This is a genomic window from Streptococcus sp. 27098_8_134, assembly GCF_041431675.1.
In the GTDB taxonomy this organism is placed as follows: Bacteria; Bacillota; Bacilli; order Lactobacillales; family Streptococcaceae; genus Streptococcus; species Streptococcus sanguinis_R.
Map to the genome: position 1 here is coordinate 1 of NZ_JAPVYD010000004.1, position 115,343 is coordinate 115,343.

110 protein-coding genes, 3 tRNA genes and 4 pseudogenes (1 of these 117 running past the window's edge) are annotated in these 115,343 nt (G+C 40.5%); 72 read left to right on the forward strand and 45 right to left on the reverse strand.

Translation table 11 applies throughout. The features are described 5' to 3' along the window. Positions 1-98 precede the first annotated feature (98 nt). A complete protein-coding gene (mnmE, locus tag O3620_RS09345; protein ID WP_371601675.1) occupies positions 99-1,472 on the reverse strand; it encodes a tRNA uridine-5-carboxymethylaminomethyl(34) synthesis GTPase MnmE in 1,374 nt (457 codons plus the stop codon). Between the two features lie 176 nt (positions 1,473-1,648). Between mnmE and rpiA the strand changes: the two genes are divergently transcribed. From rpiA to O3620_RS09375, 6 genes are all read left to right on the forward strand, one after another. Next, positions 1,649-2,326, forward strand: coding sequence for a ribose-5-phosphate isomerase RpiA (rpiA, locus tag O3620_RS09350; RefSeq protein WP_371601676.1), 678 nt, complete (start codon positions 1,649-1,651; stop codon positions 2,324-2,326). Between the two features lie 13 nt (positions 2,327-2,339). After that, entirely contained in the window at positions 2,340-3,551 is a 1,212-nt protein-coding gene (locus O3620_RS09355) for a phosphopentomutase (protein WP_371601677.1), read from the forward strand. Between the two features lie 29 nt (positions 3,552-3,580). Continuing rightward, entirely contained in the window at positions 3,581-4,393 is an 813-nt protein-coding gene (locus tag O3620_RS09360; RefSeq protein WP_371601678.1) for a purine-nucleoside phosphorylase, read from the forward strand. Positions 4,394-4,725: 332 nt separating this feature from the next. Continuing rightward, positions 4,726-5,439, forward strand: a complete 714-nt coding sequence (deoD, locus tag O3620_RS09365; protein WP_371601719.1) for a purine-nucleoside phosphorylase — start codon at positions 4,726-4,728, stop codon at positions 5,437-5,439. Beyond that, entirely contained in the window at positions 5,436-6,197 is a 762-nt protein-coding gene (locus tag O3620_RS09370) for a hypothetical protein (RefSeq protein WP_049552777.1), read from the forward strand. Before deoD ends, O3620_RS09370 begins: the two co-directional genes overlap by 4 nt. Before the next feature lie 11 nt (positions 6,198-6,208). Then, positions 6,209-6,940: an NAD-dependent protein deacylase gene (locus O3620_RS09375; protein WP_371601679.1), complete on the forward strand. Its 732-nt coding sequence runs from the start codon at positions 6,209-6,211 to the stop codon at positions 6,938-6,940. 42 nt (positions 6,941-6,982) lie between these two features. Here O3620_RS09375 and O3620_RS09380 read toward each other — a convergent pair whose 3' ends face one another. Further along, on the reverse strand, positions 6,983-7,891 hold the full coding sequence (locus O3620_RS09380; protein WP_002897493.1) for a LysR family transcriptional regulator: 909 nt from the start codon (positions 7,889-7,891) through the stop codon (positions 6,983-6,985). A gap of 246 nt (positions 7,892-8,137) precedes the next feature. Between O3620_RS09380 and O3620_RS09385 the strand changes: the two genes are divergently transcribed. The 12 genes from O3620_RS09385 (at position 8,138) to nt5e (ending at position 20,757) form a co-directional block, all read left to right on the forward strand. Beyond that, a complete protein-coding gene (locus tag O3620_RS09385; RefSeq protein ID WP_002900274.1) occupies positions 8,138-8,983 on the forward strand; it encodes a hypothetical protein in 846 nt (281 codons plus the stop codon). Positions 8,984-9,023: 40 nt separating this feature from the next. After that, positions 9,024-9,980 carry a hypothetical protein gene (locus O3620_RS09390; protein ID WP_002900275.1) on the forward strand — a complete coding sequence of 319 codons (957 nt, stop codon included), beginning with the start codon at positions 9,024-9,026 and terminating at the stop codon, positions 9,978-9,980. A 207-nt stretch (positions 9,981-10,187) separates the two neighbouring features. After that, on the forward strand, positions 10,188-10,994 hold the full coding sequence (locus tag O3620_RS09395; protein ID WP_032913100.1) for a dihydroorotate dehydrogenase electron transfer subunit: 807 nt from the start codon (positions 10,188-10,190) through the stop codon (positions 10,992-10,994). 12 nt (positions 10,995-11,006) lie between these two features. Then, entirely contained in the window at positions 11,007-11,945 is a 939-nt protein-coding gene (locus O3620_RS09400) for a dihydroorotate dehydrogenase (protein WP_002918944.1), read from the forward strand. A 247-nt stretch (positions 11,946-12,192) separates the two neighbouring features. Continuing rightward, positions 12,193-12,885, forward strand: coding sequence for an orotidine-5'-phosphate decarboxylase (pyrF, locus tag O3620_RS09405; protein WP_002930580.1), 693 nt, complete (start codon positions 12,193-12,195; stop codon positions 12,883-12,885). Positions 12,886-12,963: 78 nt separating this feature from the next. Continuing rightward, complete coding sequence (gene pyrE, locus O3620_RS09410) at positions 12,964-13,593, forward strand: orotate phosphoribosyltransferase (RefSeq protein WP_002918946.1); 630 nt, start codon at positions 12,964-12,966, stop codon at positions 13,591-13,593. 110 nt (positions 13,594-13,703) lie between these two features. Further along, complete coding sequence (locus O3620_RS09415) at positions 13,704-15,242, forward strand: glycosyltransferase family 39 protein (protein ID WP_002918947.1); 1,539 nt, start codon at positions 13,704-13,706, stop codon at positions 15,240-15,242. Then, positions 15,239-15,991 (forward strand): DUF4336 domain-containing protein, encoded by a 753-nt coding sequence (locus O3620_RS09420; RefSeq protein WP_002918948.1) that lies wholly within the window; start codon positions 15,239-15,241, stop codon positions 15,989-15,991. The genes O3620_RS09415 and O3620_RS09420 overlap by 4 nt, the downstream gene beginning before the upstream one ends. A 35-nt stretch (positions 15,992-16,026) precedes the next feature. Next, a complete protein-coding gene (locus O3620_RS09425) occupies positions 16,027-16,680 on the forward strand; it encodes a uracil-DNA glycosylase (RefSeq protein WP_002918949.1) in 654 nt (217 codons plus the stop codon). Positions 16,681-16,688: 8 nt separating this feature from the next. Then, positions 16,689-17,153, forward strand: coding sequence for an 8-oxo-dGTP diphosphatase (locus tag O3620_RS09430; RefSeq protein ID WP_002904550.1), 465 nt, complete (start codon positions 16,689-16,691; stop codon positions 17,151-17,153). 12 nt (positions 17,154-17,165) lie between these two features. Further along, positions 17,166-18,434, forward strand: coding sequence for a dihydroorotase (locus O3620_RS09435; RefSeq protein ID WP_002918950.1), 1,269 nt, complete (start codon positions 17,166-17,168; stop codon positions 18,432-18,434). Between the two features lie 163 nt (positions 18,435-18,597). Then, positions 18,598-20,757, forward strand: a complete 2,160-nt coding sequence (gene nt5e / locus O3620_RS09440; protein WP_371601680.1) for a cell surface ecto-5'-nucleotidase Nt5e — start codon at positions 18,598-18,600, stop codon at positions 20,755-20,757. A 39-nt stretch (positions 20,758-20,796) separates the two neighbouring features. Here the strand turns inward: nt5e and plsY are convergent, their stop codons facing one another. Continuing rightward, on the reverse strand, positions 20,797-21,447 hold the full coding sequence (plsY, locus tag O3620_RS09445) for a glycerol-3-phosphate 1-O-acyltransferase PlsY (RefSeq protein ID WP_125356877.1): 651 nt from the start codon (positions 21,445-21,447) through the stop codon (positions 20,797-20,799). A gap of 190 nt (positions 21,448-21,637) precedes the next feature. On the opposite strand from plsY, the gene parE reads away from it, so the two are divergent. The 12 genes and pseudogenes from parE (at position 21,638) to O3620_RS09505 (ending at position 32,710) form a co-directional block, all read left to right on the forward strand. Continuing rightward, entirely contained in the window at positions 21,638-23,581 is a 1,944-nt protein-coding gene (gene parE, locus O3620_RS09450) for a DNA topoisomerase IV subunit B (protein ID WP_002918953.1), read from the forward strand. An 18-nt stretch (positions 23,582-23,599) separates the two neighbouring features. Next, positions 23,600-24,601 carry a DNA cytosine methyltransferase gene (locus O3620_RS09455; RefSeq protein WP_002918955.1) on the forward strand — a complete coding sequence of 334 codons (1,002 nt, stop codon included), beginning with the start codon at positions 23,600-23,602 and terminating at the stop codon, positions 24,599-24,601. After that, a complete protein-coding gene (locus O3620_RS09460; RefSeq protein ID WP_002918956.1) occupies positions 24,598-25,404 on the forward strand; it encodes an Eco47II family restriction endonuclease in 807 nt (268 codons plus the stop codon). Before O3620_RS09455 ends, O3620_RS09460 begins: the two co-directional genes overlap by 4 nt. 223 nt (positions 25,405-25,627) lie before the next feature. Continuing rightward, positions 25,628-26,443 (forward strand): aminoglycoside 6-adenylyltransferase, encoded by an 816-nt coding sequence (locus O3620_RS09465; RefSeq protein ID WP_002918957.1) that lies wholly within the window; start codon positions 25,628-25,630, stop codon positions 26,441-26,443. A gap of 35 nt (positions 26,444-26,478) precedes the next feature. Next, on the forward strand, positions 26,479-28,929 hold the full coding sequence (gene parC, locus O3620_RS09470) for a DNA topoisomerase IV subunit A (protein WP_002918958.1): 2,451 nt from the start codon (positions 26,479-26,481) through the stop codon (positions 28,927-28,929). Positions 28,930-29,098: 169 nt separating this feature from the next. Beyond that, positions 29,099-30,124, forward strand: a pseudogene (locus tag O3620_RS09475) (branched-chain amino acid aminotransferase); the annotation flags it as partial. A 105-nt stretch (positions 30,125-30,229) separates the two neighbouring features. Beyond that, positions 30,230-30,460 carry a DUF2969 domain-containing protein gene (locus O3620_RS09480; protein ID WP_002918960.1) on the forward strand — a complete coding sequence of 77 codons (231 nt, stop codon included), beginning with the start codon at positions 30,230-30,232 and terminating at the stop codon, positions 30,458-30,460. 50 nt (positions 30,461-30,510) lie between these two features. Continuing rightward, a tRNA-Tyr gene (locus tag O3620_RS09485) sits at positions 30,511-30,591 on the forward strand. A gap of 49 nt (positions 30,592-30,640) precedes the next feature. After that, positions 30,641-30,712, forward strand: a tRNA-Gln gene (locus O3620_RS09490). A 163-nt stretch (positions 30,713-30,875) separates the two neighbouring features. Beyond that, positions 30,876-32,078 (forward strand): 30S ribosomal protein S1, encoded by a 1,203-nt coding sequence (gene rpsA, locus O3620_RS09495; protein WP_002897515.1) that lies wholly within the window; start codon positions 30,876-30,878, stop codon positions 32,076-32,078. Positions 32,079-32,165: 87 nt separating this feature from the next. After that, positions 32,166-32,237, forward strand: a tRNA-Arg gene (locus tag O3620_RS09500). Positions 32,238-32,293: 56 nt separating this feature from the next. Further along, positions 32,294-32,710: an NUDIX hydrolase gene (locus tag O3620_RS09505; RefSeq protein ID WP_002918961.1), complete on the forward strand. Its 417-nt coding sequence runs from the start codon at positions 32,294-32,296 to the stop codon at positions 32,708-32,710. Between the two features lie 44 nt (positions 32,711-32,754). Here the strand turns inward: O3620_RS09505 and O3620_RS09510 are convergent, their stop codons facing one another. Then, positions 32,755-33,741, reverse strand: a complete 987-nt coding sequence (locus O3620_RS09510; protein WP_002895436.1) for an L-lactate dehydrogenase — start codon at positions 33,739-33,741, stop codon at positions 32,755-32,757. A 194-nt stretch (positions 33,742-33,935) separates the two neighbouring features. Here O3620_RS09510 and gyrA point away from each other — a divergent pair, with 194 nt between their 5' ends. The 3 genes from gyrA (at position 33,936) to radC (ending at position 38,010) form a co-directional block, all read left to right on the forward strand. Continuing rightward, a complete protein-coding gene (gene gyrA / locus O3620_RS09515; RefSeq protein WP_371601681.1) occupies positions 33,936-36,395 on the forward strand; it encodes a DNA gyrase subunit A in 2,460 nt (819 codons plus the stop codon). A 14-nt stretch (positions 36,396-36,409) separates the two neighbouring features. Continuing rightward, on the forward strand, positions 36,410-37,165 hold the full coding sequence (locus O3620_RS09520) for a class A sortase (RefSeq protein WP_002918965.1): 756 nt from the start codon (positions 36,410-36,412) through the stop codon (positions 37,163-37,165). A gap of 161 nt (positions 37,166-37,326) precedes the next feature. Continuing rightward, complete coding sequence (radC, locus tag O3620_RS09525) at positions 37,327-38,010, forward strand: DNA repair protein RadC (protein WP_371601682.1); 684 nt, start codon at positions 37,327-37,329, stop codon at positions 38,008-38,010. A 68-nt stretch (positions 38,011-38,078) separates the two neighbouring features. On the opposite strand, the gene O3620_RS09530 is transcribed toward radC, so the two are convergent. From O3620_RS09530 to O3620_RS09560, 7 genes are all read right to left on the reverse strand, one after another. Beyond that, positions 38,079-38,771, reverse strand: coding sequence for a gamma-glutamyl-gamma-aminobutyrate hydrolase family protein (locus O3620_RS09530; protein ID WP_002918967.1), 693 nt, complete (start codon positions 38,769-38,771; stop codon positions 38,079-38,081). 24 nt (positions 38,772-38,795) lie between these two features. Then, entirely contained in the window at positions 38,796-39,443 is a 648-nt protein-coding gene (locus tag O3620_RS09535; protein WP_002918968.1) for a redox-sensing transcriptional repressor Rex, read from the reverse strand. A 120-nt stretch (positions 39,444-39,563) separates the two neighbouring features. Further along, positions 39,564-39,785, reverse strand: coding sequence for a DUF4649 family protein (locus O3620_RS09540; RefSeq protein WP_032912909.1), 222 nt, complete (start codon positions 39,783-39,785; stop codon positions 39,564-39,566). Between the two features lie 122 nt (positions 39,786-39,907). Continuing rightward, positions 39,908-40,255: a DUF1831 domain-containing protein gene (locus tag O3620_RS09545; protein ID WP_002902952.1), complete on the reverse strand. Its 348-nt coding sequence runs from the start codon at positions 40,253-40,255 to the stop codon at positions 39,908-39,910. Between the two features lies 1 nt (position 40,256). Then, complete coding sequence (locus tag O3620_RS09550; RefSeq protein ID WP_032913101.1) at positions 40,257-41,369, reverse strand: cysteine desulfurase family protein; 1,113 nt, start codon at positions 41,367-41,369, stop codon at positions 40,257-40,259. Positions 41,370-41,379: 10 nt separating this feature from the next. Further along, positions 41,380-42,336 carry a ribose-phosphate diphosphokinase gene (locus tag O3620_RS09555; RefSeq protein WP_002918971.1) on the reverse strand — a complete coding sequence of 319 codons (957 nt, stop codon included), beginning with the start codon at positions 42,334-42,336 and terminating at the stop codon, positions 41,380-41,382. 135 nt (positions 42,337-42,471) lie between these two features. Beyond that, on the reverse strand, positions 42,472-43,035 hold the full coding sequence (locus tag O3620_RS09560) for a CYTH domain-containing protein (RefSeq protein WP_032913103.1): 564 nt from the start codon (positions 43,033-43,035) through the stop codon (positions 42,472-42,474). A 95-nt stretch (positions 43,036-43,130) separates the two neighbouring features. On the opposite strand from O3620_RS09560, the gene O3620_RS09565 reads away from it, so the two are divergent. From O3620_RS09565 to mutY, 5 genes are all read left to right on the forward strand, one after another. After that, entirely contained in the window at positions 43,131-43,802 is a 672-nt protein-coding gene (locus tag O3620_RS09565; RefSeq protein WP_371601683.1) for a GTP pyrophosphokinase family protein, read from the forward strand. After that, the gene (locus tag O3620_RS09570) at positions 43,786-44,604 is read left to right on the forward strand and encodes an NAD kinase (protein WP_284431856.1); all 819 of its coding nucleotides are present in this window, start codon (positions 43,786-43,788) and stop codon (positions 44,602-44,604) included. Before O3620_RS09565 ends, O3620_RS09570 begins: the two co-directional genes overlap by 17 nt. Then, positions 44,601-45,488, forward strand: a complete 888-nt coding sequence (locus O3620_RS09575) for an RluA family pseudouridine synthase (RefSeq protein WP_101771359.1) — start codon at positions 44,601-44,603, stop codon at positions 45,486-45,488. Before O3620_RS09570 ends, O3620_RS09575 begins: the two co-directional genes overlap by 4 nt. A gap of 23 nt (positions 45,489-45,511) precedes the next feature. Further along, positions 45,512-46,489: a phosphate acetyltransferase gene (gene pta, locus O3620_RS09580; protein WP_002900314.1), complete on the forward strand. Its 978-nt coding sequence runs from the start codon at positions 45,512-45,514 to the stop codon at positions 46,487-46,489. A 65-nt stretch (positions 46,490-46,554) separates the two neighbouring features. Beyond that, on the forward strand, positions 46,555-47,715 hold the full coding sequence (gene mutY / locus O3620_RS09585; protein WP_371601684.1) for an A/G-specific adenine glycosylase: 1,161 nt from the start codon (positions 46,555-46,557) through the stop codon (positions 47,713-47,715). Between the two features lie 43 nt (positions 47,716-47,758). On the opposite strand, the gene O3620_RS09590 is transcribed toward mutY, so the two are convergent. From O3620_RS09590 to O3620_RS09610, 5 genes are all read right to left on the reverse strand, one after another. Beyond that, positions 47,759-48,106 (reverse strand): thioredoxin, encoded by a 348-nt coding sequence (locus O3620_RS09590; protein ID WP_371601685.1) that lies wholly within the window; start codon positions 48,104-48,106, stop codon positions 47,759-47,761. Positions 48,107-48,230: 124 nt separating this feature from the next. Beyond that, on the reverse strand, positions 48,231-49,949 hold the full coding sequence (locus O3620_RS09595) for a phospho-sugar mutase (RefSeq protein ID WP_371601686.1): 1,719 nt from the start codon (positions 49,947-49,949) through the stop codon (positions 48,231-48,233). A 237-nt stretch (positions 49,950-50,186) separates the two neighbouring features. Then, positions 50,187-50,750: an ECF transporter S component gene (locus O3620_RS09600; protein ID WP_002918980.1), complete on the reverse strand. Its 564-nt coding sequence runs from the start codon at positions 50,748-50,750 to the stop codon at positions 50,187-50,189. Continuing rightward, positions 50,734-51,285, reverse strand: a complete 552-nt coding sequence (gene coaC, locus O3620_RS09605) for a phosphopantothenoylcysteine decarboxylase (RefSeq protein ID WP_023916247.1) — start codon at positions 51,283-51,285, stop codon at positions 50,734-50,736. Before coaC ends, O3620_RS09600 begins: the two co-directional genes overlap by 17 nt. Positions 51,286-51,296: 11 nt before the next feature. Beyond that, positions 51,297-51,980: a phosphopantothenate--cysteine ligase gene (locus O3620_RS09610; RefSeq protein WP_002918982.1), complete on the reverse strand. Its 684-nt coding sequence runs from the start codon at positions 51,978-51,980 to the stop codon at positions 51,297-51,299. 213 nt (positions 51,981-52,193) lie between these two features. Between O3620_RS09610 and O3620_RS09615 the strand changes: the two genes are divergently transcribed. From O3620_RS09615 to O3620_RS09755, 29 genes and pseudogenes are all read left to right on the forward strand, one after another. Then, positions 52,194-53,864 carry a formate--tetrahydrofolate ligase gene (locus tag O3620_RS09615; protein ID WP_002918983.1) on the forward strand — a complete coding sequence of 557 codons (1,671 nt, stop codon included), beginning with the start codon at positions 52,194-52,196 and terminating at the stop codon, positions 53,862-53,864. A gap of 24 nt (positions 53,865-53,888) precedes the next feature. Further along, positions 53,889-54,845: a GTP pyrophosphokinase family protein gene (locus tag O3620_RS09620; protein WP_125378444.1), complete on the forward strand. Its 957-nt coding sequence runs from the start codon at positions 53,889-53,891 to the stop codon at positions 54,843-54,845. 19 nt (positions 54,846-54,864) lie between these two features. Next, positions 54,865-55,014 (forward strand): annotated as a pseudogene (locus O3620_RS09625) (formate--tetrahydrofolate ligase); the annotation flags it as partial. A 77-nt stretch (positions 55,015-55,091) separates the two neighbouring features. Then, entirely contained in the window at positions 55,092-55,625 is a 534-nt protein-coding gene (locus O3620_RS09630; RefSeq protein ID WP_235787776.1) for a GNAT family N-acetyltransferase, read from the forward strand. Beyond that, positions 55,622-56,233 (forward strand): DUF5052 family protein, encoded by a 612-nt coding sequence (locus tag O3620_RS09635; RefSeq protein WP_002918990.1) that lies wholly within the window; start codon positions 55,622-55,624, stop codon positions 56,231-56,233. The genes O3620_RS09630 and O3620_RS09635 overlap by 4 nt, the downstream gene beginning before the upstream one ends. Before the next feature lie 3 nt (positions 56,234-56,236). Further along, positions 56,237-56,890, forward strand: a complete 654-nt coding sequence (locus O3620_RS09640; protein WP_002918992.1) for a DNA alkylation repair protein — start codon at positions 56,237-56,239, stop codon at positions 56,888-56,890. Next, positions 56,887-57,411 carry a GNAT family N-acetyltransferase gene (locus tag O3620_RS09645; RefSeq protein WP_002918994.1) on the forward strand — a complete coding sequence of 175 codons (525 nt, stop codon included), beginning with the start codon at positions 56,887-56,889 and terminating at the stop codon, positions 57,409-57,411. The genes O3620_RS09640 and O3620_RS09645 overlap by 4 nt, the downstream gene beginning before the upstream one ends. Positions 57,412-58,087: 676 nt before the next feature. Beyond that, positions 58,088-59,164, forward strand: a complete 1,077-nt coding sequence (locus tag O3620_RS09650; RefSeq protein WP_032910421.1) for an aspartate-semialdehyde dehydrogenase — start codon at positions 58,088-58,090, stop codon at positions 59,162-59,164. A 79-nt stretch (positions 59,165-59,243) separates the two neighbouring features. Then, positions 59,244-60,179, forward strand: coding sequence for a 4-hydroxy-tetrahydrodipicolinate synthase (gene dapA, locus O3620_RS09655; protein ID WP_002900331.1), 936 nt, complete (start codon positions 59,244-59,246; stop codon positions 60,177-60,179). A 60-nt stretch (positions 60,180-60,239) separates the two neighbouring features. Continuing rightward, positions 60,240-60,839, forward strand: coding sequence for a hypothetical protein (locus O3620_RS09660; protein WP_002900332.1), 600 nt, complete (start codon positions 60,240-60,242; stop codon positions 60,837-60,839). Between the two features lie 295 nt (positions 60,840-61,134). Beyond that, on the forward strand, positions 61,135-61,473 hold the full coding sequence (locus tag O3620_RS09665; RefSeq protein WP_002895476.1) for an ATP cone domain-containing protein: 339 nt from the start codon (positions 61,135-61,137) through the stop codon (positions 61,471-61,473). A gap of 142 nt (positions 61,474-61,615) precedes the next feature. After that, positions 61,616-62,467 carry a ribosome biogenesis GTPase YlqF gene (ylqF, locus tag O3620_RS09670; RefSeq protein WP_002919000.1) on the forward strand — a complete coding sequence of 284 codons (852 nt, stop codon included), beginning with the start codon at positions 61,616-61,618 and terminating at the stop codon, positions 62,465-62,467. After that, positions 62,454-63,218, forward strand: a complete 765-nt coding sequence (locus O3620_RS09675) for a ribonuclease HII (RefSeq protein ID WP_002919001.1) — start codon at positions 62,454-62,456, stop codon at positions 63,216-63,218. Before ylqF ends, O3620_RS09675 begins: the two co-directional genes overlap by 14 nt. 17 nt (positions 63,219-63,235) lie before the next feature. Then, a pseudogene (locus O3620_RS09680) lies at positions 63,236-64,077 on the forward strand (PRD domain-containing protein). Beyond that, positions 64,053-64,616 (forward strand): sugar O-acetyltransferase, encoded by a 564-nt coding sequence (locus O3620_RS09685; protein ID WP_002919003.1) that lies wholly within the window; start codon positions 64,053-64,055, stop codon positions 64,614-64,616. The pseudogene O3620_RS09680 and the gene O3620_RS09685 overlap by 25 nt, the downstream one beginning before the upstream one ends. A 131-nt stretch (positions 64,617-64,747) precedes the next feature. Next, complete coding sequence (dprA, locus tag O3620_RS09690) at positions 64,748-65,590, forward strand: DNA-processing protein DprA (protein ID WP_002919004.1); 843 nt, start codon at positions 64,748-64,750, stop codon at positions 65,588-65,590. Positions 65,591-65,674: 84 nt separating this feature from the next. Beyond that, positions 65,675-67,768 (forward strand): type I DNA topoisomerase, encoded by a 2,094-nt coding sequence (gene topA, locus O3620_RS09695; protein WP_002919005.1) that lies wholly within the window; start codon positions 65,675-65,677, stop codon positions 67,766-67,768. A 57-nt stretch (positions 67,769-67,825) separates the two neighbouring features. Continuing rightward, positions 67,826-68,326, forward strand: a complete 501-nt coding sequence (locus O3620_RS09700; protein ID WP_002904498.1) for a hypothetical protein — start codon at positions 67,826-67,828, stop codon at positions 68,324-68,326. Beyond that, positions 68,323-69,267, forward strand: coding sequence for a hypothetical protein (locus tag O3620_RS09705; protein ID WP_002919006.1), 945 nt, complete (start codon positions 68,323-68,325; stop codon positions 69,265-69,267). The genes O3620_RS09700 and O3620_RS09705 overlap by 4 nt, the downstream gene beginning before the upstream one ends. Positions 69,268-69,367: 100 nt before the next feature. Next, positions 69,368-70,702 carry a methylenetetrahydrofolate--tRNA-(uracil(54)-C(5))-methyltransferase (FADH(2)-oxidizing) TrmFO gene (trmFO, locus tag O3620_RS09710; protein ID WP_002919007.1) on the forward strand — a complete coding sequence of 445 codons (1,335 nt, stop codon included), beginning with the start codon at positions 69,368-69,370 and terminating at the stop codon, positions 70,700-70,702. A 115-nt stretch (positions 70,703-70,817) separates the two neighbouring features. Next, positions 70,818-71,642 (forward strand): alpha/beta hydrolase, encoded by an 825-nt coding sequence (locus O3620_RS09715; RefSeq protein ID WP_002919008.1) that lies wholly within the window; start codon positions 70,818-70,820, stop codon positions 71,640-71,642. A gap of 32 nt (positions 71,643-71,674) precedes the next feature. Then, entirely contained in the window at positions 71,675-72,415 is a 741-nt protein-coding gene (locus O3620_RS09720; RefSeq protein WP_002919009.1) for an esterase family protein, read from the forward strand. Positions 72,416-72,427: 12 nt separating this feature from the next. Continuing rightward, the gene (locus O3620_RS09725; RefSeq protein ID WP_002919010.1) at positions 72,428-73,594 is read left to right on the forward strand and encodes an acetyl-CoA carboxylase biotin carboxylase subunit family protein; all 1,167 of its coding nucleotides are present in this window, start codon (positions 72,428-72,430) and stop codon (positions 73,592-73,594) included. A 222-nt stretch (positions 73,595-73,816) separates the two neighbouring features. Continuing rightward, on the forward strand, positions 73,817-74,785 hold the full coding sequence (locus O3620_RS09730) for a thiamine pyrophosphate-dependent dehydrogenase E1 component subunit alpha (protein WP_371601687.1): 969 nt from the start codon (positions 73,817-73,819) through the stop codon (positions 74,783-74,785). Positions 74,786-74,803: 18 nt separating this feature from the next. After that, complete coding sequence (locus O3620_RS09735; RefSeq protein ID WP_371601688.1) at positions 74,804-75,796, forward strand: alpha-ketoacid dehydrogenase subunit beta; 993 nt, start codon at positions 74,804-74,806, stop codon at positions 75,794-75,796. 461 nt (positions 75,797-76,257) lie between these two features. Beyond that, positions 76,258-77,301, forward strand: coding sequence for a dihydrolipoamide acetyltransferase (locus O3620_RS09740; protein WP_002919013.1), 1,044 nt, complete (start codon positions 76,258-76,260; stop codon positions 77,299-77,301). A 78-nt stretch (positions 77,302-77,379) separates the two neighbouring features. Then, positions 77,380-79,086, forward strand: a complete 1,707-nt coding sequence (gene lpdA, locus O3620_RS09745) for a dihydrolipoyl dehydrogenase (protein ID WP_002919014.1) — start codon at positions 77,380-77,382, stop codon at positions 79,084-79,086. A 66-nt stretch (positions 79,087-79,152) separates the two neighbouring features. Further along, positions 79,153-80,142, forward strand: coding sequence for a lipoate--protein ligase (locus O3620_RS09750; RefSeq protein WP_002919015.1), 990 nt, complete (start codon positions 79,153-79,155; stop codon positions 80,140-80,142). A 165-nt stretch (positions 80,143-80,307) separates the two neighbouring features. After that, positions 80,308-80,946: a hypothetical protein gene (locus O3620_RS09755; RefSeq protein ID WP_002919016.1), complete on the forward strand. Its 639-nt coding sequence runs from the start codon at positions 80,308-80,310 to the stop codon at positions 80,944-80,946. 79 nt (positions 80,947-81,025) lie between these two features. Here the strand turns inward: O3620_RS09755 and xerS are convergent, their stop codons facing one another. From xerS to O3620_RS09810, 11 genes and pseudogenes are all read right to left on the reverse strand, one after another. Then, positions 81,026-82,096 carry a tyrosine recombinase XerS gene (gene xerS, locus O3620_RS09760; protein ID WP_002919017.1) on the reverse strand — a complete coding sequence of 357 codons (1,071 nt, stop codon included), beginning with the start codon at positions 82,094-82,096 and terminating at the stop codon, positions 81,026-81,028. A 319-nt stretch (positions 82,097-82,415) separates the two neighbouring features. Beyond that, complete coding sequence (locus tag O3620_RS09765) at positions 82,416-84,692, reverse strand: zinc-ribbon domain-containing protein (protein ID WP_371601689.1); 2,277 nt, start codon at positions 84,690-84,692, stop codon at positions 82,416-82,418. A 9-nt stretch (positions 84,693-84,701) separates the two neighbouring features. Then, positions 84,702-85,427 (reverse strand): hypothetical protein, encoded by a 726-nt coding sequence (locus tag O3620_RS09770; RefSeq protein ID WP_049422436.1) that lies wholly within the window; start codon positions 85,425-85,427, stop codon positions 84,702-84,704. Further along, positions 85,405-87,081, reverse strand: a complete 1,677-nt coding sequence (locus O3620_RS09775; RefSeq protein ID WP_049422435.1) for a hypothetical protein — start codon at positions 87,079-87,081, stop codon at positions 85,405-85,407. The genes O3620_RS09770 and O3620_RS09775 overlap by 23 nt, the downstream gene beginning before the upstream one ends. Further along, the gene (locus tag O3620_RS09780; protein ID WP_064520781.1) at positions 87,078-88,931 is read right to left on the reverse strand and encodes a hypothetical protein; all 1,854 of its coding nucleotides are present in this window, start codon (positions 88,929-88,931) and stop codon (positions 87,078-87,080) included. Before O3620_RS09780 ends, O3620_RS09775 begins: the two co-directional genes overlap by 4 nt. A 12-nt stretch (positions 88,932-88,943) precedes the next feature. Continuing rightward, positions 88,944-90,203, reverse strand: coding sequence for a site-specific integrase (locus O3620_RS09785; RefSeq protein WP_064520782.1), 1,260 nt, complete (start codon positions 90,201-90,203; stop codon positions 88,944-88,946). Positions 90,204-90,824: 621 nt separating this feature from the next. Further along, positions 90,825-91,166: a GntR family transcriptional regulator gene (locus O3620_RS09790; protein WP_002890488.1), complete on the reverse strand. Its 342-nt coding sequence runs from the start codon at positions 91,164-91,166 to the stop codon at positions 90,825-90,827. Further along, positions 91,163-91,384, reverse strand: coding sequence for a DUF1648 domain-containing protein (locus tag O3620_RS09795; protein WP_002890487.1), 222 nt, complete (start codon positions 91,382-91,384; stop codon positions 91,163-91,165). Before O3620_RS09795 ends, O3620_RS09790 begins: the two co-directional genes overlap by 4 nt. 18 nt (positions 91,385-91,402) lie before the next feature. Further along, on the reverse strand, positions 91,403-92,962 hold the full coding sequence (locus O3620_RS09800) for a hypothetical protein (protein WP_101799728.1): 1,560 nt from the start codon (positions 92,960-92,962) through the stop codon (positions 91,403-91,405). Beyond that, positions 92,955-93,665 (reverse strand): ABC transporter ATP-binding protein, encoded by a 711-nt coding sequence (locus tag O3620_RS09805; RefSeq protein WP_064520784.1) that lies wholly within the window; start codon positions 93,663-93,665, stop codon positions 92,955-92,957. The genes O3620_RS09800 and O3620_RS09805 overlap by 8 nt, the downstream gene beginning before the upstream one ends. A 109-nt stretch (positions 93,666-93,774) precedes the next feature. Then, positions 93,775-94,391 (reverse strand): annotated as a pseudogene (locus O3620_RS09810) (TetR/AcrR family transcriptional regulator). A 393-nt stretch (positions 94,392-94,784) separates the two neighbouring features. Between O3620_RS09810 and O3620_RS09815 the strand changes: the two are divergent. The 4 genes from O3620_RS09815 to O3620_RS09830 are packed head-to-tail and all read left to right on the forward strand — an operon-like array spanning position 94,785 to position 96,029. Next, a complete protein-coding gene (locus O3620_RS09815) occupies positions 94,785-95,030 on the forward strand; it encodes a hypothetical protein (protein ID WP_001813542.1) in 246 nt (81 codons plus the stop codon). Beyond that, a complete protein-coding gene (locus tag O3620_RS09820; protein ID WP_000806926.1) occupies positions 95,027-95,362 on the forward strand; it encodes a hypothetical protein in 336 nt (111 codons plus the stop codon). Before O3620_RS09815 ends, O3620_RS09820 begins: the two co-directional genes overlap by 4 nt. A 12-nt stretch (positions 95,363-95,374) precedes the next feature. Beyond that, positions 95,375-95,743: a hypothetical protein gene (locus O3620_RS09825; RefSeq protein WP_000567222.1), complete on the forward strand. Its 369-nt coding sequence runs from the start codon at positions 95,375-95,377 to the stop codon at positions 95,741-95,743. Next, positions 95,730-96,029, forward strand: coding sequence for a DUF5960 family protein (locus O3620_RS09830; RefSeq protein ID WP_001072467.1), 300 nt, complete (start codon positions 95,730-95,732; stop codon positions 96,027-96,029). The genes O3620_RS09825 and O3620_RS09830 overlap by 14 nt, the downstream gene beginning before the upstream one ends. 117 nt (positions 96,030-96,146) lie before the next feature. Here O3620_RS09830 and msr(D) read toward each other — a convergent pair whose 3' ends face one another. The 13 genes from msr(D) to O3620_RS09895 form a co-directional block, all read right to left on the reverse strand. After that, positions 96,147-97,610 carry an ABC-F type ribosomal protection protein Msr(D) gene (gene msr(D) / locus O3620_RS09835; RefSeq protein ID WP_000420313.1) on the reverse strand — a complete coding sequence of 488 codons (1,464 nt, stop codon included), beginning with the start codon at positions 97,608-97,610 and terminating at the stop codon, positions 96,147-96,149. 119 nt (positions 97,611-97,729) lie between these two features. Further along, positions 97,730-98,947, reverse strand: coding sequence for a macrolide efflux MFS transporter Mef(A) (mef(A), locus tag O3620_RS09840; RefSeq protein WP_000417519.1), 1,218 nt, complete (start codon positions 98,945-98,947; stop codon positions 97,730-97,732). A 385-nt stretch (positions 98,948-99,332) separates the two neighbouring features. Further along, entirely contained in the window at positions 99,333-99,503 is a 171-nt protein-coding gene (locus O3620_RS09845; protein ID WP_000873143.1) for a hypothetical protein, read from the reverse strand. Positions 99,504-100,275: 772 nt separating this feature from the next. Next, positions 100,276-101,766: an LA2681 family HEPN domain-containing protein gene (locus O3620_RS09850; protein WP_049422417.1), complete on the reverse strand. Its 1,491-nt coding sequence runs from the start codon at positions 101,764-101,766 to the stop codon at positions 100,276-100,278. Next, a complete protein-coding gene (locus tag O3620_RS09855; protein WP_064520786.1) occupies positions 101,753-102,775 on the reverse strand; it encodes a hypothetical protein in 1,023 nt (340 codons plus the stop codon). Before O3620_RS09855 ends, O3620_RS09850 begins: the two co-directional genes overlap by 14 nt. A gap of 401 nt (positions 102,776-103,176) precedes the next feature. Further along, positions 103,177-103,620, reverse strand: a complete 444-nt coding sequence (locus O3620_RS09860) for a MepB family protein (RefSeq protein WP_002919018.1) — start codon at positions 103,618-103,620, stop codon at positions 103,177-103,179. Positions 103,621-103,673: 53 nt separating this feature from the next. Continuing rightward, entirely contained in the window at positions 103,674-104,474 is an 801-nt protein-coding gene (locus O3620_RS09865) for an alpha/beta hydrolase (protein ID WP_371601690.1), read from the reverse strand. A gap of 66 nt (positions 104,475-104,540) precedes the next feature. Then, positions 104,541-104,963, reverse strand: a complete 423-nt coding sequence (locus O3620_RS09870) for a hypothetical protein (RefSeq protein WP_002912449.1) — start codon at positions 104,961-104,963, stop codon at positions 104,541-104,543. Beyond that, positions 104,960-105,790, reverse strand: a complete 831-nt coding sequence (locus O3620_RS09875; protein WP_002912448.1) for a hypothetical protein — start codon at positions 105,788-105,790, stop codon at positions 104,960-104,962. Before O3620_RS09875 ends, O3620_RS09870 begins: the two co-directional genes overlap by 4 nt. Positions 105,791-105,855: 65 nt before the next feature. After that, complete coding sequence (ffh, locus tag O3620_RS09880; protein WP_002919022.1) at positions 105,856-107,430, reverse strand: signal recognition particle protein; 1,575 nt, start codon at positions 107,428-107,430, stop codon at positions 105,856-105,858. Between the two features lie 28 nt (positions 107,431-107,458). Next, on the reverse strand, positions 107,459-107,674 hold the full coding sequence (locus O3620_RS09885; RefSeq protein WP_002919023.1) for a hypothetical protein: 216 nt from the start codon (positions 107,672-107,674) through the stop codon (positions 107,459-107,461). Between the two features lie 2 nt (positions 107,675-107,676). Next, positions 107,677-108,009, reverse strand: coding sequence for a putative DNA-binding protein (locus O3620_RS09890; protein ID WP_032913104.1), 333 nt, complete (start codon positions 108,007-108,009; stop codon positions 107,677-107,679). A gap of 152 nt (positions 108,010-108,161) precedes the next feature. Then, positions 108,162-108,860, reverse strand: a complete 699-nt coding sequence (locus tag O3620_RS09895; protein WP_002912444.1) for a GntR family transcriptional regulator — start codon at positions 108,858-108,860, stop codon at positions 108,162-108,164. A 323-nt stretch (positions 108,861-109,183) separates the two neighbouring features. Between O3620_RS09895 and guaA the strand changes: the two genes are divergently transcribed. Then, complete coding sequence (guaA, locus tag O3620_RS09900; protein WP_002919026.1) at positions 109,184-110,746, forward strand: glutamine-hydrolyzing GMP synthase; 1,563 nt, start codon at positions 109,184-109,186, stop codon at positions 110,744-110,746. Between the two features lie 87 nt (positions 110,747-110,833). Here guaA and O3620_RS09905 read toward each other — a convergent pair whose 3' ends face one another. From O3620_RS09905 to glyA, 5 genes are all read right to left on the reverse strand, one after another. After that, a complete protein-coding gene (locus tag O3620_RS09905; RefSeq protein WP_002919027.1) occupies positions 110,834-111,814 on the reverse strand; it encodes a DUF1002 domain-containing protein in 981 nt (326 codons plus the stop codon). 276 nt (positions 111,815-112,090) lie between these two features. After that, a complete protein-coding gene (locus O3620_RS09910; RefSeq protein WP_002919028.1) occupies positions 112,091-112,945 on the reverse strand; it encodes an alpha/beta hydrolase in 855 nt (284 codons plus the stop codon). 265 nt (positions 112,946-113,210) lie between these two features. Further along, positions 113,211-113,813: a lysozyme family protein gene (locus O3620_RS09915; protein WP_002919029.1), complete on the reverse strand. Its 603-nt coding sequence runs from the start codon at positions 113,811-113,813 to the stop codon at positions 113,211-113,213. Then, positions 113,813-114,787: a nucleoid-associated protein gene (locus tag O3620_RS09920; protein WP_002919030.1), complete on the reverse strand. Its 975-nt coding sequence runs from the start codon at positions 114,785-114,787 to the stop codon at positions 113,813-113,815. The genes O3620_RS09915 and O3620_RS09920 overlap by 1 nt, the downstream gene beginning before the upstream one ends. Position 114,788: 1 nt before the next feature. Next, positions 114,789-115,343 carry the final stretch of a serine hydroxymethyltransferase gene (gene glyA, locus O3620_RS09925; protein ID WP_002919031.1) on the reverse strand. 708 nt of this gene lie beyond the right edge of the window, so the window shows 555 of its 1,263 coding nt (coding positions 709-1,263); the start codon falls outside the window, past its right edge — the gene reads right to left on this strand; its stop codon occupies positions 114,789-114,791.

The following is a 115,343-nucleotide window of genomic DNA, read 5'->3' on the forward strand; positions in this document are numbered from 1 at the left end:
TCACGCTTGAGACGCTTATTTTCTTGACTGTTTTAGAGCTGTGTTGTTGTGTTTTTATTCATCATAAAAAGGGCTGAGTAAATCAGTCCTTTTGTTCTCTATTTCCCCAAGCAAAATTGGCTGAAGAGTTGGGTGATGAGTTCGTCTGGTGCGGCGTCACCAGTGATTTCGCCGAGGATTTCCCAGGTGCGGGTCATATCGACTTGGAGAAGATCTACCGGCATACCCATTTCCAAGCCTTGGTTGACGGCTTGTAGGCTTTCTAGGGCTTTTTCAATCAAGGAGATATGGCGGGCGTTGGACAGGTAGGTGGCGTCTTGTTCAACGATACCAGCATTTTCAAAGAAGAGCTGATTGATGCGTTCTTCAATTTTATCGATATTTTGATTGTGGAGGACGGAAATCTTGATGACATCAGTTGGTAGCTGGTCCAGCTCAATCTTTTCCTCAAGGTCAGTCTTGTTAAGCAGGACGATGCGATTGCTATCTTGACTGATTTTGAGCAATTGTCTGTCCTGGTCTGTCAGAGGCTCGCTGGCATTGAGAACTAAGAGGACCAAGTCTGCTTCCTGCAGAGCTTTTTTAGAGCGCTCAACTCCAATTTGTTCTACAAGGTCATCGGTTTCCCGAATTCCTGCTGTATCAATGAGCTTGAGCGGCACACCCTTGATATTGACATACTCCTCAATCACATCCCGAGTCGTCCCCTCAATATCAGTCACAATGGCCTTGTCCTCGCGCAGGAGATTGTTGAGCAGGCTGGACTTGCCAACATTAGGTCGGCCAATGATAGCTGTGGAAATGCCTTCGCGTAAAATCTTACCTCGTCGTGCAGTATTGAGGAGGTTGCTCAGGAGTGCCTCGAACTCAGCTGTTTTTTCTCGCATAAGCTTGGTCGTCATCTCTTCCACGTCGTCGTATTCAGGATAGTCAATATTGACCTCGACCTGAGCCAGTGTGTTGAGAATTTCCTGCCGGGTATTGTTGATAAGGTTGGAGAGGGAGCCATCCAGCTGCTTGACAGCGTTGTTCATAGCTTTATCGGTCTTGGCTCGGATGATGTCCATAACGGCCTCAGCCTGAGTCAAATCTACGCGCCCATTGAGAAAAGCCCGCTTGGTAAACTCACCAGGCTCAGCCATTCTAGCACCCTCGCGGATAGCCAGCTGCAGGATTTCATTCGTGACCGCAATTCCGCCGTGGGTGTTAATCTCGATGATATCCTCGCGTGTGAAGGTCTTGGGAGAGCGCATAGCGCCAAGCATAACCTCGTCCAGAATTTCCTGATTTTGAGGGTCGGCGATATGGCCGTAGTTGAGCGTGTGGCTTTCCACTTTGCTTAGATTTTTCCCTTTGAAGATTTTTTGGGCAATAGCAAAGCTGTCAGTCCCGCTTAGTCTGACGATACCAATAGCCCCTTCGCCAAGAGGCGTAGAAATCGCAGCGATTGTATCAAATTCTCTGGTAATCATACTGTATTTTTCCTTGTGTTTAAAATCAATTACCTTAATTGTAACGCAAAAATCAAGGAGGAGCAAGGCTTTCGATTATCAAGCCAAAGGAATGAAATTTAAGTCTGGTAAAGAAAACACTTTCATGTTAGTGAGAATCATGATATAATAAAAGTAGTGTGATTCGAGGAGGTGCTATGGAAAATCTAAAGAAACTGGCAGGAATCAAGGCTGCTGAATTTGTCCAAAGCGGGATGATAGTTGGTCTCGGGACGGGTTCGACCGCTTATTATTTTGTCGAAGAGATTGGCCGTCGTATAAAAGAAGAAGGACTGAAGATTACAGCTGTTACGACTTCCAGTGTCACTAGCAAACAGGCGGAAGGTTTAGGTATTCCGCTCAAATCCATTGATGAAGTTGACTTTGTTGATGTGACAGTTGATGGTGCTGATGAGGTTGACGCCACTTTTAACGGTATCAAGGGCGGTGGTGGCGCACTTCTCATGGAGAAAGTCGTAGCGGTGCCTACCAAGCACTATATCTGGGTAGTTGATGAGAGTAAATTAGTTGAGAAGCTAGGAGCTTTTAAGCTTCCGGTCGAAGTTGTCCAGTATGGTGCAGAGCAAGTTTTTCGTCGCTTTGAACGTGCAGGTTACAAACCAGCCTTTCGTCAGAAAGATGGTCAACGCTTTGTTACAGATATGAAGAATTTTATCATTGACCTAGATTTGGGTGTGATTGAAAATCCAGTTGAGTTTGCACAAGAACTTGATCATGTTGTGGGAGTAGTGGAGCATGGATTGTTTAATCAAATGGTAGACAAGGTCATTGTTGCTGGAAAATCAGGTCTTCAAGTTTTAGAGGCCAATAAATAGAAAGAGGTATTTTATGCCAAAATTTAATCGTATTCACTTGGTAGTTATGGACTCAGTTGGTATCGGTGCTGCACCAGATGCCAATAACTTTGTCAATGCAGGGGTACCAGATGGTGCTTCAGATACTCTGGGACATATTTCCAAAACGGTAGGACTGAATGTACCAAACATGGCTAAAATCGGTTTGGGAAATATCGAGCGTCCTGCTCCTTTGAAGACAGTTCCTCAAGAAGAAAATCCTAGCGGTTACTATACCAAACTGGAAGAAGTATCTCTTGGAAAAGACACGATGACAGGCCACTGGGAAATCATGGGTCTTAATATTACTGAGCCTTTTGATACTTTCTGGAATGGCTTCCCAGAAGAAATCCTGACTCAGATTGAAGAGTTTTCTGGTCGCAAGGTCATTCGTGAGGCTAACAAGCCATACTCTGGTACAGCAGTTATTGATGACTTTGGCCCTCGTCAGATGGAAACAGGCGAGCTGATTATCTACACCTCAGCTGACCCAGTATTGCAAATTGCGGCACACGAAGAAGTGATTCCTTTGGAAGAGCTTTATCGTATTTGTGAATTCGCCCGCTCTATTACCTTGGAACGCCCTGCGCTTCTGGGACGTATTATCGCTCGTCCTTATGTAGGTGAGCCAGGCAACTTTACTCGTACAGCCAACCGTCACGACTATGCAGTTTCTCCGTTCAATCCAACTGTTCTTGATAGGCTCAATGAAGCTGGAATTGCCACTTATTCTGTTGGTAAGATTAATGACATCTTCAACGGCGCTGGAATCAATCATGATATGGGACACAATAAGTCTAACAATCATGGTGTAGATACATTGGTCAAGGCTCTCAAAGACGAAAACTTCAAAGAAGGTTTCTCATTTACCAACCTAGTAGACTTTGATGCTCTTTATGGTCACCGCCGTGATCCACATGGCTACCGTGACTGCTTGGAAGAGTTTGATGCTCGAATCCCAGAAATCATTGAAAACATGCGTGAAGATGATTTGCTCATGATTACTGCTGACCATGGTAATGACCCAACCTATGCTGGAACCGACCATACTCGTGAATACATTCCGCTCTTGGTCTTCGGAAAATCGCTGAGCGGTCATGGTCATATTCCTGTCGGACACTTTGCGGATATCTCAGCTACCGTTGCTGAAAACTTCGGAGTGGACAAGGCGATGATTGGCGAAAGCTTCTTGGACAAATTGGTATAAGCATTATAAGAGAGTGAGGAAAATATTTTATGACAAGCTTATCAGAAAAAATCAAAGAAACAGCAGCCTTCTTAAAAGAAAAAGGTATGACAGAACCTGAATTTGGTCTGATTTTGGGATCTGGTTTGGGAGAGTTGGCTTCTGAAATCAAAAATGCCGTTAGTCTTGACTATGCGGATATTCCAAACTGGGGCCGCTCAACTGTTGTTGGTCACGCTGGGAAATTAGTCTATGGAGACTTGGCAGGACGTAAAGTCTTGGCTCTTCAAGGTCGTTTCCATTTCTATGAAGGAAATCCTTTAGAAATCGTTACTTTCCCCGTACGTGTGATGAAGGCTCTTGGTGCGACAGGTGTTATTGTGACCAATGCTGCCGGTGGTATCGGTTATGGCCCTGGTACACTTATGGCAATCACCGACCACATCAATATGACTGGTCAAAATCCTTTGATCGGTGAAAACTTGGATGAATTTGGTCCACGTTTCCCTGATATGTCTAAATCTTACACTCCAGAATACCGTGCCGTCGCTCATAAAGTTGCTGATAAGCTCGACATCAAGCTGGATGAGGGTGTCTATATCGGTGTAACTGGACCAACTTATGAAACGCCAGCAGAAATCCGTGCTTATAAGACGCTTGGGGCGGATGCAGTCGGCATGTCTACTGTTCCTGAAGTGATTGTAGCAGCACATTCTGGTTTGAAAGTCCTTGGAATTTCATGCATTACAAACTTTGCTGCTGGTTTCCAAGAAGAGCTTAATCATGAGGAAGTGGTTGAAGTAACAGAACGTGTCAAGGGTGATTTCAAACGACTGCTTAAAGAAACGCTTGCTGAATTGTAAAAAAATGTTGAAAGGCGTAGTGTCTGGGTTGGTAATTAAACCCGGAACAGCCTTTCTATCTAGCCGATAAAATCATTAAACTAAAGAAAGCTAGAGTGTGTTCAGATTTGAACACGAGCGAAAAACTATCTTTCAAATAAACACAGAAAGGAAGGGCATCTGAGTTTGAATTGAACTCGGGCTAGTCTTTCTATGGAATATTAAAATTAAGAAAGAAAGGAATTGAACCCACCCTAAAAGCTGTGGGAAAAAGATAGATGGTCTTGCGAGCATCGCTCACTGCGACCATCTCCTATTTTCCCTTTGCTTTTGACGGGTTTGGTATCTTAACTATGTCTATTCATATTTCTGCTAAGGCAGGTGAAATTGCGGATAAAATTCTACTTCCAGGGGATCCGCTTCGGGCCAAATTCATCGCTGAGAACTTTTTAGAAGATGCTGTTTGCTTCAATGAAGTCCGCAATATGTTCGGTTACACTGGTACTTATAAAGGACATCGTGTTTCTGTTATGGGGACTGGAATGGGAATGCCCTCAATCTCTATCTACGCGCGTGAGCTGATTGTTGATTACGGTGTGAAAAAGCTAATTCGTGTCGGAACAGCGGGCTCGCTGAATGCTGATGTGCATGTCCGTGAATTAGTTTTGGCTCAGTCGGCTGCAACTAACTCCAATATCATCCGCAATGACTGGCCACAGTATGATTTTCCGCAAATCGCTAGCTTTGATTTACTAGATAAGGCCTACCATATCGCCAAAGATCTTGGTATGACAACTCATGTTGGGAATGTCTTATCGTCGGATGTCTTTTATTCAAACTACTTTGAAAAGAACATCGAACTTGGTAAGTGGGGGGTTAAGGCAGTGGAAATGGAAGCTGCGGCACTTTACTACTTGGCTGCTCAATACCATGTGGATGCTCTTGCTATCATGACTATTTCTGACAGCTTGGTCAATCCTGAAGAGGATACGACAGCAGAAGAGCGCCAAAATACCTTCACCGATATGATGAAGGTTGGTTTGGAAACCTTGATTGCAGAAGCATGAAATTAGATGTCAAAGAAGCTATTCTCTTTGCTATTTCCCGCTATGACTATGCTTATGCTCATAAACTAGCTGAGCGAGCAGGAAGCAGTGTCCAGTCTGACTTGGTCCTTCTTCTTGAGGCTTTAGCGGAGCGAAGAGAGCTCAACATCCAATCTATGATGAATCTAAAGTTGGAAATCATTGGGTCTAACCTAGCTGATTTTCAGCTTTTTTGCCATGAAAATGAAGCGGATGAGCAGCTAGTCAATTACCTTTATGATCTGGAAGCCAAGCTAAGAAATGAGCAGCTGACTGATTTTATCCGAGCTGTCAGTCCGGCTATTTATCGGATTTTTATGCGGCTGATTCGAAAGCAAATACCGGATATTGATTGCTATATTCATAATTCGCGAGGGGCTAGTTACGACCGTTGGAAGTTTGAAAAGATGCGACATTCTGATAATCCTGTCCTGCAAAATTTTCATGCGGAAAGCACGGTTAATTCTTCTAGTTTGACGGAGCTGATTTTGCAGTTGCATTTGCCCGAATCTGTCAAAGAATCAGCACGGCAACTAAGAGAGTTAGAAAAGTCAGTCCGCAATCCGTTGGCTCATCTTATCAAGCCTTTCGATGAGGAAGAATTGCACAGGACGACAGGTTTCTCATCTCAGCACTTTATGGAGCTTCTGATTGATTTGGCGCAGGAGACAGGCATAGTTTATCAGAGGGAACCTTTTTACTTCGACCGAGCAAATGCGGTCATAGAAAGTCTCTTATAAGGAGTAGCAGGATGGATAAGATTGCAAGGTTGCAAGAATTGATAGACCAAAGTCAAAATATCGTCTTTTTCGGTGGTGCGGGTGTTTCGACGGAGTCCAATATTCCAGACTTTCGCAGTTCAGATGGGATATACAGCGTCAAGCTAGGACGGCACTTTACAGCGGAGCAGCTGGTTTCTCACACTATGTTTGAGCGCTATCCGCAGGAGTTTTTTGACTTTTACAAGAAGTACCTGCTCTATCCGGATGCCAAGCCCAATGCGGCACATGCCTACTTGGCAGACTTGGAGAAGACGAGCAAGCTCAAGGCTGTGGTGACTCAAAATATCGATAGCTTGCATGAAATGGCCGGTTCGAAAAAGGTTCTCAAGCTTCATGGCAGTGCGGATAGAAATTACTGTCTGAATTGTCAGCGATTCTATGATTTGGCCGGTTTTCTAGCTTTGAAGGGTACCGTTCCTCACTGTCTTGACTGTGGTGGCATTGTCAAACCAGATGTGACTCTCTATGAAGAACCGCTAGATATGGAAGTTTTCCAGCAGGCAGCTCAAGCTATCCATCAAGCAGACCTGCTGATAATCGGCGGGACTTCCTTAGTCGTCTATCCCGCAGCCAGCCTCATCCAGTATTTTGCAGGTAAGCATTTGGTTGTCATCAACAAGACCAGCATCCCTCAAGACAGCCAGGCAGATCTAGTCATTGAGGGTAAGATAGGGGAAGTGATGGGGAAGTTGAAACAATAGCGAAAACACCTGAAAAAGCTTTTTCGGGTGTTTTTTTGCAGTTTATTTATCAAACTTCACTTCTTCAATCAGATACTCAATGAAGCGTTCTCCCATTTTGGATAGGCTAGCTTTTTCGTGTTGGATGTAGACCAGCTCAATCGGATCATCAATGTCCAGTGGGATTGACACGATATTATCTCCGTTGAGGTTGCTGTTGAGGATACCGGTTGCAATTGTGTAGCCGTCCAAACCAATCAAAAGATTAAAGAGGGTCGCGCGGTCGCTGACGACGATAGATTTTTTATGGTGCTCCTGAGAGAGAATTTCCTCGGAAAAGTAGAAGGAGTTGTGAGTTCCTTGGTCGTAGCTGAGGTAGGGGAAGTTTTCTAAGTCAGATAATTGAACCAGCTTTTTCTTGGCCAGCGGATTGGACTTGCTGACAAAGATATGGGGCTGCGCTGTGAAGAGATGAGTGGCAATCAAGTGATTGTCATCCAGCATCTTGGATAGGACATCGCGGTTGTAGCTATTGAGAAAGAGGACGCCAATTTCGCTGCGGAAGTTTTTTACGTCGTCAATAATTTCCCAAGTCCGAGTTTCCCGCAGAAAGAGCTCGTATTTCTCCATATCGCTTTTTTTAAGCAGGGAGACAAAAGCGTTGACTACAAAAGCATAGTGCTGAGCAGACACGCTGAAAAGCTCGCGGTGGGCGACAGGGTTTTTGTATCGCTCCTCTAGAAGTTGCGTCTGCTCAACAACCTGCCGGGCATAAGAAAGAAACTCCATGCCGTCCTTGGTCAAGGTAATTCCTTTGGGATTGCGAATGAAAATCTCGATACCCATTTCATTTTCCAAATCCCGTACAGCGTTAGATAGGCTAGGCTGGGTAATGAAAAGCTGCTTGGCAGCTTCGTTCATGCTGCCAGTCTCGACGATTTTGATAATATAGTGTAACTGTTGAATTCTCATAGGACTATTTTATCACAAACTGGGGATTTTTTCCCAATAAATCAATGAAAGCTAGTAAGGTTTTATGATTGAATTTATTAAAATGGACAGATGGTAAAAGAAATTCTATTGGATATAGTGACATTTTTAAAGTTTATTCTTATCGGAATTATAGAGCGATTTTATCAAGTCTTTTATAATGAAACAGGTTTTGCAATTTCAAGTTATTCGTGATATGATGATTTTTAGAGTGTAAAAGGAGTAGTTATGAAGAGAAAAGAAGATTCTTTTGAAGATATTGCTCTTGAGTTAGAGAAGGAGACATCTAAGTCTAAGTTCTTACCATTCGTTCTATTAGCCATTATTGGCTTTTCTATCGTTGGAGCAGTTTTTTTGATGCTTTCTATATCGCAAAAGACTAAATCTAAGCAACCGGTGAGCCAGTCAAGTCAGATTATTTCACCATCAAAAAAATTAGAGGATAAGAAGACTGAAGTAAAAAAATTCGCTGAAAGTCTTACAGTTCCTCCAGAAAAAAGTGGTTCCTTTCTTTGGACGGTTGACAAGGCAGTTTCTCTACCCATGGACAAAGCTAAAGGCGGAGCGGCCTTGGAAGATGTTTTAAGAGAATTTGGAAGACCTGTTGAAGCTGGTTCGTGGATTGATTTTTCATCAAATAATGAAATTCAAAAGCATATTCGTCTTTTTTGGAAAGAGAAGGATGGTGCTCTTGGTTATGTTTCTTTAACCTTTGCTGAATTTGATGGTGTCTATAAGCTCATTTCCAAGTACCATTCTAACCTTGCAAGTGATGAAATTAAGGTGGATCAAAATCCTAATAGAAACTTTTTATGGACACAAGAATATATAGATAGTCTTGTTATTGGTGCTAGAGAAGGTACTGACAAAGGTACGGTGTATGATGAGATTGTTTCAAATGTTGGTTTGCCGCTGTATCAGACGATTTTGGGAGAGGACAATCAACTTAAGATGCAGACTACTTATAACAATCCAAGGGGATGGAGATTTCCAGATGAATTGAAAACTGTTAATTTAGAATTTTATAAGCAAGAAGATGGATCGTGGCGTTTAGTTTCTAAACAAAGCCAGTAAACTAAATAAAAAGGAGAAGACTAACTTGAGAAAGAATAGCATGAAAAAACACGATGCCAATTCATTTAGAGATATAAAAAAAGAACTTTATAAACAACAAAAGATAAAAAGAGAAGAACTTACCATGATGGCCATACAGGAGGAGAAAAAATCGATTAATTCGACCTTTATTCTTCTTTGTTTGAGCATGTTATTTGCTTTGTTCTTTGGGGTCTATTATTTTTCTCAAAAGATTCCTAAAGCTAACCTTAAGTACAAATATAATAAGACAGTTTCGTCAGTTAGTAGAGAAAGCTCTACTACTCAGCAAGATGATGAATCAGAAATGTACAGAAAACAGGATGAACTTAGGATGAAAATTGTTGAGATAGTACAAAAAAAGTTTTCTTTTAACTGGACATTAGATAATTTTGTAGAACTAAAAATGGGAAAACCTGGAGAGTTGAGTTCTAATCCAACTTTAGAAGAAGTTGTTGCGAAATATGGTAAGGGTTCAGGCGTAAGTTTTATCGACAACGGATTGATTCTGACTTATAAGACAAGAATTGTAGATGTTCCGAGATATGGTTCGTCGGGACATCCTCAGGAGATAAGTTTAAGTTTTACTTCTCTTGATTCTAATGGGGAGAAGTACTATTTGACAAATAAAATGGCAATGTTTTTAAATGACAGTAATTATCTTTCAGCTACCAAAGATGAATTTGTTTTTAATTGGAAGCCAGAAGATATGGATACATTGATAGTAGGTGATAGAAATCATGGCAAAGGAGGAATGACTTATCAAGAAATTGTTGATCGATTTGGCCTACCTTCATATACTAATATTTCCGGAAATGATACAGATTATAGTCCCTTATCACTGCAAGCGAATTATTTGATTGCTCGTCGTTCTGAATCTGAACGAAAATTGGATAGGGTGTCTTTGATTTTCAAGAGGCAGGAGGATGGCAGCTTTCGTCTTGCGGATGCAAAGAGTGAATTTGACAAGGACTGGTAAGGCTGTGATAAGTCGGAGACATGAAAAGTCTAATATTTTTATGTCTTGACAATCCTCATCTCTAACGATATAATGTTTACAATTTAACCTTTAATCAAGTCCAGTGAGGCTGTAAGGTAGGAAAAACGGTATAAGAGGCAGTTGGCTGCCTTGTTTTTTGCGAAACCTTGCTGCGGCGAGGTTTTTCTTGTAGAAAGTGAGGTTGTCATGGTTAGTGACAGTTGTAAAAAGAGATTTGGCAAGATTATGCTGGAGCAGATGGAGCTGCTTGAGCAAGTAGAAATTGCGCCTAATATTTTTTCCATGATTCTAAAGGGACAAATGGTTGCTCAGATGCAGGCTGGGCAGTTTTTACATATTCGGGTACCAGATGAAAGCAAGCTTTTGCGCCGGCCTATCTCAATCGCAGAGATTGACCGAGACAATCTGACTTGTCGCATTATTTATCGGATAGAAGGCGGCGGAACAGCTATTTTTTCTCAACTTCCTGCTGGTTCTTATCTTGATGTTATGGGGCCTCAGGGAAATGGTTTTGATTTGACCCCTGTAAGGTCAGGTGACCAAGTTTTGATTATCGGTGGTGGGATTGGTGTTCCACCTCTGCTTGAGGTTGCTAAAGAATTGCATGCCAAGGGTGCTCAGGTGACGGCTGTATTGGGATTTGCTGATAAAGCTGCTCTTATTTTAGAAAAAGAAATGAAAAAATACGCTGAGGTCATTGTTACGACGGATAATGGTTCCTATGGTCGCAAGGGCTATGTATCAGCAGTTGTAGATAAATTGCCCCAAGACTATGCTGCTGTCTATTCCTGTGGAGCGCCAGCCATGCTCCAGTATGTCGATCGTAAGTTTCAGGACCATCCGCATGCTTATCTTTCTATGGAATCCCGTATGGCTTGTGGCATGGGCGCCTGCTATGCCTGCGTCGTTCATGTGGCAGGTCAGGACGAGTCGGTCAATAAGCGCGTTTGTGAAGACGGTCCGGTCTTTGAGACGGGCACGATTATTGTCTAGGAGGGAAAAAGAATGAGTGACCAACGTTTAAGGGTTTCCTTGCCAGGCTTGGACCTGAAAAATCCAATTATTCCAGCATCAGGTTGCTTTGGATTCGGTCAAGAATATGCCAAGTACTATGACTTGGATTTGTTGGGTTCTATCATGATAAAGGCTACGACTTTGGACCCCCGCTTTGGCAATCCCACTCCACGTGTGGCAGAAACGCCAGCTGGGATGCTCAATGCAATTGGCCTGCAAAATCCAGGTGTTGAGGTTGTTCTAGCTGAAAAACTGCCTTGGTTGGAAAAACATTTCCCCGATCTGCCAATCATTGCTAATGTAGCGGGCTTTTCCAATCAAGAATATTCCACAGTTGCTGGGAAAATTTCTCAAGCCCCCAATGTTAAGGCTATTGAGCTCAATATCTCCTGTCCTAATGTTGACCATGGAAATGCTGGACTGTTGATTGGTCAAGTTCCGGAGTTGGCTTACGAAGCAACCAAAGCAGCAGTAGATGCTTCTGCAGTACCTGTCTATGTCAAATTAACTCCGAGTGTGGCTGATATCACTCAGGTAGCTAAGGCTGTTGAAGATGCTGGTGCTGCTGGTTTTACCATGATTAACACCTTGGTAGGTATGCGATTTGACTTGAAGACTCGCAAGCCTATTATCGCCAATGGCACTGGTGGCATGTCTGGCCCTGCTGTCTTTCCTGTAGCGCTCAAGCTGATCCGTCAAGTGGCGCAAGCAAGCAAACTTCCCATCATTGGTATGGGGGGAGTTGATTCGGCGGAGGCTGCTCTGGAGATGTTTATAGCGGGCGCTTCAGCTATTGGAGTGGGAACTGCCAATTTTACGGATCCATATGCCTGCCCGACCATCATTGAAGATCTGCCTAAGGTTATGGATAAATACGGCATCGAAAGTCTTGAAAGTTTACGAAAAGAAGTTCGAGAGAATTTGCTTTAAAGTTACATTTTTACTTGACAATCCTGCTGTGAAATTATAGAATGAACTAAATATAACCTTTAAAGAAGTCCAGAGAGGCTACTAAGGTACATACGTTTGAATGGCAAATACTGCCACATTTTCGTGTAACCTTGCTCTCAGGCAAGGTTTTTCTATGTCTCTGAGCCTAATGTGAAGGTTATTTTTGAGATATAAATGCCTAATGGACTTTTTTGAAGATAATAATTTAAAAGGAGATTTTCCCCTCATGCGTGAAGAACGGCCTATTATCGCCCTCGACTTTCCATCTTTTGACGATGTCAAAGATTTCTTGGAGCATTTTCCGGAAGATGAAAAACTCTATGTCAAAATCGGTATGGAATTCTTCTATGCCATCGGTCCAGAAATCGTTCATTATCTGAAAGGTCTTGGACACAGCATTTTCTTGGATCTGAAACTGCACGACATTCCCAATACGGTGCGCTCAGCCATGTCTGTCTTAGGAACTTTTGGTATCGACATGGTGACGGTCCATGCAGCAGGCGGTGTAGAGATGATGAGCGAAGCCAAGAAGGTCTTGGGGGATAAGGCTAAGTTGGTTGCGGTGACTCAGCTGACCTCGACCAGCGAAGAAGATATGCGTGATTGCCAAAATATCCAGACTACGGTTCAGGAGTCTGTTGTCAACTACGCTCGGAAGGCCAAAGAAGCCGGTCTGGATGGCGTCGTTTGTTCGGCTCAAGAAGTTGAACTGATTAAGGCGGCAACTGCAAATGACTTTCTCTGTGTGACGCCGGGTATTCGGCCAGCTGGATCAGAAATCGGCGACCAAAAACGGGTCATGACTCCGCAGGAAGCCCATCAAATAGGCAGTGATTATATTGTAGTTGGCCGTCCGATTATCCAAGCTGAAAATCCTTGGGATGCCTACCACGAGATTAAGAAGCAGTGGAATAGTTAGGCAAAACAAGGAATTCGAATTAAATCAATATACAAAATTGATAGCATCATAAACATTCAAATTTATAAGGAGCAAAAAATGACTTTAGCAAAATTGATTGCGCGTGATTTATTGAAAATCAAAGCTGTGTATTTGAAGCCAGAAGAACCTTTTACATGGGCATCAGGTATCAAGTCACCTATTTATACGGACAACCGTGTGACCTTGGCTTATCCAGAGACTCGAACCTTGATTGAAGATGGTTTCGTCGAAAAGATTCGGGCGGAATTTCCAGATGTAGAAGTCATTGCTGGAACTGCGACAGCAGGCATTCCTCATGGAGCCATTATCGCGGATAAGATGAACCTGCCATTTGCCTATATCCGCAGCAAACCAAAAGATCACGGAGCGGGCAATCAAATCGAAGGTCGCGTAGCGCCTGGGCAGAAGATGGTTGTCGTTGAGGACTTGATCTCAACTGGCGGTTCGGTCTTGGATGCTATCGCTGCTGCTAAACGTGAAGGTGCAGATGTGATTGGCGCAGCAGCTATCTTTACCTATGAGCTACCAAAAGCAGAAAAGAACTTTAATGAAGCGGGTGTGAAATTAGTAACCCTATCTAACTACACTGAGCTAATCACTCTGGCTGAAGCAGAAGGTTATGTCAGTCCTGAGGGTTTGGCATTGCTTGAGAAATTTAAGCATGACCAAGAAAATTGGCAGGCTTAGATTGAACAGAAATAAAATGATCTGACTTTATTCAGGTCATTTTTCAGTAAAACGTCCTTGTATTGCCTTTTAAAATGGCTTAAAGTCTCGGTGTTTGGTATAATAGAGCTATGTCTAAGATTTATCATCTATCCTTTTCGATATTACAGAAAGTTATGCTGGTTACGGCTGTTCACTGGTTTCTGATTGCCATCTGGCATGTTGCAGAGCTGAATAGTATAGCTATGATTGCCTTTGCTGGCTTAGCTTATCTGGCCTATCGCTATAGGCATTTGCTAGAAAAAGCTTATCATTGGCTGATGAAGCATAAACTTCTTATTATGCTAGCTGCCTTTATTTTTCAGCTGATTATGCTCTTTTCGGCAGAGCTTTTGATTAGGCGGGATGCAGCAGTTGTCTTTACAGGGGCTTTCAAAACTCTGAAAGAAAGCTCCATTTCCAGCTATCTGACCCGGAATCCTAACAATGTCTCACTATTTCTCTACGAGCGTTTTTTCTTTAATGTATTTGGAGAATCTGGTCTATGGGTCATGCAGGCCTTGAATATTGTTTATACTAACGTAACGGCCTTGATTCTCTATAAGGGTTGCCAAAAGTATTTTTCCCAAAAGGCTGCAGATGCTGTCTTTAGTCTTTATGTGCTTTTACTGGGCTTTTCTCCTTATTTCTTTTCAATGTATACGGATATTCCGCCCCTGCCTTTCATTAGTTTGCAGATTTTCCTAGTTCTTGGATTACTGAAGGGAGAGGAAATCAGTCGACAACTGGTTTGGCGCAGTATTTTGCTTGGGCTAATGACTAGTCTAGCTTTCTTCTTTAGGCCAACAGTAATGATTCTACTGATAGCTGTCTTCGGAGTTCTCTTTTTCAAGAAGAATTGGAAGAAGTTCTTTCTGACACTAGTCGTTTTTGCTTGCAGTTTTGCGATTAGCTATGCCCCGCTGCATTACTGGTCCAAGCATCAGACGGAAGTGCCGATTATGGAGGGAGAGGGATTGGCAAAAGGTCCCCTGCTTTTTATCAATCTAGGTCTGACCTTCAATGGCCACAATCAGGAAGATATGAAAGAAGGGCTCTTGCAGTATATTGAGCCCGATAAGCAGTATGACTATAACAATGGCATGTTTGCCAAGGAATATGTTATTAAGGAAATCAAGCGGCGCTTAAGTGAATATAATCCTTTGACTTTAGCTCATCATCTCTTCCATAAGCAGTCTCTGACTGTAGCTGAAGGAGATTTGGGCTGGCTCTACCGCAGTGTCGAAAATGAAAAGACGCCTTATATATCGCCTTTTTACCAAGATACGAAGAATAATTCTTTTACTCAGTTTGTCCGTGACTTCTTCCTGAATACTGACAAGTCAGAATTTGTCTATTTCTCGCTGTCTAAGCAGGTGGTTTGGATTGTCATGGCAGCAGGACTTGTCTTTGCTCTTTGGAAATATCGCTCTAGTGATGAGCTGAATTTTCTATCCTTAGCTGTTTTTGGCGGCCTGCTCTTTTTGCAGATTTTCGAGGGAGGAAAGACGCGTTATCTGATTCAGTTTTTGCCACAGATTTTGATTCTGTCTGCTGTGGGCTTATCTCAGTACCCACAATCCCTAGGAAAGTGTCGTTTTTGGACTAGAAAGAAGGAGTCTTTAGAATGAAAAGACCTGTTCCTATCTATGAACCGCTTTATAGCTTGAAGCCTATTGCTGAGAATATTTGGATTGTCAACGGTGATTTGATTGAGATGGATGCGGTAGTGACAAAGTTGCCCTTTTCTACCCGCATGACTGTTATCAAGTTAGCAAATGGTCAGCTCTGGTGTCATTCACCAATCCAGCCAAATCAAGCCTTGTTTGACCAGTTAGACGTTTTGGGACCAGTCGCACATCTCATTTCACCTAATAAGATTCACTATGCCTATATAGTTGACTGGAAGAAGCGTTATCCTGAGGCAATTGCTTGGTCTAGCCCAGGAGTTGAAGAGAGAGCGGCCAAGCAGAAAATCCCAGTCTTTTTTAATGAAAGGCTGACCGATGAGGCTCCTGAAGCTTGGGCAGGTCAGATAGATCAGTTGGTTTTCAAGGGAAGTGCTTATATTGAGGAAGTTGTCTTTTTTCATAAGGACAGTCAAACCTTGATTTTGACAGATTTGATTGAGAATTTTGAAACAGAGCGTTTTCCGAGTTCGCTTCGCAGCAAGTTTTATAAATTGGTTCGTGTTGCAGCTCCGGACGGCCAGACGCCTATTGACTACCGTATGACCTTTATCGGTCATCAAAAAGAAGCCAAAGAATGTCTAGAGCAGATGCTGGCTTGGCAACCAGAAAAAATCATCCTAGCTCATGGTCGTTGTTTTCTGGAAAATGGTACAGCAGAACTAAGAAGAGCGCTTAGGTGGATTAGGTAAGAGAATTTTATCGAAGGAAATGAGAGGAGACATATATGCAGCATTCAGCTTGGCACGCTTTGATTAAGGAGCAGCTGCCGGAAGGTTATTTTGCAAAAATCAATCATTTTTTAGACGAAGTGTATGCTTCGGGGACCATTTACCCACCTCGGGAAAAGGTGTTTAATGCGATTCAGACGACAGATTTAGCAGATGTTAAGGTGGTTATTTTGGGGCAGGACCCCTACCACGGACCGAGACAGGCACAAGGCTTGAGTTTTTCGGTACCTGATGACATTCCAGCTCCGCCTTCTTTGCAGAATATTCTCAAAGAACTGGCTGATGATATCGGAGTGAAAGAGTCGCATGATTTGACTTCCTGGGCTCAGCAGGGTGTTCTCTTGCTCAATGCTGGTCTGACAGTGCCTGCTGGCCAGGCCAATGCGCATGCCGGCTTAATCTGGGAGCCTTTTACAGATGCTATTATCAAGGTAGTCAATGAAAAGTCTGATCCAGTCGTCTTTATCCTATGGGGTTCATACGCCCGCAAGAAAAAAGCCTTGATAAGCAATCCTCAACATTTGATAATCGAGTCGGCTCACCCAAGTCCGCTGTCTGCTTATCGTGGTTTCTTTGGTAGCAAACCTTTTTCTCGTACCAATGATTTCTTAGTGGCTAAGGGCTTAGAACCTATCAATTGGTTATCTTAGGAGGTAATATGGTTCAGTTAGCAACGATTTGTTATATCGATAATGGCCGAGAGTTTCTTATGCTGCACCGCAACAAAAAACCCAACGACGTTCATGCTGGGAAGTGGATTGGTGTTGGTGGCAAGCTAGAGCGAGGAGAAACTCCGCAGGAATGTGCGGCGCGCGAGATTCTAGAAGAAACAGGTCTAAAGGCCAAGCCTGTTCTTAAAGGTGTTATCACTTTTCCAGAGTTTACTCCCGATTTGGACTGGTACACCTATGTTTTCAAGGTGACTGAGTTCGAGGGGGAACTGATTGACTGCAACGAAGGGACTTTAGAATGGGTGCCCTATGATCAGGTTTTATCTAAACCAACCTGGGAAGGCGATCATACCTTTGTTGAGTGGCTTTTAGAAGACAAGCCTTTCTTTTCTGCAAAGTTTGTTTATGACGGGGATAAACTGCTGGATACGCAGGTAGACTTTTACGAATAAGGAGATAAGACGATGCTATTAATCAAAAACGGACGAGTTATGGATCCTAAGACTGGTTTTGACCAAATTGCTGACCTCTTGGTTGATGGGAAAAAGATTGTTAAAATCGGTCAAGATTTGCAGGCGAAAGATGCAAAAGTCATTGATGCCAGTGGTTTGATTGTGGCTCCGGGTTTGGTGGATATACATGTGCATTTCCGGGAGCCTGGCCAGACTCATAAGGAAGATATTCATACGGGGGCTTTGGCAGCAGCAGCAGGTGGCTTTACGACTGTTGTTATGATGGCCAATACCAATCCGACCATTTCTACAGTTGAAACTCTGAAGGAAGTGCTGGACTCGGCTAGTCGTGAAAATATCCATATCAAGTCGGTCGCGACAATCACAGAGAATTTTGATGGACAGCATCTGACAGATTTCCAAGATCTTTTGGCAGCTGGTGCAGTAGGTTTTTCTGATGACGGTATTCCGCTGACCGACGCTGGCATTGTCCGCAAAGCGCTCGTAGAAGCACGTAAAAATAACACTTTTATCAGCTTGCACGAGGAAGACCCAAATCTCAACGGCATACTCGGTTTCAATGAGCATATCGCCAAAGAGCATTTTCATATCTGCGGCGCGACAGGTGTGGCCGAATATAGCATGGTTGCACGCGATGTCATGATTGCTTATGATGCAAAGGCTCATGTGCATATCCAGCATTTGTCCAAGGCTGAGAGTGTAAAGGTGGTGGAATTCGCTCAGAAGCTAGGCGCTCAAGTCACCGCTGAAGCAGCACCTCAACACTTCTCTAAAACAGAAGCTCTGCTATTGACCAAGGGCAGCAATGCTAAGATGAATCCGCCTCTGCGCTTAGAATCGGACCGTCTGGCGGTTATTGAGGGGCTCAAGTCTGGTGTCATTTCTGTCATTGCGACGGACCATGCTCCACATCATGCTGACGAGAAAAATGTAGAAGACATCACTAAAGCACCTTCTGGTATGACTGGTCTTGAGACTTCGCTTTCTCTGGGACTGACCTACTTGGTTGAGGCTGGTCATCTGAGCTTGATGGAACTTTTAGAGAAAATGACTTTTAATCCAGCTCAGTTGTATGGTTTTGATGCTGGCTTTATTGCTCAGGATGGTCCAGCCGATTTGACAATATTTGACCCAGAAGCAGATAGACTTGTGACTGATCATTTTGCCTCTAAAGCAGCCAATTCACCTTTTGTTGGTGAAAAGCTTAAAGGCCAAGTGAAGTTTACCATCTGTGATGGGGAAGTTGTCTTTAAAGGATAATGCAGATTAGACTCTGATGAATTTCAGGGTCTTTTTTAACACAGAAAATTTTCTAGTAATTTTCTGAAAAACCGAATTTTTGTTGAAATAGTAGCGGTTTAGTTCCTTTTTGAGTCAAAAAGATGTATAATATAACAAAATAATAAAGAGGAGTGTTCGTTATATGAAGAAGAAATTTTTCATCTTACCTGTTCTATCGACAGTGCTTTTGGCACCTGCTTTTTTGGCCCATCAAGTCTCTGCAGAAGAGGCTCAGGCTAGTCCAGAGCCAGCAAAGGCTGAGTTGACCAATCAGCCAGCTGCTGAGACAGCTTCTGCAGCGCAACCAACTGCTCCAGCAGCTTCAGCAGAAGAAAAGCCAGCAGATAGTCAGAATACAGCTGCTCCAGCTGCGACAGAAGCCGCTGCAGCTGCAGCACCAGCCCAGTCTGAAAATCTGCCAGAGGCTACGATTCTTCATACAAATGATGTGCACGGTCGTATCGTAGAGGAAAAAGGCGTTATCGGTGATGCCAAGCTGGCAACTGTTATCAAGGAAGAGCGTGCTAAAAATCCTAAAGTGCTAGTCGTGGATGCAGGTGATGCCTTCCAAGGCTTGCCAATTTCCAATAGCTCAAAAGGGGAAGAACGAGCGAAAATCCTCAATGAAATAGGCTACGATGCTATGGCAGTCGGGAACCATGAGTTTGACTTTGGTCTGGATGAGGCAAAGAAATACAAGGAAATTCTTAAATTCCCACTTCTCAGTTCTAACACCTACGCCAACAATGCTCGGGTTTTCCAAGCATCTACCATTGTGGACAAGGACCCAGCGGTTGAGGGTGATGAGTTTGTGGTAATCGGTGTAACAACACCAGAAACTGCTACAAAAACTCACCCTAAAAACATCCAAGGCGTGACCTTCACTGATCCAATTACAGAGGTTAATCGGGTTATTGACGAAATCGAAGCACGCGCAGCGGCAGAAGGAAAGAACTACAAAAACTACGTTGTTCTAGCTCACTTAGGTGTTGACACGACCACACCGACAGAGTGGCGCGGTTCAACCTTGGCTGAAGCTCTTTCTAAAAATCCTAAGCTCAAAGGTAAGCGTGTAACCGTTATTGACGGCCACTCCCACACAGTAGAGTCTACGACTTATGGTGATAATGTTACTTACAACCAGACCGGTAGTTATCTTCACAATATCGGAAAAGTAACTTTCAAGGCCAATCAACTTCTAGGAAATCCTCAGCAAATCCCTGCTGAAACAGCTAAGAAAGTCGCTCCAGACCCAGTTGTAGCAGACATGGTCAGCAAGATTAAAGCTAGGTACGACGCAGATAATGCTAAGGTTATCGTTGCAAACAGCCCTGTAGAGCTTAATGGCGATCGTGAAAATGTCCGCGTTCGGGAAACCAATCTGGGTAATGTCGTAGCCGATGCTCTCTACGATTATGGTCAAACTGGCTTTGCCAATAAAACAGACTTGGCTGTTACTAATGGCGGCGGTCTGCGCGAAACTATTGCTAAAGACAAGCCAATCACCAAGGGAGATGTTATCGCTGTATTGCCTTTTGGGAACACTATTTCACAAATCAAGGTGACTGGTCAAAATATCGCAGATATGTTTGCCAAATCTCTAGGCTCTATTCTTCAGGAAAAAGATGGCAAGCCTGTGCTGGATGAGAACGGACAACCCTTGCTAGAACCAAGCGGTGGTTACCTGCAAATCTCTGGAGCTAAAGTCTATTATGATACCACTCTACCGGCTAATCAGCGTGTTCTTCACATTGAGATTAAGAACAAAGAAACGGGTGTTTATGAGCCTCTTGATCCAAATAAGACCTACTATCTGACGACTAATGACTTCTTGGCTGCTGGTGGTGACGGCTATACCATGCTGGGTGGCCCTCGCGAGGAAGGACCATCTATGGATGTGGCTTTCGCAGACTATCTGGCAAAAGCTGATTTGACAGCCTATGCGGTTATCAATCCAAACTCACGTGCTATCTCTATTTCATCCACTAAGGATACAGACGGTGATGGCTACACAGATATTGAAGAAATCAAGCAAGGAACAGATCTGGCTAATGCAGCTTCCTACCCAGCTGGTGCTAAAGCAGCTGATCCTGCAAAACAGTCAGCTCCACTGCCACTGGTCAACACGCCAAATCAAACCAAGCAAGTAGCAGTTCATGTTGCCAAGACCTTCACTAAGGATCCTGCGGCTAAAGAACTGCCACAGACAGGCAGCGAATCAACAGTTGCCCTGAGCTTAGTTGGTATGGTTTTAGGATTCTTTGGATTGGCAGGAATCAAGAAAAGTCATAAAGAAGACTAGTTAGAAGACACAATAAAACGGAAGTTGTTCACTTCCGTTTTATTTCTTAGTCTCAGGATTTTGATGTGTGATATTTAAGCCCCAAGGGATTAAATTTTCTTTTTTCTGTTTGATGCGTTGGATATTGTCCTTGTGCCGGAGGATAATAATCAAAGCCAACGCAATGATAATCAGAGTGAAGAAGAGATCATAGCTAGGCAGTATAAAGCCAACTAGAGGAAAGAGCAGGGCAGACAGGATAGCGATGACTGCAGAGAGCACACTTGCCAGAGAAATCATACTCCCCAGATAGAGGATGCTGGCAAAGATGATAATCAGATAGACAAAGAATGCTGGTGAGAAGCCCAGAACAACCCCTGCACTGGTTGCCACTGCCTTGCCGCCCTTAAAGCCAGCAAAGATAGGAAAGGTATGGCCAATCACAGCCAAGAGGCCAAAGACAAGTGGCGAAACTCCCTCAATATGCAAAAAGAAAGGCAGCAGGGTCGCTGCAGTTCCTTTGAGAAAGTCGATCGCAAAAGTAGCCGTCCCAGCCGTCTTTCCCAAAATACGGAAAGTATTGGTCGTTCCGGTATTGCCGCTGCCGTATTCTCTTAGGTTCTTTTTAAAGAAAATTTGCCCAATCCAAAGCCCAGTCGGAATAGAGCCCAGTAAGTATGCTAGTATTAATCCAATTATCGTGTTCATCATGATTTTATTATACCATTATTTCGCTTTCTTACAATAGAAAAGGATAGAATTTATAGCAGGAAATGTCTACTCGGATATTGGATTGTTCTTCGTGTAAAATCAGTCCTTATCAGCAGTTTTTTCAAAAAAATCTTTGCAATATTTGCCAAAAACTTGTAAGATAGAAAAGATGAATCATTAGGAGGTTCTTGTGGCAAAAAAGGAAATCAATATTAACAATTACAATGACGATGCCATTCAGGTATTAGAAGGGTTGGATGCGGTCCGCAAACGTCCAGGGATGTATATCGGATCGACCGATGGAGCTGGACTCCACCATCTGGTCTGGGAAATTGTGGACAATGCTGTCGATGAAGCCCTATCAGGCTTCGGTGACCGAATCGATGTGACGATAAACAAAGACGGAAGTCTGACTGTCGCAGACCACGGACGCGGGATGCCAGTCGGCAAGCACGCTATGGGCATTCCCACGGTTGAGGTCATCTTCACCGTTCTCCACGCTGGCGGTAAGTTCGGTCAAGGTGGCTATAAGACCTCAGGTGGTCTCCATGGTGTAGGTTCCTCTGTTGTTAATGCCCTGTCCAGCTGGCTGGAAGTGGAAATCACGCGGGATGGGACTGTTTACAAGCAACGCTTTGAAAATGGCGGAAAACCAGTCACTACGCTCAAGAAAATCGGCACAGCACCTAAGTCCAAGTCTGGAACAAAAGTGACCTTCATGCCGGACGATACGATTTTTTCAACGACGGACTTCAAGTACAACACTATTGCTGAGCGGCTTAAGGAATCAGCCTTCCTGCTAAAGAATGTCCGACTGTCGCTGACCGATGCGCGGACTGGCGAAGAAGTAGAGTTCCACTATGAGAATGGTGTTGAAGACTTTGTCAGCTATCTCAATGAAGACAAGGAAACCCTGACTCCTGTCCTCTATTTCGAGGGCGAGGAGAGTGGTTTCCAAGTCCAGGTGGCTCTCCAGTACAACGACGGCTACGCCGATAATATCCTGTCCTTTGTCAATAACGTCCGCACCAAGGACGGCGGTACCCATGAGACGGGGCTCAAGACCGCTATTACCAAGGCCATGAACGACTATGCCAGAAAAACAGGTCTACTCAAGGAAAAGGACAAGAATCTGGAAGGGTCGGACTACCGCGAGGGGCTAGCTGCTGTCCTGTCCATCCTGGTCCCTGAGGCGCACCTGCAGTTTGAAGGACAGACCAAGGACAAGCTGGGCAGCCCTTTGGCTCGTCCTGCTGTGGACTCTATCGTCTCTGACAAGCTGACTTTCTTCCTCTTGGAAAATGGCGAACTGGCTTCCAATCTCATCCGCAAGGCTATCAAGGCCAGAGATGCTAGGGAAGCGGCCCGCAAGGCGCGTGACGAAAGCCGCAATGGCAAGAAGAATAAAAAAGACAAGGGCTTGCTCTCTGGTAAGCTGACCCCGGCCCAGTCCAAGAATCCAGCCAAGAACGAACTCTATCTGGTCGAGGGAGACTCTGCAGGTGGCTCTGCCAAGCAAGGCCGTGACCGTAAGTTCCAAGCCATCCTGCCTCTGCGCGGTAAGGTTATCAATACTGCCAAGGCTAAGATGGCTGACATTCTCAAGAACGAAGAAATCAACACTATGATCTACACAATTGGAGCAGGTGTTGGTACAGACTTTACCCTTGAGGATGCCAACTATGACAAGATTATCATCATGACCGATGCGGACACCGACGGTGCCCATATCCAGACCTTGCTGCTGACCTTTTTCTACCGCTATATGCGCCCGCTGGTCGAGGCTGGACGCGTCTATATTGCCCTGCCGCCTCTCTACAAGATGTCCAAGGGCAAGGGCAAGAGCGAAGTTGTTGAGTATGCTTGGACCGATGGCGAGCTGGATGACCTGCGCCGCAAATTTGGTAAGGGAGCCATGCTTCAGCGCTACAAAGGGCTCGGTGAAATGAACGCCGACCAACTCTGGGAGACGACCATGAATCCTGACACCCGCACCCTCATCCGTGTCACTATCGAAGACCTGGCCCGCGCCGAACGCCGCGTCAATGTCCTCATGGGCGACAAGGTCGAACCACGCCGCAAGTGGATTGAGGATAATGTCAAGTTTACGCTGGAAGAAGCGACAGTATTTTAAGAATAAGAGGAACAGTTATTGAAAGTCATAGAATTATTTGCAGGTGCTGGAGGTCTTGCACTAGGTATTGAAAGAGCAGGCTTTGAGTCTATTGGTTTAATTGAATTTGATAAAGCTGCATCTGAAACATTAAAGAGTAATAGACCTGATTGGAATGTTATTCATGAGGATATTGAAAAAATTTCTCCCTTAAATTTAGAAGAATTATTCAATATAAGAAAAGGGGAGCTAGATTTACTCAGTGGAGGCGCACCCTGTCAGTCTTTTTCTTATGCAGGAAATCGTCTAGGACTTGAAGATGCCCGTGGCACTTTGTTTTATCACTATGCTGTATTTTTAGATAAACTACAACCCAAAATGTTTTTATTTGAAAACGTAAGAGGATTAGTTACACATGATAAAGGTAAAACATTTAGAACGATTATGGAAATTTTTGAGGCAGAAGGATATACTGTGCAATGGCGAGTTTTGAATGCTTGGGATTATGGTGTTGCTCAAAAACGTGAACGTATGATTATGGTTGGAATTAGAAATGACTTAACTGACAAAATAACTTTCGAGTATCCAGAACCTCATGATTATAAACCAGTGCTAAAGGATATTTTATTAGATTGTCCATCAAGTGTTGGTGCTCAATATTCAGAATATAAGAAAAAGATTTTTGAACTTGTACCACCTGGAGGTTATTGGAGAGACATTCCTGAAAATATTGCTAAAGAGTATATGAAATCTACTTGGGATATGGGAGGTGGAAGAACTGGGATTCTAAGACGAATGAGTTTGGATGAACCTTCTCTTACAGTTCTAACTTCACCAACTCAAAAACAAACCGAACGGTGTCATCCATTAGAACCTCGCCCATTTACTGTTAGAGAAAATGCTCGGATTCAAAGTTTCCCAGATGATTGGGAGTTCCAAGGTAGTGTCGGAAATCAATATAAACAAGTAGGTAATGCTGTTCCAGTTAATCTTGCTTATGAAGTAGGGAAAAAAATAAGAGAAAGTTTGGAGATGTTATGACTTGGCCATTAAATTTTATCAGCGAAAAAGATTTTTATAATCATGTTAAAGCAACTATTGAAAAATACGGAGAAAAGTTGCAATCATTTGATTTGAAACGTTTTAATAAAAATATCATTGATCCGATTAAATTGATTTTCGATAAAACTGTTTATCACAATTCATGGGATGAAATTATCAAAAGTGAAATTTTTCGTCAGCGTGATAAATCAAATAATAATGACATAGGTTATTTCCACCAAAAGATTTTCCGATATATAGAACATTGTAAAGTACCTAAAGAGGGATGGGACGTTATTTATAAAAATCCTAAAGGTATCACATTGCCAGACGGCTCAATTGTTAGTTCGATTTATGTTGAAATGAAAAATAAACATAATACGATGAATGCTGCTTCGTCTGGAAAAACATTCATTAAGATGCAAAACCAAATTTTAAAAGATGATGATTGCGCTTGTTTTCTTGTGGAAGCTATTGCAAAAAAATCGCAAAATATTAAATGGGAACCTAAAGTAGACGGTAAGAAGATGGGACACAAATTTATACGTCGAGTCAGCCTTGACCAATTTTATGCTTTAGTTACAGGTCAAGATGATGCTTTCTACCAAATGTGTATGATTTTGCCAAAAGTTATTAAAAATGTTGTTTCAGAACTTGGAGATTCTACAACACCATGTGATACAGTCTTTGAAGAAATTATTATCAATGCAGAAAAAGAAAATGTTGAAACAGAAGAATTGGCAATTTCTATGGCAATTTATATGTTAGGATTTCCAACTTATTTAGGATTTGATAATAAGTAGTAGAGTTTTTAATAATTCAAATCATCACATTTTCGAAAGTCTGGTAGCTGTTCAGAAGTCTTTTGAAAAGGTCTACAAGAAATGACTGGCTGAGTTCAAGGGCAAGACGCCAAGTCAGAATAAGAACCTCCGCCTCGAAACGAAAAAGTTCCAGCAGACAATCCGCTTTATAGACATACCCTCTACAGAATCAAGAGTTTTCACTAAAAAGGTAGGTATTCCCATGAGAACTGAACCCGAAATGCTAGATTTAATTTTGCAAACCGCAAAAGTGCTACAAGTCGACGCTGTCGCTATGTCCGGCTCGCGGACAAACCCAAATGCTCCTAGGGACGAGTTCCAAGACTATGATGTGGTCTACATCGTGGAGGATTTGGACGCTCTGGTGGCCGACCTTGCTTGGTTGGAAGGGTTTGGCAAGCGCATCATCGAGCAGCATGTCCTAGTAGGCCATCGCCGCCTCTATCTCATGCTCTTTGAAGATGGAAATCGGATAGATTTGACCCTTTGTCCTAAGGAGCACATCAAAGAATGGGTGGATAGCGAAGCGGATTTCACGGTGCTGGATGACCCGCAGGGACTGTTTGCACCTTATGCGCCGACACCCAAGCGCTATTGGACGGCACCCGCCAGTGCGACTGACTTTGACAAATCCTGCAATGAGTTCTGGTGGGTGTCAGCTTATGTAGTCAAGGGCATTCATCGAAATCACCTTGTCTATGCGACGGATCATTTGTATGGAATCTGCCAGCAAGAATTGCTCAAGCTGTTAGCTTGGCAAGTGGCAGCAGATAAGGGAACGGTCGATGTTGGCAAGAACTACAAGTACCTCTTTCAGTATTTGCCTGCTGAGAAAGAGAAAGAATTTACAGCCTTGCTTGACTTTTCTGACCAGAAAAACCTCGCCAAGTCTCTCTTAGCTACCTTGGACTTTTTCAACAAAGAAGCACAAGCTTTCTCTCGCAAAACCGGTTTCTACTATGACAAAAAAACTGCAGAGAAGATGATTGAGTATGCTAAAGAGAGGCTTAGCTTCTAGTTGTTATTAAAAAGAAAAATAAAAAGAGAATTATTATGTCCAATATTCAAAACATGTCCCTTGAGGACATCATGGGAGAGCGCTTTGGTCGCTACTCCAAATACATCATTCAAGAGCGGGCTCTGCCGGACATTCGCGATGGCTTGAAGCCTGTTCAGCGCCGTATTCTTTATTCAATGAATAAGGACGGCAACACCTTTGACAAGGGCTACCGCAAGTCGGCCAAGTCGGTCGGAAACATCATGGGGAATTTCCACCCCCACGGCGACAGCTCCATCTACGATGCCATGGTTCGTATGTCTCAGGATTGGAAAAACCGTGAGATTCTCGTTGAGATGCACGGTAACAACGGTTCTATGGACGGTGATCCACCGGCAGCTATGCGTTATACCGAAGCGCGGCTGTCTGAGATGGCTGGCTATCTTTTGCAGGATATCGAGAAAGATACCGTTCCTTTTGCTTGGAACTTCGATGATACCGAGAAGGAGCCGACTGTTCTGCCGGCAGCCTTTCCTAATCTCTTGGTCAATGGAGCAACTGGGATTTCTGCTGGTTATGCGACTGATATTCCACCTCATAATCTAGCCGAAGTCATTGACGCGGTCATCTATATGATTGACCATCCGTCTGCCAAGGTGGACAAACTCATGGAGTTTCTGCCTGGTCCAGACTTCCCGACAGGAGCCATTGTCCAAGGCCGTGATGAGATCAAGAAAGCCTACGAGACGGGTAAAGGTCGAGTTGTAGTACGCTCCAGAACTGAGATTGAGAAGCTGAAGGGCGGTAAAGAACAAATCGTCATCACCGAGATTCCTTATGAGATTAATAAAGCAGTCTTGGTGAAGAAGATTGACGATGTGCGGGTCAATAATAAGGTGGCTGGCATTGCTGAGGTGCGGGACGAATCAGACCGGGACGGTCTTCGCATTGCCATCGAGCTCAAAAAAGATGCTAATACTGAGCTGATTCTCAACTACCTCTTCAAGTACACTGATTTGCAGGTCAATTACAACTTCAACATGGTCGCTATTGACAATTTCACTCCGCGTTTGGTGGGGATTGTGCCAATCTTAACCAGTTATATTGCCCACCGCAAGGAAATTATTCTGGCTCGCAGCCGTTTTGACAAGGCCAAGGCTGAAAAACGGCTTCATATCGTGGAAGGACTGATTCGGGTTATTTCCATCTTGGACGAGGTGATCGCCCTGATTCGTGCTTCCGAGAATAAAGCTGACGCTAAGGAAAATCTTAAGGTCAGCTATGATTTCACCGAGGAGCAGGCTGAGGCTATCGTCACTCTCCAACTCTACCGTTTGACCAATACAGACGTAGTGGTTCTGGAAGAGGAAGAAGCAGAGCTGCGCGAGAAGATTGCCATGCTGGCAGCTATTATCGGTGATGAGCGAACAATGTATAACCTCATGAAGCGTGAGCTCCGCGATGTCAAGAAGAAGTTTGGCAATCCGCGTCTCAGTGAGCTGCAGGATACGGCAAACGCCATCGAGATTGATACAGCTAGTCTGATTGTTGAGGAAGAGACCTATGTCAGCGTGACTCGTTCTGGTTATATCAAGCGGACCAGTCCGCGTTCCTTCTCGGCTTCAACCATAGAGGAGATGGGCAAGCGTGATGATGACCGACTGATTTTTGTTAGCCCGGCCAAGACGACTCAGCATTTATTGATTTTCACTAGCCTGGGAAATGTCATTTACCGGCCTGTTCATGAGCTGTCAGACATCCGCTGGAAAGAAATCGGAGAACACCTCAGCCAGACCATCAGTAACTTTGATACCAAGGAAGAGGTTATCTATACAGAATTGCTGGACAGCTTTGAGGAAGGCACTTACTTTGCAGCGACCAAACTGGGACAAATCAAGCGTGTAGAGCGCAAGGAATTCAGCCCTTGGCGGACCTATAAGTCCAAGTCACTTAAGTTTGCTAAGCTAAAAAATGAAGACGACCAGGTTATTGCTCTGGCACCGATTAAGCTGGATGATGTTATGCTCGTGACTAGGAATGGCTATGCCCTTCGTTTCAATATTGAGGAAGTACCAGTTATCGGAGCTAAGGCAGCTGGGGTTAAAGCCATCAATCTCAAGAAAGACGATGTCCTAGCGGCAGCCTTTATCGCCAATACAGACTCGCTTTACCTCCTGACTCAGCGCGGTTCGCTCAAGCGTATGGCAGTCGCAGACATTCCTGTTACTAGTCGGGCAAATCGCGGTCTTCAAGTTCTGAGAGAGCTTAAGGCCAAGCCGCATCGTGTCTTTGCAGCTGGACCAGTCTTTGGCGAAGCAGTGGACTTTGACCTCTTTACTACTGAAGCAGAAGCCAGCGAGGATCAGATTTTGCAGGTGCTTTCCAATAAAGGAACGGCCTATGAGATTAATCTAGCTGATCTTAGCCTGTCTGAGCGCACCAGCAACGGTAGCTTCATTTCTGATACCATTTCAGATGAAGAAGTTTTCTCAGCTTACATCAAATAATCATCAAACCAGTTCGCAGGAGCTGGTTTTTTTAAATTTCTAAAAGTTTGATAGCGGAACAAAAGATTCAATAACAAAATTTTCTGAAAATTGAAAATAATACTTGAAAATATCTTAAAAAGGTGTAAAATAGGGAGTATCTAAAAATGAAGTTTGGAAGAAGAGGAGAAAGACCATGACTGTAAATCTCGACTGGGAAAATCTAGGATTCTCATATATGAAACTGCCTTATCGCTACATAGCATACTATCGCAATGGCCAGTGGGAAGAAGGAACGTTAACAGAGGATGCTACGCTCCATATCTCTGAGTCGTCTCCTAGCCTTCACTACGGCCAGCAGGCTTTTGAAGGTCTGAAGGCTTATCGAACTAAGGACGGCAGTATTCAACTCTTCCGTCCGGATAAAAATGCGGAGCGTCTGCAACGAACAGCTGACCGCTTGCTCATGCCGCAAGTTCCTACAGAAATGTTCGTGGACGCAGTCAAGCAGGTTGTCCGAGCTAATGAAGAATATGTTCCACCTTATGGAACAGGGGGAACCCTTTATATTCGGCCTCTCTTAATTGGAGTTGGTGACATTATCGGAGTGAAGCCAGCTGAAGAATACATTTTCACTATCTTTGTAATGCCTGTCGGCAATTACTTCAAAGGCGGTCTGACTCCGACTAACTTCATTGTCTCAGACGACTATGATCGCGCGGCGCCGCACGGAACTGGTGCAGCTAAAGTAGGAGGCAATTACGCTGCCAGTTTATTACCAGGAAAAATTGCTAAGGATAAGCATTTCTCAGATGTGATTTATCTAGATCCTGCAACCCATACCAAGATTGAAGAAGTGGGCTCTGCAAATTTCTTTGGTATCACCAAGGATAATGAGTTTGTAACGCCGCTCAGTCCCTCAATCTTGCCATCCATCACCAAGTACTCTTTGCTTTATCTGGCAGAGCATAGACTAGGACTCAAACCGATTGAGGGAGATGTTCCTCTGACAGACTTGGGTAAATTCACTGAAGCGGGAGCTTGTGGAACTGCTGCAGTCATTTCTCCTATCGGAGGTATACAGCACGGTGACGATTTCCATGTCTTTTATAGCGAGACAGAAGTCGGTCCAGTCACTCGCAAGCTGTATGACGAATTAACTGGTATCCAATTTGGTGATGTTGAAGCGCCAGAAGGTTGGATTGTAAAAGTATAATCTAAAAACTGTCCTTGATTGGGCAGTTTTTCTGTAATTCTACCCTAAGATAGCTTGCGAAGTCAGCCTTTTTCGTGTACAATAGAAATTTGAAAGAGGTAAGTTATGAGTAAAAAAGATAAAAAGATTGAAATTCAAATCACAGATAGCAAAGTGAAAGTCGGAGCAGACCAATTTGACGGTTATCGTCTTGCTATTGGCAAGAAGGTTATCGGAGAGATTGCCGAACTAGATGGCCAGTTTGCAATTATCAAAAATGGAAATGCTGAAAGTTTTTATAAAAAACTTGAAAGAGCCGTGGAAACTTTGATTGAAACCTATAATTTAAGCAAATAAGGGCTTGCATTTTCATTGTATCAATGTTATAATAGGTAGCGTTGATTGTCGGAGAGATAGCGAAGAGGCTAAACGCGGCGGACTGTAAATCCGCTCCTTCGGGTTCGGGGGTTCGAATCCCTCTCTCTCCATTAGCGTTCATTGTGACGATGATAAAGTGACTTTTGTCAGCGCTCTTTTTGGGGTATAGCCAAGCGGTAAGGCAAGGGACTTTGACTCCCTCATGCGTTGGTTCGAATCCAGCTACCCCAGTTCTTAGGTAATAGATCTGATAAAATAATAAAATGTCTTCTGGTATTTTATTTCTTTATAGGATGGAAATCGTTAACGATAGATCAATGTCATTTGCGGGTGCTTAGGAAAATAAATAAGTAGTATGTCAAGCGAAAGCTTGATTGTTGGAGGATTTTTTTAGATGAATGAATTTGAAGATTTGCTAAACAGTGTTAGCCAAGTTGAGCCAGGTGACGTCGTTACTGCTGAAGTATTGACTGTTGACGCTAACCAAGCTAATGTTGCAATCGCTGGAACTGGTGTTGAAGGTGTTTTGACTCTTCGTGAGTTGACGAACGACCGCGACGCTGATATCAACGACCTTGTGAAACCAGGTGAAACACTTGAATTGCTTGTTCTTCGTCAAGTAGTAGGTAAAGATACAGACACAGTAACTTACCTGGTATCTAAAAAACGTTTGGAAGCTCGCAAAGCTTGGGACAAATTGGTTGGTCGTGAAGAAGAAGTTGTCACTGTTAAGGGCACTCGTGCTGTTAAAGGTGGACTTTCAGTTGAGTTTGAAGGACTTCGTGGTTTTATCCCTGCTTCAATGCTTGATACTCGTTTCGTTCGTAACACTGAGCGTTTTGTAGGTCAAGAGTTTGATGCTAAGATTAAAGAAGTAGATCCAAAAGAAAACCGCTTCATCCTTTCACGTCGTGAAGTTGTAGAAGCTGAAGCTGCAGCAGCACGTGCTGAAGTCTTTGGTAAGTTGAATGTTGGTGATATTGTAACTGGTAAAGTTGCTCGCATCACTAGCTTTGGTGCTTTCATTGACCTTGGCGGAGTTGACGGACTGGTTCACTTGACTGAATTGTCACATGAGCGCAACGTATCACCTAAGTCTGTTGTATCAGTTGGTGATGAAATCGAAGTGAAAGTTCTTGATTTGAACGAAGAAGAAGGACGCGTATCCCTCTCTCTTAAAGCAACTACACCTGGACCATGGGATGGCGTTGAGCAAAAACTTGCTGCAGGCGATGTGATTGAAGGAACTGTAAAACGTTTGACTGATTTCGGTGCTTTCGTTGAAGTATTGCCAGGTATCGATGGATTGGTTCACATCTCACAAATTTCACACAAACGTGTTGAAAGCCCTAAGGATGCCCTTAAGGTTGGTCAAGAAGTAACTGTTAAGGTTCTTGAAGTGAATGCTGCTGATGAGCGTGTATCACTTTCTATCAAGGCTCTTGAAGAACGTCCAGCTCAAGAAGAAGGACAAAAAGATGAGAAACGCCAATCACGTCCTCGTCGTCCAAAACGTCAAGAAAAACGTGACTTTGAACTTCCAGAAACTCAAACTGGATTCTCAATGGCTGATTTGTTTGGCGATATTGAATTGTAATTAGATAAAAGAAGTTGAGATTTCTCAACTTCTTTTTCTGATTTTCACTTGTATTTTCAGAGAAAATCAGTTATAATGAATTAGTTGCCACCCTTAGTGTAATGGATATCACGCAAGATTCCGGTTCTTGAGATGGGAGTTCGATTCTCTCAGGGTGGATGACTTAAAATTGGACTCTTCGGAGTCTTTTTTGCTCTTTCTTGGAGGAATATGCAATGACAGTAAAATTAATCGCTCATACCTTAATCGAGAAAGAGGGGAAGTATTTGCTTATCAAACGGTCTAAGATAAAGCGAGGCCTTCCTAATGTCTATCCATCTTATTGGGATATTCCAGGCGGAAGTGTAGAAGAGAATGAACTGCCTAGAGAGGCAGCTCTACGTGAGGCTATGGAGGAGGTTAATCAAAAAATTCGGATTGATAAGATTATCCATGAAGATAGTCAGTTTGATGCTAGCAAAGATAGTGTTTTCACACGCTTAGTTTATGCGGGTAGAATTTTGGAAGAGCGTGATATTATATTAGATCCAGAAGAGCACACAGACTTTGTCTGGATTTCTTCTTTGAAAGACATAGAGAGCGAGCTCATCGTACCTTATTTGATTGATATTTTTGCTTTTAAATCCATATAAAACAACTAAAAAACATCCCCTTTTATTAGGAGATGTTTTTTAAATTAGTTTTTAGATGCTTCTTGGAATTCTGGATTCTTCCATGCTTCATCAATAATTGCTTGCAATTCTTTAGCAGAAGCTTGCATTTTTTGAGTCTCAGCATCGTTAAGTGGGATGTTTACTGGACGTACAATACCGTGAGCACCAACGATAGCTGGTTGACCAATGAAGACATTTTCAACGCCATATTGGCCTTCTTGGAAGACTGACAATGGCAATACAGCATTTTCATCGTCAAGGATAGCTTTTGTGATACGAGCCAAAGCAACCGCGATACCGTAGTAAGTAGCACCTTTTTTGTTGATGATTGAATATGCTGCATCACGAACGGAGATGAAAAGATCAACCAAGTCTTGTTCGTTCAAGTCGCGGTTAGCTTGCAACCATTGCTCCAATTTCACACCTGCAACGTTAGCGTGTGACCAAACAGCAAACTCAGAGTCACCGTGCTCACCCATGATGTAGGCATGGACAGAACGAGCATCAATACCAATCTTTTCAGCAAGAGCTTGACGGAAGCGAGCTGAGTCAAGTGAAGTACCTGAACCGATAACACGCTCTTTAGGGAAACCAGAGAATTTCCAAGTTGAGTAAGTCAAAACGTCAACTGGGTTAGCAGCAACGAGGAAGATACCGTTGAAGCCTGATTCTACGACTTGAGTAACGATAGATTTGTTGATAGCCAAGTTTTTACCAACAAGGTCAAGACGAGTTTCACCTGGTTTTTGAGGTGCACCTGCAGTGATAACAACGAGGTCAGCATCCGCACAGTCTGCATAAGTAGCAGCGTAGATTTTTTTAGGTGAAGTGAAAGCGAGGGCGTGGCTAAGGTCTTCAGCATCACCGACAGCCTTTTCAAATAATTGAGGGATTTCAATGATACCAAGTTCTTGAGCAATACCTTGGTTTACAAGAGCAAATGCGTAAGATGAACCTACAGCACCGTCACCAACAAGGATGACTTTTTTATGTTGTTTAGTAGCAGTCATTTCTAAACATCTCCTTATTTTTTTAGGGAACATTTCCCGTACACATTCATTCTACCACTTTTGACATATTTTGTCACGGTCAACTTGTATATCTAGTGATGTAAACGTTTTTACAAACGGTTCAAAATACTGAAAAATTAAAGAAAATGTGGTATAATAAAGGGTAGTTTAATATGAAAGAAAGGCATTTTTTAATGCAAGACAGAAACTTAGTAAATGTTAATCTGACTAGTGAAATGAAGACTAGTTTCATTGATTACGCGATGAGCGTTATCGTGGCTCGGGCACTTCCAGATGTTCGTGATGGTCTAAAGCCAGTTCACCGTCGGATTCTCTATGGTATGAATGAGCTGGGCGTGACACCTGAGAAGCCTCACAAGAAATCAGCTCGTATCACAGGGGATGTCATGGGTAAGTATCACCCGCATGGTGACTCTTCTATTTATGAAGCGATGGTGCGGATGGCTCAATGGTGGAGCTATCGCTATATGCTCGTAGATGGCCATGGGAACTTCGGTTCTATGGACGGAGATGGGGCTGCTGCTCAACGTTATACAGAAGCACGTATGAGCAAGATTGCTCTGGAGATGCTTCGTGATATTAATAAAGACACTGTTGATTATATCGATAACTATGATGCCAGTGAGAGAGAACCTGTAGTTCTTCCTGCTCGCTTCCCTAACTTACTTGTAAACGGTGCGACAGGGATTGCGGTTGGGATGGCGACCAATATCCCACCGCATAATCTTGGTGAGTCTATTGATGCAGTTAAGCTTGTCATGGACAATCCTGAGGCAACAACTCGCGATATCATGGAAGTCCTGCCTGGACCAGATTTTCCGACAGGAGCACTTGTTATGGGCAAGTCTGGCATTCACCGGGCTTATGAAACAGGGAAGGGTTCGATTGTTCTTCGTTCTCGCACTGAAATCGAAGAGATGAAAAATGGCCGAGAGCGAATTGTCGTAACTGAGTTCCCTTACATGGTTAATAAGACTAAGGTCCATGAGCATATTGTTCGCCTAGTGCAGGAAAAATGTATTGACGGTATCACAGCTGTTCGAGATGAGTCCAACCGTGAAGGGGTACGTTTTGTTATTGAGGTTCGTCGTGATGCCTCTGCACATGTCATTCTAAATAACCTTTTCAAACTGACTCAGATGCAGACCAATTTCAGCTTCAATATGCTGGCTATTCAAAATGGTGTGCCGAAGATTCTGTCTCTTCGTGAGATTTTGTTGGCTTATATTGAGCACCAAAAGGAAGTGGTGACTCGACGGACGGCTTTTGATAAAGAAAAGGCGGAAGCTCGAGCTCACATCTTGGCTGGTTTGCTGATTGCGTTGGATCACATTGATGAAGTGATTCTCATTATCCGTAATAGCGAAACGGACGCAGAAGCCCAAGCTGAATTGATGGCTAAGTTTGAGCTGTCTGAGCGCCAGAGTCAGGCTATCCTTGACATGCGTCTGCGTCGTCTGACTGGTTTGGAACGTGATAAGATTCAGTCAGAGTACGACGAGTTGATTGCTTTGATTGCGGACTTGGCTGATATTTTGGCTAAGCCTGAGCGCGTTATAGCTATTATCAAGGAAGAGTTAGACGAGGTCAAACGTAAATTTGCGGATGACCGCCGAACTGAGCTGATGGTGGGAGAAGTTCTTTCTCTTGAAGATGAAGATTTGATTGAGGAAGCGGATGTTTTGATTACCCTGTCTAATAAAGGCTATATCAAACGTCTGAATCAGGCTGAATTTACCGCTCAGAAACGTGGTGGCCGCGGTGTTCAAGGGACTGGTGTCAAAGACGATGACTTCGTCAAAGAGCTGGTTTCAACAAGTACCCACGATAGACTGCTCTTCTTTACCAATAAAGGCCGAGTTTATCGTCTCAAAGGATATGAAATCCCTGAGTACGGCCGGACAGCCAAAGGCTTGCCAGTAGTCAATCTCTTGAAACTGGATGAAGGAGAGACGATTCAGACTATTATTAATGTTCAGCAAGACCGCAGTGATGATTCCTATCTCTTCTTTACTACCCGTCATGGGGTGGTCAAACGGACCAGTGTAACGGAATTTGCTAATATTCGTCAGAACGGTCTTAAGGCTTTGAATTTGAAGGATGAAGACGAGTTAATCAATGTCTTTCTGACAGACGGTGCTGCAGACGTTATCATTGGTACTAAGTTTGGTTATTCTGTCCGCTTTAATGAGACAGCTGTCCGGAGCATGAGCCGTATAGCTACTGGTGTTCGCGGAGTCAATCTTCGAGAGGGCGATCAGGTCGTTGGAGCTGGTGTGATTGCTGAGGGAGACGAAGTGCTTGTCATTACTGAAAAAGGCTATGGTAAGCGAACTCTTGCTAGCGAGTACCCAACCAAGGCCCGTGGCGGTAAAGGGATTAAAACAGCCAATATCACTGATAAGAACGGGCCTCTTGCTGGTCTGATGACTGTTACTGGCGAGGAAGATTTGATGATTATCACTAATACAGGTGTCATCATTCGGACCAGTGTGGCTAATATTTCTCAGACCGGTCGCTCAACCATGGGAGTTAAGGTCATGCGTCTGGACCAAAATGCACAGATTGTCACCTTTACAAGCGTCGAAGCAGATGATAAAGAAGATGTAGCAGAGGAAGAAAACGAATCGTAAAAGAGGACCTCTATATGGTACAAGGAAAAAGAAGTCGAAAAAGAAAACAAAAAAGCAAAAGAAATATTTTTATCAATATTGTTGCGACATTATTAATTATTGTGGCTCTTGGCTTAATCTTTAATGCGCAAATCCGAAACATGATTATGGTTTGGCATACCAACCAATATCAGGTTAGCAAGGTTTCTAAAGACTCTATTAATAAAAATAAAAATGCCGAGACTAGCTTTGATTTTAATAAGGTAGAGTCGCTTTCTACAGAAGCGGTCATAAATGCTCAGTGGAAAGCCCAGCAACTGCCCGTTATCGGAGGCATCTCTATTCCAGAAGTATCCATGAATTTGCCGATCTTCAAAGGACTGGATAATGCTGGATTGTATTATGGTGCTGGTACGATGAAAGAGACCCAGCAGATGGGGCAGGGAAATTATGCCTTGGCTAGCCACCATGTTTTTGGCATCACAGGGGCTAGTAACATGCTCTTTTCCCCACTGGATCGTGCCAAGGCTGGTATGAAGATCTATATCACCGATAAAGAGCAAGTCTATACTTATGTAATCACCAGTGTTGAAACGGTAACTCCGGATCGAACGGATCTGATTGAGGATACAGAAGGTGTTACAGAGATTACTTTGGTTACTTGTGAGGATGCCGCGGCAACCAACCGGACTATTGTCAAGGGAACATTAGAAGGTTCTGTCGAGTATGATAAGGCTCCTAAGGAAGTTCTTGAATCTTTCAGTAAGTCTTATAACCAAATGCAGATCTAAAGTTAAAAACATTTCACTCCAAAGGTTAGGAATAACGTTGACTTTTGGAGTGTTTTTTTATCTAAAATTTGTTTTGGACGAAAGATTTTCAATCTTTATTTTTTGTATTTATTCTTGTTGATTTTAATTCTTTTTCCGAATTATAAGGTAAGGAGGTTTCTATGTATAGCATTTCATTTCAAGATGATATTAGCATAATGCCACGGGAGCGTTTAATGAGAGAAGGAGCTGAAAAACTCAGTAACCAGGAGCTTCTATCAATCTTTCTCAGGACAGGCAACAAAAAAGAAACTGTTTTTCAAGTTTCTCAAAGAATTTTATCATCTATTTCCAGTTTGAACGATCTCAAGCATTTAACTTTGCAGGAATTGCAGACTATTTCTGGAATCGGTCCAATTAAGGCTGTGGAGCTGCAGGCCATTATCGAATTAGGCCGTCGGATTAACCGAGCAGAGGTTCTTCAGAAAGAGCAGATTATGGGCAGTCAAAAATTAGCACAGAAGATGCAGCAGGAATTGGGAGATATGAGGCAGGAGTGTTTGGTTGCCATTTATCTTAATAGTCAAAATCAAATTTTGCACCAGCAGACTATTTTCATGGGGACGGTCAGCAGAAGTATTGCTGAGCCGAGAGAAATTCTCCACTACGCTCTCAAGCACCTGGCGACATCTATTATACTGGTACACAATCATCCATCAGGCTCAGTCGTTCCTAGCAGAAACGATGATGAAGTGACGCAGCATATGAAAGAAGCGTGTGAGATGATGGGCTTGGTTCTTTTAGATCATTTAATTGTGTCCAAGTCCAACTACTATAGCTACCGAGAAGAGACAGATTTGATATAATTTGATTTTCGTGAATATAAAAAACTTCTATTCGTGTAGAACAGAAGTTTTTCTAGGAATAGAGGATTTTAAAGAATATTGACAACATAATCAAAGAGAGCTAAGTCTCCTTCTCTGGAGCCAAACAAGAACTCTGGGTGCCATTGGACACCAAGAAAAGGACTGCCGTCAGTAGAAGTGATTGCTTCAATAATTTTATCGCGAGGATCATAGGCGATGACTTCTAGGCCAGCGGCTAAATCCTTGATACTTTGGTGGTGGAAGGAGTTGATTTCAGATGCAGGGCCATAGATTTCGTGCAAAATAGAGCCGTTCTTGGTTACCATGCTTTGAGTAGTGTACTCAGCAGAGCTATCTTGCCAATGATCTTCAATGTCTTGATGAAGAGTACCGCCTAGGGCGACATTATAAAGTTGGGTTCCGCGGCAGACGGTGAAGATTGGTTTATTTTGACGACGGGCTTCCTTGATTAAAGATAATTCAAAAATGTCCCGTTTGAGTAGATAATCATCGCTGTCAATGGCTTTTTCTTCTCCATAAAACTGGGGACATACATTCTGACCGCCTGTGATGATTAATTTGTCAACAATGGAAACATATTGTTTTGCCATTTCTTCATCACCGATTGGCAAAATCATTGGAATTCCGCCAACTTCTTTAACTCCCTCAACGAATCCTGTCGCCGTATAGCTCATATGGATGAAGTGATCGTCTGGGATTTCTCTTTCATTTCCGGTTATTCCAATAATAGGTTTACTCATAGAGTGTTTAATACCTCTTTCAAATTAATAATCATTTTTTCTCATGAAGTAGAGCAGAGTCTGCAGTTCGCTAGTCAGGTCAACATACTGGACGACCACGTCCTTAGGTAGGGATAGATTTACTGGCGAGAAGCAGAGAATACCTTTAACACCCGCTTGAACTAAGATAGATGCAACTTCTTGGGCTTTTACGCTAGGTACAGTTAGGATGGCAGTTTGCACATTTCCTAACTGTATTTTTTCTTTTATTTGGGAAATTCCATAGATAGGAATCCCATCGCTGGTTGTGTTGCCAACTTCTGGATGATCATCTGTGTCGAAAGCCATTACAACTTTCATTTTATTGCGCTCATGAAAACGATAGTGCAGCAGAGCACGTCCCATATTACCAACGCCAACAATCATGACATTGGTGATAGCATTGTCGTTTAAGAGGTCAGCAAAAAAGTTCATCAATTTCTTGACATCATAGCCAAATCCTCTGCGGCCAAGTTCACCGAAATAAGAAAAATCTCGTCTGACGGTAGCAGAGTCAATGCCAATAGCTTCAGCGATTTGCTTGGAGTTGGCTTTCTCAATCTTCTCAGCATTAAACCGTTTAAAAATACGATAGTAGAGCGACAGTCTCTTAGCAGTTGCTCGGGGAATTGTAGTATTTTTTTCAGTTTTCACAAAATCACAACCTTTCTAATTCTATTTTATAGGAAGTTTGTGAAAAAATCAACTAATTAAGGATGTTTGATCTATAAAAAAGAAAATCAGTAATTGTTGGGAATGGTAGCTTAAAAAAACTCAGTCCTGGTAGGGACTCAGGTCTAGCTGGTACATCTGACGGTACAAGTCCCCAATTAGCCCTGTAAATGGTAGTTGGTATCCATTATAAGTAACAGAAAGCACCTTGTGCGAGTCAGGAACTGTGACGCAGCCAGAGAAGGCGAGAAGAAATTCATCGAAGTCTTCATAGGTAAGTGTCCGTTTCACTTTATATGAGTCCAAATAGGTCAGTTCAACCATCGTTAATCCTTTCATTTGTTTAAATGTTCATTTTGATATTCTTCAAGGGTTCTAAGCAGAAGTCAAGCTCGTTGGAATTTTCAAGAGCCTAAAGCAAAAAAGCAAAATTACGAGAATCTTGCTTATTGTGGTGTCTTTTCAAAAATATTTCTTTCAACCAGGCTGTCCATCAAGAAATAAAATTTTTGCTGGATAATGTGATGGTCTTCTGATTTGAAAATATTGACCAAGCGCAGGCCTGATTTGTCAGTGATGTTGATTTTGAAACCATTCAAATCTTTATTGACGATGATTTTCAGCAGAAAGCCATTTCCGCTGTTGGGAACAGATTCCAGCAGACGAGAGAGTTCATAGTTGCCAACCTTGCTTTCAGCGAATGTATTGTCGCGCAGGGTAAATTTCTTGACATTTGGGTGAAGTGAATAGGTATATTCACAGTTTGCTAAGCTAACAGATGTTTGAAAGGCCATCTTATCCTCCTAAAATTTCTTTTAATTTCTTTGTAAATGATTGAATCTCTTGCAGAGTCGTTTGGTCCGAAGTACTGATCCGAATGGACTCATACAAGCGGTTGGAATCCTTGCCATACATAGCTTGCAAGACATGACTGGGTTGTATAGCTCCGGCTGTGCAGGCTGAGCCTGTTGAAATGGAAAAGCCATTTAAATCCATTTGAAGCAGGAGCAGGTCATTCTTTTGATTGGGAAATCCCAAATTGATGACGTAAGGCAAGCTTGGCTGACTTTCATTTAAGTAATAGTCAATGTCCGATAAGTCAGCAAGTAAGCTGTTTTTTAAGTATTGCGCATGCTCTAGATTTTCCTCTAGATGTTCCATGCTCTCTGACAGAGCCGCCGCCATGGCTGTGATAGAGATTAGATTTTCAGTTCCGGCCCGGTGTTTTTCTTCCTGGTCACCACCGTGCATGAAATTGTCAAAATCCATCTTCTTGGCATAAAGGAAGCCAACGCCTTTGGGAGCATGAAACTTATGTGCTGATGCAGAGAGGAAGTCAATCCCTAGCTCGTCTGGGTAGATGGGAAGTTTACCAATTGCTTGGACAGCATCAACGTGAAAAGCAGCAGGATGTTCTTGCAGTAATTCACCAATTTCCTTAATGGGAAGCATGGCACCCGTCTCGTTATTAACCGCCATGACGGACACAAGAATAGTGTCAGGTCTAAGAGCCTTCTCAATGTCTTCCGCTCGAATCTGGCCATCCACTGGCTGAACAAAAGTAGCTTCGAAGCCGAATTTGTCTACTAAGTACTCCACCACTTCTAAGACAGCATGGTGCTCAATAGCACTGGTGACAATATGCTTCCCTCTGTTCTGGTGACGAAGGGCATAGCCTTTGATAGCAGTATTATTACTTTCAGTGCCGCCTGAAGTAAAAAGAATCTTATTGCTTTGAGTATGCAGGGCTTGAGCAATATCCTCACGCGCCTGTCTGAGCAGTTTACTAGCTTCTCGTCCATGGCTGTGCGTACTGGAAGGATTTCCAAAGACAGTCATAGTCTTGGTCATTGCTTGGATTGCAGCGGGCGACAAAGCAGTTGTAGCAGCATTATCTAAATAAATCACTCCGGTTACCTTATTTCTTTTGATAGGCAAAGAGTGGGCTGACTGGTCTTCTTTCTTGGATGCGGACAATGGCATCACCAATCAGTTCACTTGCTGTAATATAGTGGAGATTCTTAGGTGTTTTTTCTTTGGTATCAACAGAGTCGGTCACAAGAATTTCCCTGATAGGAGAATTGTCTAATAATTCCGCAGCCTTTCCAGCAAAGAGTCCGTGACTGGATACAGCATAGATTTCGACTGCACCTTCGCGACAGACAATTTTAGCTGCTTCAGAGAAAGTCCGACCGGTATTTAAAATGTCGTCAATCAGAATTGCTTTCTTGCCTTCGACATCTCCGATAATGTAGCCCTCAGAGCGACCAGCCTCATCTTCGCCATAATCAATGATAGCGATAGGGGCATCTAGATATTCAGCCAGATTGCGAGCACGTTTAACACCAGAGTTTTTAGGGCTGACGACAACGACATCATCTCCCGTTAACCCCATATTACAATAATGTTTGGCAAAGAGTGGGATAGTGAAGAGGTTGTCGACTGGGATATCAAAGAAACCTTGGACCTGCACGGCATGAAGATCCAGAGAAATCACACGATCTACGCCAGCGCCGACAAGCATGTTGGCAACCAGTTTAGCTGTGATTGGCTCGCGAGGAGCAGCAGTCCGATCCTGACGGGCATAGCCAAAATAAGGCATCACAACATTAATCGTATTGGCACTGGCACGCTTGCAGGCATCCACCATAATCAAGAGCTCCATCAAGTGATTATTGACAGGGAAGCTGGTAGACTGAATGATGTAAATATCATAGCCACGAACGCTTTCTTCGATGTTGATCTGAATTTCGCCGTCTGAGAATTGGCGGGAGGAAAGTTTCCCCAATGGAACTCCAGCAGCTTCAGCGATTTTTTCAGCTATGGAATGATTGGAGTTGAGGGAAAAAAGCTTCATATTTTTTTTATCTGACATGAGTTGGACCGTCCTCTTTTTGTCTCATTTCTATATCTAATGCTCCATGAAATTTATTTTTCAATAGGCTTTAGATTGCTACCTTTTATTTTACCAAAAAAATTAGATTATTTCAGCTATTTTGTGGTTGTTGGTTTACAAGTTTTCAGAAAATCTTGCTATCTTGCTCTTGCCGGGTTTGTAGTCGATCTTGTGCTGTTTTAGGAAGTTGAGGAAATTTTCTTTTCCTTTTTCGAAATCTTCAACTTCGACTTCGAGTTCGAAGTCTGTTTTGCCCAAGTAGTGACTCTCATCCAGAGCAAGCAGGCCAATTTCGTCCCCTTTTTCATAGCGGATAGTCTCTAGAGAGCCAAGAATCTTCAAGTCTTGGATGGGTATTTCTTTCTGAAGCAGCGTCTCTAAAATCTCTCCCGTAGGAAATTTATTGTTCTGCAAAATATTTTTGGTCTCTTCTGGTGTCAAGTTCTGATTGAGTTCCAAGGATCCGACTTCTTGAGGAATCTTGAGCGTCAGCTCAGCTTCGCGATGGTTAAAAGTTCGTACTCGAAAAGCCATGTGGGCATGACGGATAGACTGATGATCTGACTCGATGTAGTAGTTGGTCTGACTAACGGGCGTGATGTCAGCAAACAACTGGAGCAGACGGTCGTGCTCTTCTTTGGTCAGCATGGTTTTGAATTCAATTTCTAAGTGATTCATTTTCATATCCTTTTCTTTTTTTTGAAAGCGATTTATGTTATAATAACAGTTGTGTTTATTTTATACAAAAAATAATGATATGACAAGGTAAGTGTATGACAATAGAATGGGAAGAGTTTTTAGACCCCTATATTCAAGCAGTTGGAGAGCTGAAAATTAAGTTGCGTGGGGTGCGAAAGCAATACCGTAAGCAGCAGCGCCATTCTCCGATTGAGTTTGTGACCGGACGTGTCAAGCCGATTGAGAGCATTAAAGAAAAGATGATTCTGCGAGGTATTCGCGAGGAAAATATTGAGCAGGAGATGCAGGATATTGCAGGCTTACGGGTCATGGTTCAATTTGTCGATGATGTGGATGAAGTTTTAGAAGTCTTGCGAAATCGGACTGATATGCGGATTATTCAAGAGCGGGATTACATCAAAAACAAAAAAGCCAGTGGCTATCGGAGCTACCATGTGATTGTAGAGTATCCAGTTGATACGATTAATGGTCATAGGCTTATTCTGGCTGAGATTCAGATTCGCACCCTTTCGATGAATTTTTGGGCTACGATTGAGCATTCTTTGAATTACAAGTATAAAGGAGAATTTCCCGAGGAAATCAAATGTCGCTTGGAAACGACAGCTAATCTTGCCTATCAGCTGGATGAGGAGATGGGAGAAATCCGTGATGCTATCCAAGAGGCGCAGGCTCTTTTTGATCCTCTTCACCGTAAGTTAAATGACGGTGTAGGAAATAGTGATGATACAGATGAAGAATACAGATAAAAAAATAGCGATTATCCGCAATCGGAAAAGACAGAGCGAACAAGTTTATCAAGATTTAAAGCAGAAGCTTAAACAGAATGGCTTTATTTTAACTCCTAAGAATCCCGACATCGTGATTTCGGTAGGCGGTGACGGCATGCTGCTATCAGCTTTTCATATGTATGAAGAACAGCTGGATCGGGTCCGCTTTGTTGGTGTGCATACAGGACATCTCGGCTTCTATACGGACTACCGTGATTTTGAATTGGATAAGCTAGTCGAAAATCTTAAACTGGATACTGGTGCTCAGGTTTCTTATCCAATTTTAAATGTGAAAATTACTTTTGAAAATGGTGATACACGCACCATTCGTGCTTTAAACGAAGCAACAATCAAGCGTTCGGATCGGACTATGGTAGCTGATGTCATTATCAATCGGGTTCATTTCGAGCGTTTCCGAGGAGATGGGATTTCCGTTTCTACTCCGACAGGCAGCACAGCCTATAACAAATCTCTGGGCGGAGCAGTATTACATCCGACGATTGAAGCCTTGCAAGTGACAGAAATTGCCAGTCTCAACAATCGGGTTTATCGGACTTTAGGATCTTCGGTCATTGTTCCTAAAAAGGATAAGATTGAGTTAGTGCCGACCCGCAGTGACTATCATACTATTGCGGTCGATAATCAGACTTTCTCTTTCAAAAACATTGTTCGCATTGAGTATCAGATTGACAATCACAAGATACATTTTGTGGCTTCGCCAAGCCATACCAGCTTTTGGAATCGTGTCAGAGACTCCTTTATTGGAGAGTGCCAGGAATGAGGTTTGAGTTTATTGCTGATGAGCATGTCAAGGTAAAGACTTTTTTGAAGCGACACGAAATTTCCAAAGGCCTCTTGGCTAAGATAAAATTTTCCGGCGGAAACATTCTCGTCAACCATCAACCTCAGAACGCTGTTTATCTCTTGGATATTGGCGATAGGGTGACGATTGATATCCCGTCTGAAAAGGGATTTGAGAGTCTGAAGGCTGTTGATAAGGACTTGTCTGTCATCTATGAAGATGAGCATTTCTTGGTTTTGGATAAGCCGGCAGGGGTGGCTAGTATTCCCAGTGTTAACCATTCCAATACTATGGCTAATTTCGTCAAGGCTTACTATATTCGTCAGGGCTATGAAAACCAGCAGGTGCATATCGTGACGCGTCTGGATAAGGATACAAGTGGGCTCATGCTCTTTGCCAAGCATGGCTATGCTCATGCCAGATTGGACAAACAGTTGCAGAAGAAGCTGATAGAAAAGCGCTATTACGCTCTAGTTCGGGGGACTGGTGACTTAGAAGAGCAAGGAGAGATTATTGCTCCGATTGGGCGTAATCCTGAGAGTATCATTACGAGGCGCGTGACAAAGGATGGCAAGTATGCTCATACCAGTTACAAGGTCATAGAGCAGTTCGGAGATGTCTATCTGGTGGATATCCGTCTTCATACTGGGAGGACTCATCAAATCCGCGTTCATTTTTCACATATTGGCTTTCCGCTTTTGGGTGACGACCTTTATGGAGGGAGTTTGGAACACGGAATAGAGCGCCAAGCTTTACATTGTCATTCTTTGAAATTTTATAACCCTTTTAGCGGACAGGAAGTTGAGCGTGCCAGTCCTTTGCCAGAAGATTTTAAACAAGTTATTGAGAAATTAAAAGATTAAGAGATAAAGGAGTTTTAAGAAGCATGAAAATTTTTGATTCAATTCGTGAAGCCTTGAAGGATAAGGAAGTAAAGATTGTCTTGCCAGAGGGTGAGGAGCCACGGATTTTGCAAGCAACTAAACGCTTGGTGAAAGAAACCGATATTACACCAGTTCTTTTGGGAAATCCTGATAAAATACGTATTTATCTGGAAATTGAGGGAGTAAAAGAAGGGTATCAGGTTATTGATCCTTCAAACTGTTCCTGCTTTGAAGAACTGGTAGAAGCATTCGTCGAGCGTCGTAAAGGGAAAATCACTGCAGACGAAGCACGTCAGTTGCTCAAGGAAGATGTCAACTACTTTGGGGTTATGTTGGTTTATCTTGGCAAGGTTCAAGGGATGGTGTCTGGCGCGATTCACTCCACAGCAGCGACTGTTCGGCCGGCTCTCCAAATCATCAAGACCCTGCCTTGGGTTTCTCGTACTTCAGGAGCCTTCCTCATGGTGCGTGATGACGAACGCTACATTTTCAGTGACTGTGCCATCAATATCGATCCAGATGCCAATGTTTTGGCGGAGATTGCTGTTAACTCAGCCCTAACAGCGCAGATTTTTGGTATTGATCCTAAAGTTGCAATGCTCAGCTATTCGACCAAAGGCTCTGGTTTCGGAGAAAAGGTTGATAAGGTTGTAGAAGCGACTAAGTTGGCTCAGGAAATGCGTCCAGACTTGGCTATCGATGGTGAATTACAGTTTGATGCAGCTTTCGTTCCTGCAACAGCTGAACTGAAAGCACCTGGCAGCCCTGTGGCCGGTCAAGCGACTGTCTTTGTCTTCCCAAGTATCGAAGCTGGGAATATCAGCTACAAAATGGCAGAGCGTTTGGGCGGATTTTCAGCAGTAGGTCCTATCTTGCAGGGCCTTAACCATCCAGTTAACGACCTTTCTCGAGGCTGTAATGCGGATGACGTATACAAACTGACTTTGATTACAGCCAGTCAGGCTGTTGGTCATTATTAAACGATAGGAAACAATTGGAGGGCATAAGCTCTCCTATTTTTCTTGCCTTATGCTATACTAGATTTATGTTAGATTTGAAAGAATACGGAATTGAGATGTGGGAGGCAGATAAAATTGCCTCTTTTAGAGAGAAATTATTAACTTGGTATGATGAAAACAAACGTGACCTACCTTGGCGCAGAACTAATAATCCGTATCATATCTGGGTTTCTGAGATTATGCTGCAGCAGACTCGGGTGGACACTGTGATTCCTTATTATGCGCGTTTTCTTGACTGGTTCCCGACTGTAGCTGACTTAGCGCAGGCACCAGAGGATAGACTGCTTAAGGCTTGGGAAGGGTTGGGATATTATTCGCGGGTGCGAAATATGCAAAAGGCAGCCCAGCAGATAATGACGGATTTCGCTGGAAAATTTCCTGATAGCTATGAAGAAATTGCTAGCCTCAAAGGGATTGGACCTTATACAGCTGGTGCCATTGCTAGTATCGCCTTTGGACTAGCTGAGCCTGCGGTGGATGGCAATGTCATGCGAGTTCTGAGTCGCTTGTTTGAAGTTGATTTAGATATTGGCCAACCTAGTAATCGTAAGGTCTTTCAGGCCATGATGGAGATTCTGATTGATCCAGACAGACCCGGAGATTTTAATCAGGCACTGATGGATTTGGGGTCAGATATCGAAGCCCCTGTTAATCCTCATCCAGAAGACAGTCCTGTAAAAGAGTTCAGCGCAGCTTATTTGCACGGAACAATGGATAAATATCCAATCAAAGCACCTAAAAAGAAGCCAGTTCCGGTCTATCTACAAGGCTTGATTATCGAAAACGAACAGGGACAGTTCTTACTTGAAAAGAATGAGGCTGCTGGCTTGTTATCAGGTTTTTGGCATTTTCCATTGATTGAAATCGAGGAATTTCAAACTGAAAATCAAATGTCCCTCTTTGAGGTAGCTGAAAATCAGCCAAGTCTGGACTTGTCTCCTCAAGAAAGCTTTGAGCAGGATTATGATTTGATTGTTGATTGGCAGCAGCAGTCCTTTTCAAAAGTACAGCATGTTTTCAGTCATCGCAAGTGGCATATCCAGCTGGCTTATGGCCGAGTTAAGGATAGCCAGATCGCAGCTGATGGAGAGGTCTTGTGGCTTCATCCAGAAGATTTTGGCAATTACCCCTTTGCCAAACCCCAGCAGAAGATGTGGGAGGCTTTTCAGGAAGCTAGAAATGAATAAAAAATCTGAGACTAATTTGGTCTCAGATTTTTTTGAATCAATTTTACAAGTTTGCAAAAGCTTTAATTTCATCTGCAGTCATAGAAGAATCACAACGAACAGATACATGGCCGTCTTGAACATGAACGAAACCAGGAACCGTCGGAATGCTGTATTCAGAGCGGAAGGCTTGCAGTTTCTCTAATTCGCTGGCTTCTTCGCTATTGATAAAGAAAATATGCGCCTTAGTATCAGCGACCACGCCAGCAAGAGTAGCAGCGAATTTACGACAGTAAGGGCAAGTTTTGCGACCTACGAAGAAAGTTGCAGTCTCTTTGTTGGCAATAGCTTGACGAGCACGGTCAACAGTTGTGACTTCCAAGTCTTTAATATTTTGAGCAAATTGTTCCATAAATAATCCTCATTTCTTTTGATAAAACTAGTATGCCATAAAAATCAGAAAAATGCTTGATTTGGAAACGAAAAACCAGAGAATGTGAAATTCATCCTCTGGTTGATTGGTTGATAGTGTCATTTTACTTGATAAAGGCATTAATCTCTGCTTCAATAGCAGCAATTTTTGCTTGAGCATCCTCATTGCTATCACCGACAACGGCAATGTAGAACTTGATTTTTGGTTCTGTTCCAGATGGGCGAACAGCAATCCATGAACCATCATCCAAAGTGTATTTCAGCACATCGCTTGGAGGAGTTGTCAGAGCTGTAACAGTACCGTCTGCGGCGGTAGAAGTCTGAGCCTTAAAGTCTTCAGTAACAGAAATAGCAGTAGCGTTGAAATCTTTTGGACCATTGTCACGGAACTTAGCCATGATAGCCTTGATTTGCTCAGCTCCATCAACACCAGACAAGGTCACAGAGATAGTCTTTTCAGCAAAGTAACCATACTCTTTGTAGATTTCTTCAATACCGTCAGCCAGAGTCAAGCCACGTGAGCGGTAGTAGGCAGCAAGCTCAGCTACAACCAAAACAGCTTGGATAGCGTCTTTATCACGTACAAATGGTTTAATCAGATAGCCGAAGCTTTCTTCAAATCCCATCATGTAGGTGTGGTTGTGTTTTTCTTCGAATTCTTGAATCTTTTCAGCGATAAATTTGAAACCAGTCAAGACATTGAACATGGTTGCGCCATAACTTTCAGCAATCTTAGTCACCAAGTCAGTAGAAACGATAGACTTGCAGAGAGCTGCGTTAGCTGGCAGAGTGCCAGCACTCTTATGAGCTTCTAAGATGTACTTAGCCATGATAGCCCCGATTTGGTTACCTGAAAGATTGAGGTAGCTTCCGTCTTTTTGCAGAACTTCTACACCGACACGGTCAGCATCTGGGTCAGTTGCAACTAAGACATCTGCACCAACTTTACGGCCTAATTCTTCAGCCAAGGCAAAGGCTGCTTGGCTTTCAGGGTTTGGAGACTTAACGGTAGAGAAGTCAGGATCAGCTACAGCTTGAGCTTCAACAACTTCAACAGAATCAAATCCTGCTTGAGCCAAAGCGCGACGAGCCAACATTTCACCAGTACCGTGCAACGGAGTATAGACAATCTTCATGTCCTTGCCGTATTCATCAATCAGTTTTTGGTTGATATTGACATCTTTAACTTCCTTGAGGTATTCAGCATCAATAGCATCGCCAATCACTTCGATCAAACCTGAAGCTTTTTCAACTTCAACATCAGCGACCTCAATAGAAAAAGGATTTTCAATCGCACGGATGTAGTCTGTCAATGCATCTGCATCATGCGGAGGCATTTGTCCACCGTCTTCACCATATACCTTGTAGCCATTAAATGGAGCAGGGTTGTGGCTGGCTGTAATCATGATACCAGCAAAAGTTCCCAGATGACGCACTGCAAATGAAAGTTCTGGAGTTGGGCGCAGACTTTCAAAGACATAGGACTTGATGCCGTGCTTAGCTAAAACAGCAGCAGATTCAAAGGCAAATTCTGGTGAGAAATGACGGGAGTCGTAAGCAATCGCAACACCGCGTTTTTTGAACTCATCACCTTTTTCTTCAATCAAGCGAGCCAAACCTTCGGTTGCCTGACGGACAACATAAATATTAATACGGTTGGTACCAGCGCCAATCAAACCACGCATACCAGCAGTACCAAACTCAAGATTGGTGTAAAAGGCATCTTCCTTAGTTTTTTCGTCCATACTGTTCAAGTCTTGGCGAAGATAGTCAGGAAGTTCAGCATAATCAAGCCATTTTTTGAAGTTATCTTGATAAGTCATAGGTGGAGTCTCCTTTATTTTTGAAATGAAGAGTTGGAAATTTTAGTAAAAAATCCTGCTCTTAAATTTTCTTAATCGCTTACATTGTAGCATATTTTCATTAATTTTGAAAGAGGTTACCTAGAAAACGATGAAATACTTTTCAAGCTATCGTTTCAAGGATTTCAGAATATTAGAGCTGAATTGCAGCATAAAAAAAGACCAAAGCAAGGCTTGGTCCAGAAAACTAAGTCATCATCATTTTTTTGATTTTTCAAGCGCAGGAATGATAGTTGCTGTCAAAATCGCAGAAATGATTAACTCGGCAATGGAATTTGCTGATAGAATAACAGCCAGAAGTGCTTTGATATCTCCTTGATATACATTTGCAAAGAGAAAGAAGATACCGCCCAAGACGAAGATGGTATTGGTGGCAGAACCAACGGAACCTGCTACAATCAAGCCAGCCTTATTTTTCATAGCTTTATATACGAAATAAGGAGTGATACCGATGAGAATGCGAGGCACCATGGCAACAAGAAGCGAAGAAAGACTTCCATTTGGCACAAAAGGGCTAAAGAGATAACTGGTTGGCAGCAGCACCAAGGTATTGGTGACAACGCTGATACATCCCATAAGACCACCTAGAACAGCTCCGACTTTAGGGCCATAGAGGATACTGGCGATAATCACTGGAATGTGAATAATCGTAGGTTTAATCGGTACTGGAAGCAAGTTGAAAATGACTGAGCTGAGCAGGTGCAGTACCAACATAATGGCAAAGAAAATAGCAATTTGAGCAATTTTAGATTGTTTTTTCATAAATAAGTTCCTTTACTGTATCAATAATTGTATCAATCTCAGCTAGAGCACCTGTCCCCTGATCGCCACATGCTAGAACAGCTTCGCGCGGCTGGATAATCTTCCATCCAAAACGCTGCAGACGCTCCAAATTGTGCTGGGTTAGTGGATTTTCAAACATCTTAGTGTTCATAGCTGGAGCTAGAACTTTCTTGGTATGAGGCGGCAGAGCCAGGGCAGTAGCTGTTACCATATTATCAGCTAAGCCGTTGGCTAATTTAGCGATGGTATTGGCTGTAGCTGGCGCTAGCAAAAAGAGGTCAGACTCTTTAGCGATGTCAATGTGATTGACCTTGCTAGGGTCAGGTTCTTGCATAATATCAATTGCAACTGGTCTTTGCGACAAGACTTGCAGGGTCAGCGGTGTGATAAATTCTGTCGCTGCCGCTGTCATGAGGACAGCAACTTTAAAGTTCTCTTTCTTTAGACGACTGGTGATGTCAGCAGCCTTGTAAGCTGATATGCTGCCGCTGACGGCTAAGGTAATCTGTGTCATCATTTACCTCCTTATGGACTATGGATATGCAGGTAGAGGAGCTGAGCAATTTCTTCTTTGGATTGGGCTTGGGTTACAGTATCATTTCCGACAAGATAGGCTTTGTGCTCTTGATTAGAAATCTCTGTCAAATCATTGGCGACAATGATTTCTGCCTGATTTTTTACGAGACTGGCTCGTGCAGTCTTGAGTAACTCTTCATCAGAAACATCAACCAAGAGTTTGAAGCCGATCAAGCGAATGTCTGGATTCCATTTTTTTACCAGGCTGATGATTTTAGGTGTCTTTTTGAGAAAAAGAACTTGAACATCATCCTGAGAAGAAATCTTGCTTTCTGAGTTAGTCTTATCCAGAAATTCAGCCATATCAGAGCTAGCAGCTACAGTTTCCAAACCAGTCATGTAGACGGGAGTATAATCAGAGACCGCCATTGCATGAATCAGTACATCATGTGTGTGAACGAGTGGCTCCAAGCTTTTATGCAGTTCTGCAACATTTTCGATCTGGACAATGGTAAGATTGGGGTGAGCTGCAGGGCGGACAGCATTGGGAGTCGTCACCAGAGTCACCTGATCGCCCTTGTCTAGGAAAGTTTCAGCTATGATTTTCCCAAGCTGGCCTGTCGAATGATTGGTAATAGAGCGGACACGGTCGATTTTCTCGCTTGTCCCGCCAGAAGTAATCAATATGTTCATAGCACTATTTTACAAGAAAAAAGAAATTTAGTAAAATAATTCTAATTGCAGAGTGTCACAGCGGAAAATAATTCTCTGAAATCTTATATTTTAGAGAATATAATTTTCTTAACTTTCCTTTTTTCCGAACATTAAAATCTTTTTAGAGCTTAATCATGTAGATTTTGCTCTTTTTTGTTATAATCTTTATATTAATTGACAGAGGAGTTCTTGATGAAAACAGATATTGAAATTGCTCAAAGTGTTGAATTGCAGCCTATTGTTGATGTAGTGAAAAAAGTTGGCATCAACTATGACGACTTGGAATTATATGGTAAGTATAAGGCTAAGCTCAGCTTTGATAAAATTCGTGAGGTTGAAAAAAATCCTGTTGGCAAACTGATTTTGGTAACGGCGATTAATCCTACACCTGCTGGAGAAGGTAAATCTACCATTACCATTGGACTAGCTGATGCGCTCAATAAAATTGGCGAGAAAACTATGATTGCCATTCGGGAACCATCTCTGGGGCCTGTGATGGGCATCAAGGGAGGAGCAGCTGGCGGTGGTCACGCGCAGGTTCTACCGATGGAAGACATTAACTTGCATTTTACTGGTGACATGCACGCCATTACGACTGCTAATAATGCTCTATCTGCTCTCATCGATAATCATCTTCATCAGGGAAATGCACTGGGAATCGATCAGCGTCGTATTATCTGGAAGCGGGTGGTTGACCTAAATGACCGAGCTCTTCGCCATGTGACCGTTGGCTTAGGAAGTCCTGTCAATGGTATTCCGCGTGAAGATGGTTTTGACATTACTGTTGCATCTGAAATTATGGCGATTCTTTGCTTAGCTACGGATATTGAAGATTTGAAAAATCGCTTGGCTAATATTGTTATTGGCTATCGTTTTGACCGCTCGCCAGTCTATGTTCGTGACCTTGAAGTCGAAGGAGCCTTGGCTTTGGTCTTGAAAGATGCGATTAAGCCAAATCTGGTACAGACTATTTACGGAACACCAGCCTTTGTTCATGGCGGTCCTTTTGCCAATATCGCCCACGGCTGTAACTCTGTTTTGGCGACTAGCACAGCGTTGCGCTTGGCTGATTATACTGTGACGGAGGCAGGATTTGGTGCAGATCTTGGTGCTGAGAAATTCTTGGATATTAAAACACCAAACTTACCAACTTCTCCAGATGCAGTAGTGATTGTTGCAACCTTGCGCGCCCTCAAGATGAATGGTGGAGTAGCTAAGGATGCACTTACAGAAGAGAATGTTGAGGCGATTCGAGCTGGTTTTGCTAATCTCAAGCGGCACGTTGAAAATATCCGTAAGTTCGGTATTCCAGTTGTAGTAGCTATCAATGAATTTGTCTCTGACACGGCTGATGAAATTACTGCGCTTAAGGAACTTTGTGCAGAAATTAAGGTTCCAGTTGAGTTAGCTAGCGTCTGGGCTGATGGTGCCGAAGGTGGTGTATCTCTGGCTGAGACTGTAGTTAAAACCATTAATGAAGAACCTGCTCATTACACTCGTCTCTATGATAATAATCTTTCGATTGAAGAAAAAATAGAGAAAATTGTCAGAGAAATCTATCGTGGTTCAAAAGTGAACTTTGAGAAAAAAGCTCAGACTCAGATTCGCGAAATTGTCAAAAACGGCTGGGACAAGCTGCCAATCTGTATGGCTAAAACACAGTATAGCTTCTCAGACAATCCTGCTGCTCTGGGCGCGCCAGAAAATTTCGAAATTACCATTCGTGAATTGGTACCAAAACTTGGGGCAGGCTTTATCGTGGCTTTGACAGGAGATGTCATGACCATGCCAGGATTGCCAAAACGTCCTGCAGCACTTAATATGGATGTTGAAAGCGACGGAACCGTTCTAGGATTATTTTGATTATATATTGAGAGGTATAAAATTATGGAAAAAAATTTGAAAGAAATATTGTCACAATTTGATTCAACTAAAAATAATTACGAGAGGCTTTTAGAATATATCGAAGCTACAATTAAAAGTCTTATGGAAAATGAAAAAATACAAATCCATGAAATTAAAGGAAGGATTAAAGATAAAGAAAGTTTAAGCAAAAAAATTGAAACTAAAGACTATAAATATTCTAGTTTGTCAGATATAACTGATATTTGCGGAATTAGAATTATCACATATTTTTCGGACGATGTAGATAAAATTGCTTCATTACTTGAAGAGGAATTTGATTTAGATAAGGAAAATTCTATTGATAAACGAAAAACCCAAGATCCTACTAAATTTGGCTATGTATCTTTACACTATATATTAAAATTAGGAGGAAATAGAGCAGAATTAACTGAAAATATTAATTATAAAGAATTAAAATTTGAAGTTCAGATAAGGACTATTTTGCAGCATGCTTGGGCGGAGATAGAACATGACTTTGGATATAAATCTGATCAGGATGTTCCTGAAAAAATTAGAAGAAGGTTTTCAAGATTAGCTGGTTTAATTGAGTTAGCTGACGATGAATTCATGGAAATTAAACGATATGAAAAGGAATATATTAATAAAGTTGAAGAAGGATTCAAAGAGAATTCTAAAAGTATACAAATTGATTCTATAAGTATTTCAGCCTTATTAGAAAGTGAATCTTATATCAATTTTCTTGAAGAATATTATAATGAATATAATATAGAAATTAGGTATCCTGGTGGAAAATTTAAAGATGATAGAATTTCTAAAATTGTCAATTATTGTGAACAATTAGGTATTAAAACGATTGATGAATTGGTGAATAAGTTTAAAAAGAATTTTCCAAATTACTTTAATGAATGGATAAAGGATAAGGATAACTATTTTTATGTGTGGAATATTACTCCGCTACTTGATATTGTGCCAATGTAAAAGTCTGATAGATAAAACTATCACCATTCGTGAATTGGTACCAAAACTTGGAGCAGGCTTTATCGTGGCTTTGACAGGAGATGTCATGACCATGCCAGGATTGCCAAAACGTCCTGCGGCACTTAATATGGATGTTGCAGCAGACGGCACAGCTATTGGTCTATTTTGATCTTGGTTTAAAAGGCTCTTTAGGAGTCTTTTTTTGGTATAATAGTGAAAATAATGAGAATGGAATATGGAGTCAACATGAATATTAGATTAGCAAATCCATCAGACGCTGCGAGCTTGCTTGCTATTTATGCGCCTTATGTAGAAAATACAGCCATCACTTTTGAATATGAAGTACCGACCATTGAGGATTTTGGAAATAGGATTGAAAAAACGTTGGAAAAATATCCTTATCTGGTAGCGGAAGAAGATGGTTTAATTTTAGGTTATGCCTATGCTTCGACTTATTATGCGCGTGCCGCCTATGATTGGGCGGTGGAATTATCCGTCTATGTCAGTCTAGATGCTCGAGGAAAAGGAGTCGGCAGCAAGCTTTATGATGAACTTGAAGACCTGTTAGATCAGATGGGATATATGCATTTTCTAGCCTGTATTTCTCTGCCAAACGAAGCTAGCCTAGCTTTGCATCTAAAAAGAGGCTACCAGCAGGTAGCACATTTCCCTAAAATTGGCTATAAATTCGAACGTTGGCATGATATTGTTTGGCTGCAAAAGTCCTTAGAAAAGCATGCTGGATCCATCAAACTTTTAAAAGAAATGGAGTGGAAATGATGAAAAAGAAACATTTATTAATAACTCTTCTAAGCATTACCCTTTTGACTTTGAGCGGCTGTCAGGCCGTTGAAAATTGGTTTAAAAATGCCAAGGAGGAATGGCTTGGTTTAGAGATGACGGTTCGCACCTATGATGAAAATTCCCAGCTCATCGACCAAATGTCGGGCAAGTCCCTATCCATCTCGCGTAATGAGGAGTTTGATTCAGTTGATGAAGAAGGAAATTCTAAAGAAGATTCTTCTGTGCTCAAAATTACCTTGGGTAAGTATGAGATTGACCATGTAGGCTCTTCCTTGATTGCAGAAGAAAAAGGCTTGAAAGATGTCTTTGCTCAATATCAAAAGACTGCAGATGTTGAAGAGAACAGCCATTCTGTCCCTGTTCTAAATCGCATGATTTCAGCCTTTAAAAATGACTTTACTGGAAAGAAAAAGGTCATTCTGATTCGCTCTCAAAACGGCACTCCGCTGGCAGCATATGCTGGCGATCGTGTCTCTCTTGATAAATCTGATGCTCCTAAAACTTCGGAGTTGCTGATTGACGGCAAACGTCTCGTGATTTACCGCTGCGACTACACTATTTATGACCGTGAATTGCTGGAGTAAGTTATGGATGTAGAAGAATTACTTGAAAATCTGAAAGCAGTAGCTAACCCTGACGATGCGAGAGCTATGAAAGCCTATATGAAAAATAAATTTGAGTTTCTAGGAGTCAAGACTCCGGCCAGACGGAAGCTCGCAAAGGCTTTTTTCAAACATCAGACTGACTCTGTCATTGACTGGGATTTTATAAATGAAGCTTGGAATAATCCCTATCGAGAATTACAGTACACCGTGCTAGATTATCTGGAAAATCGCAAGAAACTATTGACTCCATCTGACTTGCCACGTTTGAAAAAGCTAGCCCAAACAAAATCTTGGTGGGATACCATAGACTTTTTGGACCGCTTGGTTGGATCAATCATTGCCCGATTTCCAGAAACCAAAGAGATTATTTTAGCTTGGAGTCGTGATGAGGATATTTGGCTGCGGCGCTTGGCTATTGATCATCAGCTTCTTCGAAAAGAGGAAACAGACATAGAGTTGCTAGAGAACATTTTAGTCAATAATCTAGGCCAAACAGAATTCTTTATTAACAAGGCCATCGGCTGGGCGCTGAGAGATTATTCCAAAACCAATCCAGACTGGGTCAGAGATTTTATAGAACGGTATCAAGCAGAAATGGTTGCCCTTAGTATTCGAGAGGGAAGTAAGTATTTATGAAACATATTTATTTAAAATATCTGGAAGAGGAGGATTACTTAGTTTGGATGGAAGGATTTTCCGATAGACTTCCTTCTCAATCACCATTTGATGATGGGCTTTTAGATATGACAATTTGTACAGAAAGTTGGTTTGCGGACTTGGTGGCTAAGCACCGCGATTTCCGAGAGAAAGACCAGCAGTATATTTGGGGAATTTATGACGCAAAAAGCGGAAAACATGTTGGTATGGTTAATTTATTTGTGCTAGCTAGAGATGACTTTCAATGGGCGGAAATAGGTTATACGATACATAATCAATTTTGGCGTCAGGGCTACGCCAGAGCTATGCTAGAAGAACTCAAGAAAGTCAGTCGCGAACTAGGATTTCATCGTTTAGAAGCACATGTTGATCTACAGAATATCCCTTCGCAAAAATTACTAGAGCAATCTGATTTCTATCTTGAAGGAGTACGGAAACAATTCCAAAAAGAAGGTCAGGAGTGGAAGGATAGACAAGTTTTTGTTTATATTTTAGATTAAATACCTTGACAAAACGGAAAAAGATAAGGTAAACTATATTTCGTGCGATGAGTCGATATGCAGATTTTCTGCAAATTGAAGCATGGGAGGTCATAAACGCAGGAGCGGACCTTGATCAGTTGTGTGAACCTGCTGATCACACGAAAGTGCCCTTATCCCCAATCTACGGATTGGGGATTTTTCTATGTCTCTTAGAGTGGCAAGACGGTTAGTCGTAGCCGAACTTAGAGACATTGATGCTGATACGATAGGCGTTGAGAAGTGCTATTGCTCTTGATGAAACAACTTCGCAGAAGGCAGTTGAGTCGTAGAGCAATGGATGCAGTTTTGTTCGTGAGAACAAAATCTGTAAACCTTGAAACTTCTCTTAGAGAGGAAAGAAGGTTAGTTGAAGCCGAGCTTAGAGACATTGATACTGAGACGGTCGAAGTCGTGAGTGCTATTGCTCTTGACGAAACGAGCCCACAGGAAGAAGTTGAGCTGTAGAGCAATGAATGCAGTTTTGTTCGTGAGCACAAAATCTGTAAACCTTGAAATCTCTCATAGAGAGGCATGAGAGTTGGTGTGGTTTATCAAAATATCGCACTTATATTCTTCAGAAATATTTGCATTTTTTCCTAAAAATAGTATAATACTAACAATACAAAATTTTTTGAAAATTCAGAGAGGTTATCGCATGGGATATACAGTTGCTGTAGTAGGTGCCACTGGTGCCGTTGGATCTCAAATGATTAAAATGCTGGAAGAATCTAGCCTTCCAATTGATAAAATACGCTATCTGGCGTCTGCTCGTTCAGCTGGTAAAGTTCTCCAATTCAAGGGACAAGATATTACTATCGAAGAGACGACTGAGACGGCTTTTGAAGGTGTAGATATTGCTCTCTTCTCAGCTGGCGGTTCTACTTCAGCAAAATTCGCTCCTTACGCAGTCAAAGCTGGAGCAGTAGTGGTCGATAACACCTCTTATTTCCGTCAAAATCCTGATGTTCCTTTGGTTGTTCCAGAAGTCAACGCCCATGCCTTAGATCAGCACAAGGGAATTATCGCTTGCCCTAACTGCTCGACAATTCAGATGATGGTGGCTTTAGAGCCTGTTCGTCAGCAATGGGGGCTGGAGCGCATCATTGTGTCTACCTATCAAGCTGTTTCTGGTGCAGGTATGGGAGCCATTCTTGAAACCCAAGCTCAATTGCGCTCTGTTCTCAATGATGGTGTAAATCCTAAGGACACGGAAGCCAATATCCTCCCATGTGGCGGTGATAAAAAACATTATCCTATTGCTTTTAATGCCTTACCTCAGATTGATGTCTTTACAGATAACGACTACACTTATGAAGAGATGAAGATGACCAAGGAAACTAAGAAAATTATGGAAGATGATTCTATTGCTGTTTCTGCGACATGTGTCCGTCTTCCTATTTTGTCTGCTCACTCAGAGTCTGTCTACATCGAGACTAAGGAAGTTGCACCTATTGATCAGGTAAAAGCAGCAATTTCAGCCTTTCCTGGTGCTGTTCTGGAGGATGATGTAGCTCATCAGGTTTATCCGCAAGCAATCAATGCAGTTGGTAAGAAAGAAACCTTTGTTGGTCGGATTCGCAAGGATCTTGATGCGGAAAAAGGAATCCACATGTGGGTCGTTTCAGACAATCTTCTTAAAGGAGCGGCTTGGAATTCTGTTCAAATCGCAGAGACACTGCATGAGCGTGGTTTAGTTCGTCCGACAGCAGAAGTGGTTTTTGAATTAAAATAAAGTGACCAAGGAAACTTGACAGCACAGGGTTGAATAATCGTTCTTTCAACCCTCTTTTCGTACAAAGAGAGGTAAGTTTATGGCGTATGCGGATTTGAAAAACTGTAAAATCATCACAGCTTTTATTACTCCTTTTCATGAAGATGGCTCCATCAATTTTGAAGCTATTCCAGACTTGATTGAGCACCTTTTGGCCCACCATACAGATGGGATTTTGCTGGCTGGAACGACTGCTGAAAGTCCAACCCTGACTCACGATGAAGAGTTGGAGCTGTTTGCGGCAGTTCAAAAGGTTGTCAAGGGGCGTGTTCCTTTGATTGCGGGTGTCGGTACCAACGAAACGCGCGATTCTATCGAATTCGTCAAAGAAGTAAATGAATTTGGTGGCTTTGCAGCTGGTCTGGCAATTGTTCCCTATTACAATAAACCTTCTCAGGAAGGGATGTATCAGCACTTTAAAGCCATTGCGGATGCTTCAAACCTGCCTATCATTATCTACAATATACCTGGCCGGGTTGTTGTTGAGATGACACCTGAGACTATGCTGAGGTTGGCTGAACATCCAAATATTATCGGTGTTAAAGAATGTACCAGTCTGGCGAATATGGCCTATCTGATTGAGCATCGTCCAGAGGAGTTTCTGATTTATACTGGTGAGGATGGCGATGCCTTTCATGCTATGAATCTGGGAGCTGATGGAGTTATTTCAGTTGCTTCTCACACAAATGGTGATGAAATGTTTGAAATGCTGGATGCTATTGAACACAATGATATCAAAAAAGCAGCAGCTATCCAACGGAAATTCATTCCTAAAGTCAATGCCCTTTTCTCTTACCCAAGCCCTGCCCCTGTCAAGGCAGTCCTTAATTACTTAGGTTTTGCAGCCGGCCCAACCCGCTTACCACTTGTGCCTGCACCTGAAGAAGATGCCAAACGTATTATTAAGGTCGTGGTTGATGGTGACTATCAAGCGACCAAAGAGACGGTTAAAGGTGTCCTGAGACCGGATTATTGATTGATAGCAGCAGTTTTAGGATTGACATAGATAAAAATAATAAAGAAAGAATTGAAAATTGTGACAGAAAAACATAGTGAACGAATTGAGGAGTATAAGGATAAGCATAGACTGGAAAAACTTGAGGGCAAAAAAGTTTATGATAAGCCAGTTATCCGAACTGGTGATAAGGCAGGTTGCTATGGTTCAGGATTGATTTTACTTGGATCTGTTTTAGGAATTATTTATTTACTTCTTATACTGATAACGGATTGGGATTTGAAACTTTTCTCTTTCATCTGGGAAACACTTGCTGCGTTAGGGATAGTTTTCAGTCTTTTTGGAGCTTTTAAAATCGGTCAGTTGGAGCTGCATAGTTTATCAATGGTAGCTGACAAAGAGAAAAATTTTGAAATTGATAAAGCTTTCAATCTCTATAACATCATTCACAAACCAACAAAGAAAATTTTACTTCAATATGATAGTGAGGATGATAGTTTAATTTCTCTGAATGCTGGGGGAGAGTTATTAGTTGAGCTATTAAAGAGAGTTGAAGAAGAAAAATTGTCCTTTAAGGCTATTAACAAAACATTGAGTTTAGAAGAAGTGTCTGAAAATCACTGGAAAATGCACTATCGTTATAAAAGACAGGACATAACATTAGAGAAATCTGATACATAATGTTTGGCTTGCTAAGTTAGTCGTATTGACTTAAACTGAAAAGTGAATTCGGAATCTGATAGTTGTATGAAGAACATTGGAAAAGGATTGTCCAGAGCGGTCCTTTTTTATATGGTCTTTTAAGGATAAAAAAATGGAAGCATCCTTTGAAAAATATTGGAAAAAATTATATAATGTTAAGGTATGGTCTGACTTTGTGATTTCTTTTTGAGCAGACTATAGACAACTGGACTGGCAGCAGTCATGTTAGAGACTTACATTAGATTAGAAATATATAATATAAAAGGAGTTTTTTATGCAAGTTATTAAACGGAGTGGTGAGGTTGTAGAATTTGACCCAGATAAAATTTATCAAGCAGTTTTAAAGGCAGCTCAGACTGTCTATGTGTTGACAGATGATTTGCGTCAGAATTTAGCGCAGGTTACAAAGAAAGTGGTTCTGGATTTGGAAGAAGCTAAGGTTGAACGTGCGACAATCAGCATGATTCAGTCCATGGTTGAAAGCCGCCTCTTGGGTGCAGGTTATATTACTATTGCAGAGCATTATATTTCTTATCGCTTGCAGCGCGATTTAGAGCGAAACGGCTATGGAGATCATATAGCTGTGCATCTGCATTTTGAGCAAGTGAGATAAAATCAGAAAGCCCGTTAGGGCTTTTTTTTGCTCTTGAGGTAGAGAGTATCACTTTAGGATTCATCCGCTTAAATCCCAGAAATATGTTAAAATAGTTAAAGAAATAAAATTTTATCAATGATATTCGTTGAAAGGATAAATTATGGCAACGATTCAATGGTTTCCGGGGCATATGTCCAAGGCACGGAGACAGGTACAGGAAAACATTAAGTTTGTTGATTTTGTGACGATATTGGTTGATGCGAGACTTCCTTTATCCAGTCAAAATCCTATGCTGACTAAGATTGTGGGGGATAAGCCCAAGCTTTTGATTTTAAACAAGGCTGATTTAGCTGACCCAGTTCGTATTAAGGAATGGCAGAGTTATTTTGAAAGTCAGGGGATTCCGACTTTATCTATTAATTCCAAAGAGCAATCTGCTGTTAAAAAAGTTACAGACGCAGCTAAGAAGCTTATGGCTGATAAATTGGCGCGTCAGAAAGAAAGAGGAATTCGCATCGAAACCCTGCGTACCATGATAATCGGTATTCCCAATGCTGGCAAATCAACCCTCATGAATCGATTGGCTGGTAAGAAAATTGCCGTTGTAGGGAATAAGCCAGGTGTGACCAAGGGGCAGCAATGGCTCAAGTCAAATAAAGACTTGGAAATCTTGGATACACCAGGGATTCTCTGGCCTAAGTTTGAAGATGAGATGGTTGCTCTCAAGCTTGCCCTGACTGGTGCTATTAAGGATAATCTGCTGCCTATGGATGAGGTGACGATTTTCGGCCTTAATTATTTTAAGGAGCATTATCCTGAGGAGCTGACAGCACGCTTCAAGCAGCTGGATCTAAGCCAGGAAGCGCCTGACATGATTATGGATATGACCCAAAAACTCGGCTTCCGCGATGACTACGATCGTTTTTACAGCCTTTTCGTCAAAGATGTTCGCGATGGCAAGTTAGGCCGTTATTGTCTGGATATGGTTGGTGAACTAGATGGCAACGATTAAAGAAATCCAGCAACGTTTAGAGTTAGTGACTGATTTGGCTGATCCTTTTCTGGCAGAAGCGGCGAATGATTTGCGCAGCGGAGTTCAAAAGGCGATTGAAAAGCGTAAAAGAGCCATTCAGGCGGAGTTGGACGAGGATTTGCGTCTGGAGCAGATGCTACGGTATGAAAAAGAACTTTATCAAGCCGGCTATCAGACGATTGCTGGGATTGATGAAGTCGGCCGCGGTCCTCTAGCTGGACCAGTTGTCGCTGCAGCAGTTATCTTACCTCCAGGATGTAAGATTAATGGCCTTAACGACAGCAAGAAGATACCCAAGAAAAAGCATCAAGATATCTATCAAGCAGTCATGGATAAAGCCTTGGCAGTCGGTATTGGCCTGATGAACAGCGAGATTATTGATCAAGTCAATATCTACGAAGCGACTAAGCTGGCTATGAAAGAGGCTTTGTCTAAGCTTCGTCTCAAGTCAGATTATCTGCTGATTGATGCCATGAAACTGGATGTTGATATTCCGCAAGAGTCCATCATCAAAGGTGATGCTAATTCTCTGTCTATCGCAGCGGCCAGTATTGTTGCTAAGGTCACTCGGGATAAGCTGATGACAGACTATGACAAGGAATTTCCTGGCTATGATTTTGCGCAAAATGCGGGTTATGGCACTAAGAGCCATTTGCAGGGCTTGGAGCGACACGGCGTAACCCCTATTCATCGCAAGACATTTGAACCCGTAAAATCCATGTGTGAATAGGCACGAAGAGGTGAGGGATGCTTATCAGTAAAATCTTAAACAATGATGTGGTGATTTCTGAAGAAAACCAAGAAGAAGTTATTCTCATGGGGCGAGGACTAGCCTTTGGTAGAAAAGTTGGCCAGGAGATTCCAGATGAGCTGATTGAGAAAAAGTATGTCTTGTCAGAAAATAGACGCCAGCTTCTGATGGAGTTGCCAGCAGAGGTCATGGAAATGTCGGATAAGATTATTTCTTTCGCAAGGGAGAAACTGCAGAAGAAGCTCAAAGACACTGCTTTTCTGACGATGGCAGATCATATCCACGGAGTCTTGCTGCGCTTGGAAGATGATATTTATCTCAAGAATTTCCTCATGTGGGATATTAAACGCTTTTTTCCTATCGAGTTTGAGGTTGGTCAGTATGCAAAACAGCTTTTGAGCGCTTATGTCAGTAAGGAACTTCCAGATGATGAAGCAGCATTTATGGCGCTGACCTTGGTCAATGCAGAGTTGGAAAATGGCGATGGAACTGCGCGTGATTTGACTATGATGATGGAGGAAATCATGACCATTGTCAAGTACAGTTTGGAAATTTCTTTAGATGAAGAAGATATCTACCTAGAGCGCTTTATGACCCATCTAAAATTTTTCTGTGAGAGAGTTCTGACTGATAATGGACACCGTGACTTGGAGGACAATAAGATGTTTAACTTACTTAAATGTAAGTACCCTTGGCTTATGAGACAACTAGGAAGATTGCTGAATTTTTAAAGCAAACCAGAAATTACCAAACATCAGAGGATGAACAACTTTACCTGACTATTCATTTGTCACGCATGAAAAGGAGGATGCTATGCGAAGCGAATACGAAAAAATGATTGCTGGAGAGATTTACCGACCACAAGACGAAGATTTAAGAAAAATTAGAGCCCGATCCAAAGAATTTCAATATCGTTTTAACCAAGAGCAAGACAGCGACAAGAGAAGTGCTATTATCAAAGAATGGTTTGGCAGCACAGGGGAGAATCTTGCTATGAAGCCAGATTTGGTTTGCGACTACGGAATTAACATTCATTTAGGAGAAAATTTTTTTTCTAACTGGAACCTGACTATGCTGGACGTTTGCCCGATTCGCATCGGAGACAATGCTATGCTAGGTCCTAATTGCCAGTTTCTGACACCTCTTCATCCGCTTGATCCAGTGGAAAGAAATTCCGGTATTGAGTACGGAGCACCAATCACTATTGGTGATAATTTCTGGGCTGGCGGAGGTGTGACGATTCTGCCAGGCGTGACACTAGGGGATAATGTCGTGGTTGGTGCCGGAGCGGTTGTGACCAAGTCTTTTGGTGACAATGTAGTCTTGGCTGGTAATCCAGCACGAATTATTAAGGAAATCCCTGTTCATAAAGAATAAAAGATGGGTTAAAGGCAATAGTCAAGAAAACCAGCTATTGACAACATCAAATTCAATAAAATCGTAAAGAAGGAACTGTATCGCAGTTCTTTTTTTGAATTTTTTTACGAATAAGAAAGTGAGGTGAAAAAATGAATAATTTTGAGATTTATAAAATGAAAAAAGCTGGCTTGACCAATCATCAGGTTTTAAATGTTTTGAGATACGCTGAGAGTAGAGATGGCAAGCTTTCTCTCCGAGATAAGGCTGTCGTATCTGAGTGCCGTAATCCTGCTCTCTTTATAGAGAAATACAAGAGGCTTGATTTACCAGCTTTGAAGGAAGAGTTTGAACTTTTCCCGTCCTTTTCTATCTTAGATGATATTTACCCTTGGGATTTATGCGAGATTTACGATGCACCGACCTTGTTATTTTATCAGGGAAATCTAAATCTACTAGAATTGCCCAAGGCTGCGGTCGTTGGCAGTCGAGACAGCAGCAAGCAAGGAAATGCCTCCGTACAAAAGATTGTCAAGGAGCTAAATAATGAATTGGTTATCGTCAGCGGCCTCGCTCGTGGAATAGATACAGCGGCTCATATGGCTGCCCTGCAAAACGGGGGGCAGACCATTGCTGTCATCGGAACAGGATTAGATGTCTTTTATCCCAAGGCCAACAAAAAACTACAAGCTTACATTGGCAAAAACCATTTATTGCTGACAGAGTATGGTCCAGGTGAACAGCCCTTGAAATTTCATTTTCCAGAGCGGAATCGGATCATAGCTGGTCTCTGTCGAGGCGTCATTGTAGCAGAAGCCAAGATGCGCTCAGGCAGTCTGATTACCTGTGAGCGAGCAATGGAAGAAGGGCGGGATGTCTTTGCTATTCCGGGGTCAATTTTAGATGGAAAATCTGACGGCTGCCATCATTTGATTCAAGAGGGCGCAAAGTGCATCACATCAGGCTCTGACGTTCTTTCTGAATTTGATTTTTAAAACAAGTTTTCCTATAAGAAAAGTTAGCAGTTGACATCTATCAAAAAATAGTTTAAACTCTATGAGATTTATTTCTTATAGAAGGTGTCTAAATTGGTTACAAAAACAAAGAAGAAGTCTACGACCAAGAAAAATCTTGTCATCGTAGAGTCGCCTGCTAAGGCAAAAACAATAGAAAAATATCTGGGACGAAACTACAAGGTTCTGGCCAGTGTCGGGCATATTCGTGATCTGAAAAAGTCTACTATGTCCATTGATTTTGAGAACAACTATGAGCCACAATACATCAATATTCGTGGTAAAGGTCCGTTGATTAATGACTTGAAAAAAGAAGCCAAGAAAGCTAAGCAAGTTTTTCTGGCAAGTGACCCGGACCGCGAAGGAGAAGCTATTTCTTGGCATCTGGCTCACATTCTGAATCTGGATGAGAAAGAAAAAAACCGCGTCGTCTTTAATGAAATCACCAAAGATGCAGTCAAGAATGCATTTAAAGAGCCCCGCCAGATTGATATGGATCTGGTCGATGCCCAGCAGGCTCGTCGAGTTTTGGACCGCTTGGTTGGTTATTCCATTTCTCCTATTCTTTGGAAGAAAGTCAAAAAGGGCTTATCAGCTGGTCGGGTGCAGTCTGTCGCGCTCAAGCTGATTATCGACCGGGAAAATGAAATCAACGCCTTCAAACCAGAAGAATATTGGACAATTGACGGAACCTTCAAGAAAGGAACCCGTCAGTTCCAGGCCAGCTTTTACGGCATGAATGGTAAAAAGATGAAGCTGACCAACAACGACGAGGTCAAAGAAGTCCTGTCTTACCTCAAGGGTGATGACTTTACAGTCGACAGTGTCGAAAAGAAAGAGCGTCGACGCAATGCTCCGCTGCCCTACACGACTTCCTCTATGCAGCAAGATGCAGCTAATAAGATTAATTTTCGTACTCGCAAGACCATGATGGTGGCTCAGCAGCTCTATGAGGGGATTAATATCGGTTCTGGCGTACAAGGTCTGATTACGTATATGCGTACCGACTCGACTCGTATCAGTCCAGTAGCGCAGAATGAAGCAGCAAGCTTTATCACGGATAAATTTGGCGCCAAATATTCCAAACATGGCAGCAAGGCTAAGAACGCTTCTGGCGCTCAAGATGCCCACGAGGCCATTCGTCCTTCCAGCGTTTTCAATACACCGGAAAGTATCGCAAAGTATCTGGATAAGGATCAACTTAAGCTCTATACGCTGATTTGGAACCGTTTTGTAGCCAGCCAAATGACAGCAGCAGTCTTTGATACTATGAATGTTAAGCTGGGGCAAAATGGTGTCCAATTTGCTGCCAACGGCAGTCAGGTCAAGTTTGATGGCTATCTGGCTATTTACAACGACTCTGACAAGAATAAAATGCTGCCTGATATGGAAAAGGGCGATACCGTCAAACGTGTCAATACCAATCCAGAACAGCACTTTACCCAGCCACCTGCTCGTTATTCTGAAGCGACTCTTATCAAGACTTTAGAAGAAAATGGTGTTGGTCGTCCGTCTACCTATGCACCGACCATTGAAACTATTCAGAAACGATATTACGTTAAGCTGGTTTCCAAGCGTTTTGAGCCAACGGAACTAGGTGAGATTGTTAATTCATTGATTGTAGAATTCTTCCCAGGCATCGTAAATGTGAAATTTACAGCCGAAATGGAAGCAAAACTGGATGATGTAGAAGTTGGGAAAGAGCAGTGGCAGAAAGTTATTGACGAGTTTTATCGACCTTTTGAAAAGGAAGTCGCTAAAGCCGAGACTGAAATGGAGAAAATCCAAATCAAGGATGAGCCAGCTGGTTTTGATTGTGAGGTCTGTGGCAGTCCCATGGTCATCAAGTTGGGGAGATTTGGCAAGTTCTACGCCTGCAGTAACTTCCCAGACTGTCGTCACACTCAGGCTATTGTCAAGGAAATCGGCGTGACCTGTCCGCAGTGTCAGAAAGGTCAAGTTATCGAGCGTAAGACTAAACGAAATCGCATTTTCTATGGCTGTGATCGTTATCCAGACTGTGATTTCACATCTTGGGACAAGCCAGTTGGTCGGAACTGTCCAAAATGTGACCATTATCTGATCGAAAAGAAAGTTCGCGGCGGTGGCAAGCAAGTGGTCTGCAGCAATGGCGATTACGAAGAAGAAAAAGTGAAATAGCTCCTTTTACATAATTTATATTATGTAAAACATTTTCTGAAGAAGAGGTGCAGCTTTATGACAGATAAATTTGCAGAATTTCTAAAAATCGCTTCTCAACTGAATAAGATGGGAATTATTCCAATTCTGATGGGTTCTCTAGGTCTGGAGCAAGTTACTGGTCAGGACTGGCAGGCGCGGGATATTGATATTCATGTTCACGGTGATGAGCGTGGCTGGGAAGCACCAGATGAAGAGCGCATTTATGATATGGACAAGATTGAACCTATGATGGAGAGCTTGGGCTATCGCTTAGTCGATCTGCACGAGCATGAATTTCAAAAAGAAGATCTATCTATTGAGTTTGGGGCCATGGAAACCTTGGAGGCTTTTTCAGGTGTGCCGCTAGAGAAGTTGACTCGAAAAGAAGTTGAAGGTGTTGAGTTTCTACTGCCAACTGCAGAGCAATTTTTAGCTATCTACCGCGCCTCTTCCCAAGATTCTTACCGAAATGATAATAACAATCATAAGGATTTTGCTAAGATTGCTTACTTGGAGGAGATGTTAAAAGCAAAGTGATTAAGAAAATAATTAGTGTGCTGTTTTCTATTCTCGCATTATTTATTTTGTCAGCATGCAACAACAGTGTAGATCATGATTTAAGTAGTACGGCTATATCAAATATTAGTTCCGTAATAGAAGCTGCAGGACTTGAAGCAGAAGGATACTCGACTGCTGATACTTTTGGCTATCAGGGATTTCCGTTTTACATTGAAGGAAACAAAAAATTTGTTGATGTCTATGTGGATTTTGAAAAAGATTATGTTCAGAAAACTCCAGTCCTCAGATACAACTCGAGGCTTAAAGAAGTTGAGAAGAAAATTTTCTTTGGTTTGGCCAAGAAAAAAGTCTATCGTTTAGAAATGGAGTATGTTTCTGGCGATGACAATTATGATAGACTTGAAGAAGCTTACAATAAGTTGCTTCAAAGTGATAGCTTGGCTTCTACATTTTTGAGCGAAGATATGATTAGACAGCTTTATTTAAAAAACTCAATTGAATTGCACTCCTTTGACTCGGGATATTCTTTGGTGCCAAAAGAAGAATATAGTGGCAACCCAGAAACTCATCTTGAAGAGCAAGAGAAAAGGGAAGCAATTTTGAAGAGGGATGTCAAAGAACTAACTCCGTTAATCAAGGACTTAGACCTAAGTAGGGAAAAAAATCTAGTTGAAGATGTGATTGTTCGTAATCGCGATATACTCTTAAAAAGAGTTGCTGACAATCATTCGACTTTTAGTATTCATATAAGCGTTGATATAGAACAAGTACGAAAACAAAACCTACAATTAGCTAATGAAGATATTGACAATTGGATAGACTCTGATTTTGAATACTTACTTGTTCAAATACTTCAAATCGATAAACTACCTAGGAATACAGAAGTAGGCTTTGGTATAAGTTACGAAGACAATAAGCATCTGTATGCTTATAAGTCATTCAGCTTCAATAAACAATGATTTTCGAAAGACAGACGGGAATTCTCCTGTCTGTCTTTTTTACTATCTTTTTGTTATAATGGTCAGAGTGAAAATCTAGAAATATCCAAGGGAGAGTATCATGTCATCATCCTATATCAATGTTATCGGTGCTGGTCTGGCTGGCAGTGAAGCAGCTTACCAGATTGCCAAGCGTGGAATCCCAGTCAAACTCTATGAAATGCGGGGTGTTAAGTCAACGCCTCAACACAAGACTGCAGACTTTGCAGAACTGGTCTGTTCAAACTCTCTGCGAGGAGATGCGCTGACCAATGCAGTCGGTCTGCTCAAGGAAGAAATGCGGCGGTTGGACTCAGTTATCTTAAAGTCAGCAGAGGCAACTCGGGTGCCAGCAGGTGGTGCTCTAGCGGTTGATAGAGAAGGCTTTTCGCAGCTGGTGACGGAGCTAGTGACTAACCATCCATTGATTGAGGTCATTCGCGAAGAAATCAAAGAAATTCCAGAGGATGCCATCACAGTCATTGCTACGGGACCCTTGACCAGTGATGCTTTAGCAGAAAAAATTCACGCGCTCAATGGAGGAGACGGTTTTTATTTCTACGACGCAGCAGCGCCAATCATTGATGTCGATACCATTGATATGACCAAGGTCTATCTCAAATCCCGCTATGATAAGGGGGAAGCAGCTTACCTTAATGCTCCCATGACCAAGCAAGAATTTATGGATTTCCATGATGCTTTGGTCAACGCTGAAGAAGCACCTCTCAATTCCTTTGAAAAAGAAAAATACTTTGAAGGCTGCATGCCTATTGAAGTTATGGCTAAGCGAGGCATTAAAACCATGCTTTATGGGCCGATGAAGCCGGTAGGTTTAGAATATCCAGATGACTACCAAGGGCCTCGCGATGGAGATTTTAAGACGCCATACGCTGTGGTGCAGCTTCGTCAGGACAATGCGGCAGGTAGTCTTTACAACATTGTCGGCTTCCAGACTCATCTCAAATGGGGAGAGCAAAAGCGGGTCTTTCAGATGATTCCTGGTCTGGAGAATGCAGAATTTGTCCGCTATGGAGTCATGCATCGAAACTCCTATATGGACTCTCCAAATCTGCTGGAACAGACTTTCCGCTCTAAGAAACAGCCAAATCTTTTCTTTGCAGGTCAAATGACAGGAGTTGAAGGCTATGTCGAGTCAGCAGCTTCTGGCCTAGTTGCTGGTATCAATGCCGCTCGACTCTTCAAGGGAGAAGAAGCACTTGTTTTTCCAGAAACAACAGCTATCGGCAGCCTGGCACATTATGTTACCCATGCAGACAGCAAGCATTTCCAACCCATGAATGTCAATTTTGGCATTATCAAAGAGCTGGACGGCCCTCGGATTCGTGATAAGAAGGAGCGCTATGAGAAGATTGCTGAACGTGCCTTGAAAGATTTACAGCCTTATTTGGATAAATAATCTATTTTCTATCATTATCTAATAAAAATCATTAAAAAGTTAGGAAATCCCTAACTTTTTTGCTTAATTTGTGATATAATAAATAAAAATTTTGAAAATAGAAAGTTTTCTGAAAATGAATAAATCCTATTTTTATCTTGAAATGAAAACACATGAGTTAGTCGTTCCTTATACCAAGCAAAAACGCCGTGTCCGCGTCTTGCTTCCAAAAAACTATAGTCAGGACACAAATAAGTCGTATCCGGTCGTTTATTTTCACGACGGACAAAATGTTCTTTACAGCAAGGAGTCTTTCAGTGGCCATTCGTGGAAGGTGATTCCGACAATCAAGCGTAATCCTGATATTGAAAAAATGATTGTCGTGGCTATTGATAACGATGGCCAACGGCGGATGAATGAGTATTCAGCTTGGAAGTTCCAAGAGTCCAATATTCCTGGCATTCAGTTTGGCGGCAAGGGAACGGAGTATGCGGAGTTTGTCATGGAAGTCGTCAAGCCTTTCATTGACCAGCATTATCGGACCAAGTCGGATCGGCTGCATACAGCTATGATTGGTTCCTCTCTTGGGGGAAATATCAGCCAGTTTATCGGTGTTGAATACCAAGATCAGATTGGCTGTCTGGGAATCTTTTCATCAGCAAATTGGCTGCATCAGGAAGCTTTCGATCGCTATATTGAGAGAAAGACACTTCAGACAGACCAGCGAGTTTTCATTTATGTTGGGACAGAAGAGGCTGATGATACAGATAAGACATTAATGGCTGGCAACATCAAGCAGGCCTATATTGATTCATCGCTCAGCTATTTCCGACAGTTACTTGTATCTGGGGTAGATTTGGCAAATATTCAGATTAAGATCCAGTCTGGAGCTATTCATAATGAAATCGCTTGGGCAGAGCACTTGCCAGACTGCTTCCGTTTTATCAGCGAGAAATGGTAATCTAGTCAAACAGTGAGAAAGAGGTAGAAACTATGCATGTAGAATTTTTAAGTCATTGGAGCGGCAATCTAGGCCGTGAAATGTATATCAATCGCTATGGCCATGCCGGACTCCCGATTATAGCCTTCGCATCATCAGGCGGCAGCCATAATGAGTATGCCGACTTCGGTATGATTGAGGCCTGTGCAGGTTTTATCGAAGCTGGTAAAGTCCAGTTTTTCACTCTCAGCAGCGTTGATAGCGAGAGTTGGCTGGCTGACTGGAAGCATCCTCACGACCGAGCAGAAATGCATCGTGCCTATGAGCGATATGTCATCGAGGAAGCTATTCCTTTCGTCAAGCATAAGACAGGCTGGTTTGACCCTATGATGACGACTGGCTGCTCCATGGGCGCTTATCATGCCCTTAATTTCTTTCTGCAGCATCCAGATGTTTTCAATAAAGTGATTGCCCTCAGTGGTGTCTATGATGCACGTTTCTTTGTTGGTGACAATTTGAACGACGAAGTCATTTATCAAAACTCTCCAGCAGACTATATCTGGAATCAAAATGATGGCTGGTTTATTGACCGTTATCGACAGGCCGACATTATCGTTTGTACTGGCTTGGGCGACTGGGAGCAGGATGGCTTGCCTTCCTTCTACACGCTGAAAGAAGCTTTTGAGCATAAGAATATTCCAGCTTGGTTTGCTGAATGGGGTCACGATGTTTCCCATGACTGGATTTGGTGGCGTAAGCAAATGCCTTATTTCCTTAATGAACTCAATCTTTAAAGGAGGTTTCCTATGAATTATATTGTTATTTCTCCCTATTATCCACAAAATTTTCAGCAGTTTACAGTGGAACTGGCTAACAAAGGAATTACTGTTCTGGGAATCGGTCAGGAGCCTTATGACCAGCTAGACCAGCCTTTGAAGGATTCATTGACCGAATATTTCAGAGTAGAAAATCTTGAAAATCTTGACGAAGTAAAAAGAGCAGTGGCCTTTCTCTTCTACAAGCATGGACCTATTGATCGGATTGAGTCTCATAATGAATACTGGCTAGAACTGGACGCAGAGTTGCGTGAGCAATTCAATGTCTTTGGAGCAAAGCCAAAAGATTTAAAAAAGACCAAGTTCAAATCAGAGATGAAGAAACTCTTTAAAAAAGCAGGTGTTCCAGTCGTTCCAGGTCAGATTGTCAATACAGAAGCAGGCGCTGATTTGGCTGTCAAGAAACTTGGTCTGCCTTTGATTGCCAAACCTGATAATGGAGTAGGAGCAGCTGCGACCTTTAAATTGGAAACAGCAGAAGATGTCGAACGATTCAAGCAAGAATGGGATCATCAGACTGCTTATTTCTTTGAAAAGTTTGTCCAGTCTGGCGAAATCTGTACTTTTGACGGTTTGGTAGATAAGGATGGTCAGATCGTCTTTGCAACCACCTTTGACTATGCCCATACACCGCTGGATTTGATGATCTATAAGATGGACAATTCCTACTACGTTCTTAAGGATATGGATCCAAAACTGCGTGCTTATGGAGAAGCGATTGTCAAAACCTTCGGCATGAAAGAACGCTTTTTCCATATTGAGTTCTTCCACGAAGGTGATGATTATGTAGCCATTGAGTACAATAACCGTCCAGCAGGTGGCTTTACCATTGATGTCTATAATTTCGCTCACTCAATCGATCTTTACAGAGGCTATGCAGCGATTGTAGCAGGAGAGCCTTTCCCAGCAGCACACATGGAGCCACTGTATTGTCTGGCAACCTCACGCCGTGCATCAACGAACTATGCTTACCCTGAGGCTGACTTGCTGGAGAAATACAGAGATAATTTCAAGGTTAAAAAAGACATGCCAGCCGCTTTTGCAGAGCTGCAAGGCGACTACCTCTATATGCTGACAACTCCAAGTCGCGAGCAAATGGAGCAGATGATTGCGGACTTTGCTAAACAGGCGGACTAATCAAAAGCATGCTCTGCTATTATTTTCGTATAACAGTTTCAAAATAGTAAAAACTACTCTAGCACAAAAAGTTTGTGAAATTTCTATTTTGGTGTCTAAAACCAGTTTATCCAAAGGATTGACTGGTTTTTCTTTGTGAAATCCAAGTGAGCAAAAGTTTTGACAGTGCTTACAGCTTTAGATAGAATTAAATAGAAGAATTATGCTTAGAAAGGCAAAAAAATGGCAACTTTAGATAAAAATCTTTTGTTAGAGATGTTCCGTAAGATGGAAGAAATCCGTCGTATGGACTTAAAAATTGCTCAACTTGTAAAAAAAGGAAAGGTTCCTGGAATGACTCACTTCTCAGTAGGTGAGGAAGCAGCCAATGTCGGTGCTATGCTGGCTTTGAACGAGGATGATTTGTTGACTTCTAATCACCGGGGACACGGTCAAGCTATCGCCAAAGGAATCAACCTCAACGAAATGATGGCGGAAATCCTAGGGAAATACACTGGTACCTGTAAAGGAAAAGGCGGCTCTATGCACATTGCTGACCTAGATGCCGGAAACCTTGGTGCCAATGGTATTGTGGGCGGCGGCATGGGAATTGCTGTTGGAGCGGCTCTGACCCAGCAAATGCACAAGACAGGCAAGATCGTTGTCTGCTTCTTTGGTGATGGTGCTACCAATGAGGGCGTCTTCCACGAAGCAGTCAACATGGCTTCTATCTGGAATCTGCCCGTTATTTTCTATTGTATTAATAACGGCTATGGCATTTCTGCTGATATCAAGAAAATGACCAATGTAGAGCACATCCACGAGCGCAGCGCAGCTTATGGTATCCCAGGTATGTTCATCGAGGATGGCAATAATGTTCTGGATGTCTATGAAGGCTTCCAAAAAGCTGTAGAGCATGTTCGCAGTGGTAAAGGACCTGTCTTGATTGAGAGCGTCACTTATCGTTGGTTGGGACACTCGTCTTCCGACCCAGGGAAATACCGTACTCGTGAAGAAGTAGACGAATGGAAGAAAAAAGATCCAATCGAAAATCTTCGTAAATACTTGCTGGAAAATAAGATTGCAAGCGAGGAAGAGCTGGAAGCTATCCAAACTGGAGTCAAAGAAGCAGTAGAAGCGTCTGTAAAGTTTGCAGAAGAAAGTCCATTCCCACCGCTTGAATCTGCCTTTGAAGATATTTACGCAGACTAAAGAGAGGAGAAAAAGCAAATGGAAACTAAAACTATGTCTTTTCGTGATACCATCATCCTCGCTATGTCTGAGGAAATGCGTCGCGATGAAAATGTACTCTTGATGGGAGAAGATGTCGGAGTCTTTGGTGGAGATTTCGGAACATCTGTTGGTATGCTGGAAGAGTTCGGGCCAGAGCGTGTACGTGACTGTCCGATTTCAGAAGCAGCTATTTCTGGAGCAGCAGCTGGAGCAGCTATGACAGGGCTGCGTCCAATCGTAGACATGACCTTTATGGACTTCTCTGTAATCGCCATGGATGCTATTGTAAACCAAGCCGCTAAAACGCGCTATATGTTTGGCGGAAAAGGGCAGGTGCCAATGACTGTCCGCTGTGCAGCAGGTAATGGAGTTGGCTCAGCGGCTCAGCACTCGCAGTCTTTGGAATCTTGGTTTACCCACATTCCAGGTCTTAAGGTTGTGGCACCGGGAACTCCAGCTGACATGAAGGGACTTCTCAAGGCTTCTATCCGAGACAACAACCCAGTCATTATCCTGGAATACAAGTCTGAATTTAACCAAAAAGGTAAAGTGCCACTGGATCCTGAGTATGTGATCCCACTCGGTGTAGGTGACATCAAAAAAGAAGGTACCGATGTAACAGTTGTTACCTACGGAAAAATGCTTCGCCGTGTCATGCAGGCGGCTGAAGAATTAGCAGAAGAGGGTATCTCTGTAGAAGTGGTTGACCCACGTACATTGGTGCCACTTGATAAGGATATTATCATCAATTCTGTTAAGAAGACTGGTAAGGTTGTTCTGGTTAATGATGCCCACAAAACAAGTGGTTTCATTGGTGAAATTTCAGCGATTATTTCTGAGTCTGAAGCATTTGACTATCTAGATGCGCCAATCCGCCGTTGCGCAGGTGAAGATGTGCCAATGCCTTACGCACAAAACTTGGAAAACGCGATGATTCCGACCGTTGAAAGCATCAAAGACGCTATTCGGAAGACATATTATAAAGAATAAGGTATAATAAAGAAAAGGCTTTCTTATGAATTAGATTACATAAATTATTTTATGTAATCTAATCTTGTGTAGAGGGTCAAAGTAGCTAAAATTTTACTAATTACAGACAATCGTTATTCGGACCGATTTTATCCGATGAGCGAATTAGTAAGTCTACTAGGTTGGTCGCAGATAGCGTTAACCGTAGTAACTTGAGATACGTTTCGTATCCAAGTTACTTGTAAAGTTGAACTTGGGCTAAAAGTTCGGAAAAAAGATAAATCTTCTTGGCTTCATCGAAGCCCGCGTTGATTTCCTATTTTTCAGTCGTTTTTCAAGTCCTTAGTATCATGTAATTGAATTCGGACGGAGGTCTGTGAAAAAAAGATAGATTTCCTTGTGTTCATCGAACACAAAGTCAATCTCCTATTTTTTCATTGTCCTCTGCGTCCTTAATATCTTATAATAGAATTGGAGAGGTCATGGCTGATGATAAGCTAAGAGCGACTCCTGCAGCTAGAAAGTTAGTGGATGATATGGGAATCAACCTCTATGATGTTTCTGGCTCAGGCGCAAAGGGTCGTGTCCACAAAGAAGACGTGGAAACTTATAAAGATACAAATGTGGTGCGTATTTCACCACTGGCAAAACGAATTGCTCAAGAACATAATATCGCTTGGCAAGAGATTCAAGGAACTGGCCATCGTGGCAAGATTATGAAGAAAGATGTTCTTGCTTTCTTGCCTGAGAATGTTGAGAGCGATACAATCAAATCTCCTGCTCAAATTGAAAAAGTGGAAGAAGTGCCTGATAATGTCACTCCTTACGGTGAAATTGAGCGTATCCCGATGACGCCGATGCGAAAGGTTATCGCTCAGCGGATGGTAGAATCTTACCTGACGGCGCCAACATTTACCCTCAACTATGATGTTGATATGACAGAAATGCTGGCCTTGCGTAAAAAAGTGCTGGATCCAATCATAGAAGCAACTGGCAAGAAAGTAACTGTCACAGACCTGCTTTCGCTGGCTGTTGTGAAGACACTGATGAAGCATCCGTATCTCAACTCAACTTTGACAGAGGATGGCAAGACCATTATCACACACAACTATGTCAACCTTTCAATGGCAGTCGGTATGGATAATGGCCTGATGACACCGGTTGTCTACAATGCAGAAAAAATGAGCCTATCAGAGCTTGTAGTAGCCTTTAAAGATGTGATCGGACGTACCTTGGAAGGCAAGTTGGCTCCGAGCGAGCTGCAAAATTCAACCTTCACAATCAGTAACTTAGGTATGTTTGGCGTTCAGTCCTTTGGGCCAATCATCAACCAACCAAACTCTGCTATTTTGGGTGTAAGCTCGACAGTGGAGAAACCTGTCGTTGTTAATGGCGAAATTGTTATCCGTCCAATTATGAGTCTGGGCTTGACCATTGACCACCGTGTAGTTGACGGAATGGCTGGAGCTAAGTTTATGAAGGACTTGAAGGCTTTGATTGAAGATCCAATTTCAATGTTGGTATAAGATTTTCTTTGCTAGTTTAAAAAGCAAAGAAACGAAAGACTCAGCAAGTGAAAAATTAAATTAGAAAAGGAAAGAAAAATGGCTTTAGAAGTAATTATGCCAAAAGCCGGCGTGGATATGACCGAAGGGCAAATTGTCCAATGGAATAAAAAAGTCGGCGAATTTGTCAAAGAAGGGGAAATCCTTCTGGAAATCATGACTGACAAGGTCAGCATGGAATTGGAAGCTGAAGAAGACGGCTACCTGATTGCTATTCTTAAGGGTGACGGAGAAACTGTTCCAGTAACGGAAGTCATTGGTTACTTGGGAGAAGAAGGGGAAAATATCCCAACTGCTGGCGGCTCTGCTCCTGCGGAAGCACCAGCTCCTACAACAGCGGCAGTAAGCACAGATGATGATAAGAGTGATGATGCTTACGATATCGTTGTTATCGGTGGCGGACCTGCTGGTTATGTAGCAGCCATCAAAGCCGCTCAGCTGGGTGGTAAGATTGCCTTGGTTGAGAAGTCTGAGCTAGGTGGAACCTGCTTGAATCGAGGCTGTATCCCTACCAAGACTTACCTGCACAATGCTGAAATCATTGAAAGCCTTGGCCACGCTGCTAACCGCGGTATCATTATCGAAAATCCAAGCTTCTCAGTGGACATGGACAAGGTTTTGGAAACTAAAAACAAGGTTGTTAATACGCTTGTTGGCGGTGTTGCTGGACTTCTTCGCAGCTATGGCGTAGATGTTCATAAGGGAATTGGCACCATTACTAAAGACAAGAATGTTCTTGTAAACGGCAGCGAGTTGCTAGAAACGAAGAAGATTATCTTGGCTGGTGGTTCAAAAGTCAGCAAAATCAATGTCCCAGGTATGGAATCATCTCTTGTTATGACCAGCGATGATATTCTGGAAATGAACGAAGTGCCTGAAAATCTGGTTATTATCGGCGGTGGTGTTGTCGGTATTGAGCTTGGACAAGCCTTCATGACTTTCGGTAGCAAGGTAACCGTTATCGAAATGATGGACCGTATCGTTCCTGCTATGGATGCGGAAGTTTCTAAAAACCTTCGCCTCATCTTGGAGCGCAAGGGCATGACAATTCTAACCGAAACCAAGTTGGAAGAAATCATCGAAGAAAACGGTAAACTTCGTATCAAGGTTGAAGGAAAAGAAGATATTCTAGCAGATAAGGCTCTGCTGTCTATCGGACGTGTGCCAGACTTAGAAGGTATTGGTGAGGTCGAGTTCGAACTGGATCGCGGCCGTATCAAGGTCAATGAGTACATGGAAACTTCTGTTTCAGGTATTTACGCACCAGGAGATATCAATGGTACTAAGATGCTGGCTCATGCAGCCTTCCGTATGGGTGAAGTTGCTGCTGAAAATGCTCTGAAAGGTAACCACCACGTTGCTAAACTCAATCTAACACCTGCAGCCATCTACACCCTGCCAGAAGTAGCGGCAGTTGGTTTGACAGAAGAGCAAGCTCGTGAGAAATACGATGTAGCAATTGGTAAGTTCAACTTCGCTGCTAACGGCCGAGCCATTGCTTCAGATGCAGCTCAAGGCTTCGTTAAAGTCATTGCTGACAAGAAGTACGGTGAAGTCCTAGGTGTTCATATCATTGGTCCTGCAGCTGCAGAATTAATCAATGAAGCATCAACCATCATCGAAATGGAAATCACCGTAGAAGAAATGCTTAAGACCATTCATGGTCATCCAACCTTCTCAGAAGTTATGTACGAAGCATTTGCGGACGTACTGGGATTGGCAGTTCACTCACCTAAGAAAAAATAATTTAAAAGATAGATTAGACTGGGCATACATCATTGTTCCAGTCTCTAGCGTATAAAGAGGTAGCTTATGAAATACATTGTTAATTACTCAAATGATACAGCTTTTAATATTGCTTTGGAGGAATATGCTTTCAAACACCTCTTAGACGAGGATGAAATTTTCCTGCTTTGGATTAACAAACCTTCTATCATTGTTGGGCGTCACCAAAATACCATCGAAGAAATCAACCGTGATTACGTTCGTGAGCATGGCATTGAGGTCGTGCGTCGTATCAGCGGCGGTGGAGCTGTTTATCACGATCTAAACAACCTCAACTACACCATTATCTCCAAGGAAAGCGAAGATCGTGCCTTTGACTTCAAGAGTTTTTCTACGCCGGTTATCAACACCTTGGCAGAGCTTGGGGTAAAGGCTGAATTCACCGGCCGTAACGACCTGGAAATTGACGGTAAGAAGTTCTGTGGCAATGCGCAGGCTTATATCAACGGCCGTATCATGCACCATGGTTGCCTGCTCTTTGATGTTGATTTGTCTGTCTTGGCCAATGCGCTTAAGGTTTCTAAAGACAAGTTCGAATCAAAAGGGGTTAAATCTGTCCGTGCTCGCGTGACAAATATTATCAATGAATTGCCGGAAAAGATTACTGTCGAAGAATTCCGCGACCTGCTTCTGGAGTATATGAAGAAAGAATATCCAGAAATGACAGAATATGTCTTCTCTGAGAAAGAACTGGAAGAAATCAAGCAAATCAGAGATAGCAAGTTTGGAACTTGGGACTGGAACTACGGTAAATCACCTGAATACAATGTACGTCGTGGCACCAAGTTTACCAGTGGTAAGGTAGAAATCTTTGCCAATGTTGTTGAATCTAAGATTCAGGACATTAAAATCTATGGAGATTTCTTTGGTATTGAGGATGTAGCAGCAGTAGAAGATGTGCTGCGCGGTGTTAAATATGAACGTGAAGATGTTTTGAAAGCTCTTGAAACGATTGATATTAGCCGCTACTTTGCTGGAATCAGCAGAGAAGAGATTGCTGAAGCAATCGTCGGTTAAAATATGACATAAAGAAAACCAAGCTCTCGAAGAGTTTGGTTTTTCATGTAAACAGTATATTTCAAATCAACAACATTCTTACGTTTCCTTGACCAGCTAGTTTTCTCTAGGATTTATCTGCCAGATATGATAAAATGATAGGGAATCAGAGAAAGAGGTATCTTGATGCAGAAAGTCCCATTAGAAAGCCTTGGTCTGTTTGAGCAGTTGGACCGCACAGTTGTAGCTTTTCTGAAGAAAAAACCATCTCCTAATCCAGACAATTTTTATGTTAGCATATCTGAAGAAGATTATGAGAAAAAGAAAGAAGAATTTGAAAAATCAGGCTATCAAGCCGTGAAATTGCCGCTTGGCGTGGCGTTAGATAATGTTATTCAGCAACCTTCTTTCCAAAACCTAGTCATTGGCGGGCTCTACATGGTAGATGTCTTCATTCCCAAGGAAGATCTGATGCCCTTGAAAGATCTTGTAGACAGCTTTTGCATCATGTTTGCGGCAGCTAACAATCGAATAGAGAATATCAAGGCTTACGATTTGATGAAAAGTAAAACGGTCTACTTTATCGGAAAACTCTTAACGGACAATCCTCAGCCAGGCGATGAAATTAGCTTCGAAGGATTGAATAGAGAGACAGCAGAAGGTTCCTACGAAGCGGTCAAATGTTTCCTAACTAGAGAAAGCGCCGAAAAGTACAACGCCAAAAATCGACCTGTCACAGCAGCAAATCTAGAACATCTCAAGCACTTCTGGGGCAAACCGCTGATTGTTGAACCTCATCGTAATTATTGGATTGAGTTTTTATAAGAAAAAGAGCGAAGCATCTAAACTAGATTTTCGCTCTTTTGTTATTATTGCTTTATTTACATATTTTAAATTATGTAATTTATAATTTGTCCAAAGCGTTCTTTTGTTCATCATTGACAATGTGGGTGTAGAGGTCCGTTACCTGAGTGCTAGCATGCCCTAGCTGATGACTGACGAGAACTTGAGATTTGGTTGCATCGTATAAACGTGTAGCAAGTGTGTGGCGGAGTTTGTGAGGCGTCACTCGTACCTTGAAGCTCTCAGAATACTTGGCCACCATTTTTTCAACACTGGAAGCATCGATTCGATTCGGAGTGCCTCGGTATTCAGTCAAAAAGAAGGCTGTATCCGTCTTTTCGGCCTTGTATCGTTTGCTTCGAATACTCAGGTACTCCTCTAAATAGGACTTGGCAAAAGCAGCAACATTGACAGAGTCCCTTTTTCCGCCTTTTCTTGTCACTTCAATGACCATCATTTTGAGATTGATGTCTTTCAGATCCAGATTAACAGCTTCAGACAGACGAACGCCAGAGGCTAGTAGCAAGGCAATGATGGCTAGATCACGTTCCTTGTTTTTGTTAAAGGAGGACAGAGCGCGATTAGAGAGCTTCTTGGGATACTTCGTATCAATATACTGGAGAAATTCTTCCGTCTCATCCCCTAAAAAGAGCTTCTGCTTAATATTCTCTGCACGAGCAGCCAGGGTTTCCTTTTTCTTCTTAGTAGCAACCTTTTTCATCACATTTCGATAGAAGTAGGGCTCACCCTGCTCGTTTTCCACTTCCTCAGTCAAATATTTGTAGAGGCTAGATAAAGCTGAAAGAGTCCGGTTGATGGTTGTCTGAGAAACACCGTTTTGAGTTGTATTAGCATTTAGAAGCGGTCTCTCGCGCAGATAAAGAATGAAGGCTTCCATGTCTTTTTTGGTCATATTTTCCAAGATTGATAGAGGAATCTCAGCAATATGCGAAGCATCCGTGATACCAGATTCTAGCACCCAGTTAAAAAAGCGATCATATTCTTTGAGATATTCGTATAAGGTTGTAAAACTATAAGGCACCGTCAGCTTAGACTGGTAATATTCCAGAATGTACCAGGGCATAGTGGCCTTGAGTTTATCAATTCTTTCTAATAACAGTTCACGTCTCATTATATTTCTCCGTTTTTTCTATAACAGTAGTATAGCATATCCAGATATATTTTTCAAGAAAATTATAGTTTTTCGGAAAGATGATAGAGGGCATATATAGTCCAACCTTATTACAAAAGGATAACCAAAAAAATTTTTTAAGCCAATTATACTCAATTATGTACTTTATTTAAGTGAACACTGGAATTTTTTACTACTCTCAATTCAGTTGAAAATGTACTTTATTTAAGTGAAAACTAAAAAATTTTCAAATGTACATTTTGACAATAAAAAAACACTCTAATATCAATTTAATGAAATTTAGAGTGTTTTTATTTATCTATATTTTTTCAAACTGTACAAAGTGTTCTTGCTTTCTTCTGTGGCCTTTGCAAATGGAACACGACCTTTTATTGCGTTTTTTGTATGCCATTCTTTCTTTTACTTGAATTTTGTAACGGTGATTAAGATTTTCTTGACATATCCACCATACAGGCAGAATACTCAACTCTGTAATTTCAGTTGGACTTACTATCAAGGAGTTATTTAGATAATCCCACTCATTCATTAGACTTTGTTGCGTTGTTGCTAAATCGTTAAATCCTTTTAATACTTTTTGATTTCTACAGTATGGACAAGAATTTTCTCTGTAAAATTTTTCTTTAATAATTTTCTGATATTCTCCAGTACATACAGGGCATTTCCACCATGCATTATATGTTGAATTTGCCCTTACTGAAGACATTTCTTGTTTATTTAATGATGACCATTCTTTAATTAACCAAGGATGTGTTGTTTCAAGATCATTATAACCTTTTGCAGTCTTCTTAAAAGAACAATATGGACAACATTGGTCGTATTTGTGGCGATCAGAAATTTTTGCTTTAAAACTTCTGTGACATTTTCGACAAATCCAATTGGTTAAAGCATTTGAATCATAAAAGAAGGTATCAATATCACCATTCAGTTCTTTTACCCATTCATTGTTTAAGTACGGTTTAACATAGCTTAGTGTTTCATTTGGTTTAGGAATTTTTTTATTACAGTAAGGACATATAGAATTGAGACTATTAGAATTATTGTTTGTAAACACACCTAGAACAATCCCTAATCTCTCCTGAAATTCTAAATCACAACAATCACAAATCCAATTAAATATTTTATTCTCGGTTTCTGACGATTTCGTCACCTCATCAGGTTTTTCTACATTCTTGCTACTCCAAAGGTCACACAACTCAGGATAAGTATCTGCAATTGTATTATAACCTTTTAATGCTTGTTCATCATTACAATATGGACAGCTATCTATAACTTCTTTTCTTATTGGAATTGAACAAAGGTATTCACCTTGACAAACAGAACACTTCCACCAATATTTTTTTGTTTCAATGTGGCTCAATGCTAAATGAACAGGCAATCCATTTTTATCGCTCCATTCTTCCTGTAATTTTGGGAAATTATAGAGTATATCATTGTTAAAAACAAGTGTATCCCAATCACAATGATTAGGACAAGTTTGAAAATTACTATTCTCTAAGTCGGTTCTTGAAATCATTTCATTAGGACTGCAATGAAAATTGACATTGCAACAAGGACATATCCAATTTATACATTCAGAAGACTTATGCCAGTATTCAGAAATAGATTTATCATTACTTTTATCCCAAAATTTCTCTAAATAAGGATGAGTTTCTTGTAAAGTATTATACCCTTTTAACATCAACTTATCATCACAATAAGGGCAGCCTTCGAGATGCCTTTTAACAACACTACAGTCATATTGACCATAACACTTAAAACACTGCCATCTTACTAAGATGTCGGATAAGCTATCAATCATATTACTTTTTACAAGAGTTGGAATAAATTGCTTAAAAAGATTTCTATCTGTATGCAATAGGGGGTTGGCTTTCACTTTAATTACGGTATCAAATGTTGCTTTACAGTTATTACAATAGAAACCATCTCTTTTGATTCTTGAAATTAGCCGATCAATAGACAACTTAAAGATATGGTCACATTTGTCGCATTTCCAATTTCTAGGGATTGTAACATTGTCATTTAACTTCAAATCATTAAACTCTACATTGTTTTGCTCCCCTGGAAGATAAATTTTCCGAAGATTAGGGTATGCTTTAGTGTAAGGTACAAAATGTGTACTTTCATTACATCCAACATGAACAAGCTCTTGATTATGTTTATTGATTAATTTAGAAGTGTTTGCTACATCTTTCCAACCAACATGACAGGTAGGACATTTGAAGTGAAATAACCTCTTTGAAGAAAAAGATAAATTATCAATCTCTTCCTGAATGGTTTCTATATTTTCATAATGAAAGTTTATGTACCTTAGAAAGTTAGGAATCCTTGCAGATATAGAGTTTTCCCCTTTTATGAACACTTTTCCAAGCTCACATACTGGACAGATTTTTGAATGATTTTGAATATTCTTATAAGATTTTGATGTACTTGCTTTCCATTCATAAGAACAGGTAGGACATTTCCAGTTAATGTGTTTTTTACTGGTAATTGTTATTTTTTCTACATCTATTTTGATATTCTTGTCAAAGTCCCAATAGTTCAATAAGGCTGGAAAATCAGTGATTAAGTCTGACATTTTCTCCTCCTAATACTTAGTCTTATTATCCAGTAAGTCTTTTATTTCCAAAATCTTACTTTTGCTTGTTTGCTTTTCAGTATGAGTATGTTTTTCAAAAGATATTTTTGTGTCTGAAGTAATAACATTCTCACTAAGATACTTCTTAGTTACTAGTTGCTGATCAGATTTTAACAAGCCCTCTTCTTTTAACAATTCATTCGCAATATCAGGATACAAACTAGTTTTAAGAAGATTCCTTAACTTTTTGTTTTCCTCTAATAATTCTTTGTTTAACGCTGTCTGCTCCTTTATTTCAGCATTCTTTTCATTAAGTTGTGCTACCTCATTTTTCAACTCTGAAACTCTTGTTTTGAGCTTACTGGCTTCTTCCTTATATTCTATTGCTGCATCAACAACTCTTTTATAATAATTGTTAAGTTCCATCAATGCTGATTTGATTGCTTTAGGGGTTCTATTGGTTATTAAGAAACGTTCTACATCTAGAGTTTTATACGTTATAACTGTTTGATAAGTGTCGTCTTCAAATAGTTCCAATCTATCATTAAGGGTTTGTCTAAATTCTTTGTTTCTTCTAATCGTTGTGTCTGCAACCTGCGGAAATCCGTTGCTTCTAAGGTAATTTCCAAACTGTGGAATTTTGAATAGTCTAGGATTATTCGAACAATGTTCCAGTAAATAATGTTCAAATAATAATAGCAATTCTTGATTATCAATATATTTCTTTCTCGCCATTTGAGAACTCCTGTAAGGATAAATGTTTTTCAGTTAGATATTCTTGATAAGAATGACTAACTGTTTTAAGTTTTAATAACGCCTCACCAATATCTTCTATATTCCCCTTTCCTTGTCGAACTCTTTTTATAGCCTCATCTACAATTAAAGCTTCCTCGTCGATTGATTTCTTAAAGGATTTATCCATAGAGAAATAATCTTTTCCAGCTTTTCTGTAAAATGGACAACTAGTACAAGCACCAAGCTCTGCATGTGAGCTAATGACTTTAAGACAGTCTGAATAATCACCTTCCGCAAATCGAGGTGAATAACATCTGCCCTTATTATCAAGAGGAACATAGTTTTTATTAATGGTGTATTTATGTTGAGTTTTACTTATAGCGTAAGACGTTTGAGAGTTTGTTAATTTACGATAAAGCTGATAGCTCCTACATTCAATAAACTGACTCAGATTTGAAAAATAATGTGAAGATGTTGTGATACTATCATGTCCAGCTAAGAGCATTGCTGTTACTGGACTAGCTCCTTCTGCTATCAGATTGATCATTGCAATGTGTCTAGTATCTCCAATATGAATGAAATTAATCTCATGATCGTCTAATTGATTTGGGGAATTGATATGATGGACAAAATACCCATACTGTTGAGATACAATCTCATTAAAGAAATATTTTAAAATTGTATTTAAGTTACTGTACGTCAAGAAACGGTTTTTAGTACTAGCAATACGTTTCCATTTCCGATAATGAGAGTCTGTCACAAATAGGGTATCTAACTGTGTAGATGATAAGTCTTTGGTTAGCTCTAAATAATTTAAAATCTCACTCGCAAGCTTAAATGGTACTTCGTAAGTTGTTAAATAATAATCCTCTGAAATTTTATGGGATACTCCCTTGTCTTTTCCTTTTAAGTTATTTCGTCTGAGAGTTAAGTAATATTTTCCGTCTTTTTCTGTGAGACAATTTCTCTGAGTGAGCAAAAACTCCCTTGGTCTAAGTGGTACTACTGCTGTTATTTGCCACCATAAGTAAAGAGGGTAGTAAAACAATCTTTCCTCATCTGATAATGATTTAACCCAATAGTCGTTTAAAATATCATTAAATAAAAAATAGGATTGAAATTGGGCTAACTTTCGCTGTTTTTTAGTGTTCAGTTGATAACTAACATTTAAAAGTTCATCTAGTTGCTCAATCAGTTGGGTTAATTCGTTACTCTCTAAACATGGTAGTGTAGAAAGAAAATCTATACATACTGAGGGGTTGGAAATCTTCATATTTGCTAATGAGAAGACTTCGTTCACTTTTAGTTCTTTGACTAATTTCTTTATATCTCTTAAAAAGGCTTGGAGAGTGATTAAAACATGATGTTCCATAGATAGCACTATAAAACTCTTTAAGTAGGTAACAAAATCATCAAAAGATAATTGAAATACTTGTTCATAAAACCTTTTATATTGGAATTTATTCAAGTTAAAAATGAAGCTAACGTTAGAATATTCATTAGTCGTTTCCCATTTATTTTCTTCAAAATTGGTGGTTAGAATAATCCCTTTTTCAACATAGTCTTGAAAACATTCTTTTGCGCTCTCAATCATATTGTCATCAAACAGGATAATTTCATTTACTTTACGAAATAATTTTGATTGATTATTCAACTGACTAACTCCTTAATAATATCCTCATAATCAGACAATACAGCTTCGCCATACTGTTCTGATAAAGCTTGCAACATTTCTGTAAGACATGGTTTAATCTGCTTCTCAAGAATGGCTCGAACCTTTCCTCGTTCAAGTTCATTCTTTAATTTTTGATATTGTTTATTGAGTCGATTAAACTCACCAATTAACAAAAGCAAGGTAGATTTTGTTTGTAATTCATACTGACAGCCGACGCAATGCTGACGGTCATCATAGGAACATAGTTTCCCTAGTGCAGATAAAAGACACATACTCTCTCCTTGCTTAGAAAAAGCTTCTCCGTTACCAATTCGATGACAGATCGTCAGTAATTGTTCAGGATCAACATTATTTTCAACTAGAGTTTTTAATGCTTGTTGCGAACGTGAATCAGCCCTAATACTCAATTCCAACGTTTTTTCAATTTCAATTGGCGTTAAATCTAAACTTTTAATCATTTGAGTTTGTTGGCTTGGACTTAATTTTTTATACTTTCCTCTAGTTACAATGGTCAAGAGCATAGACGGAATCATGGATAATACGCCTCGTTCAAATAGCTCTTTTGCAACCATTTCAGGTTTTAGTTGTCCGAGTTGGGCATCTTTTAGATACGTTGTTGTAGTTTGTGCAAATTCATTAAAATCCCCTTTATGGCTACGAGCTAATGCTGCTAGAAAATAACCTTTAATATTCAGTTCTGACTTTTCTTCAAGAACATCATCTGCTAACATTGCGACAGATTGTAAGTAGGACTTGTTTGCAGAACGACTACTAAAGTTACGCTCTAAAAATAAATTTCCGATTTCCTCCCCCATATAACTAGTAATCTTTTCATAAGTTTTAATTTGTCTGATCAATGGATTTTCTGCATTGTATGGTATTTGAAGTTGGAAATGTGCCTCACAGATAGCCAATAACGTTCCAATAAGAACCTGACAACTTTCTGGGACATGAAACTTTAACTGAGCAACATTAGAAGCGTTTTTGGTTTTATTAGGTGTTAAGTTTAAATAAGTCAATCTTGTTGTAATACTTAGTAAAGTCCTTCTAGCTTCACTACTACTCCAAGTTCCATCTACTACTGCTTCTAAAACTTCTAATGGTTCTCTTGTTAATTTAGGATGTCCTAATCTTTCTAAGTCTGTTGATCTTAGTGCGCAAATAAAATGTAACCCTAGATACAACCATGTATCTGCATAGTTTTTTGAATTTGCTGCTTTACACAACATATCATTTTTTATGATGTAGTTTTCGTTGAATAGGTAGTACATTAATCCAAGGTATTCATCTAATTCATACGCTCCATTTGCACTCTCAATCGTGTAACGCTTTGTCATTTCAAAACTTACTCGATAACGAGTAACGCCTTTATTGAGTAGCCATTTAATAAATTGAATGAGGATATTGCCTTGTGACTTCGTAAGAACTTCTGTTGCTACTTCTACTAAGGTCTCTACTTCAGCATCACTATATAGAAACAAATCTTTTGTTAAGTAGTATGCTAAAAAATCAAGTAGATAGAAACGATTTGTTTCACTCAGCTTTTCTTCTTCAGCAAATTGTACGAATAACTCACTTGTAGAAGGAAATTTTTTTGAAAAGATTCCTTCCATACTCTTAATTCCAGGAGGTGTTGTTAGATAGTCTTTGATGTGATTTTTAAGAACTTCAGCATCTTTTTCAGAAATAGTATAATCATCAAGATTTATAGACACACCAAACCATTCATTGTCTAGTAAGAATCCACTGACTTTCTCACGGTGTTTTATTGTAGCAGCACCTAACTCGACTAATATTCTTTCAAGATAATTTTTTAAATCTACTACCAATAGCTACTCCTTTTAATCTTCTCCAAACAATTTTTCTGCTTGCCAGTTCATATATTCAAAAACACCATTATTAACCTGACCATATTGTTTTGCAATTTCTCCTTTATTTTGTAAATAAACCCAAGCACTTTCTGGTGAATTGTCCCCTCTAGCAGACATCAGTTCACTAACTTCATTAACACCTGACAAAACCAATTGTGTGGTGTACCAGTGCCTAAAGATATGGGGTGAAATATTATTTTCTTGCAAGAGTTGACCAAAAAAGACAACCTCTGGGTCATCAGATTTAAGAAATATTGGAATCATTTCTTCGCGAATAATCTTACGAAATCGTTGATAGTACACATCGTATGACAATGCTTTCCCTTGCTTGTTAAGGCTTAATGGACCATAATCTCTCTCATACCTTTTACCTTCTAGGTAGCTCATATAGTCATTGTAGGTGTCTAAAAAGACCTCTAAGAAGATATAAGGTACAGCTTGAAGTCTTTCCTTTTTAATTCGTCCAGTTGGCTTTAAATCGCTTCTAAGGGGCATTTCTTTTCGCAGATCAATCTCAATTTTAAATACTTGATTATCACTTTGGTGAAATATGATACCTGCCCCCAAAGGGCTATCTTCACGCCTTACATTACAAGCTTCTGATGGTCTTAAACCAACAAATGCTCCCAAAGCAACAACCATAAGTAAATCCTTGTGATATTGAGCAATGTGAGCAAAAAGCATTTCAAAGGCGCTGTTTGGCATATCCCTAAAAATTGACTTCTGTGTGTTGCTTCCATCAACAAATACCTCAAAATTCAACTCATTTCTTTTGATGACTCTGCCTCGTCTATTGGTAAACGTATTGATAGAATAAAGGTCTTTTGGCTTCAATTTAACCTTTCCTTTTCGTTCATTCAAGTATAGAGTTAAAAAATCAAGAACTGCATTTACACATTTTTCGACTGTACTTTTCTTTCTATTTTTTCTATCTTCTGGAAGTTGTCCTAAACCATAAAGCATAAAAAACTCCTTGACCATTTCTAAAGTTAGTTGATCAAGATTGTTAACCCCAACTGTTCCGTATATAAAATTCAAAAACTTAACAACGTATGAAAATCGTTTGTTTCCATCGTCTGAAATAGATTTAATCTTTGTGGCAGATTTTACATATCTATGAAAATCAGTGAATTGTAATGTACCATCATCATGTTTGAGTGCAATCAATTGCTTTGTAACGATATTATTATCGCCTAGAATTAGCGAATGTTTATATACAACAAATCTCATGTTATCTCCTTGTTTATTATGACTGAAGGTTCTGACTGTGTTTTATGATGTCAATACACAAAAAAACGATCAAATCAGTACCATTTTCCTTTGTGCTCTAAACTGCATAAAGGGAATATCGATGAGTACTTTCATTGATCGTTATTATTATTTAAATTAATTCAATAATAAAAGTAACTTCATCTAAGTAATAAGAGCAATTAATTAGCTCAGCAACAACGATAACCACAGCAACTCCTTCTAAACAATGAAAGGAATATCCACCGTGGCTATCTATTTACTTTTTTTCTTTTACTTTGGTAAGTTACTTTTGTTATTTTTACTTTTTCTGTATTATATCATATTTTGATTGAATTGTCATCTGAGACAGTGATTTTAAAAAAACTGGAAATTTTTTCAATTGTTTATTTTGACAAAAAAATACTTTAATATCAATTTAATGATTTTATAGCATTTTTAGCTTATTTGATTTTAAAGTTGTCGTCTATTCCTCAGGATTACTTGAAGAAGTGGAAGTAACTAATAATGTCAAGTTCTTTATTGGAAAATGAAAAAAGCCTTAAAATCAAGGCTTTTCTATACTTTCACAAATAATCCTAATAAATTTCCATTCAACTTCTTCTAAGCATCTTTTCTAAAAAATAAATTGACAATCTCATCTTCTGAAAAGCCTAGCTCACCAAGTTTTTCAAACAAAATTTTAACTAGCTTGTTAGATTCTTGATATCTTATCTCTTTTATTTCTTGCTCGCTTGCTATGACAAAATATCCTAATGTTCCACAGCTAGTAACCAAATTCTGTTCTTCGAGAACTTTCATTGCTTTTTGGACAGTTGCCGGATTACACTTCTCGTTTTCTGCTAATCTCCTTATTGAAGGAATTTGTTGTTCAGGTGCATAATCACCTCTTAAAATCTTCGTTCTTAATTTTGATGCAATTTGTAAATATAGATGGTGTTTCATTTAATCTTTTTATTATCACTTTCCCTAACAAACTTCCAATATGCAGAATAAGGGATGACTGTAGCTAGTAGAAGATAGTATTTATTTGCAAACATATCTGCTACTCCTTTTGCATTGAAATGAATAGGAACTTTCTCAGGGAGAAACCCACAAATAATGACTATGATGACCATCATTCCCAACAAAACCAAAATATCTTTTAACAGTCTATTTTTCATCTTATTTTCCTCCTTTAACTAGATAAAATTTAACTTGGTCATTTTTATATAAACTCTAAACGAAATAGCCAGTAAAATTACTGATACTGCTTGCAAAACAAATATAATTGGAAGATTAAAAAACCAATTAAGCAAAATAGGCGTAATAAGCGTAATCATACTAATAATTCCAGTTACAATAACAGGAAGACTTTGTTTGACAACTATCATCTCACTGTCCCAATCATAGTTTGGATATTTTTTATTTAATGAAATTCCGATTACCATTATAAAAAGGGAGTAACATATAGGAACAATAACTAGATTCATAACTTGAATAGGACTCATATCAAGTTTCAGCATAAATACAGATACAGAAATCATATATCCAATCAAATGAAGTGTAAGGTTGACAGCTATCTTAGCATTTAAAATCGTTTTCACTTCAACTGGAGAACTTTTCAAAATCCAAATATTTTTACCTTCTAAAGATATAGATGAAGCTGCTGGACAACTGAGTGAAAGCATAGATGCAATAAAGACGGGAGCTAAGTTTGAAAGATACTCATTTATATTTTCAATTCCTGCTGAATTTCCTATTTGACCGACAGAATTAAACAGGAAACATATACTAAAGACACATAAAAGAATCACTCCAAGCCCAGCATTCAAGACTGCCATATAAGAACTTAAAAATCGTCCAAGCTCTTTTTGATACAAGGAAAAAAATACCGATTTTCTTTCATAAGATACTTTGTCATTAGCATAACTTGATTTTGTATTGGCAAGTGTATTAAGTAGTCCATACTTCAACGAAGCAATTTTGACAAATAGATAAAAGACGACTATTGAAAGAACTATATAAAATCCCATCCCATAGTACATTGGAAAATTGTAGTATGACATAAATAGTCTAGAAATTGGATACAGTCCAGTAATTTGCTTAGCCAGAGTAACCCCAATACTACTTTCATCACCTGATTGCAAAGCTGATAATGCAAAATATCCAATTATACCTAGCATCGCAAATGAAAAAATAAGAGAGATAACATTTTTTCTTTTAAAAAAAGATGAAGCGACAACAATAACGAGTCCCATGCATGCCGCTATACACATGGGGATCAAAGGGGCAAAAATTATAGAAGTAAAATACAATATAATCTGTAGGAGGTTTAAACTTCCGTTCAAGCCCCATATAATTCCACCCGGAAGCATAAACATCAAGCCTATTAAAAAATTTAATAAGTACATAAACATGAACTTGCTGGTGATAATATACGAACTTTTAACAGGTAAGGATTGGAGAATTTCCATATCTCGACTGCCAAATAAAATGCCATTCGAATAAAATACTGTCAAAAATAATATTGAAAAACTTGAGACAGATACCATATATGCTGGAATCAAGTTCTGCTGTCCGACGTGTACCAATGTTTTCGCTGTTATTATATTATAAACAAAGCAAAATAAGGAAAGAGTTATTATGCCAAAACTCGCAATAGCCATTGAACTTTGTTTTTTATTTCGTGAATCTCTAATCTCGTTAATAGGAAAGAAATTAATCAATTGCGCTTTAAGCAGTATCCAAATGTTACTCATTGTTCTGCACCTCCATGAAAAATGCCTCCAATGATTCATCACCTTTGACGTCTCCTGTATTGCCACTTGCAATTAACTTTCCATTTTTGATAATGGCAATCTTATTACATAATTTTTCCGCAACATCCAATACATGGGTTGAAAAGAAAATAGCACCTCCATCTGAAACACACTCATGCATAATTTTCTTTAGTAGGAAAGTTGCTTTGGGATCTAGCCCAACAAAAGGTTCATCTAAAATCAACAGTTTGGGAGAATGTACAAGTGCAGAAATAATGGCTGTTCGTTGCTTCATTCCATGTGAATATGAAGAAATAATCCCCGAAAGATGATCAGTCATATCAAATAAATCACCGTATTTTTGTATTCTCTCCTTGCGTATTTTTGTAGGAATTTCAAACAAGTCAGCAATAAAATTAATATATTGAATTCCTGTCATATGTTCATACAAATCTGGATTATCTGGGATATACGCCATCATTTTTTTACAAATAACAGGTTCTTCTTTAATAGAATGACCGTTGATAATTATACTTCCGTCTTCAAAATCATGGATACCGACAACTGCCTTTATCGTTGTCGTTTTGCCTGCACCATTTGCTCCAATAAAACCATAAATATCTCCAGGCTGTACTGAAATAGATAGGTTATCCACAACCTTCTTGTCCCCATAACTTTTACTAAAATTCTTTATCTCTAACATATTTTCACCTCTATTGACAATTTGTCAGTCATATTTTGAAATAATACCGATAGCTTGTTTTGATTTAGCTATCGGTACATAGTTCTCTTTACAAACATTCTATCTTTTTTTAATTGCTAAAGAGTCCTTTTGTATTTAGATTTTGTTCCAGCATTATCTTAAATGCATTCAAGTAATCTTTGGCAGTTTCTTTCTTTGAAGTTTTTATACCTATGTTATTTGAAACAAAAACATAGGCTGTCATCAGAAATTCTGCTGTTTCTGATGGATATTTTACAGAAAATACTTTTTCTGAGATGCCTTGATTTATTATCCTCTCAAAATATATAGTCAGTTTTTCAATGAGCTTATGAGATAACTTATCTAACATATAACGATTTTCTTCAAGATCAACCGTCTTTTGTAACTCAGTTCCTTCCGCTGAAACGTTATCTGTAGAGATTATTGTGGCATCTATAAAGGCTCTTATTTTTTCAATAGCAGTTTTGTCATCATCATAGACAATCACGTGAATATCACTCAATAATTTCTCTGAATAACGTTCCACGAGACAATACAGAATATCTTCTTTATTCTTAAAGTGATAGTATAGCAAACCTCGTGATATATTTACCTTATCGACTATATCCTGAGTTGTTGTGTTCGCATATCTTTCTCCATAAAGAGGAGCATAGCAGCGTCCATAATCTCAGCCCGTCGAATTTCCGGATCTTTTACATCTCGCATTTTATTCCTCCTGCTTATAAATTATACTACTCTACTGACAAATTGTCAATTATAAAATTACCTTTTTGAGGATACCAAAAAAACCTTGACACTAAGGCTTTTTCGTTAACATTTTTTCTAAGCTCGTACAAGCAGTGATGCTGCCTCAACATGTGCTGAGAGCTTTCTTCTATACTAATAGACGAAAGGGTGTGAAAATGATTTTTAAATGATACTGTGGAACGGAACAGTAGCCCTAGTATTGACTACTGTCGTTTCTATTCATATTGGCTATTCTAGGACTGAGATGAAAAAATCTATAAATGCTCAGAATAAAATTGAACCCGCAAATCTCCCCAAAACAATGGTGAGTCATGTACTTGTATTATTCCGAAAAAATACACCTCTGGTGCAGTGAGACAAATTGGTGTATCTTATAGTGGCTTCGTAGATGAAAGCTATACTCTACTATCACTCTTTGATGATGTAGAACAAATTGAAAAAGATAATAGACTTCAGACAGCTATTGATGTTGTCAGAGAACAGTTTGGTTTTTTAGCCATACAAAAAGGAACCGTCCTAACTGAAGGTTCCAGAAATATTGAACGCAGTAAACTTATCGGTGGTCATTCCGCGGGTGGATTGGAGGGATTAAAATGAAACAAGAAAAAAATACAGTACAATTTTCAGAAATCCGTAGCAAAGGATGTAATGATATTGAAATGCTTGAAAGATTTTTACATGGAATCGTTGAAACAGCAACTTCAAAACTTCGTCAGAGAAAACTCAAAACAACTGAAATATCGATACGACTAGTACATGCTAAATCTGAAAACCGATTACCATTGGAATTTACATTTAGCATTAAGCCAACAAGCTCATCTGTGATAATCTATACTGAGGTAATCAATCGCTTTAAAGAATGTTACACAGGTGGGGGAATTCAAGGTTTTACGATTCAATTTGATAAAAATACCCTTGCCTCTGCATAGAAAGGATTTGATATGATTGACCGTTCATATTTACCATTTCAATCAGCAAGAGAGTACCAGGATACAAAGATGCAAAAATGGATGGGCTTTTTCCTATCTGAACATGCATCAGCACTCTCTGATGATACAAACAAAGTAACGTACATGTCTGACTTATCACTAGAGAAGAAATTATTACTCCTCAGTCAAGTATACGCCGGGCAGCTACGCACACGCATTCAAGTGATTGAAAAAAACAAGCGTGTTTCCTACACTGGAACAATACCAAGTCTGACCAAAGATTTCATTTTGATAAAAACTACAACAGGTCACATCAATTTGAAATTAAAAGACATTATTAGTATTGAACTTGTCGAGGAGGTGCTCTATGAATCAGCTTGAGTTTCAGCGTAATCACCTACAAATGGACTATTATAGCGAGAGCTACCAAGATTTTGAACGTGACTTCTACCGCTACTCTAACATGAATATTCCATTGACCTTCCTAACTGATGATATCCTAAAAACAATGGCGACTTCACGTAAGAATTACTTTGTCCTCAATAAGGAAAAGTCCAGAGATAACCGCGATCACTTCTTCATATTTGAAGTAAGTACCGTAGATGAGAATCCGCTAATCTATCATTATACATATAAGAAAACTACAATATATTTAGCAGAAAAATAGGAGCAGTTCAATTGACTGTTCCTATTTTTAATATTCATAAAATCTAAAGTCTTTATACTCTTTAACAATGGAGTCGCCAACCAGAACAGACTATACTGACCAGCGACTACCTTAAATTTAATGTTTCAGATTTATTTTCTTATCTCTAATTTCATAAACTACATCTGCTACATTTTCGAGTAATCGTTTATCGTGGGTGATAAACACGATAGTTCCGGTGTACTCCTTCATTAGTATTTCCAAAGCCTCTAAACTTGGTATGTCAAGGAAGTTACTGGGTTCATCCATTATTAGGATGTTATATCTACCCATGAGCATTTTAGCAAGCAACAATTTTATAATTTCTCCACCGCTTAAAACAGATAAACTTTTTCCAATATCGTTCTGTTTGAACCCCATAGATGCTAGCACTGAACGAATTTCTGATATATTGTAGTCACAATCCTTCTGCATAAACTCCATAACATTCTGATTACTGTTGTACTTGTAACCATTCTGTGCAAAGTAACCTATTTTTGCCTTAGGCGAAATAGAAATTCCTTCTTCATGGTTTAAGATCATTTGGATTAAAGTTGTTTTTCCGATTCCATTACCACCAGTTAACGCCACTTTTGCTCCTAACGGAATTTGAAAAGATGCATTTTCAAACAGAGCCTTATCCCCAAATACTTTATTAATTTCTGCACCGACTATAGGGTATGGATTATGGAGCTCCAATGCTTTACTTTGCCTGAAACGAATTCTGCGAATGCCTTCCGGAGCTTCTACTTTTCCTAAGGCCGCAATCCTGTGCTCTAGGGTTTTAGCAGCATTATACATCTTTTTTTCCTTACTTCCTATTGATTTTTGATGAGCTAAACGCCCTCCGTCTTCAGTACTTTTTTTCTTTGAAGAACCTTTTGCCTTCTGTTCTATTTTACGAGCCTGTTTTCGCTTTTCCTCCGCAGCCCTTTCCAATCGGGCACGTTCCGCAATAAATTGTTCGTATTCTGCAGCTTGGCTCTTACGTTCTTCCTCTTTCTGACGAAGATAATCAGAATAGTTTCCCCAATACTCAGTGATTTTGCCATCTTTCAGTTCCCATATTTTATCTACTATTTCATCAAGAAAATAGCGGTCATGGCTAATAACTAACAGTGCACCTGTAAAATATTTTAGCTGTCCTATTAGAAAATCAATTCCTTCACGGTCTAAATGGCTCGTAGGTTCATCCGCTAAAATACCATGAACCTGTGCCGATAAGGCCTGTGCTATTTTAAGCCTTGTTTCTTCACCACCGCTCATAGTCTGTATATTTAATTGCTCAACACCTAGCTTGCCTACAAGTGCAAAATCTTTTTCCTCCTGCAGAGTTACTTCGTCCAACTGGGGAATATAGGCAAGTTCACCCAGACGATTCATTTTACATCCTGGGGGAGTTAATTCTCCTAAAAGTACCCTGAGTAAAGTGCTTTTTCCAGCACCATTTGCTCCTACTAAACCAATACGGTCATAATCATATACTTCTAATTCATTTATATCTAAAACATCGCGTCCTTTGAATTCCACACGAATGTCTTTTGCTTTTAATATTAATTCCATAACATTTCCTCCTGTCTATAATCGCATGCTTTCATTTGCTTGTATGCAGGGAAAACCCTGCGATTTTAGCAGGAAGAGTTACATGAAAATAAGATACATAAATATTCCTCCAATATTGTTTATTTTAAATCTAATTTTCTAACCTCAGTTATCATTTGGCAAACTATAGCAATGCCAATAATTAAAATACCTGATAGTAAAAACCAATGATTTACACCGATTTTATCAGCAAAGAATCCAGAAAGAATTAACCCAATTGGCATAGCAAGTGACATGATACTTCCGATCAAAGAAAATACACGTCCTAAATATTCAGGCTTAATTTTCTCCTGAAAAAGAGCTGTTTGCACACCGCTATAAAATGGCACCGAAAGCCCCATTATTGCACAGCAAACTACGAATATTACAAATCCATTTGGAGGAAGTATTCCCGAAACGGCTAAACTGGTCCCCATTATAAAAAATGAACTTGTTATTAGTAATACATGCTTTTCGAAGCCCCCTAATCTTCCTAATAATAAGCCTCCTGCTAGCATCCCAAATGCAAAGGAAATTTCCGTAATAGAAATATGCACAGGCGTTCCATTAAAGTGTTCCATGCTTATTAAAGGAAATAGTGCATTGATTGGCATATAAACAAAAGTATATAGTGTTCCTAAGAGTAATAAGGCAAACAATCCTTTGTTTTGTCTCAGAACCACAACTCCTTCTTTCATCTCCCTTATGAAATTTGGTTCTAAACTTTGCACTTGATTACCCAGCTTAGGTATACGTACAATTGCTACCGTAATAGATGCAATCACAGCACCCAATACGTCGATGGCAATAATAGCATTTAAATCCCAAACGGAGTATAAGAGTGCTGCAACTGCCGGACTAACAATATAGCTTATAGACTGCAAAGACTGACTATAGCCTGCGCATTTCGTTAGCTGTTCTTCTGGTACTAAAAGTGGTGTAACCGCATTGAGTGCTGGGGTATGAAAAGCTGTTCCAATGCTACGGATAAACAATACTATCATAATCATCCAGACAGGTAGCTCCATACAGAATGCAACAATAGCAAGCACTGCACCAGCTGCTGCGATAATTAAATCGGCACCAATCATTATCTTCTTCCTATCATGACGATCCACTAGCACACCAATGGCAGGTCCCAAAATCGCATAGGGTAAAAAACCTACTAATGAAGCCATAGACAAGACCATCGCAGATCCTGTTTTTTCTGTAAGGTAAAAAATAATCGCCATTTGCAGGATGGCACTAGTGATTAATGATACTGCTTGCCCTGCCCATATTGCATAAAATTTTCGTTTCCAATTGTTGTATTTTTCCATTTATATTATCTCCTGCATATTATTTTGCTTGAATTTCTATTTTGAATAGCATTCTAGGCAATAAAAAATGCAGGCCAAACCCCACAATGTGGCTTTTGGTCTGCATACATACAATTTGGAAACATTCATATTAAAGACATAGTTAAATAAAGGTATAGTTAAATAACCAATATCCTCACCGTAACTAATGAATGCTCAATATCGTATAAATAAGCACAACAAAAAAGCCTATCATCGGGTATAGATTCTGCTTTTTTTATTGCCAGCTTATCTTAAACGCATTGAGGCTGTCATAGTTTCGGTTCCTCCTACATCTTTGTTTATATCAATTTATAGTATAACACAACAAGATGATATGTTCAATATAAAAGTTATGGAATGAGACTCATACTTCCAATTCGATGCCAGATTTAAAGGATATGACGAAGTTTTCTTCATAGACTGTAACGCTCTGGATTATCTTCCTTAGTAGCAAGCGATTAGCTTTCACAAAATCTTCTGTTTGTAGTTTTAAAAATTCATCAGGATTTTCTAACTCAACCTCAAAATATTTCATTTTACATTCCCTCATTTCATTTATTGATAAATTGAGTTTGCAAAAAAGAGTGGACAATTTTTGTCTACTCTTAACCTTTAAAATAGTTTTTTTTAATCGATTTGAAGTTGCCTAAATTATTACTTATTCGGTAAAATGAAGTATTGCTTTCAACAGATTTCCTTCAACTACACTTCACTTGATTCAAACAAGGTGGGTACATTTCTATTCCCACAAACTCCTTGTCAATGGAAACAAACACGTACCCACAGGGTAAATGGAAATAGAAACTGATAATTTCTAGCTATCACTTCTACTCATTCCAAAAATTTTCTCACTCTGATACTTACCCACCATAAAGCAAAAAGCCTTGCAATCAAGGCTTTCATTATCCCTTTCGTTCAAAGGTTTCTAAGCTTTTACGAGCAGAGCGACACACTCAGCGGTTCGCTATCTCCGTTCTGTCTGCGTGCTAGCACTTGTCAATCACGGACAGCTATCGCATGGGCGGAAGTAAATGCTAATCTTCGTCGTTTTACTCCTTGACTAGCAAACTTACCGCCTCAACATGGGTTTTAGAGGACTAAATGGAGTCTGAATTGCCTGATAGAGATGTAGTATTGATTAAGCAATCAACAAATAATGTACAAAACAAAAATAAAGTACACTGCTTAATGAGTGTACTTTATCCTTCTAATTCAGTTTTATCAATGGTTTAACTCTAGTTAAGTCGATTAGTTAAATGAATTTAGACTATTGCTTTTTATAACGACTATAAATTGTATGCTCAATGCTATAATTTATCTTCCAAATCTACTTCTTCATAATTTATCGGAATTAAAGCAACTTCACTGCTTAGAGTAGATTGTTTTTCATTTTCACTTATTTGAATGGCATTTTTGAGTGAAAAAATAACTTCTCTTACAAGATTTAATAAATCTAATGCAAACTCTTGAAGTTCAGATTCAGTTAGATACAGTCTGGTTTCATTATTATCTTCATTATCTTCACTTCCATTAAAAATATTCAATGTTATATTAGTAAATCTATGCTCTAAATAATTTCTAATAATTTTCAATCGCTTTGAGTTTGGATTAGCTGTTAAAGAATTATCACCATTATCAAAATCTTTCTCTATCCAAAATATAGATGACAGACCAATATTCTTATCCAACATTTTATTTAAATCACTATTTGATCTCCAAATTGAATGGAAATTTACTTTTCGAGTTTCAATTTTTAAAGAATAATATTCATTTATAAACATAGCTACTTTATCTAATAATGAATATAGTGTTTTAAAAGATGCTTTTAATCCTTCAACTCGGATAGAGTATTGTACGTAGTCTAGACAATCAATAAGATCAACATTCTCGTCAGCATAATGAACCGAATCACTCTCAATGCTATTAAAACAGAGATAACGGGCATAAACATATTCTTGCTTAATTTGATTAAACATAGAAATATATTTGTTTAAATCTTTATCCGATTGAAATAATAAACTTGGTAGTAAAAGATTATCATCATATCTATTTATATCGTCAGCTTGTAAGTCATTAAGTGGATTAAGATACAGCCCGTTGTTCCAACACCATTCACGATACTTTTGTGAATTAGGATTATAATCGATTGTTTTACAAGAACATTCATCTATATCTTTATAATCAAGATATTGTTCGTAAAGTTCAATAAATCGCTTTTCTGCATAATCAACTCTGTTTGGATCTGAAACAGTTATGCTTGTTTCTATTAAATTTTTAATTTTTTTAATAAAGTGGAGGTGTTCGTTATCATTCAAAAAATTACGATAATGATCTAGACAAATAGCTAAGTTACCACTAGCCATTGTGAATCTTGGATTGATTTGTATACATTTACAATACATCTTAATAGCTAACTGCTTTCTACCACAAGCATCTAATAAATTTGCGTAATTAGTGTAAAGTGAACATAATAGTGGGAAAACAAACCTACTGTTCTCAGAATTTATATCAACTTTATTTGAAATTTCTATAGCTTTTCTAAAGTAATAAATTTGTTGAACTGTAAAATCGGTATCTATGTTGAAAACTAAGTTATCACTTAGTTCAAATATATCAGCGTATGCTGTCCCAATAGAATAAAATAATTGAATTTTGGAAATATCATCAATAGTGTTTTCCATATTTTTTCCAAATTCTATTAGTCTATGGATTTCCTTTATATTTTTATGTTTAAAAGCATTATCGAAATCCATTGACAATTTAAGTACACTATGATTAATTGGATTATTTGTTAACATCTTCACCCCAAACTAAATATTTCGATTTTAAATTTGATTTTCCTTTATTTTCCTGTTCTTCAACTAACATATCAGATAAAAACTCTTTTATCATGTCCCAATTAAAATTCTCTTTAAATCCTCTACTACCATCAGAAGGAACATTTAATGAAAATGTTGCAAATACGGTTTCACAAGTTCTTCTTGGAAATTTTGCTAAGTAAGAATCAAAAAATGAATTTGAATACCTATAATGATGGCTATGAATAAAGTCTTTCCATGTATTTAGCATAGTCTCTTCGTCTATAATATCTATTACGGAAACTTCTTCAAGTGGTCGGTCTTCAATATTTCCCCATGCTTTTTTCATTAAATTAACAGCATCTACATCGCTCTTAGGAGCACTGTATCCAAAAATAGTTAACATATATGAATGATCGACAAAGTAATCTAATGCTTTCCAACACCAATTTATGTATCCATCGGAAGAATAGTCTTTGTTTTTTACGGGATACAATAATTTTGTTGGATTTAAATTTTTATAACATGTTGGGCAATAGTAATCTACTGTTCCAAACTCAGTATGTTCTTCACAAAAACCGACAGCTACATTCCCATGTAAACAAAGAATTTGTGGCAGGTTCAGAGTAATTTTTGAACAGCGAACATAAGCTTGTATAAGTAAAGGGTCCCAATTAAACGTAGCTATGCAATCTTTATTAGTTAAACTTAATATTAAAAGATCATAAATTGTTGGTTCATCAGGTAACTCCAACGAAGCAAAATAATCATAGAGTCTTTCTTCTAGCTTCCTAACTATTTCAGAGCACTCTTCTCTCTCAAATAATTCTGAATAGATATCTTCCAAATTTTCGCTCTTTGTCTGTAATTCAACACCGGCAAGAATTTCTTCTAAATTAAGTTTTTTTAGCAATCCATTCATAACTGAAGAGCTTTTCCCATTTTTATCACCATCTGGAATTGCTGCAATAGTAGCACCAGCGCCTAGAATAACTGTATGCGATCTCATCTCATTTCTCCTGAAAGTCTTTTGACACTATTATACCACTGTATCTACTTTATCTATGCTTCAAATACTATTATTATAGCCATAAATATTTTAAATAAAATGCACAATTGAACCGTCACTCCTTCTACTGTTACTTGAGTAAAAAATGTACAAATCAATTTCTTAGATTTGATTATATGATGCACTATAAAACATACAAAATACCACTCTAGAATAATGTACAAAACAAAAATAAAGTACACTTTTTAAAGAATGTACTTTATGCTTCTAATTCAGTTGTATCAATGGTTTAACTCATGTTAAGTCAATTGTACATAAACTTTTAGTTTTAAAAACGGATAATAAAAACAAGACAGAATTGAGAAATTCAAAAACTAAACTCTGTCTTGTTTCACTAAAACTTATTCTTCTAATTTAATTTTTTGAAAATAATCCAGTTGCCATTTTTGTGTTGTCTGAGCTGTTTTATTTAAATTTGTACACCAAGACGGATAAAACCGCATAGCCATCTTTCCTTTACAATCCTTTGTAGAGAGAATCTTTTTACTGATAGCCACCTCTTTGGGAATGATAAATAAACCGCAATGACAGCCGTCTATCACGACAATAACCAGTTCATCACCCAAGTCCTCATCGGTATAAGGAATATTCTTGTTGTCCTGGTCTTTTTTCCAAAAGACTGTAAAGTAGCCTTCTTTTTTAGGTGTTTTCTTTGCCAAACGGCATCTTTTATATTCTTGATCATCCTTTGGCTTAATCAAAATGCTTTCATAGTCTTCATTCCATTTTTCATTTATCAGATCAAAGTCACCATAATACCTATGAAGAATGTCTGTCATTTTCATTGTTTTATCGCCTTTCTAATTTTTTACCAAAATTAAATTATGTAAGATAATTACTAGAATAGAAACTCTTTAATCAAAACAACTACCTGTTCATTTTGCGGCAAGGAAGAATGGTGAGCATCCTTGCCTACGACGACTACCTCTCTGTGTGAAGCAATCTTTTCTTTATAAATCAAGCTCCCAGCCTCTACACTGCTTTTATGGACAATTCCGTCACCGTCTCGGAAAAAAATTCCCAAAATTGACAAATGCTGCAGCTTTTTAGGGAGTTTTCCCTGGTTAGATACAAAGTCATCTAACATCGCAACTCGATGATTGAGATTCTTCTTGTTTAGATTATAAGGACTGCCAATAGTCAGGAGCTTTTCCATCTCCAACTCAGAATGGTTTGCTAGGTATTGCTGCAAGAATACTGTATAAACCAGACCACCGTTAGAATGCCCCAGCGCTTTAAAGCTGTTAAAAGAGTACTTCTCTCGCAAAACAGTTAAGGCAACGTCAAACATTGCGGCCTGTTTTTTGATATTTTCGTAACCATCACGATTATTCTGAAAACCAATCACAAAAATGGGGGTTCTGTCCTTGCGCTTCAAATGCCCTCGGTAAGTCATATGTCCATCATTCCAGACTTTGATCCTCACAAGACTATGACGTGGATGCTGATTGCGGTTGAGCTTTTTAACCATTCGATTAAATCGATTCTCTGTCGCCGAACTACCTGGAATCATGATAATGGGACATATTTCGACCTTGCTGGCAGGTAGATGAGAAATAGGGTGGGAAGGCAGCTTATTCAATAATTTTTGAAAGGTTTTAGCAAGTCGATAAATCAATTGAGTCAAAAAAGGCTTCATTCTAGTCTCCGTATCTGATATTTCCAAAAACAAGCCACATAACGGATTTATGTAGCTTGTTGATTATCATTTATATTCTTTATCTACAACCTTGATATCTCTATACCAAATTTCAATTCTTTTTGTATATCTTTTTGCAATTTTTTCATCGTAAATCGATTTCAACCAATCTACAAAATTTTTATCAAATTTTTCTCTATTAATAATTTGATTTGGTGTTCCTTTATTATTAGAATTACTAGATGTTTGATCATCAAGTTGAGAAGATAGTGAGGGAATTTCTATTTTAATTTTTTTATAAGGCTTACTTTCAAAATAATTTGTTTCTTCAGTAGATATTTCTACACCTTTTACATTAATAAAAATACCATCTAGATTTAAGTCTTGCTTCAACAATTGTCTTTCTGAATATTTATTATAACCCAGAAAAATTGAAATAAATAAAGCAGTAACAATCAGAGGAAAGCAAAATTTCTTAACTAATATCATTTTACTTCCTCCACTTTCAAACTTTTATCTACTAAAACAGGTGTATCATCGTCTTTCAAATCATACTCAACATATAATTTATATTTTTTCTTACCAACGCCAAAGAACCAACCACCTTCATCCAGAAATTTTCCTATAATCTTAACTCGGTTGGAAGAAGGTTTGAAATCAAAATCAACATTATCTTGATCCCCAATTTTTTCCCATTCATTAAATTTTACGTTTGATTTATTCCAAATTTTCTTTTGTAAATCGGCTAGTATCTCTTTCTTTTGAACCTTGGATAAATCTTTGAAACTGCTAATCTTTTCCCCATCTTTCCAGCCAACAACTAATTCTCCGTCATAGAATATTTTATAAGTGCCAGCAGATTGGAAACTTGTATCTTTGTTAAACGATGATTCAAAAGCAGTTTTTAACTGACTTCTATTTGAATCATCATCAAACAGAGGAGAATAATTAATTAGCTTTGGTATCGAAATATCAATTTCTTTCGCTTCTTTGCTACTAAACCAACTAATAAAACCATTTTGAGAGATAACACCTACGTTACTCCCTATAATTGAAGAATAGGCATCTCTCACATTATTTTTTGCACTTATTTCTTGTTTTTGTTGATTCCAAGGAGATAATGAATTAAATAAACTTCCCAAAGATGGAATCCCTATATAAATAACAGCAAAAATTAAAACTATAACAAATATAAATAGAGAAATAAAATTTGTAATTGCAGTTTTAATTTGGTTTATTCCTAATTCAGCGAATTGAGATATAGTCTTTGCAATGACATTTTTTGAATTAGTTTGATTCCTATTTTTTCTTTCCATAATAATTCCTTTAGACTTTCCCTAATATTTTACTAAGAATAAAGCTGTTTAATGAAGTTCTCCTCCTACTTCCGCTTCTTCTTGTTTTTCTTCATTTGCTTGGCCATCTTGTTCATACTGCGGCGCATTAGAAATTCTCCAGCCTTCCCTTTGAGGCCGCCACCAAACATTTGGCTCATATCCGGCATGCCGGCTCCTCCTAAGCCTGACATATCTGGTATACCGCCTTGGCCCATCATGCCTTCAAGAGCTGACATGTCGGGCATTCCTCCGCCACCAGGCATGTTCTTAGGCATATTGTTTGGATTAAGACCCATTTGCTTCATCATCTTGCTCATATCGCCTGACAGAACGCCCTGCATCATCTGCTTAGCTTGATTGAAGTCTTTGATAAATTTATTGACATCAACGAAACTGTTACCTGAACCATTGGCAATCCGACGGCGACGGCTAGGACTCAGCAAGTCAGGATTTTCCCGCTCAGCTGGTGTCATAGAGGATACGATGGCGCGCTTGCGAGCAATTTCTTTCTCATCCACTTTGATATTCTTAAGGGCAGGATTATTGGCCATACCTGGGATCAGCTTGAGCAAATCTTCCATAGGTCCCATGCCTTGTACCTGATCCAGCTGATCAATGAAGTCATTGAAATCAAAGGTGTTTTCTCGCATCTTTTCAGCCATTTCAAGCGATTTTTTCTCATCATATTCCTGAGAGGCTTTTTCAATTAGAGTCAGCATATCTCCCATGCCCAAAATCCGGCTGGACATGCGGTCTGGGTGGAAGGTTTCGATATCAGTAATCTTTTCACCGGTACCAGTAAATTTAATGGGCTTACCAGTAATCTGACGGACAGACAAGGCCGCACCGCCACGGGTATCACCATCAATCTTAGTCAGGATAACCCCGGTCACTTCCAGTTGGCTGTTAAATTCGCGAGCAACATTAGCCGCTTCCTGACCAATCATGGCATCGACAACCAAGAGGATCTCATTCGGATTAGCCAGCGCTTTGACATCAGACAGCTCCTGCATGAGCTTTTCGTCAATCTGGAGACGCCCAGCCGTATCAATCAGGACATAGTCATTGTGGTTGGCTTTTGCCTGCTCCAGACCTTGACGAACAATCTCAACAGCTGGAACTTCCGTACCCAAAGCAAAAACTGGTACATCAATTTGCTGTCCAAGTGTTTTCAGCTGATCAATAGCCGCCGGACGGTAAATATCCGCCGCAATCATGAGCGGACGAGCATTTTCTTCTTTCTTGAGCTTATTAGCAAGCTTTCCGGCAAAGGTGGTCTTACCAGCCCCTTGCAGACCAACCATCATGATAATAGTCGGAATCTTTGGTGACTTGATAATCTCAGCAGTATCAGAGCCCAGGATAGTTGTCAGTTCTTCGTCAACAATCTTGATAATCTGTTGCGCTGGATTGAGGGTATCGATAACCTCATGGCCGACAGCACGCTCACGGACTTTCTTGATAAAGTCTTTGACAACTGGCAGGGCAACGTCGGCTTCTAAAAGGGCCAGACGAATCTCTTTGGTTGCTTCCTGAACATCGCTCTCTGAGATTTTTCCTTTTCTGCGCAGATTTTTAAAGACGTTCTGCAAACGTTCCGTTAAACTTTCAAATGCCATTTTTTATTTCTCCTAGTTTCTATTTCAGTCAATTCAGTGGAAATTTTCCAAAACGAGTTAAACAAGCGTATTCTTTAGCAGAGACTTCTTTTATAATCTCATTAGGGTAGCCCCAGCAGCTGAAACCTTCTTGCATTGCCTTAGAAAGATCGTCAGAGGAGATGATTTGTACCCTGGCAGGAAAAGGTTCTTCCGACTCCAACAACCAGCAAGACATTCCCTTGTAGATAACTTGTTTAGCCATGGTCACTCCCTATTGTCAATACCCGACAGAATCCCGATCTGCTCCTGCAGATAGCTGTCGCTAGAGTATTTCTCTGTAATCTGGTCAAATATCTGACTTCTGACAATGTAGTCCGAGTACATGTGCAGCTTTTTCTCATAGTCTTCCAGAATCTTCTCTGTCCGCTTGATATTATCATAAACAGCCTGACGGCTAACACCAAACTCCTCAGCAATCTCTGCCAGACTGTAATCATCTGCATAGTAGAGCTCGATATAGTTCATCTGCTTGTCAGTCAAAAGCGCCGCATAAAACTCGAAGAGAGCATTCATTCGGTTTGTTTTTTCAATTTCCATAAGAAACATTATACCAGAAAAGCATGATAAACTCTAGTCTGACAAGGGAAATAAACACTCGAAATATGAGATTGCAAAAGGTCAATCAGCTTTTTCTGCCGAGTAAAAGACAAGTTAAAAACTCCTAGTGATAACCAAGAGTTTTGCAATAATTAATTGTTTTCCAAATAAAATTCAAAACGATCGCCGACATACTGACTTTTTACATATTCAAAAGCTGTTCCGTCGTCAAAGTAAGAAATCTGAGTCAGTCCTAATATAGCATGGCCGCGGGGAATATCAAGGTAATTAGCGATTTTTTCCTTAGCCAGCCGAGCATAAATAGTCTGCTGGGACTTGCCAATCTTATAGCCATGTTCCTGCAAGGTCTGGAAGAAATGACTGGTCACCTCTTCTTTTTTGAAATTCTTAATGAACTTCTCTGGAATTGAAGCCACCTCGTAAACTACCGGCAAATCATCAGCGTAGCGAACCCGCTCCATCCGAATGACATTTTCTGTCTTATGGATGCCTAGTTTCTCCACTTCCTGCTCACTCGGCAGGGTACGTCGATAAGAAATGAGCTGGCTGGATGGCGTTTTGCCTTGTGCCTTCATGATTTCCGTGAAACTGGTAGTGCCGCGCATTTTTTCCTGAACACGTGTGCTGGCTACGAAGGTCCCACTACCGACCCGACGCTCAAGCACTCCCTCCTCAACCAAGAGTGTGATGGCCTGACGCAGGGTCATACGGCTGACCTTAAAGGTTTCGGCTAGATCTCGCTCGCTGGGGAGGCGTTCCCCAATCTCCCAAATAGCATCGTCAATATCTTTCTTAATCTGATCATGAATTTTAATATATGCGGGTAACATGTTGGCTCTTCTTTCTTATTTGGTACCTTCCTTTATTTTAGTATCAAATACTTCAAATGTCAAACTAAATATTGAAGAGTGGCTTCTTTTCTCACGAATTTACTTATTTTGTCAATAAAGACCAATATTTTAAGAGTTTGTTTATTTGATTTTAATCCGAGATAGCACTGGCTTCCATGGCAAGACGGTCTAAGCAAACGATAACAACAAACTAAAGACTCATATTCGTTTTTTCAGCACTCTTACTCCTTATTACCTTGGAAAAATTCCTTTTTTGTGATAAAATGAGGGGAAAAGATTACTTCTTTTAAGAAAGGGAACAGATGACAACTAGAACTGAATTGCAAGATGTCGAAAAGATCATCGTGCTTGATTACGGCAGCCAGTACAACCAGCTGATTTCACGCCGCATTCGTGAAATCGGTGTTTTTTCTGAGCTCAAGAGCCACAAGATTACCGCTGACGAAGTCCGTGCTATCCAGCCTGTCGGGATTATCCTTTCCGGCGGTCCGAATTCTGTATATGAAGACGGCTCTTTTGATATTGACCCGGAAATTTTTGAGCTGGGAATCCCGATTTTAGGGATTTGCTACGGTATGCAGCTTTTGACTCACAAGCTGGGCGGCAAGGTTGTTCCTGCTGGTCATGCTGGAAATCGTGAATACGGTCAGTCAACTCTGTCACATACCGCTAATTCCAGCCTTTTCAACGGTACGCCTGAAAGCCAGTTAGTTCTTATGAGCCACGGAGATGCAGTAACTGAGATTCCTGCTGACTTTGTTCGTACTGGTACTTCTGCTGACTGTCCTTTTGCAGCTATTGAAAATCCAGCTAAGAAAATCTACGGCATTCAGTTCCACCCTGAGGTTCGTCATTCAGAATTTGGTTATGATATCCTGCGCAACTTTGCTCTTACTATTTGCGGAGCTAAAGGCGACTGGTCTATGGATAACTTTATTGACATGGAAATTCAAAAAATCCGCCAAACCGTTGGTGACAAGAAGGTGTTGTTGGGGCTTTCTGGTGGTGTAGACTCTTCTGTCGTTGGTGTTCTCTTGCAGAAAGCAATCGGCGATCAACTAATCTGTATCTTTGTGGATCATGGTCTTTTGCGTAAAGGCGAAGCAGATCAGGTCATGGATATGCTGGGTGGCAAATTTGGTTTGAATATCATTAAGGCAGATGCTGCTAAACGTTTCCTTGATAAACTAGCTGGTGTCTCAGATCCAGAGCAAAAACGTAAAATCATTGGAAACGAGTTTGTCTATGTCTTTGACGACGAAGCCAGCAAACTAAAAGATGTAAAATTCTTAGCTCAGGGCACACTTTATACCGATGTCATCGAATCCGGTACCGACACTGCTCAGACTATTAAATCTCACCATAACGTTGGTGGTCTTCCGGAGGACATGCAGTTTGAGCTGATTGAGCCGTTGAACACACTTTATAAGGACGAAGTGCGTGCTTTGGGTACAGAGCTTGGTATGCCTGATGAAATTGTTTGGCGCCAGCCATTCCCAGGCCCAGGGCTTGCTATTCGCGTTATGGGAGAAATTACCGAAGAAAAATTGGAAACCGTCCGCGAATCTGATGCCATTCTCCGCGAAGAAATCGCTAAGGCCGGTCTTGACCGCGACATCTGGCAATACTTTACTGTTAATACAGGTGTCCGATCTGTTGGTGTCATGGGCGACGGCCGAACTTACGACTACACAATTGCGATTCGCGCTATCACTTCTATCGATGGTATGACAGCTGACTTTGCCAAGATTCCTTGGGATATTCTGCAAAAGATTTCTGTTCGTATTGTAAACGAGGTGGATCATGTCAACCGCATCGTCTACGATATCACCAGCAAACCACCTGCAACTGTAGAGTGGGAGTAACAAACAAATCTTATTTTAAATGATAACTGTAAAAACAAACAAGGCTAGGACATTTTAATCCCAGCCTTGTTTGTTATAGTCTTGGAATTAACCGCCAAACAATCCTTTAAAGAAATTGACGATGGCATTCCAGATATCAGAAAAGAAATTTCCGCCCTCTTGTAGCAGACCGTTAGCATCAAAGTTGAGGTTAATATTATTAAAAGTATCTCCTGCTTTTGAAACGATACTGTCTTTCAAGTCGCTAAGGGTTTTGGTAAAGTCAGAATCAGTGATGACTCCGCTATTTGAAAGATTGATAGCGAAATTGACAATGAGGTTAATTTGGTCGCTGGTTACTGACTGACTCAAACCATAGTTTTTCAAGGTTTCTTCGACAATCTTACGAACATCATCTGCTGTTATATTGCTGTTGTTCTTCTTAGCATTGGCGATAGCCGCTTTGATATCCGCCAGAGCTACGTTGAGCTTGTCTGCGTCATAGCCTTCCTTACCTGTATTTTCAGCATTGATACCAGAAAGGGCAGCTAATTCTTCTTGCGCTAGATTCTTATTTTCTTGAGGAATGGTCGCGCCATTATCTTCCAGTGAGTAGTAAATCCCTGCCAAGGCGCTCTCACCTGTTACTGGAATTGGCGCTGCAACTGTAATCTGCGCGTGCTTGACACCAAGTGTAACAGCAGCATTGCGATACATATCTTCTGTAACCTTGGTGATGTTTTGCGGAGTGACAATTTTGACCTCTAATGGCTTATTGCTGCCTAACTTCTGGATTTTTACAGAAGAATAAAGCTGCAGGCTAGGGTCGTTGGCAACATTCATGATTTTAGAGTAGATTTCCGGTGTCATGGTCTTAAGCGGCTTACTGTCGCTGGATGAATTGTAGCCTAACATCTGCAAGGTCTGCTGTTTCTGGCTTTCATCCAAGGAATAACCCAGCACATACTCTGGCTGCACGTATGTCTCATCAATGACTTTCTGAACATTTGAATCGGCAGATGCGGTCGATACAGTAAATAGAGTAGCCAGCAAGGCTCCTGCTGTCATTAAAGTTTTTTTGAATTTCATATTTTTTCCTCTTTTCCTCCCGCCATAGTTTCCCAAATTCTATAGCTGTTTTATACAGTAAACTTTCTATCTGACTGCCTCTAATTTCTGTTTCTTGAGCTTGTGATTTTCGCTCCTTTTGATGTTTAGAGTGCTTCAGTTAAGTTGCTGCAATGATGGAGTTATTATTATCTCATCCATTGAGGGCTTGAGATAATAGATACATTTTACAACATTTCTCAAAGAAGTTCAAAGAAAAAACAGTCACTGGATTTGCTTGCCAGTAACTGCTCTTTCCTACTTTTTCCAAAGGAAGTCTATCAGTAACTCGTCTACTTCTGGATTCTCATGCAATTGGCTGTGCTGAGCCAACTGACCTGTGATTTTCTTTTCCTGGTAAGATTTAGCATTCTCAACCAGGAGATATTTGAGGCTGCGAGAAGAAATATTGAGGACAGAACCGTCGGATTCGTTTTTAAAATCACCGTAAATGTTCAAAATATCTACCTGCTCTTGCGGGTAAACTTCTCGTAATCCCAGTAGTTTTTGATAAGTCTGGCTCATAGCACTAGGCTGGCCAGTTTGGTCGTCTAGAATTGTCAAATCTTCAGGCAAGTCCCTTCCTTGCAGACCATTAACATGGTTGGCAATATTGACCTGCTTTTGCAGCTCGGGCAGCTTTTCATCCTGACCGTTCTCCAGCATATAAAAGAGGATGGACATATTTCCCATCGAATGGCCTACCAGATTCATCTTCTTAAAACCATAAGTTTCTTCTAGCTTGCGAATCACAGCTGCTGCATATTTGCCATCTTGAGCGTAGTCGGCATTGCGGTTATCTTCATAGTTTACCTTGATAATAGGATTGATAGCACCTTTTGGTATCTCGCCTAATAAGCTTACTTGCCCGTTTTTACTGACATTTGCTGTGATAATTGTCTGAGTGACTCCAGCTTTTTTGGCTGCCTCTGTCATATGATTTTCAGCATTAGAGCTGGATCCAAAACCGTGGAAAAACAAGGTCGGCGTTGTTGACTGAACATATTGTTTTGTATTGAGGCTAGTGGCTTCTTTATGGTTGTAAAAAGCTGTTAGACCGGCAATTGTCACCAAGACCAGAATCAGGAGCTTAAAAGCAAGTTTCTTGTTCATTTTTCATTCCTTTTTATGATAGATGTATAAAATTATATCATGTATCTATCATGGTTACAAATATCTGGATTATTAGTTCACCATCAAAAAAGAGGCTGGGACAAAAGTCCTAGCCTCTTTTTTGTCTTTGGATTGTCGAGCAAGACGCAGTGGTTGAGTGGGCTCTACTACGCTGATTTCATCAGCTTTTACAGCCCTACTCAACTGTGCGGAGGTGGGACGATGAAATCGAATTCTAACGAATTACCGATTTCTGTCCCACTCTCTAAAACCATTTTAAGAGGCGCATGATGTGCATGTTCATCTTGACCTGACGGGAATAATAATAATTACCGCCGTTGATATAGAGCTCTGGACCATGGAAAATTGAAATCAGGTTATAGTAGCCGTAGGTCTTACCAGTTACATTTCCTAAGGTTGGTGCTACTACATCTTTGGAATATTTCTTGGCCAGCTCCAGCGTATTTTCACCACCGTTTTTAGAGACGTAGTCGATATAGGCCTGGCCAAAATTATAGGCTTGTACTGCTGTCCAAACATCTACCTTTTTCTCACTGGCTAGCTCTAGGTTATCAGATAAGGTCTGAACTCCCTGGCGAATACTTTCTTTGTTGTCCGTGATGGCATTGGTCTGACCAGTTGCACTTTCACTGGACTGCATGACATCAGTGTCTTTTCCCTTGGTCTCTGTATAAATCATGGCCAGTACCAATTCTTCATTGGCCGCTGTATCCTGCTCGTCCAGCACTTCTCTGACCAAAGTCTGGTACTTCATGACCTGCTTGACATCATGATGAACCTGATAAATCTTGTAGCCGGCAAACAGCACGAAAAGGACTAGAATCAGTCTTCTTAGAAATTTAAACATTATTTATTTTGGATATCCTCGATGTTCTTAATCAAAATAGAATAGGTCCCGTTATCGTTCTGGATAAATTCTACCGACTCTGCATCCTGATAGATATTATTGGGAACGATGAGCTCAATTCCATTTGAAAGGGAGAGTTTCTGATTTTCGAACTTTTTCTTCTGGCGGCTGCTGTCAATCTCATCAAACTTGACTGGCTCAGGAATAGCTTCCTTGACTTGGTCAATAAAGGTAAGTCGGGCAGTCAGATTGCTGTCAAAAAGATCATCGGCCAACTTCTCAGGCGACAGTTCGTCATTTTCTTCCAGATTTTTGAAAATACTGGATTTGACCTTGGACTGGAACTGAAAATCGTCTTTATTAAAACTCTCGGCAACTTTTTGAGCAGTCTTCTCAAGTGCTTTGATTGATTTCTTAGCTGAGATTGTCGGATTGACCTGCAAGAGATTGTCTGACATATAATTGAGAAAGGCACCGTTATACTTGATGCGCTTTTCAATCAGATGGTACTTGCGAGATTTGAGATTGATGACCAAAGCCTCGTCCGCACCTGTACCAAAGCCAGGTAGATTGTTCTGCGTCAGCTTGATAGGATTGTCCACCTCGCCACCTAAGTGGGTCAGAGTTTCCCGCAGAGCAATCCGCAGAAAAGCAAAGTGCTCCACACCCTCTTTGTCAAACTGGACAAAAATCAGATCGTTGGTTTTCTGGTTTTCACTGACAGAAAACTCCTCCTGCCAGAGCTTGGCAACTGTCACTGATGTTTCCAGTAGGTCGTCTGAAAGCTGGGCTAAAAAGACGTTTTCAGAATCGAAAACACCTGTTTTAGCATCATCAGAGTAGACCCGCTCGATTTTTTTGCGCAGGTATTCTTCAATCTTGGGGGTAATGTTGAGAAACTTATCCGCCAGTAGCAGTTCGGTATCAGCTGGACTGAATTGATGAATAATCGCTTTTTTTACGTAAATATCCATCTTAGTTCAAGCCCTCATAGAGTGGAAAAGCGTCTGTCAATTCACGAACTTCTGCCCGCACCTGATTTAGCACCGCTTCGTTTTCAGCGTTTTCCAGAGCCTTGATAATAAGCTCGGCCACCTTGATACTTTCTGTTACACCAAAGCCTCGGGCTGCAATAGCTGCTGTACCGATACGAATCCCGCTAGTCTTAAATGGTGACAAAGTTTCGTAAGGGATGGAGTTTTTATTAAGCGTGATATTAACCTCATCCAAGAGATTTTGTGCTACTTTCCCATTTTCTACAACCTTAGTAACATCTACCAAGAAAAGGTGATTTTCAGTACCGTCAGAAATCACACGAAACTTGTCATGCTGACGGAAGACTTGGGCCATGGCTTGGGCATTGTCCAAAATTTGCTGGGTATAAACCTTGAAAGCTGGGTCAAGCACTTCTTTAAAGGCAACAGCTTTAGCTGCAATGACATGCTCCAGTGGTCCGCCCTGAATTCCTGGGAAGATAGCTGAGTTAATTTTCTTAGCTAGGTCTTCATCATTTGTCAAAATCAAGCCGCC

Excerpts from the sequence above, each read along its gene's own strand:
- mnmE (WP_371601675.1), bottom strand. The coding sequence starts at position 1,472 with ATGATTACCAGAGAATTTGATACAATCGCTGCGATTTCTACGCCTCTT.
- rpiA (WP_371601676.1), top strand. The coding sequence starts at position 1,649 with ATGGAAAATCTAAAGAAACTGGCAGGAATCAAGGCTGCTGAATTTGTC.
- O3620_RS09355 (WP_371601677.1), top strand. The coding sequence starts at position 2,340 with ATGCCAAAATTTAATCGTATTCACTTGGTAGTTATGGACTCAGTTGGT.
- O3620_RS09360 (WP_371601678.1), top strand. The coding sequence starts at position 3,581 with ATGACAAGCTTATCAGAAAAAATCAAAGAAACAGCAGCCTTCTTAAAA.
- deoD (WP_371601719.1), top strand. The coding sequence starts at position 4,726 with ATGTCTATTCATATTTCTGCTAAGGCAGGTGAAATTGCGGATAAAATT.
- O3620_RS09370 (WP_049552777.1), top strand. The coding sequence starts at position 5,436 with ATGAAATTAGATGTCAAAGAAGCTATTCTCTTTGCTATTTCCCGCTAT.
- O3620_RS09375 (WP_371601679.1), top strand. The coding sequence starts at position 6,209 with ATGGATAAGATTGCAAGGTTGCAAGAATTGATAGACCAAAGTCAAAAT.
- O3620_RS09380 (WP_002897493.1), bottom strand. The coding sequence starts at position 7,891 with ATGAGAATTCAACAGTTACACTATATTATCAAAATCGTCGAGACTGGC.
- O3620_RS09385 (WP_002900274.1), top strand. The coding sequence starts at position 8,138 with ATGAAGAGAAAAGAAGATTCTTTTGAAGATATTGCTCTTGAGTTAGAG.
- O3620_RS09390 (WP_002900275.1), top strand. The coding sequence starts at position 9,024 with ATGAAAAAACACGATGCCAATTCATTTAGAGATATAAAAAAAGAACTT.
- O3620_RS09395 (WP_032913100.1), top strand. The coding sequence starts at position 10,188 with ATGGTTAGTGACAGTTGTAAAAAGAGATTTGGCAAGATTATGCTGGAG.
- O3620_RS09400 (WP_002918944.1), top strand. The coding sequence starts at position 11,007 with ATGAGTGACCAACGTTTAAGGGTTTCCTTGCCAGGCTTGGACCTGAAA.
- pyrF (WP_002930580.1), top strand. The coding sequence starts at position 12,193 with ATGCGTGAAGAACGGCCTATTATCGCCCTCGACTTTCCATCTTTTGAC.
- pyrE (WP_002918946.1), top strand. The coding sequence starts at position 12,964 with ATGACTTTAGCAAAATTGATTGCGCGTGATTTATTGAAAATCAAAGCT.
- O3620_RS09415 (WP_002918947.1), top strand. The coding sequence starts at position 13,704 with ATGTCTAAGATTTATCATCTATCCTTTTCGATATTACAGAAAGTTATG.
- O3620_RS09420 (WP_002918948.1), top strand. The coding sequence starts at position 15,239 with ATGAAAAGACCTGTTCCTATCTATGAACCGCTTTATAGCTTGAAGCCT.
- O3620_RS09425 (WP_002918949.1), top strand. The coding sequence starts at position 16,027 with ATGCAGCATTCAGCTTGGCACGCTTTGATTAAGGAGCAGCTGCCGGAA.
- O3620_RS09430 (WP_002904550.1), top strand. The coding sequence starts at position 16,689 with ATGGTTCAGTTAGCAACGATTTGTTATATCGATAATGGCCGAGAGTTT.
- O3620_RS09435 (WP_002918950.1), top strand. The coding sequence starts at position 17,166 with ATGCTATTAATCAAAAACGGACGAGTTATGGATCCTAAGACTGGTTTT.
- nt5e (WP_371601680.1), top strand. The coding sequence starts at position 18,598 with ATGAAGAAGAAATTTTTCATCTTACCTGTTCTATCGACAGTGCTTTTG.
- plsY (WP_125356877.1), bottom strand. The coding sequence starts at position 21,447 with ATGATGAACACGATAATTGGATTAATACTAGCATACTTACTGGGCTCT.
- O3620_RS09460 (WP_002918956.1), top strand. The coding sequence starts at position 24,598 with ATGACTTGGCCATTAAATTTTATCAGCGAAAAAGATTTTTATAATCAT.
- O3620_RS09465 (WP_002918957.1), top strand. The coding sequence starts at position 25,628 with ATGAGAACTGAACCCGAAATGCTAGATTTAATTTTGCAAACCGCAAAA.
- parC (WP_002918958.1), top strand. The coding sequence starts at position 26,479 with ATGTCCAATATTCAAAACATGTCCCTTGAGGACATCATGGGAGAGCGC.
- O3620_RS09480 (WP_002918960.1), top strand. The coding sequence starts at position 30,230 with ATGAGTAAAAAAGATAAAAAGATTGAAATTCAAATCACAGATAGCAAA.
- rpsA (WP_002897515.1), top strand. The coding sequence starts at position 30,876 with ATGAATGAATTTGAAGATTTGCTAAACAGTGTTAGCCAAGTTGAGCCA.
- O3620_RS09505 (WP_002918961.1), top strand. The coding sequence starts at position 32,294 with ATGACAGTAAAATTAATCGCTCATACCTTAATCGAGAAAGAGGGGAAG.
- O3620_RS09510 (WP_002895436.1), bottom strand. The coding sequence starts at position 33,741 with ATGACTGCTACTAAACAACATAAAAAAGTCATCCTTGTTGGTGACGGT.
- gyrA (WP_371601681.1), top strand. The coding sequence starts at position 33,936 with ATGCAAGACAGAAACTTAGTAAATGTTAATCTGACTAGTGAAATGAAG.
- O3620_RS09520 (WP_002918965.1), top strand. The coding sequence starts at position 36,410 with ATGGTACAAGGAAAAAGAAGTCGAAAAAGAAAACAAAAAAGCAAAAGA.
- radC (WP_371601682.1), top strand. The coding sequence starts at position 37,327 with ATGTATAGCATTTCATTTCAAGATGATATTAGCATAATGCCACGGGAG.
- O3620_RS09530 (WP_002918967.1), bottom strand. The coding sequence starts at position 38,771 with ATGAGTAAACCTATTATTGGAATAACCGGAAATGAAAGAGAAATCCCA.
- O3620_RS09540 (WP_032912909.1), bottom strand. The coding sequence starts at position 39,785 with ATGGTTGAACTGACCTATTTGGACTCATATAAAGTGAAACGGACACTT.
- O3620_RS09545 (WP_002902952.1), bottom strand. The coding sequence starts at position 40,255 with ATGGCCTTTCAAACATCTGTTAGCTTAGCAAACTGTGAATATACCTAT.
- O3620_RS09555 (WP_002918971.1), bottom strand. The coding sequence starts at position 42,336 with ATGTCAGATAAAAAAAATATGAAGCTTTTTTCCCTCAACTCCAATCAT.
- O3620_RS09560 (WP_032913103.1), bottom strand. The coding sequence starts at position 43,035 with ATGAATCACTTAGAAATTGAATTCAAAACCATGCTGACCAAAGAAGAG.
- O3620_RS09565 (WP_371601683.1), top strand. The coding sequence starts at position 43,131 with ATGACAATAGAATGGGAAGAGTTTTTAGACCCCTATATTCAAGCAGTT.
- O3620_RS09570 (WP_284431856.1), top strand. The coding sequence starts at position 43,786 with ATGAAGAATACAGATAAAAAAATAGCGATTATCCGCAATCGGAAAAGA.
- O3620_RS09575 (WP_101771359.1), top strand. The coding sequence starts at position 44,601 with ATGAGGTTTGAGTTTATTGCTGATGAGCATGTCAAGGTAAAGACTTTT.
- pta (WP_002900314.1), top strand. The coding sequence starts at position 45,512 with ATGAAAATTTTTGATTCAATTCGTGAAGCCTTGAAGGATAAGGAAGTA.
- mutY (WP_371601684.1), top strand. The coding sequence starts at position 46,555 with ATGTTAGATTTGAAAGAATACGGAATTGAGATGTGGGAGGCAGATAAA.
- O3620_RS09590 (WP_371601685.1), bottom strand. The coding sequence starts at position 48,106 with ATGGAACAATTTGCTCAAAATATTAAAGACTTGGAAGTCACAACTGTT.
- O3620_RS09595 (WP_371601686.1), bottom strand. The coding sequence starts at position 49,949 with ATGACTTATCAAGATAACTTCAAAAAATGGCTTGATTATGCTGAACTT.
- O3620_RS09600 (WP_002918980.1), bottom strand. The coding sequence starts at position 50,750 with ATGAAAAAACAATCTAAAATTGCTCAAATTGCTATTTTCTTTGCCATT.
- coaC (WP_023916247.1), bottom strand. The coding sequence starts at position 51,285 with ATGACACAGATTACCTTAGCCGTCAGCGGCAGCATATCAGCTTACAAG.
- O3620_RS09610 (WP_002918982.1), bottom strand. The coding sequence starts at position 51,980 with ATGAACATATTGATTACTTCTGGCGGGACAAGCGAGAAAATCGACCGT.
- O3620_RS09615 (WP_002918983.1), top strand. The coding sequence starts at position 52,194 with ATGAAAACAGATATTGAAATTGCTCAAAGTGTTGAATTGCAGCCTATT.
- O3620_RS09620 (WP_125378444.1), top strand. The coding sequence starts at position 53,889 with ATGGAAAAAAATTTGAAAGAAATATTGTCACAATTTGATTCAACTAAA.
- O3620_RS09630 (WP_235787776.1), top strand. The coding sequence starts at position 55,092 with ATGAATATTAGATTAGCAAATCCATCAGACGCTGCGAGCTTGCTTGCT.
- O3620_RS09635 (WP_002918990.1), top strand. The coding sequence starts at position 55,622 with ATGATGAAAAAGAAACATTTATTAATAACTCTTCTAAGCATTACCCTT.
- O3620_RS09640 (WP_002918992.1), top strand. The coding sequence starts at position 56,237 with ATGGATGTAGAAGAATTACTTGAAAATCTGAAAGCAGTAGCTAACCCT.
- O3620_RS09645 (WP_002918994.1), top strand. The coding sequence starts at position 56,887 with ATGAAACATATTTATTTAAAATATCTGGAAGAGGAGGATTACTTAGTT.
- O3620_RS09650 (WP_032910421.1), top strand. The coding sequence starts at position 58,088 with ATGGGATATACAGTTGCTGTAGTAGGTGCCACTGGTGCCGTTGGATCT.
- dapA (WP_002900331.1), top strand. The coding sequence starts at position 59,244 with ATGGCGTATGCGGATTTGAAAAACTGTAAAATCATCACAGCTTTTATT.
- O3620_RS09665 (WP_002895476.1), top strand. The coding sequence starts at position 61,135 with ATGCAAGTTATTAAACGGAGTGGTGAGGTTGTAGAATTTGACCCAGAT.
- ylqF (WP_002919000.1), top strand. The coding sequence starts at position 61,616 with ATGGCAACGATTCAATGGTTTCCGGGGCATATGTCCAAGGCACGGAGA.
- O3620_RS09675 (WP_002919001.1), top strand. The coding sequence starts at position 62,454 with ATGGCAACGATTAAAGAAATCCAGCAACGTTTAGAGTTAGTGACTGAT.
- O3620_RS09685 (WP_002919003.1), top strand. The coding sequence starts at position 64,053 with ATGCGAAGCGAATACGAAAAAATGATTGCTGGAGAGATTTACCGACCA.
- dprA (WP_002919004.1), top strand. The coding sequence starts at position 64,748 with ATGAATAATTTTGAGATTTATAAAATGAAAAAAGCTGGCTTGACCAAT.
- O3620_RS09700 (WP_002904498.1), top strand. The coding sequence starts at position 67,826 with ATGACAGATAAATTTGCAGAATTTCTAAAAATCGCTTCTCAACTGAAT.
- trmFO (WP_002919007.1), top strand. The coding sequence starts at position 69,368 with ATGTCATCATCCTATATCAATGTTATCGGTGCTGGTCTGGCTGGCAGT.
- O3620_RS09715 (WP_002919008.1), top strand. The coding sequence starts at position 70,818 with ATGAATAAATCCTATTTTTATCTTGAAATGAAAACACATGAGTTAGTC.
- O3620_RS09720 (WP_002919009.1), top strand. The coding sequence starts at position 71,675 with ATGCATGTAGAATTTTTAAGTCATTGGAGCGGCAATCTAGGCCGTGAA.
- O3620_RS09725 (WP_002919010.1), top strand. The coding sequence starts at position 72,428 with ATGAATTATATTGTTATTTCTCCCTATTATCCACAAAATTTTCAGCAG.
- O3620_RS09730 (WP_371601687.1), top strand. The coding sequence starts at position 73,817 with ATGGCAACTTTAGATAAAAATCTTTTGTTAGAGATGTTCCGTAAGATG.
- O3620_RS09735 (WP_371601688.1), top strand. The coding sequence starts at position 74,804 with ATGGAAACTAAAACTATGTCTTTTCGTGATACCATCATCCTCGCTATG.
- O3620_RS09740 (WP_002919013.1), top strand. The coding sequence starts at position 76,258 with ATGGCTGATGATAAGCTAAGAGCGACTCCTGCAGCTAGAAAGTTAGTG.
- lpdA (WP_002919014.1), top strand. The coding sequence starts at position 77,380 with ATGGCTTTAGAAGTAATTATGCCAAAAGCCGGCGTGGATATGACCGAA.
- O3620_RS09750 (WP_002919015.1), top strand. The coding sequence starts at position 79,153 with ATGAAATACATTGTTAATTACTCAAATGATACAGCTTTTAATATTGCT.
- O3620_RS09755 (WP_002919016.1), top strand. The coding sequence starts at position 80,308 with ATGCAGAAAGTCCCATTAGAAAGCCTTGGTCTGTTTGAGCAGTTGGAC.
- xerS (WP_002919017.1), bottom strand. The coding sequence starts at position 82,096 with ATGAGACGTGAACTGTTATTAGAAAGAATTGATAAACTCAAGGCCACT.
- O3620_RS09765 (WP_371601689.1), bottom strand. The coding sequence starts at position 84,692 with ATGTCAGACTTAATCACTGATTTTCCAGCCTTATTGAACTATTGGGAC.
- O3620_RS09770 (WP_049422436.1), bottom strand. The coding sequence starts at position 85,427 with ATGGCGAGAAAGAAATATATTGATAATCAAGAATTGCTATTATTATTT.
- O3620_RS09785 (WP_064520782.1), bottom strand. The coding sequence starts at position 90,203 with ATGAGATTTGTTGTATATAAACATTCGCTAATTCTAGGCGATAATAAT.
- O3620_RS09790 (WP_002890488.1), bottom strand. The coding sequence starts at position 91,166 with ATGAAACACCATCTATATTTACAAATTGCATCAAAATTAAGAACGAAG.
- O3620_RS09795 (WP_002890487.1), bottom strand. The coding sequence starts at position 91,384 with ATGAAAAATAGACTGTTAAAAGATATTTTGGTTTTGTTGGGAATGATG.
- O3620_RS09800 (WP_101799728.1), bottom strand. The coding sequence starts at position 92,962 with ATGAGTAACATTTGGATACTGCTTAAAGCGCAATTGATTAATTTCTTT.
- O3620_RS09805 (WP_064520784.1), bottom strand. The coding sequence starts at position 93,665 with ATGTTAGAGATAAAGAATTTTAGTAAAAGTTATGGGGACAAGAAGGTT.
- O3620_RS09820 (WP_000806926.1), top strand. The coding sequence starts at position 95,027 with ATGAAACAAGAAAAAAATACAGTACAATTTTCAGAAATCCGTAGCAAA.
- O3620_RS09825 (WP_000567222.1), top strand. The coding sequence starts at position 95,375 with ATGATTGACCGTTCATATTTACCATTTCAATCAGCAAGAGAGTACCAG.
- O3620_RS09830 (WP_001072467.1), top strand. The coding sequence starts at position 95,730 with ATGAATCAGCTTGAGTTTCAGCGTAATCACCTACAAATGGACTATTAT.
- O3620_RS09845 (WP_000873143.1), bottom strand. The coding sequence starts at position 99,503 with ATGAAATATTTTGAGGTTGAGTTAGAAAATCCTGATGAATTTTTAAAA.
- O3620_RS09850 (WP_049422417.1), bottom strand. The coding sequence starts at position 101,766 with ATGTTAACAAATAATCCAATTAATCATAGTGTACTTAAATTGTCAATG.
- O3620_RS09855 (WP_064520786.1), bottom strand. The coding sequence starts at position 102,775 with ATGAGATCGCATACAGTTATTCTAGGCGCTGGTGCTACTATTGCAGCA.
- O3620_RS09860 (WP_002919018.1), bottom strand. The coding sequence starts at position 103,620 with ATGAAAATGACAGACATTCTTCATAGGTATTATGGTGACTTTGATCTG.
- O3620_RS09865 (WP_371601690.1), bottom strand. The coding sequence starts at position 104,474 with ATGAAGCCTTTTTTGACTCAATTGATTTATCGACTTGCTAAAACCTTT.
- O3620_RS09870 (WP_002912449.1), bottom strand. The coding sequence starts at position 104,963 with ATGATATTAGTTAAGAAATTTTGCTTTCCTCTGATTGTTACTGCTTTA.
- O3620_RS09875 (WP_002912448.1), bottom strand. The coding sequence starts at position 105,790 with ATGGAAAGAAAAAATAGGAATCAAACTAATTCAAAAAATGTCATTGCA.
- ffh (WP_002919022.1), bottom strand. The coding sequence starts at position 107,430 with ATGGCATTTGAAAGTTTAACGGAACGTTTGCAGAACGTCTTTAAAAAT.
- O3620_RS09885 (WP_002919023.1), bottom strand. The coding sequence starts at position 107,674 with ATGGCTAAACAAGTTATCTACAAGGGAATGTCTTGCTGGTTGTTGGAG.
- O3620_RS09890 (WP_032913104.1), bottom strand. The coding sequence starts at position 108,009 with ATGGAAATTGAAAAAACAAACCGAATGAATGCTCTCTTCGAGTTTTAT.
- O3620_RS09895 (WP_002912444.1), bottom strand. The coding sequence starts at position 108,860 with ATGTTACCCGCATATATTAAAATTCATGATCAGATTAAGAAAGATATT.
- guaA (WP_002919026.1), top strand. The coding sequence starts at position 109,184 with ATGACAACTAGAACTGAATTGCAAGATGTCGAAAAGATCATCGTGCTT.
- O3620_RS09905 (WP_002919027.1), bottom strand. The coding sequence starts at position 111,814 with ATGAAATTCAAAAAAACTTTAATGACAGCAGGAGCCTTGCTGGCTACT.
- O3620_RS09910 (WP_002919028.1), bottom strand. The coding sequence starts at position 112,945 with ATGAACAAGAAACTTGCTTTTAAGCTCCTGATTCTGGTCTTGGTGACA.
- O3620_RS09915 (WP_002919029.1), bottom strand. The coding sequence starts at position 113,813 with ATGTTTAAATTTCTAAGAAGACTGATTCTAGTCCTTTTCGTGCTGTTT.
- O3620_RS09920 (WP_002919030.1), bottom strand. The coding sequence starts at position 114,787 with ATGGATATTTACGTAAAAAAAGCGATTATTCATCAATTCAGTCCAGCT.